Here is a 115,343-nt window from a genome sequence, read left to right as displayed (position 1 = left end):
TACTCTCCCTCCTTAGCTCTATTTCCTTATCTACATCATCTTTTACTACATATTTTATCTCATAAATACCCGCTTTACCCTTTGCGGTAGAATAATCACACGAAGTTACTTTTGCTTGCTTATAATCCACATCATCATAAAATCCAATTTCTGTCCTTATCCTACTTCTTAGATTCTCATCATCGTGTTCCCACTCTCCACAAGTCGTCTCTTTCCAATCAAACGCTTTATCCGTTTTTACACCTTGCGTGATATATACTCTCTCCCCTGTGTAATAATCCGTATAGTATTGATTCACAACTCTTTGAGATTGTTTAGCTTTGTCGTTATGCTCGTATTTGACTAATTCCTCTTTGATATTACCATAAGCCATACAATCCGTAGCTTTATGTATTAGTCCATCGATTCCACGAAATAAAATCTGCGTTACAAAAAAGCTAGCTGTGCCTCCACCATAATTTTTATCCGTAGATTCTAAGCTACATCGTGTATCATCTTTGTAAAGTGTAGATTGATATTCTGCCCCTTGTAAATCCACACAATCCCCAACTACTTGCACTTTGTTTTCATTATCCACATAGTAAAATTGTGTTTGCTTAATCGCTTTAGAATTTGCAAAATCAAATCTATACTCACATTTTGTATCATCACGCACGGCTAGCCTATCTATACAATTTCCGTCCTTATCTACGATTGAGAGTTTTATAGCATTATGCAAATATTCGGGTGCTTTGCAAAATTGTGTCGTGTAAGTCGTTATCTTGCCATCGCCATTGTTGCTAGTTGTCCCTATGGTGCTAGGCATATAATAAGGCAAAGAGCTATTTCCACTGCTTGTGCCTATACTCATACCTGTTGAGCCACCTCCGCTATCTGCGCCCCCGCTAGATAAAGCACTGCTTAGTGTCCTTGCTTTTCGTTTTTGTTTTGCTTTTTCCTCTTGTTTTACATAGGCGGTATCATTTACCCTTGCATAAAACTCATCAAATTCTGCTTGATTTTCATTTTTTAGCACTAAATTGCTACCTTTGCGTAAAATCGCATTTGGGCTTTTTAGCTGGCGGACAATTACGGGTTTTTGCTTTAAGTTATAAAATCTGCCACCTACATTGACTTGGTCGATTTGAAACCTTACTTTGTTTTCTGCATTTACTTGAAAATTTCCTATTGCTTGCCACGCTTGGTCTTTATAACTCATCTTTCCACCAAATGTGCCTTTTTTGCTACCAAAGTTTATATCTTGCTCCATAATTAGATTTACATCTGCTTTTGCAATAATGATAAAAACACACGCTAAGAAACAAAATTGACTTATAAATGCGCTTAAGATTTTGCTTTTGTTTGGGGCAAGTTTGTTTGTGGTAAGATTGCTTGTGAGGTTGGATAAAAAAAGAATGTTTTTCATTGTTTGTCCTTTGTTTTTATGTATTTAGCTATATCTCTAACAATCCACATTTATGCAAAGGACATTTAAAAAAACACAAATGCGGATTATTAGAGATATAGGCTAAATGGCGTTTAAGCACAAAGATTTAGAGTGATTAAAAATCTTGCAAATATAAAAATCTTGCAAAAAGCAAAATTCATATTTGCAAAGAATCAAAAAATACAAAAAATCTTTATGCTAGACTTTATGCTAAAGTATGTGCCTTACTAGGCATTTAAGCCTTGTTAGGCGTTTTTAAGTGTTAGATTTGCTTATGCTACCAAACGCTATTAAAAAATCTCATTTGGCTTATTTTCTTCTTTTTGATTTTCATCGTTTTGAGGGATTGCATTTGTATGCTCTTGGCTCTCTTGCGTGCTATCTAACTCTTTTTGAGAGGGTGTGTAGGTAGTTTCTACTTCTTTAGCCTCGTCATTGGCATTTATCGCATTAGCCTTATCTTTTTCGATAATGTTAATGTTTCTGCCTATGATTTGGATTTTAGAGTAGGTTTTGCCATCTTCTTTGCTTACCCATTTGTTTTGTTGCAAAGTTCCTTCGACAAAGACAAGATTGCCTTTTTTAAGTCTTGGGTGTTTATACTCTGCATACTTACCAAAAAAGGTAATATCAAAAAAGCTCGTTTCAGTCTCGCTATTTCCGCGCTCGTTGGTAAATGTGCGTGAATGTCCTATGCTAAAATTGACACAGGCTGTTTGCTTTTCGCCGATGTATTTTAATTCCGCGTCTTTTGTCAAATATCCACTAACTCCTAAGTAGTTCATTGTTTCTCCTTTTTCTTGGCGTGTTAGGTTCGTGTTTTTGCTTGGATTTTCTTTTTGTGTTTTTACGCATTTTTACTAGCAAAGTTTTCTAGCTAACATAATCTAGCTAGATTATGTTTTTTGCTTTTTGTGCTATTTTACATAATCTAGCGTAGTTATGCTTTTTAGGCTTATCGCCCTCGCCCTTTTGATTTTTGTGGGGCTTGTGCTTTTGTAGCCTCTTGCTTTTGCTCTTGCTTGACTTCTTGTTTCTTTTCTTCTTTGAAATACTTGTCAATGCCATAAGCGTCTTTAGCGTTGCTTGCCTCTTTTTCTTTGCCCTGCATTGCTTTTTGCTCGTTTTGTGATATTACATTGTCAAGCAAATTGCTTTCTTGTTGGGTCAAAGGCTTTCTCTCTGGTGCTTTATACGCTCGCTCAAAGTTTTGTGCGTTGAAATACTCTTTGATATTTTTAGCGGTATTTGGTAGAAGTGTTTTCTCTAAATCGCTAAAAAATACCCTTGTGTGTTCCTCTTTTTGCGTATTGCTTAGGATATGGCGATTGACTTGGTTTTCATTGATTGGTAGAATCTTTGACTTGCCATTTTTGAATGTTAGATTTGCAAAATTGGGGTCAAGCTTCTTAAATTCCTCAATGTTATAAACAAGCTCGGTCTTTAGTCTAGGCGTTTCAAGCGGTTTGCTTTGAGTTTTGAAATAGCCTTTTTCATCTAGCTCATACTCAATAAGCGGTTTGCCGTTTTTGCCTATGCGTTGTTGCCCGTTCTCATCTAGCAAAGGAATAGTGTTGCCTTGCTCATCAAGTTTAGGCACATAGCTTTTTTCGTTGCGTTGGATATAGTGTGTTTGCAATGCTTTGTCCGCAAATTCTTTTTTCCACATTTCTTTATCCGTGATTTTGTCAAGCGCGGCTTGGGATACTCCCATTCTTTGTGCGTCATAGATAGTTAGCCACTGATTTGTAGGGTAGTTAAACTTCTCTTTTTTAATATCCGCTAACAAAGAGTTCATTCCCTCATAAGCTAGCCCATTGCTTGCATTATAGGGGCGATTTGATTTTTGGTTGTCTAGTGCGCTCCTATCTTTTAGGAAAGGCGCGTAGCCGTGTTTGATAGAAGTTGCGATTTCACTCACAATATCCGCCTTAATGTTCGCTCTTTTTTCTTGGAATTGTTCTAAAGTCATTTCGGTTGGCATAGTAGCTCCTTTTTTTTGGTTTTTTGTTTTTAAGCGTTAGAATCTTGCGATTCGCCGTTAGAATTGATTATTCCATCAAATTCTAGTCTTGCTGCTGATTGCATAGCGATTTCCTCGTCTTTATCATCTTGGATTGGAAAACCCATACCGATGATTGACACCATTTCTTCTTTTATAGCTGTAACTTCGTCTTTTGGCATTTTTACTCCTTTTTCTTGGGATTAGATTAAAAGACAAGCAAAATTTTAGTAGATAAAAAAATCATAAGCAAACACATAAAAAGGGGTAGTCCCATTTTTATGTGCATAGACATTGTTAAAATATCGTTGGCAAGGGCATTTATAAGGGATAAAAATTTGCAAAAAAATAGGTCAAAAAATGCACCTATTTTTTTAGAAAAGTAAATGAGATTTTGGGGGGATTTTGGGATTTTTTGATTTTTTTATGGATTTTTGTTGCTTTCAAAAATACCAAAAAAATAAATCAAAATGCTAGCCCAAAGAATTATCATAAAAGAAGTGATAAAAAACATTTGTTAATCCTTTAAGGTTTTATCCATTTACATAGGCATAGAATCTAATTTATAAAGAATTTTACAATGATTTTATCTGCGTCTTTTTGGTGTTTGAGTGTTGGTAGGCTTGTTAATGGGATTTGTGGGGTTTTGGTTGTTGTTTGTAGGATTGTTGGTAGCATTATTTGCAGGATTATTTGTAGTGTTGTTTGTGTTATCTTTGTTTTCATTTGTAAGTTGCGTATTTGAAACATTTGGTGCGTTTGGGTTAGAATCGTTGTCTTTAAGAGAATTTTGGCTTTTTCCTAAGTTAATAGTTTTTCCAAATTTTGCTAGCACTTCATCATTTGCAACCCCTCCTAATTCTAAATATGTCCTTATTGCCCTTGCTTTATTTGATTCATCTTTAAGTTCTTGGTATTTTGTATGTATAGATTTTAGCTCTAGCCTATCATCTATTGGGCTTTGTTGTGTGAGTATTTGTTTTCTAAGTAGGAAACAAATTGCGTTGTTCGTTTGGTTAAGTTCTCTGCTTCGTCTGCTAATTTCTTCTCTAGCTTCGCCCACGCTTCTGCTTCGTCTGCTAATTTCTTTTCTTTCCTCGCCCTCGCCTCTGCTTTGTCTGCTTCTTTCCTCCAATATTCCTCGCACTCGCTCAATGATTTCGCTGGCATAGCTTTCCACTCGGGTTTTATCTCTATGTTGTGCCTGTTTAGCTTTTTCTGCAATTCCTCTCGCGTCATTGTTTGTTTCCTTTGTGTAAGTTTCAATAGCAATTTTATCAAATGGTTCTGCATTATTTGAATCAAACAAATAAATAAAATTGTCTTGCATATTTAAGACAATTTTATACTTGCTTTGTTCCTCTAATTTTTCAAAACCAATACTTAATAATAGTAGCAAACGAAAATCTGCGCCATTGCTATTGTTATTTCTCATTGCATTAAATCCTTTTTAGCTTGCAATATCCTTATTTGTGTGATTATATCACACATTTTTTAGCTTTTTGTTTTTACTTAAAAACTTTTAAGGCAACCTTAAAAACGCACGGAGATAAATCACACTGCCATCGGTTTTACCATAAAAGATTTTATACCCTCTCTCTGCATTTTCAAAGAAAAAATATATATCAATTTGATAGCCTTGCAACGCCTTTTTTATATCTACGCTATCCGCACTTTTTCGCATTTTTATGCTTACAAATTCTTTTTTGCGCTCTATGCCAACTTTGCGGATATTGTTAAAAAATAGAATTGTAGATTCCTTATCCATCTGCTTCACTAAGCTGTCGTATTCTTGCAGTGTCAAATCTACAATCATAACTTTTTGATTTTGCGCATACATTTTACACCTCCGCTTTTTCCCATTCTAAATTTTTAGCCACACACTCGGGGCATACCGATTCTGCATTACCAACATCATCTATAAAGACATTGCCACAAAAATCACAATCAATATATCTCAATTTTTGTGTTAGCTCAAAATCTTTGCCATATCTTAAAAAAGCGTCTAACCTTTTTCGTAGCATTTCCATTTCATAAAGCCTTCCCCTTTGTTCAGTAGCGTTTTTGCCACTATATTCTAGCGTTAGCGCAAAATCCTCCACTTCGTTGTCAAGTTTGCTTTTTATAAAACTTTTTAATCGCATAAGCTCGCTCGTAATTTCTTGTTCTCGGTCTTGCAAGATTTTTGTTAGGATTTTTTCTGCTGTCATTTTATACCTCCGCTTCCCAATCTATGCTTATAAGTCTATCGGCGTTACGCTCCACAATAGATTCCCACGCAAGTCTTGTGTTTTGCTCGCAATGACAGCAACGGAATCTAAAAATACCCACCCCCTAGCCCCCTTTTCCGCAAGGGAGGGGGAAAAATGACAGCATTGCGAAAATTTGCAATGCTGTCATTGCCACGAAAATGTTATTTTTGACAAAGTCGCTTTTGTTGGCAATGACTAGACGCTTCGGGCTAATGCTATCAATATAACGATAAATATGACAAAAAAAGAGATTTTAAAAAGCCTTTTTAAAACCTCAATATGATAAGAAAGATTATTTATTGAGATTACACAAAATAGCGTGATAAATTTATCTTTGCAATGATTGGATTTAGCCTTGCAATGATTTAGTCTTGCGATATTGTCGGCGTGCTTGTGAATATAAAACGCTATGATTTTTATTTATGATTCTTGTGTGGATTTTGGTTTAAGATTTTGTTTTTGTTCTTTTTGCTCTCTTTGGAGTTTTTTTAGTTCTTTTTCAAACTTTTTCCTACGCAAAATGGGCAATTTATCTACAAAAAGGATTCCATTTAGGTGGTCTATCTCGTGTTGGAGGCAAATCGCAAGCGTGCCGTCTGCTTGCAAAATATGCTCCTTGCCAAATCTATCTTGGTATGCCACACTCACACTCTCAAACCTCTCAATATCCTCAAAAAATCCCGGGACTGATAAGCACCCTTCCTTATACAAAGTCTGTCCTTCTTGCTTCAAAAATACAGGATTTATGATTTCTAGCAAATCCTCTTTGCACTGCTCTGTGGGGATAGCATAGCTTCCGTCCTCTTGGATTTGTGGCTGTGCGCCCTCTATCTCGCGGGGGATATTTATCACTAGCGCACGGATAGGCTTGCCTACTTGAATCGCTGCTAACCCTATACCCCCACTATGTATCATCGTCTCATACATATCATCTAAAAACTTATGCAGATTTTCATCAAAATCCTCCACAGGATTTGATTTTTGTTTTAGTTTAGAGTTTGGGTGCTTCAATATCGTCAATAACATCGGCGTTTTCGTCATCTTGCTGGTAGATTTTGCAGTGTTGCTTTTCTTCTAGGGCGACTTTTAGGGTGGAGAGGCAAGCACTTTGCGTTTCTTCGATGGAGCGTTCTGGCATTATTTTTGCGATACTTGTAGAAATGTCTAATTGCAGATTTAAATCCCCCACAAAAACATCGGTGATTTGGGCTGCTTGATACAATGCCACGCAGATTTCTTGTGCTTCTCTAATGTCTGAATATTTTAACAAAATCCCAAAAATCCCCTCGCCAATATAGCCGATAAAATCGCTCGTAGGCACATGTTTTTGCAAAAATTTTGCCAAAGTCTTTAACAATATCATAAACACAGGCGAATCCTGCCCGACATTGCGTGATAGCTCGTTTGACAAAGAAGAATACACAAGGATTGAAGGGTGGTTAAATTCTTGGCAGAGTTGTTGCTCTTTTTGCAAAGCGGCGTTAAAAAAGTTGCGATTATAGACATCAAGATTTAAATCATACACAGAATTTTGGCTAATTTGTTTTAGATTTTTATCAGTTTTGACATACAAATCACGGATTTGGTCTAGCTGCTTTGAAGTAATGGTGGTTACTTTATTCATATCGCGCACGAAAAAATCCATCACATTTCTTAGCGTTAGTTTATTATCTGCTTGCTCCATATCTTGGCTATATTGTCGGACGACATTTTGAGCGATTAAGAAATTTTGATACACCACCGACATACAATTTAGCACTTGTTTTATCACGCGCAAACTCTCCCCGACAGATTTTTCAAAGATTAGCGCGCGATTTTCCAAATCTGATTGCAAGCGCATAATCGTGCGGATTTTTTGCTTTGTCGTGGGGGATTCTTTTTCTAAAAATTTTTCAAAATAAAGTCGGTAGTTTGATGGCAGGCAGGGCAGGGATTCTTGTTGGATAGTTTGCACGGCACTCTCTGATAGTCTAGCCACCACGCTTAAAAAATCCTCCCCATCGCCCGGTGCGACATCGCCATCTTCGCCACCTCTAGGCACGGTAGGATTTACGCCAGATAAAAATGGATTATCTGAAATGCTCGCTTTATCATCTTTTGCCATTTTGTGCCTGCCTTGTTTTGGATTTTGGTTTGGACTTTATGTTAGATTTTATGCTTTTTGATTTTACGCTTTTTTGTAGAATCTATTTTATCGCTAGTTTTTGTCTTTAACTTGCTTTGAAATCGACTTTATGAAGCGATTTTTGAGATAGCAAATTATTTCGCGCTCCGCTCTAAGATTTTGTCAATCAGTCCGTATTCTTTCGCCTCTTTGGCACTCATAAAAAAATCCCTCTCTGTGTCTTGGGTGATTTTTTTTAGATTTTGTCCTGTGGCGGTTGCCATTATCTCATTTAGCTTTGCTTTTAGTCGCAAAATCTCTTTTGCTTGGATTTCGATGTCGCTAGCCTGTCCTTGCGCACCACCCAAAGGCTGATGAATCATAATCCTAGAATTTGGCAGAGAAAATCGCTTGCCCTTTTCGCCACAGCTTAGCAAAAAAGCCCCCGCACTAGCCGCCTGCCCGATACATATCGTGCAAACGCTAGGACGGATATAGTTCATCGTATCATAAATGCTAAACGCGCTTGTGATAACACCACCGGGGGAATTTATATACAAATTTATATCTTTTTCTGGGTCCTCTGCTTCTAGAAAAAGTAGCTGTGCGACAATGGAGCTAGCCACCATATCATTTATCTCGCCACTTAGCAAAATCACTCTGTCTTTTAGTAGCCTTGAGTAGATGTCATAGCTTCGCTCGCCTCGTCCTGTTTTTTCGATGACATAGGGGATATAGTTCATTTGGTTGCCTTTGTATGTTGTTTATGGTTGTTTATGATTTTGTGGATTTTGTTGTGTCATTTTTGCCTGCGTCATTCTTGCTAGAATCGGCTTTAGATTCTTTGGTTTTAGATTGGGCTTGCTCTTTTGTGCTTTTTTCGCCCTTATTAGAATCTTTGTTTTGGCTATTTTTTGGCGTAGTTTTTTTCTCTAGCCCCGCTTTTTTATCAAGCATTTTGTGGAGGACTTTATTTTCTATGAGCGACATTTTTACCGCAGGTAGCAAGTTATTTTTTTGGTAAAAATCTAGCGTATCTTTTGGATTTTGCCCACTCATCAATGCTTCATAATAAATCGCATTCATCACTTCTCTATCATCGATTGTGATATTTTCTGCTTTTGCAATCGCATCGATTATGAAAGTAACCTTGACATTGCTTTGGGCTTCTTTGCGGTATTCTTCGCGTTTGTCCTTTGCTTTTTTGGCATCTTGCTGATAGGTTTTTAGCTCATCTTGTGGGATAGTCGATAGGGCATTGCGAAATAGCATATCCATCTCTTGCTCGACAATCGTTTCTGGCAAATCAAAGCTAAAACTAGAATCTAATGCTTCTAAAAATTTGCTTTTCATCTCTTCATTGTAGTGTTGGATTTTTAGCTCATTTGCTAGCTCATCTTTTATGTTAGATTTTAGCTCTTGTAGTGTCGCGTCCTCTTTGCCCATTAGCTTTTTTGCTAGCGCGTCATTTATATCTTGTTTTGCTTTTTCTTTTAGGGCGTTTATTTTGACTTTGAAAGTGGCTAGTTTGCCCGCTAGATTTGGTGCTTGATAAGTCGCGGGGAATGTTACTTGTATGTCTTTTTGCTCGCCTATTTTTGCGCCGATTAGCCCTTCTTCAAAGCCTGCGATAAATTGCCCAGAACCGATGGCTAAATCAAAACCGCTAGCCTTGCCACCCTCAAATGCCACGCCATCTACAAAGCCCTCAAAATCAATATTTGCCACTAAGCCGTTTTTGACACTTTTGCTTGTGGATTCTACCAAAGGGGCGTTGCTAGAGGCGAAATTTTCTAACCTATCTTGGATTTGTTTGTCGGTGGGGGTTGGGATTTTAGGGGTTGGGATTTTAGCTTCATAATCCCCTAGTGCAAATTCAGGCACGATGGAAATTTTTATCTCGACTTCTATGTCATCTTTACCTTTTTCAAACTTGCTTACTACGGGATTGCCGATTAGATTTTGCTCTTTTAATTCTAGCTTTTCTAAAGCAAGTTTTAGCATTTCTTGGATAGATTCTCTCTCTGCATCTTGTTGCATAGAATCTTTGTAGCGCGCTTTTATGATATGGGTTGGGACTTTGCCTTTTCTAAAACCATCGATTTTGATATTTTTGCTAGCTTTTTGTGCGATAGATTCTAGCTTGGATTCTAGCTCTTTTAGGGCGATTTTGCCTTTTGCTATAGCATTTGCGGCATTTAGCTTTGTGGTTTCTAGGTTCATTTTTTTCCTTTTTCTTATCGTTTTTAGTCGCTTTTGACTTGCTTTTTTGTCATAAAATTTAGCACAAAATAATCCACCATTTTAGCCAAAAATCCCAAAAAACATTATAAAATTGCTGAAAAACTTTGTGCTTTTAGCGCGTTTGCTTTGAAAAATTTAAATAAAATTTAAGGATTGCAATGTCGCTTGATTTGCTAAAAAACAAGCTAGCCACCCGCCCAAATCTCTCCCCTCAATACGGCTCTATCCACAAAATCACGCCTACGATTATCTACGCACGCGGGATTACGCCTAGTGTGGGCGATATAGTGCAGGTTTTGCATAGAGATGGTAGCCAATCGCTAGGCATCGTAACGGTAAGCGAGGGCAATGGCTTTGGGTTTAATCCTTTTGAATTTGTGGAAAATTTTGGCATACACGATAAAGTCATTATCCAAAAAAATGGGCTTACTTTTCCTGTGGCAGATTCTATGCTAGGGCGCGCTTTTGACCCATTAGGCGAGCCTATCGATGATAAACCGCCTTTGGAGAATCCTATTTTTGTCCCTATCATAAATCCACCCATAAAAGCCCTAAAACGCGGAATCATAGATGAGGTTTTTGATGTGGGGGTGCGCTCTATAAACGCGCTTTTGACTTGTGGCAAGGGACAAAAACTAGGGATTTTTGCAGGCTCAGGGGTGGGGAAATCCACGCTAATGGGAATGATAGTGCGAGGGTGTAATGCACCTATAAAAGTCATCGCTTTAATCGGCGAGCGGGGCAGAGAAGTGCCAGAATTTATCCACAAATCTTTGGGGGGGAGTTTAGAAAATACCGTGCTTATAGTCGCTACAAGCGATGATTCCCCGCTTATGCGCAAATATGGGGCGTTTTCGGCTATGGCAGTGGCAGAATATTTTAAATCACAGGGCAGAGATGTGCTTTTTATTATGGATTCTATCACGCGCTTTGCGATGGCACAGCGTGAAATCGGGCTAGCATTAGGCGAGCCTCCCACTAGCAAAGGCTATCCCCCAAGCGTGCTAACGCTTATGCCACAGCTTATGGAGCGAGCGGGCAAAGAAGAGGGCAAAGGCTCAATAAGCGCGTTTTTTACCGTGCTTGTGGAGGGCGATGACTTGGCAGACCCCATAGCCGACCAAGCTAGAAGCATACTAGATGGGCATATCGTGCTAGAGCGCAATCTCACGGATTTGGGAATCTACCCGCCCATAAATGTGCTATCTTCTGCCTCACGCGTGAGTAATGACATAATCGATGATACGCAAAAAGATTTGATTCAAAAGTTTCGCCGTTATTATTCGCTTTTGCGTGAAAATGAAGTGCTTATCCGCATAGGCTCTTATCAGCGCGGTAGCGACCCAGAGCTAGACTACGCCCTAGATAGAAAATCTGCTATGGAAAATTTTCTCAAACAAGCAGAAAAAGAAGTCATAAGTTTTGAAGAATCTTTAGGGCAATTAAAAGCACTTTTTGGATAGAGTTATTTTTGTTTTTTTTGCGTTTGTTGCTTAATTTTTATTGTTGCCATACTTAAGCGTTTGGCAAAATATATCAATCATTACCACGCGCATTTGCTAAAAAATCTTAATCATTGCCACGCGCATTTGCCAAAACCGCGTGGTAATCCAAACACTATCATTTGTCATACTAAGTTTTTCACAAAAACCTAAGTATCTCACAAAGTAACACCCTCTGCCGTCATTGCGCGCAAGGCTTTGCCTTGCGTGGCAATTCACCGCTCACGCTGTCATTGTAAGTGTTTATTCTGCTTTCGTCATTGCGAGCAATTAGATTTTGCGTTTTTACAAAATCTAATTCGTGGCAATCTATTTTGTATTTATTGCATTGTAGATTGCCACGCGTTGCGTTGCAACGCTCGCAATGACGGATTATAAAAGTTGTAAAATCTAGACAATTTATTTTTATGTTTTTGATTTTGGATTTTGCTTTTCGCAACTGCGCCCATTTGCGCTTGCGCGACAAATCGCTACTTCGTAGCTGTGGGCTTGTGCCACGATTTTGTAATTTTTGACAAAAATCGCAGATTCTCACAATAATGTTTTGCTATTGTTTGGACTTAGATTTTTTATTGTTGTCATACTAATCTTTTTGCAAAAAATCTTAAAAAAAGCAATGAAAATCTTACAACAAATACAAAAACTGCAAATAATACAAATTTGCAAGATAATGAGTTTTTTGCACAAAAGTTTGGTGCTTTGGTTTTTTGCAAAAAATTTCAGCAATGAAAAAGCCACTAAATTATAAAAAATCACAAAATCCAAAAGCCCTTATCTTTGTTATCAAGCATTTCAAATTTTTGCAAAATTCTCTCCAAAATTCTCTATTTATATTCTGTTAGTTTTTTGTAGTGTTTGCAAAAGTAGCAAATTTTTTACTTCAATATTATTTTTTCAATGACTTTTTAATGACTCCAAAGTCAAAATCTCTACATATTCTTGCAATGCGTTTATAAGCATTTCTTGTGCTTGCGTATGTTGATTTAGCGATTCTGCGTAGTATTGATTAGCTTCATCTAATTCATTATATTTTGATAGATTATTTCCATCACTGCACGCCTGCTTCGTTGTATTGTTTGTAATTATCACAGCCTGTTTGTTCACCCAAATCACACGCCTTGCCATAGTATTGCTTAGCGATGGAGCGATTTTGCTTCACGCCTTTCCCTCTGGCATATAGCACACCTAGATTATGGCACGCCATAGCATTTTTCATATCACAGGCTTTTTTCCATAGTTCTCGTGCTTTGTGGTAGTCTTGGCGCACACCTTTTCCATCGATATACATTACCCCTAAGTTGTAGCAAGACTCTGATTGCGTATCGCTAACTTTGTTGCACCCGATTTCCAAATATTTCTTTGCGTTAAAATAATCACCTAATTTATCGTAAGATAATCCCAACAAATGATACCCACGATTATCCCCCAAAGCGATGGCTTTTTCATAGTATTGTATCGCCTCTATATAAAGCTCTGCGATGAAACTCAATGAGCCTAAAAACACACAATTATTTGTTTCTTCTTTATCCAGAGTGCATTCCACCTCGCTAGCCAAACCACCATTATCATCTAATTGAGCAGAATTTTCATTAGTCATATTTGTATGCTTGCCCATTACTTTAACACCCCCTTGTGCTTTTTGTTGTGCGCAACTTCCTAGATACCATTCATTTTCACAATAATCCAAATTTGGGTCAAGTATAAATGATGCGTGTAAGAAACTTAAGCTAAATATCGTTGTGCTTGCTAAAATCCAAAATACTAATGTAAATCTACCACTATTTTTCATTTCCTTATTCCTTAAACTTTATTTATCTTTCATATTTCTCAATAAAGGCTAAAAGTTTGCTACGACTACGCTCATACCATTGCGAGCATAGATAGCAACTCCTGCCATTTACGGAGATTTCGTGTTTGTAATAACGCGAGTATCCTTTCTCATCGAATTTGCTACCCTGCGTGAGTAATGCAAAATCTATATCAAACATATCTTTGCAATACTTCTCATCAAAAAAGTTAGCAAATTCTTGCGGACTCCACACTCGTTGTGCGAGGAGTTTTGCTAGCCTATATCTTGCTATTTCGCCTATTTTTGGTTCATTATTTGGCGCAGATTCTTCTAGCATTTGTTCTATTTCATTTATGTATTCTTGCATTAAAGATAGGTGAGATAGTATTTGCTTTTTATCAATCATTGTTGCTCCTTTAACTTGGGATTATGGAATTTTTGCGTGCGGTTTTTTGCAGTGAGAAAATCACTAAAATAAATAATGCTGTATAAATCGCTCTTATCGTGGATATGGAGCTTAAGGTTAGCACTTTTATCAAAAAGCGTTTCTAAAAAAAGCAATCCTACAAAAAAAAAAAAAAACAGAAATTAAATAAGTGGCAACTAGCGTAAAAGTAAAAAAATTCAAACGCAAAACATAACATAATGCAAAGCAAGACAAAGCAAAACAAGACAAAGAAAGACAAAAACAAAAACGAAGCAACAAAGATTAAAAACATTTAAAGTTAATCATTATTTTTGCGTTAAATGTTGCTTTGGTATAATTCGCAAAATCTATATCCAAAGGAGACAAAATGAGATTACTAGATTTGCAAAAGTGCGCAAAAAAAGCTACAAAAACGATGACAAAGACGCTCGCTTGTAGCGTGGTGCTAGCCGGTGTGCTTGGGACAAGTGCAAGTGCGATTGGAATCGGGAGCTTTAAAATAAACCCTGATTTTGGTGTGAGTGCTGGGGTAAATGCCCACAAAGGTAGCGTGCTAAATAACGCATTTTTGCTAGGTGGCTATGCGCGCGTATGGATGGGTGGCAAAGGGCTTACATTTGCGCCAATGGTGAAGTATAACTATGTCTTTGGCAAGGATAATAATAGTGGATTTGGCAATCTGCAAGCAGGTGGCGTGATAGGGTATAATATCTTGCGACTTACGCCATATATCGGTGGGAGCTACTCTCGCTTTGATAAAATCGGCTATGAGGACACCGCAGCGATAAACTATGGAATCAACTTTGATATTCCTATCCTACCTCTTAGCGTAGGGCTAGATGCTTCCTCGCAAAATCCAAAAATCATAGGCTCTGCTCGTGCAGGCTGGCAACACCAAATCGCTGTTACGCTAGGATTTTATTTCTAATAAAATCTTTGGTATTAGTTGAATATAGGGGGTAAATAAGGAGGGGATTTTGGCTTAGATTTTTTAGATTTTGCTTAGTGTTGTGGGGTTTTATCTTTTATTCTTTTTTTGGTATTTTTCCGCTAATTTTTTGCAGGTTTTTTCACGCAAAGTTTTTGGTAAAAATTTTGTTGCGTTAAAATTTGATTTTTTTTGCTTCAATTTTGCAGACAAAATCTAAACAAGAAAAATCTACATTCGTTAAGGGAAAATCCGTTTCATTGCGACAAGTTGCGCACATTTTTTTAATAGATTTTGATTATTTTATGCTTCTCTTGCATTTTAAACCTTCTTTTTATCACTCTTTTTCTTGCCCCCACATTTTTGTTTTTATTCGCTTTTTATTTACCAACACATTTTCCCCCTCCATTTATAAAATATGTCGTTTTTTATGCTGATTGATTTTGTCTATATCACTGCGGTGTTTAGCGATATGCACGCGGGGATTTTAGCGATTTCCTCCATTACGGCTTTTGGGGCTTCCTCATCGATTAGGATTACGGCTAGTGCTTCGCCTTTGGCATTTCTTGCCATACGAAAATCCCCGATATTGATTTTGTGATTGCCAAGTATTTGTCCTACGCTTCCCACTACACCGGGGACATCGGTATTTTTAAAAAACAGCATTCGCCCCTTTGGCTCAAATAAAATCTCAAACCCATCAATCTCACTAAGGCGGACGATTTTATCCTCAAACACCGTCCCGCTCACACTTAGACTACCCTTGCTTGTGCTAGCTGTGAGCGTGATAAGGTTTTTGTAAGAAGTGGAGGCTTCTTTTGTGGATTTTAGGATTTCTATGCCTCGCTCTTTAGCGATAAAGGGGGCATTTACATAGTTGATTTTGTTATCAAGTGAGGGTTTTAGCGCGCCGACTATCGCGTAAGTCTCTAGCGCGTCAATATGGTTGCTAATCTCGCCTTGAGTAGTGATTTTTAGCGAAGTGATTGCGCCTTTGTCGATTTGGGCTATCAAAAATCCCATTTTTTGCATTAGCTCGGCATAGCAGGAAGCAAAATCAGGGACATTTCCACCCTTTGTGGGGAGGTTTAGCGCGTTTGGATATGCTGCGCCTCTTGCTGCTTGCATAGCGGCTTGGGCTGCTTGGATAGCGATTTGCTCTTGGGATTCTAGGGTGTTTGCGCCGATATGTGGCGTTACATACACATTTGGCAAATCAAGCAACTTGCACGAAGTCCCGGGCTCTTTGTCAAACACATCTATGCTAGCCCAGCGGATTTTGCCACTCTCACACCCCGCGTATAAATCATCTTCGTTATATAGCCCGCCTCTAGCGCAGTTTATCAGCACCACGCCATCTTTCATTTTGGCGATTTCTTTGGCGGTTATCATATTTTTGGTCTCGGCGTTTTTGGGCGTGTGGATAGTGATGATGTCGCAAGATAAAATCTCATCAAAATCTTTTGTGTATTTGATTCCCAAATCTGTGGCTTTTGATGGCAAGATATAGGGGTCATAGGCAATCACTTCTGCTTCAAAGGATTTTGTGCGGATACCCACTCTTGAGCCGATATTGCCAAATCCTATGATTCCCACTTTTTTGCCTTTTAGCTCCGTGCCATACCAATCCTCGCGCTTCCATTTGCGCTCTATTTTTAGCTGATGATTTGCGCTTGGGAAATTGCGAATCGCGCTTAGGATATGCGTCATTGTGAGCTCTACGGCTGCGATTGTGTTTGCTGTGGGGACATTCATCACCACTATGCCTTTATATGAGCAGGCTTCTATATCGACATTATCCACGCCCACGCCTGCGCGCACGATGGCTTTGAGGTTTGGCACATTGCTTAAAAACGCTTCGCCAACGCCTGTGGAGCTTCTAGTGATAGCCACTTCCGCTTCGCTAAGATTTTTTAGTAGCTCATCTTTTGGCAAATGCGCTAGATTTAGCATTTCTATGTCGCTTTGGCTTGATAGCAGTTGCAAGCCTTTTTCGTGGATATGGTCGCATACGGCGATTTTGTATTTGTTTGACATTTGGAAAATCTCCTTTTGGATTTTTTGGATTTTGATTTTGCTTTTTTGTGGATTTTGGTTTGGATAGATTTTAGAGTTTATGCGCTATTGATAAGTAAATGGAATCTCATAATAGCGCAATTCTTGCATAAGGCTTGTTGCTTTTTTGTGCTCTTTTGGGAGGTAGATTATGATGTCTGTGGAGTTGTGATTTTTGCTGTATGCAAAGTGAATATTTTGCGCTTTTAGCACTTCATTTAGGCAGGCTAGATAGTATGGATTTATCGCGGTTATGAGTAGTTTTTGAGGCACGGGGGGGATTTCAGGGTTGATAAAATCCACAAACACTTCAAATTCTTGCGCAGGATATGTATAAGATTTTCTAAAATTTTTTGCATTATCAAACCAATGCTCAGAAGTATCTTCAGGGGATTTTGCAATCGGTGCTTCGTTGAAAAATTTTATCACAATGCCATTTTTTGCTAGAGTATCTTTGTAGTTGGATAGCCACGCTAGAGAGCCACCTATGATAGCCCCCACCACAGCAATCCCACCTAAGATATATCTACCTTTCATTGTTCTCCCCTTTAGATTTTTTATGATTGCGCTATTTTAAAAATACAAAAAAACACTAAAAAAATACTAAACGCAAAAAACACGCTTCAAAGATTTTCATAAAATCTAAAATTCAAGCACAAATACGAATCTTACGCTTTAAGATTTTAGATGTTATTCTTGCGTGCCTATTTTGTTTTTTAGTTTGTCCCCTAGCGTCATTTTGTCATCATTTGAGCTACTAGCGTTAAATGCTTTTAGCTCATCTTTTTGTTTTTGTTTATCTAGTCTTTTTACAGAGACGCGGATTCTGCCTGTGTTTTTGTCGATAGATAAAAGCACGCCTTCTATTTCATCGCCTACTTTTAGCTCTTCTTTTTTTAGCGGATATAAGTCCTCATTTTTGATTAGCGCGTCCATATCATCGACTTTGATAAACACTCCAAAATCCTTAATGTCAATGATTTTGCCTTTTAAAATCTCATCGATTTTGTGCGATTTTGCAAAATTTTGCGCGGGGGATTCTTCTAATGCCTTTTTGCTAAGCGTTACGCGCTCGTTTTCAGTGTCGATTTTGACTATGCAGACTTCTATTTCATCGCCTACTTTTAGATGTTCTTTGCATTTTAAGCCTTTTTGCCAAGAAAAATCCTCATTATGCAAAAGCCCATCGATTTCCCCTAGCCTTATAAACGCACCAAAATCCGTAATCGTGGCAACTTTGCCTTTGATAGTGTCATTTATTTTGTGAGTTTTTGCAAAGTTTGCAAATGGTTTTGGTAGTAAGTTTTTGAGAGAGACGCGTAGTCGGCGGGTTTTAGTATCGATTTCGATGATTTCGACATCGATTTCTTGCCCGACTTTTAGGTAGTCTGCGGGGTGTTTTATCTCTTTGTCCCAAGAGACTTCAGAGATATGCAAAAAGCCCTCGACATCATTGCCAATATCCACAAACGCGCCATAAGGCTCGATATTTGTAACAACGACTTTTATCGCATATCCTTTTTGCAATTCTTTTTGCACTTCTTGCCAAGGGTCTTGACTCGTGGCTTTGATAGAAAAAGATAGTCGCTTTTTGTCCTCATCAAGTTGGATTATTTTGACAGAGACTTTATCGCCCTCTTTGTAGATTTTGGCAGGATTTACAGGTCCTCTGTGGCTTATCTCTGTGTAATGCACTAGCCCTTTTACCCCCTCCACTTCTACAAACATACCAAAGCTAGTGATAGAGCGGACAATCCCTTCATAGATTTTGTCTTTGTCTTTTAGCTTGTCTAGCCCCTCTGCTTGTTTTATATCATCGATTTCAAAAAATCTTTTGCGCGAAACAATGATACTATTTTCATTGGGACGGACATCGATTACGCACGCTCGCACCTTTTGCCCCACGACTTTTGAAGCATCTCTAAAAGCGGCTGCGTGTCTTGGCATAAAGTATTCTACGCCATCAGATTCTATGACAAAACCACCTTTATTTTTGCTGATGATTTTGCCTTCCACTACGAAATCTTTGAAGTTGTCTCCCAACTCTTTGATTTTTGCTTGGACTTTGCTAATCTTGCTAGCTTTTTTGTGTGAGATATTTGGTCGCTCTCCCCTGCTAGAAGAGACAAAAACCTCTATATCGTCGCCTACTTTTACGCTAATCTTGCCAGACTTATCAGCGATTTCACTAAGCCCCAAAAATCCCTCCACTTTTTCGCCCACATCGACAAGAACACCATCTTCGCGCACGGCTATGACCTTGCCGATTTTGATTTGTCCTTTTTCCTCGTTTCTTTCACTCTCCTCAAGCAATCTTGCAAACTCTTGATTGTCATCAAATTCCTCTAGTAGCTTTCTGTTTAGCATTGTAACCTCTTATTTTTGAAAATGTTTGGCATTGTAGCTAACTTTGGCTTTACAAAGTCTTAATTTATGCAAAACTTTTGCACTTTTATTGCAAAATTGATTCCAAAATGGGCAAAATGTGTGAAAAATGTGCGAAAAATACGCAAAAAATAAATGACATTTAAATGATTTGCAAATTTTCGCCCAATAAAAATTTTTGCCCAGCCACAAATCCCGCTCAATCAAAACTTTATCCAGCCAAAAATTCCGCGCTAGATTCCGCCCAGCCAAAAACTCTACCAGCCACAAAGTTGCCCAGCCAAAATCCTACCGCGTTGATTTTATGTTGATTTTGTATCGATTCTATCGCTTGACGCCTAGCTTTTTTGTCTGTGCTAGCAGACAGCTCGCGTCATAATACGACAGCGTAGTAGGATAGCTATATAGCTCGCCTCGCGAAATATCCATACGCGAAATCGTCTGATAAATCAAATCTTTGTAAATCCCCTCAAATATGCACGGACTATCCTCAATACTTCCATCTATATAGAAAATCCGCTTTTTTGTCGGCAAATCATACCAATCCATCACAAAATGATACCCCGAGCTAACCTCTAAGCTAGTGGTATAATCCGTGATGATAGGATAAGTCTCTTCTCTACAATAATAGATTCCATCATAATTTATACAAGAGGATTGGTCTATCATTTTTGAGGGCATATAAGACACGCTTGAAGTAGGCGTGGTGGTGGTAAGCTTAGCAAGGCTTATAAATACGATATTTCTAGCTTTTTTGCGCGGGAGTTGTTCTTGCGTATATAGCGCGGTAAATCCCATTTTGGCTAGAGATTCCATCACAAAAGGCACATAAGAAGCCGCTAGCAAATCGCCTTTTTTATACGCGATAATCGTAGGTGCGTTTTGATTAAAAAGATAATTATGCTCTTTGGCTGATGAATACTGCATTTGCACGAAATTGCCCGAACAACCGCTAAACATAAACGCAAACAGCCCAAACAACGCCAAAACCCCTGCAATCCCCATAATTTTTTTCAAACACAACAATATATTTTTTTCCAAACGCGACAATCCGCCAAAAACAAATCGCCATACATAAAAAGCACCGCAAAACACAATGCTATTTATTATAATGTATGTCATAGCGCGTTTTGAAGTGTAGTTTTTGGTTTTTTTAGTATTTGCTGTGTAGAGTCGCACGAGATTCTCCGCTTTTTGATATGCCAAAATCTATGCCAAAATCCTTAACGCTTGCTAGAAATATTTGGCGTAGATTTTGGCAAGATTTTAGATTTTTAGATTTTATAAAATTCTCTAAACAAAGATTTATATAAACAAAAAGCAAAAGACATTCCTAAATGCCAAAAACAACATAAAAACAAAACACAAACAAATAATGCAAAATCATAAAATCATTAAACAATGTAAAAAAATCAACAAAATCTAAAAATCTAAATAAAGTAAAATCAAAAAAAATCTAAAATCTAAAAAATGCAAAATCCAAGAAAACAAAAAAATCTAAAATCTAAAAAAGTAAAAAAAGCAGAATCACAAAAATATAAAAAAGCAAAAATCCAAAAACCCAAAATCCAAAATCCAAAAAAAAAAAAAACAATGTCAATATTTTTTCGCAATTTTTTTCACAATTTTTGACAAAAGATTTTTTGTAAAATTTTTGTCAAATTTTTGTAAATTTTTAGCCATTTTTCACCACGATTTTTCGTTTTTTTTTTTTTTTGGATTGGCAAAATCTAAACTTTTCACATAATGCGCATATTTTTATCTAAATATTACAAAATCCACCTAAAATCCACCCCCTACCCACATTCAAAAAAACGCAAAAAACCACTGATATTTATTAGTTTTTATTCTTATTTATCATTTATTTTTCATTATTTTTTTGCTTACTTTTTGTTTCTTTTTGATTTGCAATTTGTTTTTTTTTTTTTTTGTCTAATGCGACCTGCAAACACAAAATCTTCTCAAAAGTGAGATTTGCCCCAAAGCTAAATAAAAAGGCTAAAAAAGTTAGACAAAAGAGCCAAAAAGCCAAAATAGCCAAAAGCATTTTCACTACGACATAGATTCATCACTGCGCCATTTTCTTTTCTTAGCTTTTTTTAAGCTAGGCTAGCAAATATGGCGTTTGTGTTTTTGCATACCTGCCTTATCAAAATCTAATTCCACAAGGAGACACTATGAGACATTCTCATAATGCGCACGGGGCTAGTTGCGCTACTTCACTGCCCAATACTCTAAAAGTCGGTAGCACGCTACCCAAAATCGCCTGCTCTGTGGTCGTAGCCGCTGCATTGTTGCCAAATATGGCTTTAAGCGTAGATGTGAATCTAAGCGATGATGGCAAAAACCAAAACTACACTGCTCAAGATGCCGATGCGATAAAAAGTGGCGAGGGCGTAAATGTCAAAGTAGATTCTGGCGTAACCGTTAGCGAGATTTCAGGCGCAGACGCTAGCAATGTTACCAAAATCACAGGCACGCTAAGCAATGCTGGCACAATCACTGATATAAAAGCCAACACCGTTATCGGCACAGCTGGCGATACAAGCACAGGGATTGCAAACACTGGCACGATTACCAAAATCAGCGGAGGCACGATAAATGGTAGTATCACCAACAATAATGGTGGTTCTATCGCTGATATAAACGGGACTGCTACCATAAACGCAAATATCGACAACCAAAAAGGTGCTACTCTCAAAATCACTTCTGGCACGCTAAATGGCAATATCCAAAACTCTGGCACGATAGAAGCTATCGCTGGAGGCACGCTAGATGGCAATGTGTCAAATAGCGGGACTATCACTACGATTTCAGGTAGCGGGACATTTAAAAACACGCTACAAAACAACGCAGGTGGCACGATTGCTACCATTAGCGGTGGGACATTTTCAAACGGCGTGTCAAATGCTGGGAGCATTACCACCATTAGCGCAGATACAGGGAATCTTAGCAATTCTGGGAGTATCACCACGATTTCAGCAGATTTGACAAAAGATGTGGCAAATTCTGGCAAAATCACTACGATAAGCGGTGGCGTAGCTGGCGTGCTAAATAATTCTGGCGAGATAAACGCACTAGGCGGAGCAGGCAAAACCTACAAAGATGTGCAAAATCGCGGAACGATTGCTAGCATAGAAGATGGCACATTTACAAATGTAACCAACTCTAACACCATAACCGAAATCAAAAAAGGCACATTTACAAACCTTGATAATAGCGGAAATATCGGCACGATTACCGATGGGACAATATCCAAAGGTAGCAACACAGGCACGATAGGTGAGCTAAAAGGTGGCACACTAACGCTTGATAACAACGGCACAATCTCTAAAATAAGCGGAGGCACATTCACAGGGGCTAATAACCGCAATATCGGGGAAATCAGCACAAACGCAATTATCAAAGGCACAAATGCTGGAAATATCGATACAATAAGCGGTGGGACATTTACGGATAATGCGGCAACAGCTGGTGCGTATATAAATTCTGGTGCGATACAAAATCTAGGCGGTGGGACATTTAGCGAAGGGCTTAGCAACACAGGTAGCATTAGCCAAATCACTGATGGGACATTCACAAAAGCACTTGATAACAAAGGCTCTATCGGCACGATAAATGGTATCGCAGCAAATGGGACTATCAACAACGCAGGGACTATCTCAAATGTCGAGCTAAATGTGGCTAGCAAAGATACAATCGCCGCGCTAAATAACAACGCAGGTGGCAAAATCAGCAACATTAGCGCAGGGACAATCACCACGCTAACAAATGAAGCTAACGCAAGTATCGATAATCTTGGAAAAGCGACCATCACAAATGCGTTTGATAACAAAGGCGTAGTAAGCAATATCAATGGTGCGACTTTTAGCGCGAAGCTAACAAATAGCGGGCAAATCGGCACTATTGCTAGCGGAAGCTTTGCAGCTGAAGGGATAGCAAATAGCGCGGGTGCTAGTATCGCAAATATCACAGGGCTAGGAAATGCCGCACTAGCAAAGCTAGATAATAGCGGAAATATCGGCAATATCTCTGGCGGAGAAATCACCGCGCTAACAAATAATGCCTACGCAAATATCTCAAATATCTCAAATCTAGCAAATGTCGGCACGGTAACAAATAGCAAGGACGCTAGCATAGAATCTATAAGCGGAGGCAAAATCACTACCACGCTAGACAACAAAGGCATAATCGGCACGATACAAGGTGGCGAAATCGCTACGCTAAACAATAAAGGTGATGCTACAAATGCTGCTAGAATCATCTCTATCGCTGGAGGCAAAATCACTACATTTACAAATGGAGAAAACGCACAACAACCACAAGATGTAAAAATCGCTAAGGTTGATTCTATCTCTGGTGGGGAAATCACTACGCTAACAAATACTGCGCTCTCTAGCATTGATAGCATTTCTGGTGGTGTGTTTGGCACGGCTGGAAGCAATCCTAGCAATGCTGCACCTGTGGCTGAAAGCGGTGGGCTTACCAATAACGCTAGCATAGGCAAGATTTCAGGTGGTAGATTTTATAATGAGCTAAAAAATGAGGGTGAGGCAACTAAGCTAGCCAACATCGGCGAGATTTCAGGCGGGACATTTACCAAAATCACAAATGGTGTAGCAAATGATGCTAAATCGCAACATTCTACCATTGGCATAATCAGCGGTGGAAATATCGCAGAACTTATCAATGCTGGTAAAGATGCCAATACTGCCAAAATCAATGAAATCTCTGGCGGAAATATCGCCAAGCTAGACAACAAAGGAAGCATAGGCAAAATCACAGGTGGTAATATCGCTGAAGTGGTAAATGCAAGCAAAAATAGCATAACAGATATAAGCGGTGGGACTATCAATGTGCTAAATAACACAGGTGGGGCAATCACTACCATAGGTGCAAATGCAAAAATCAATGCTTTGGATAACGGCACGACTGGCACGATAACAAACCTAACGCTAAACAACGGCAATATCGGCTACAACGAAGCGACAAAAGCCCACCTAAACGGAACAATCACAAACCTAAATCTACAAGCGTGGAATCTAACTATCGATGGCACTGCGGCACAATGGGACGCTAGCAATGACAAAAATGCGCATATCTATGCTAATAAAGACATAGATGTGCAAACTGCTAGCGTGGCAAATGGAGCTATCACGGTGAATGTAGGCGATAATGTCAAATCAAACGAAGTGTATAGCTTTGGCAAGGTGTTTAAGGGAGTGGATTCTACGGGAGCATCTGCCGCATTTGAAAAACAAACAACCAAAGAAAGCCTACCAATCGCAGTATCAGCAAGCAGTATCAAAACCACGCAAGGGCTAAAGCTAAATGCTACGACAAATGGATTTGGGCTTAGCGGTGATGTGGTAAATAGCTATGGTGCGCAAGTGTTGCAAAATCTAGCCCTAAATTCTGTGCGCAAAACGCTTATCACGCAAGGTTTGCTAGACTCTCTAGTCAATCACAACTACTTCTCTGTCGTAAATGATGAGGAAGCAAAAGATGACAAAGCAAGCAAAAAATGGCGTGGATTTGTGCTACCTTATGCGACTTTGGGCAATGCTAATTTGAGTGCGGCAAATCAAAGCGAAGTCGCAGGCGGTGCTTTGCTAGGATTCCAATACGCCACAGGTGGCTCTCTAGCAAGCCTATATCTAGGCTATGAGTATGCTAAAGCAAACTTAGATTTTAACCAAGCTGGTGTGGCTAGCTCTAGCGCAGCTCTAAACACAAATGCGATAAATATCGGGCTAAATGTGCTTAGCAAATTTGGCAATGGAGAGACTTTCCAACCATTTGTCAAAGCAAATATCCGCGCAAATGTTGAGCTACCTGAGCTAACCATCTCTGCAACTAATGTCAATGCAAAAGCTAAACTACTTAGCTACACTATCGGTGCAGAGGCAAAGATAGGGGCTGCATTGCTATTTAAATCTAAAGAGAGCTATCTAGCACCTGAAGTGGGGCTAAGCTATGATGTCTTGCATTTAGATGGATTTGCGCTAAAAACGGCAAATACTGAAAAATATGTCGAGCATAATTGGCAACTGCCACAAGTGGGAGCTGGCGCGAAATGGTATCATAGCTGGCATAAAATCTTTAAAACTAGCTTAAATGCAGGCGTGAAATACAATATCTTGCATACGCCTTATGCGAGCTTCACACTTGGCGGGCTAGATGAAAATATCGCTAGAATCAACCTCCCCAAAATCTATGGAAATGTCGATGCAAACGCTATCTTTGCTATCAACAAAGACCACGAGCTAACTTTGGGATATAATGGTGTATTTTACAACAGCGGAAAGGCACATTCTGTGGCGTTGAAATACGGATTTAGATTCTAGGATTTGGCTTTTTTTGGGGGGATTTTTGGAGGGGATTGTTTTTTTTATCAAAATTTTGGGGGGATATTTTGTGAGAAATATTTGGGAGGGGGTTTTGGGGGATTTTAGAGGGTTTTTGTGGGGGAAGTGTTTTTCTTTTGTCGAAATTTGGGGGGTTTGTTAGGATTTGAAGTAGGATTTTGGAGGGGGTTTTTTAGATTTTGTAGTGAGAAAAATCTTTGGCAAAATATAGCCTTTTTAACATTTTTAATATTGCAAATGCAAAATCTACATTTTTTATTCTTTTTTTTGATTCTTTTTAATTCTTTGCAAAACAAAATCCACCAAAACCCAAAATCTACTTTTTATAAAAATCTACAAAACAAAATCCACAAAGACACAACTGCAACGAACGCTTAAGGAATGCTTCAAATCAAACGATATTATCATTTATCAAACATTCTTGCGCTAAAATCACAAAATCTAAAATCAATGCAAACAACATTTAAGGACATAAATGATTTCTCAAGCAAGCATACAAAATCTAAAAACCTACATAGATATTGTCGAAATCATTGGTAGCTATATCGAGCTAATGCCCGATGGCAGTGGGTTTAAGGCGTTGTGTCCGTTTCATAGCGAAAAAACCCCTAGCTTTAAAGTCTCGCCACAAAAGGGGCTGTATTTTTGCTATGGGGCGTGTGGCAAAGGTGGCGATGCGATAACTTTCGTAATGGAATATGAGAAGCTAAACTATAAAGAAGCGATAGAAAAAATCGCTGAAATGTGTGGATTTACCCTAGAATACGACAAAAAAAACGAGGTAAAAAAAACCGATGTGCTAGAAAAAATGGCGCAATTTTACTCCCAAAATCTAGCAAAATCAACATTTCACCTAGACTACTTACAAAAGCGCGGAATCAATGAAAATCTAATCAATACTTTTAAGCTAGGCTACTGCCCCACAAGCGCGCAAAATCTAGCCTACATAAACGCAAATGGACTAGATTTTAAAGAGTTGCTAGAATATGGCGTGCTAGGCAAGACGCAAGAATCAAATAGCTACAAAAATGCCCGCACAAATAGCCAAAGCGAGGCAAAAGCGGGATTTTCCACAAATGCTAGATTTGGGGTAAATGAGCGAATGTATGCGCGATTTAGCGAGAGAGTGATATTTCCTATACATTCTCCAAATGGCAAAATCATAGGATTTGGCGGACGCACGCTAAATGATGAAGCCGTAAAAGAGGGCAAAATGGGCAAATATATCAACTCCCCTCAAAGCGTGATTTTCAATAAATCAAAGATTTTATACGGCTATCATTTGGCACGAAGCGCGATATATAAACGCAAACAAGTCATAATCGTAGAGGGGTATTTAGACACGATAATGCTACACAAAGCAGGCTTTATAAACGCGGTAGCCACGCTTGGCACGGCTTTGACAAAAGAGCATATCCCACTGCTAGATAAAGGCGCGCCAGAGATTTTGCTAGGATTTGATGGCGATAGCGCGGGGATAAACGCGGCTTTTAAAGCCTCAAAACTGCTAGCCCCGCTTAGCAAAAAAGGCGGGGTAGTGATTTTCCCAAATGGCGCAGACCCCGCTGATATGGTAGCTCAAGGTAGGGAGGGCGAGCTAGAATCTATTTTTGCAAAATCTACGCCATTTATTGAGTTTTGTTTCTATCACATAGTTGGCAAATACGACATAGGCAAAAATCCTTTGCAAAAAGAGGACGCATTGAAAGAATCTAGCGAGTTTTTGCACTCTCTAAGCCCGCTTATGCAAGAAGAATATGTAGGATTTTTGGCGGATTTGTTGCATATCCCGCAACGACTTATCAATACCAAATACGACAAATCTAGCCTAATCAAACTTCAAGCCGACAAAAACGCGTCAAAAAATAATGCGGATTCTGCACCGCTAGAATCTAGTGGCGATAGGCTAGAGCGACTAATCCTGCGCTATATGCTAGAAAATGAGGCGTTGTTAAATCGGGCGTTAGATTTTATAGATTCTAGGATTTTTATGGATTATCGCGGGGCGTTTGAGGCACTTTGCAAAGAGGACAAAAAACACCCACAGCTTTTGGGAATCGCGCTTGACCCATTGCCTTTGCGAAGTGATGATGATGGCAAGGGGTTTGAAGAAGAGCTAAAATATTTTATCAAACGACATTTGGAGAGGGAGCTAAAACTTGCCACAGATATAGCCCTCATAATGCGTTTGCGAGCCAAGCTAGCAAGACTAAACAAAGGCGAATTGCAAACCATATAAAATCTTTTTTATGTTAGATTTTGCTTTTTTGCGTAAAATGTTTTTGTAAAAATGTTTTTGTAAAATGCTTGCGTGAAATGCGTGAAAAGATTTTGCGCAAAAAAGCGTAGGAAAATGTGGCAGATTTTGGCAAAATTTTGCAAAAAATCTATCTTGCGACATAAAATCTAGCAACGATAAAATCTTAAAATAAAGGACAAAAATGCGAGCATTAGCACTTTTTAGCGGGGGCTGTGATAGCCTAATCTCTATGAAACTTCTCACAATGCAGGGCATAGAAGTCATAGCCCTGCATTTTAACATAGGCTTTGGGAGCAACAAAGACAAAAGAGAATACCTCCGCAACGCAAGCGCGCAAGCAGGGGCTAGGCTAGAAGTGGTGGATATAAGAGAGCAGTTTTTTAATGAAATCCTTTTTGCCCCCAAATACGGCTATGGCAAGTATTTCAACCCCTGCATAGATTGCCACGCAAATATGTTTGCAAATGCGTTTTATTTGCTAGAAAAATTTGGGGCTAGCTTTGTGGTGAGTGGCGAGGTGCTAGGACAGCGTCCCAAATCCCAACGCAAAGAGGCATTAGACCAAGTGCGAAGTCTTGTGAGGGAAGTGGGCAAAAAAGCGATATTTGATAAGATTTTGGATAGAAGTGGGGGTGATAAAAATAAACCACAAAACCTAGATGAGCTACTTTTGCGACCGATGAGCGCAAAGTTACTACCACCTAGCTTCCCCGAAAAAGCAGGCTGGATAGATAGAGAAAAACTGCTAGATATAAGCGGCAGAGGGCGCACACGCCAACTAGAAATGGTGCAAAAATGGGGGTGGAAGTATTATGAAAATCCGGGCGGAGGCTGTCTGCTAACCGATGTAAGTGTCGCAAAAAAGCTAAAAGATTTAAGCAATCATCGAAAAATGGGACTCCAAGATAGCACCATAGTCAAAATCGGGCGATATATGGTGCTACCAAATGGTGCAAGGGCAATCATCGGGCGGAATGAAAGCGAAAACGCTAAGCTAGATATGCCAAATCCCGCTATGGAAAAAATCATCTTGCTAGAATCAATAGGACCGCTAGGGCTAGTCGAAAAAGACGCTAGCAAAGAGGATAAAATTTTGGCTGCACGCATAACGCTAGGCTATGCAAAATGCGCAAAATCCTATGAGAAAAGCATACAACCACAAGAAGTGGATTTAGAGCTAGCGCGAAAATCTCAAAAAAATATAGAATCTAGTTTGGAAAAAAGGGAATCTTATTTGAAGCGAGCAGAATCTTGCTTGGCGCAAACTAAAACTGATTTAGCGCAAGCTCAATTTAATTTAGCACAAACCCAAAATCCACAGCCCCAAAAAGTCCAAGTAGGAAAGCAAATCTATGAAATCCTGCCATACCCAAAAGAAAAAGCACATAAATTTTTGTTATTGCAATAGACATTTTTTAAATCGCGCGTTGTTTAGGTATTGATAGTGTTGCATCGTCATTGATAGCGTTATTTAGTCATTGATAGTGTTGTTTAGTCGTTGAGAGAATTGCATAGTCATTGATAGCATTGCATAGTCGTTGATAGAATAGCATTTTTGCATCAAGCGTGGCACAAAAATGCAACTACAAAGTAGCGATTTTAGCGCACAAACGCGAGTAGTCGCAGTTGCGCAAACAAAATCTATAATCAAAAACATAAAAATAAATTGCCTAGATTTTACAAATTTTTACAACTTTTATAATCCATCATTGCGAGCCGTGCTTGCACGGCGTGGCAATCCGACAAAGAATCCATCGTCATTGCGAGCGAACGCAGTGAGCGTGGCAATCCACACTACAATATAGGCAAAATAGATTGCCACGCGGATTTTGACAAATCCGCTCGCAATGACGGCAATGCAAATTCTCACAATGGCAGGATTTTCCACTCCATTGTGGATTCGTGCTCTTCTTGTCCCCCCTCCCTTGCGGAGGGGGCTAGGAGGTGGGTGTCTTGTCATACAACAAACATTCCGTCATTGCGAGCGAGCGAAACGAGCGTGGCAATCCACGACAAAAACATAGGTGGCAATCTACAATGCAGTAAAAACAAAATAGATTGCCACGCATTAGATTCTGCAAAAATGCAAAAATCTAATCGCTCGCAATGATAGCAATGCAAATTTACCCAATGATAAAAACACAACAGATTTCCATAAAACGCACTTGCAGATTTTCTAACAATACAAAAAATATTCCTACCACATTTTCCACATTCCTTTTCACTTTCCCACCAAAAATCCACCATATTTTCCACATAATGTTTCATCAAAAAACCCCTCATTTTTCGCCCATTTTTGTGCCGTTTTTTTTTTTTTTTTGGCTCAAGACAACTTAAATGCAGATTCAAGCAACCAAAACAATAATTTAGATTCGTTAGATTCAAACAATTCCACCCAAACAAACAACAAAACCAAAATCTATCCTACAAATCAAACCCTCCAAGTATTTCTAAACAATCATAAACTTACAATCTTAAATTACTCAATTTTAGATTCTAGCCTAAATATCAAACTAAAATGCAAAAGCAAAGAATCTAAAGCGATTCAACAAAATGAGCAAAACAATAAAGACAAAGCACAGATACAATCTAGCACGCCTAGCATTAGCACAGCATTTCTTTGTCCTATACTAGAATGTGATGAGCTAAAATGCACTCACGGAGGGCAAGTCAAACTCACTTCAAACATAGGCAAAAAGCCCTTGCTTAATGGATTGTTAAGTAATATTAGGTTAGAATCTAAATCTTTTTATGAAATTTTAAACTAGATTTTAAGGAAAAAAGCGTGAAAATGTGGTATTTATCATTTGGATTTATCGGAGTTTTTATTGCATACATAGCGTGTGGTTATTCAATTTATTATCCTACTTCATATCGTGCGTTTATCCCCAAAAAATACGACAAAGAATACAAAAAATATGAGCGACTTTGTAAAGAAAATCTAGGTAAGGTAGCGTATGCTAGAGCATTGACGCAAAAGGAAAAAATGGGAATAAAGGAGGTAATAAAAAATAATAAGCACAAATATTTAGTTCAAGCTCATTATGCAAAAATTAGTGAAAATATTTATGAAGTTAGGCGAACTGTATATGTTGATTATTTTTTGCGCAATGGCAAGAAAACAGCAAATTTGGACGATGCAATAAATGAAGAGTTGCTACGACTAAAAAACCCTAATTTTGTGGTTTATCAATCCATTGCGGCATATATTTATGATACAAATTGGCGGGAGATTATGCCATTAAGCAAAGGCAGTGAATTTTTGGCTAGATTTGAAAAAACAATGTCAAAAGAAAGCCAAGCGTATAGCCTTAATGATTTTATGGATAAGATTTTAAACCAAAAACACGCCATAGGCGATAAAAAAGATATTTTTATAAGTAATGATGATATTAGTTTGGGGCGTCCCGATTTTATTTATCCGCTCGAATCTTATTAAAAGGATTAGTATGAAACTATACTTAAAATACCATAGCATAGGTGTCTATTTTGAAGGGCAATTAAGCGGAAATGCCAAAATAGAATGCGCATTAGAAACTGACTTGCAAAAACATAGTTTTCCTACACAGATAGAACTTATAGAAAAAATTACACAGCAATATGAAAATAGCGATAAACATAAAAATCAATGGGTGGAAACAAACAATAATGAAATACTCGATAAGGAATTTAAGTTTTTTAGACAAACATATAGAGATTCAAATAGCACAGCATTGCTATGTCCTATACTAGAATGTGATGAGCTAAAATGCGCTCACGGAGGACAAGTCAAACTCACTTCAAACATAGGCAAGAGTTTTGCTTTAATGGTTTGTTAAGTAATATTAGGTTAGAATCTAAATCTTTTTATGAAATTAAAATCTAGTTTAAAGAGGTAGAGTAAATGCAAATCAAAAAATACCTAAAACCTAAAAAGATTATTTTAACCTTGCTTATTGCGTGGATAATCTATCTCATAGGAATCCCACTATATTATACGCCTTATGCGTTACAACCTAGCCATTGGGAGTTTAAGAGATTGTGTAAAATAAATAATTTGCCAAATGGGGAGGAAAAATATAACAAAATATTAAATTTGTATGGCATTGATTTAGATACATTAGATTATGATAAATTTCAAGAAACCACAACATTAAACTGGTATCAGCAAAAGGGAGCAACTAAAAAAATAAAATATGGTGAAAATAGATACATATATCCGTCATTAGCGATTTTGTATGATGATCATATTAGCACTCGAATAGATACGATAACAGAGATAGAATTTAATAGTGATAAGCCACAAGGCAAACAACACATTACTAGAATATCTATGAAACCACAATGGCAGACTTGGAGCGTTAATGACATAGAATTTAATGAGGGAAGTGGAGATTTTAGAATGCCGACAACCAAATTAGATTGTGATTATTTTTTAAAGGATAGGTAATGTCAAATATGCAGATTATAAATAACCTAAAAGATTGCGCAGAACTTGCTTGGGCAAGTTATGGATATTTTCATCTGGTCGGTAATAAGTTGGACGAAAATGTTGCACAAAGTGTTAAAGAGGCAAAAGAGGCAAAGGATAAATTATGTTTAAATTTTTCGTATGTTTTATAGTTGTAATATTGCTAATGGCTGGTTATTTTTCTGGCATAATACCATATTACATACTTTTCCCATTACAGCCTAGCTATTGGGAGATTAAGAAATTATGTAAGCTGAATGAATTACCAAATAATGAGGAAAAATATAATAAAATGTTGGCGTATTATGGGCTGAGTTTAAATACAATTAACTATGATTTATTAAACAAAAATCTGTTTAAATTACAAAAAATAGCTGAATATAGAACAGACCTTGATTGGATTGTTATAAACTATCGCACAAAAGCGTTTGTCATATTTTATACAAAAGATTCAATAATCAATAGAAATAATATCAGCAACGCAGAGATTGTCCCAGACTATAAAACATTTGCCTACTATTTGGATAGAGAAAGTTATGCTTCGTATAACTTGGAATGGCGTGAGCGTTCGTTGTATTGCAAGGAAGTATTGAATAAATGAGTGCAATAATGACAAATAAAGAACGAATTGAAAGATTAAGAGACAATGCAGAACTTGCTTGGGCTAGTTATGGGTATTTTCATTTGAAGGGTAAAAAATTTGAAGAAAAAGCTGTGAAAAAATTTAATAGAAAAGACACTCCAATAATAACTCTAACTGATATATTGAATATGGATTATAATGGATACAAAACAGACGATAGCACTTTCTTTAATACGCACGAACTTGAAGGTGATTTCACCCCTACTCAAGCTAAACGATTTTTTGAACGCTATGATTTACTCAAGCACTGCCCAAATACAGATTCAGGATTCTCTGCTACATTATTTCAAAACAAATCTACCAAAGAGTTTATATTTGCAATAAGAGGGACAGAGGGTTTTTGGAGTAAAGACTTATGGATAAGCGATAGGCAATTATTAGGCAAAAATACACCAAATCAATATAAAGATATGCTTAAATTTTACCAAGATTGCGTTGATTCGTATCCACAAATAAAAGAAAAGCAATCTTTAACCATCACAGGGCACTCACTCGGTGGTGCATTAGCGCAATTATTAGTCTTAAGTCTTTGCAATGCCAATGATAGAGGCAACATAAAAGCTCTTTATACTTACAATGCACCGGGCGCAAGGGATTTAAAGCCACCTTATATGCTCATTGTCAATATTGATAAATATCCTAATGGATTAAAGCGATATTTTTACTTAGAAATGCAAAAATCTTTATTTGACAACATAAAAAATACTCAATATAAACATTTAATCAATTCCAAGCAATTTCAACAAAAATTAGAGAATGCTTTTTATGAATGTTTTAACAATAGAGAAAAATACCTAGATAAATATTATGGCGTTGCTTTGGTTGTGGACATAATGACAAGTAATATTGATGGATTTATTCCATATTTCATTAGAATAAAAGAGTTGTCATATAATAAGTCTGCTTCCCCATATTACCAACAATTATTGGATAATTACATAGGACACAGAAACCATGATTACAAACTATCCATTCAAGATTCTATATATCACTGCGAATCTAGCAATAATCCATATAAAAATGAATGGTATCTAGGCTCTCCTATATCAAAGTTAGGCATTAAGCTAGGATTAAATAAGGACAATCAATACGCCGACAATAAAATATTGCATACTATAATGACAGATAATGGAATGACAGGTGGACATTCCATTATCCCCCTTACCCAAACCCTCTACTTTTATTCTTATCTTTTAGAATCTAATGCAAACGAAATAAAAGATAAAAATTTAACACAAACCATAGAATATTTAAATAAATTTAACCAAGATATTAAAACGCATACAGAAACTTTTATCCTTGATAGAATCAATACAACCAATCAAAAAAAATATCAAAGAACAATCTATCATATAGTAACGCCGATATTTATTCCACATTTTTTAATATCCAATATAGTTAATTTATTTAACAAAAAACAAATAGACTATCTCTCTTTTTTCTTTTCTATTATCAATGCAAAAATACATAAAATCGAAGTATTAAAACAGGGTAAAAGTAACTATATCGAATCTGCTATCACAAAAGATAAGATTGTTGATTTGATTATCTCTTTGTCTAAAGATAAATATTACATAAAGATTCTACCCCAAGCATTTTTTGAAAAAACAAGAAAACAATGTGATTATATCAATGACAAAAATAATATAGCATATAAGATTTGCATAGAGCAGTATCAAAACTTTATCCTTATAGATAAGGATAATAATCCGCTAGAAACACAAGAGAATATAAGTGGTATTTACGGCTACAATTCAAACACATATTTAAGCCTTAATCAAATATGGGAAGAGCAATGCTTAGGTGGCAAATGCAAAATCATACAAGGATTATACTTTGGTGGTAAAAATAAAGTATTTATCGCTTCTTAGGAATTATAGTGGAAAATTTTATCATTTCAATTAGTGTAAGCAAAAATAGTGTTTATCTATTTTGTGATAATAACGCAATCATAGATTGTCATACAATCCGTAGTCAAATCTATGAATCTATCAAAAACAATACAATAAATGATGAATCTAATAATGTTACGAACATTACAAAAGAGGATTTGCAAAACTATAATATTTATGTATTTTTAGATTCTACTTTACTCACAGGTGGCACAGAATCCACTATGTCATATAATGAATGTTTCTTTGGAGATTTAGATTCTAATGAGAATCCAAACTTTAATGATTCAAATGCAAATCACAATGCATTGGTGTGGAATCCCTGTTTTTAAGATAGATATAGATGACATTGAAATTTATCATTATAAAGAATCTGAACTTGGCTATGTTCTTTTTAAACAGGGTAAAATTTATCTATACAAATGACTAAGTTTGAAAGCGCAAAAAGGTATATGTAAACATAAAATAAAATAGCAGATTCTTAAAAAGGTTTATAATGAAAGATTTTAGTAAATGTAGCAAAAATGGCATTGTTTTTATGAGAATTAAAGGATTTAGCAGTGCTGTAGGACATACTACTTTATGGGATGGGCAAAAGTTTGTTGATGTGGTATATGGTGCAGATGATTATTTGGCTAGCAATAACAAAAAAGTTATCGTTAAAGAAATTTGCTTTTGGCAATTATCATAGGAAAATTATAATGAAAAGGCATACCAAGATTTTGCATATCGCAATGGTTGCTTGCATAAGCTATACTATGTGTTTTGCAGAGGCGAGCATTTGCGATAGATTCAAAAAGCAATATTACGATGGGCACTGCAACAAAATATACTGCGCCACACCAGATTTAAAATCTTATGGGCTTGCTTATTGCTTTTCGCCTTCATTGCTCGATAGACTGCAAAATCCTCAATACCACGATTTGTCGCTAAAAAGTGTATGCAGGATTTTGGATTTTAATGACGAAGGTTTTGTGGAATTAAAAAAGTATGTCGATGAGCAAGAAGCGCACATTCCACAATACCCAGAAAAACGGCGAGAATTGGCATTGATAGGAGGCTTCACCAAAAGATGTCTAAAAATGTATGAGTCCCCCGAATATCAAGCCGAAGTGGAGCGAATAATCAAAAAATACTGCAAAGAGTGTGAGTAAGGAATCTACAATGCCACCACTAAATCCCTTGCTAGAATCTGACTCTATAGAATGTGCTCATAAAGGCAAAGTAGTGCTTCAATCAACCACAAAAGACACAATGTGTGTGCAAGATTCTAATGGTAATGACGCAGGAATGATAAGCCTAAGCGATTTAGCAAATGCTACCATTGTGGGCTGCACCAATAATATTGCAGGTGTGCCTAGCCATTGCACGAAATTAGTAAATATCCCAAATTCGATTTGCTCCATATTGCTAGAAATTGACAATCAAAAAATAGTCCTAGCCCAAGCCATCTCTCAAGTCATCACAGACAAAGGCTCACCACTAATCCTGCAAGGCGAACCAAAAGCAAAAGATATATTTGAGCTAGATGAGGATATAGCAGATTTTGATAATGACACACAAAGCAATGATAACAACGCACAACCCATTAGGCTTGCTAGTCTGGCAAGTGATGTGGATATGACGCTATCTTATGTGGTGCAAAATCAAAAAATAATCTTGCCAAACACCCACAAATAACGCTTGCAATGCTAAGAGAAGTGTTTGATAGGGTAAAAGATAGTGAGCAAAACAAAATCCAAATTTTACAAGAGATTGCCGATGAACTTAATAGAATCAAAGATGATAAGCCAATGTATGTGCATTATTATCTGGATTCACGAGCGAGATTGGAGCATGTCTTTGCGCAATGCTGCGTGGAGGTGGGAGGAAGAGGGTTTAGTTTGGAGGAAAAATTTAATTACACAACAGCAAACAGGTTGCGAGAAGTTTTTGACAAATTTAAAAATGATACTGCAAAGGCAGATGAGTTGATAACATTAAAATCTGGTAGGGCAAAAGCTATTGCAAACTATGTGTATAGCGATAAAAATGGCAATAAAGGCGATGATGATGGCTGGGATTTTAGAGGTAGAGGAATCAAACAACTGACGGGCAAGAATAATTATGCGGAGTTTCAGTCTTTCTACAATGCTAATAATCCAAACAATAAAAAAGATTTTTTAAACAACGAAGAACACAGAAAAGAACTAATAACTAATGGTAGAGTAGCTCTACTTAGTGCAGTATGGTTTTGGAACGATAAGAAATATCCAAATAAAGGAAAAATAGTAGCTTGGCGAGAAAAATACCTTTATGAAATAGCAGATGATAAAACAAATGGCAATAAGACAACACAAGCAATAGATAATACAAACAAACAAAGCATAAACTTAACGCAATCTCAACGAGCCATCAGTATTCTCGTTAATGGTGGAACAAATGGATTAACCGATAGGAGAGATGCTTACAATAGGATAAATAATAATGATATTTTCAAAGATTTCAACTAATTGAAAAGGAAGTAAATATGGCAAAAATATTGCTTTTATGCGTGATGATAGGGGCTATATATGGAGAATCTATTTTTCAACGAGTAGCGGAGTTTGATTCATCTGCTGGGCAAAGTTTTGATTGCCAAAAAGCCAAATTTCACACCATAGAAGCGTATTTATGTAACAAACAATATATCACACAAAATGAGCATAATCAATATCAAGATAGCTTTTTTACAAGTTATTATAATCTCATAATGCGCTACATTGCCAAAGACAAAAAGCCAAGTGTAAAAAATATCGCCAAAAAAGCAATGAAAAAGCGCGATGATTTATTGCCACAAATCGCCCAAACTGCCAAAGATGATGCGCAACGCTATGCAAATCGCTTTGACCCTAATAGTGAGCCTTACCCAAGCACACCAGATAACGCACAAAATGCTAATCAAGTGCAAATAGAAATAGCATATTTTGAGGGAGCGCGTAATCTAACAAAATTTTTGTTAGAAAATGACACAGAACTTTTTGCAAAAATCTTTCCAAAAAATACAGGAAAATATAAAGCAATGCTTACCAAAATATTGCCAAATAATGTGAATAGTTATATGGATAGTTATGATGAGATATGGGGCGATTTGTTACAATCGCTTTATGATGATGACTTGATAGACAAAAACGGCGCGATTGTGGGTGATTCGCATAACGATTCACGCGAATCTAGTGAAAATTTAAATAAAGGGAGCAAAAAAAAATGCAAATATTTTTAAAGATTTTAGTTAGTTTATTTGTGATGGCAAGTATCGCGCTCACAAACCTTAATGCCCTCAATTATGATGAGATGATAGCACAAAGATTTATCGCACCTAGCTTTGATTGCGATAAAGCGCAATATGACGATGAGGGCGCAATTTGTGGCGATTTTAGCTACATAGATTCTAATGTTTCTCTTGCCTTGCAAGATAATTTTTACTCAAGCTATTATAGACTTGTGATGAAAAATATCGATTCTAAAGATAAACCCAAAATCAAGCAAGTCTCGCTTGATATGATAAAAAATAGACGAAAATGTATCGATGAGAGTATGGAGCGTATCGCAAAAGCACATACAGAAATGGAGGAAGAGGGAATGAGGGGAAATCCTATCCATTTTGAAATGGCACAAGAAGATTGCATAACAGATGAATATATAAACACCTTTAGGCAAATCACGCAATTTATCTACAATATTCCCGCACATAAGCCTATATTTGAGAAAATCTTTTATCCAAATCCAAAGGAATATTATGAATCTATTATGACAAAAAGAAAAGAAGATGATTACAACGCATTAAGCTATATTATTAAAAAAGCTACAAGTGATAATCTTATTGACAAAAATGGCGCACTTGTGGGCGATTCACGCGAATCTAGTGGCAATTTAAAAAAGGGAGTGAAACAATGAAAAAATTAAGTTTGGTAATTTTGGTAGCGTTTGTGTCGATTGCGTTTGCAGGGAATGCAAAAGATGATTGGCAATGGGATTACGCGGATTGTGAGTTTGAAAAGCTCGATAAGAGCAAGATTGAATTGCGGCGGGTAACTGAAAAATTGAGCAATGGAGAGACTTATAGTTATGAAGTCGTGGTAAATCCTAAATACGATTTAGACGCTTGTGGAGGACCTATATTTACCATAATAAAAGCCAAAAGTATGCAAGAAGCACACGACAAACTAAAAAAGGCAAAAGGGACTTTATATTGGGAGCGATGGGGAAGCGGAGAATCGATGGATTTGGGGCTATATGAATATAAACTTGAATTTTTAGGGACATTGCCAAAGCAAAATTATCGATACAAGGGCAAATGCAGAAGTGAAAAATCTAAATACTATAAGTGCGAGAGCGAGGAATGGTATGCGCAATATGAGTGGAGCAAGGACAAAAAACAGCTCACAATTACATACGCACAAGATTGTGGCTATGATAGCTATATATTGTTTGATTTAGGCAATGGCACATTTAAGATTGTAGAAATAGTAGAGCGGTGCTAGGGGAAATGAGAAAATGAAAAAATTAAGTTTGCTTTTTGTGCTTTATATGCTAACGCTCACAAATGCAAGTGCGCTTGATATAGAAAAACTTAAAAAAGAAACTTTAAAGAAAGCCACAGCCAAAGAATATGTAGAAATTGTAGATTCCCACAATACAAATGTTTATGAAAAAACTTTTCACAATAAACAATATATTTTTATTCGCACAGAGGTTGAAGGGCATAGCGAAGGACACTTACACTACCAAGAAAACCATTGCGTAGCTATCGCAGATACAGATAAGTTGCTAAATATATTTTGTGCGGATGGGACACACTCTATAGAATCACGCATAGATTTTAAGGGCGATTATTTTACCATTGTCTTTGGTATAAATGATTTTAGAAATGAAGCAGTGTGGAAATCCTATTATACATTTAAATTTATCAACGATGGATTTTATCTCTATCAACGCAGTGTAGAAGATTTCAAACTCAATGGTAAAGACGCCCAATCTAGTGAATATGTTTTTGATAAAATGAATATCTACTACCGCCAACCACGCGATGACGCTAAAATGGCGAATCTAATCCCGCTAGAATCTATAACTGATGAGTTAATAATAGAATTGAACGATAAATGCTATAAAAATGGGAAATGTAAATAATATTAAGGCAATTCACAAATGAGCAGTATAGATTTTGCCAAAAGCCGAAGCTGGATTAGTGATAAGAGGAAGTCTTAAAAAAGGATTAGAACAATATAAAGGATAAAAATGAAAAGGTGTATTTTAACTCTATGTATTGCATTTAGCGTGGTGTTATTGAGCGCAGATGAAATTTCGCAAAATATCCAAAGCAGACTTAAAGCGAATTATATGTCTTTCATCGCAGATGCTAAGAATGATAAATGTAGTATTATCATTGATGAGAATACAGTTTATCAAAGGGATTGTGAGTTTGAATATGTCCCAAAACTCGCATTTTATGCAACATTTAATGATGGTTCAATTTAACTTAAGCAGATTTTCTCTTATAATTTTTAACAAAATTTTATACAAATCTTGTCCTTGATTTTTGGTTATGGCTATCTAAATTCTGTCTCTTTTAGATGAAGCATAAAATTCTCTTTTTTGATTTCTTTGAATTTAGTAAGTCTATATTTAACATAACCCCAGAAGTTTTCGATTCCATTGATATGATTCTTGCCTAACGCAAATTCATTTTTGCTATGTTTGACACGATAATGTGCCTTTGCACCGAAATCCACTAATCCATCATACGCACCCCAACAATCGCTATAAATTATAGATTCTGCTAAATCGCTACAATCACGCAATATCGGCAATAATTCACTTGCAGAGCAACCTTTGACTACTTGTGTATAAACGCAACCATTTCGTTTTAACATTCCTTCTGCTTGCAGTTGCAAGTATTAGCGAAGCAAAAATACAGGCGTTTTCTTATCTGCTCCACGCCCTCTTTTTCCTCTCACTCTTTTAGCACCGAAATAGCTCTCATCAATTTCTATTTCACCTTGCATTTTAGATATTGTTTCGCATTCTTTTGCGATTAAAACTCTAATATTTTTGCAAATTTTATTGATACTTTGGCGAGAAATGTTGCTTAATTTTGCGATTTTTACAGCCTCAATATCAAGGCAGAAATATTTAAGAATCTCTCTCTTGTTTTTGCCTCACTAATTCTTGAACTAATAATATACTTTTTTTTCATCGTGCGCATCATAACTTAAAGCTCCTTTGTTTGAGCTTAAGTTGTCTTGAGCCAATCTCATTATGTTGCAAATTTGCGTTATTTGTAGATTTTGTATTTGTTGTAAGATTTTTATTGCTTTTTGTCATACTAATATTTTTTGCAAAAAGAGTTAGTATGGCAATAATGGAAAATCTAAATCCAACAATAGCAAAACATTATTGTGAAAATCTGCGATTTTGTCAAAAAAGGCTAAAATCGTGGCGCAAGCCCACAGCTACGAAGTAGTGATTTAGTGCACAAGCGCAAATGGGGCGCGGTTGCGAAAAGCAAAATCCACATAAACCCCCTACTTTAGCACGAGGTGGATTTTTTTTTCTTTTCTTTTTTCCCCTTGTTGTTCCCCCTCCCTTTGCGGAGGGGGATTAAGGGGGTGGGTATTTTTATTTAGAAAAAGACATTTTGTCATTGTGAGTTTCTGCGCGTAGCGTAGAATCGTGGCAATCTATGGTTTTTTTGAGATACTTCGATTCGCTTAAGTATGACAAAATTCTTTTATAGATTGCCACGAATCTGCTTCACTATGCTTGCAGATTCTCGCAATGACGGTGGTAGTGTAATTATAGATTGCCACGCCTTGCATTTGATAAAATGCAAGGCTTGCAATGACAAAAAAACCCACCCCCTAGCCCCTCCGCAAGGGAGGGGGCTTATTTTAGATTGCCACGCGGATTTTTGCAAAATCCGCTCGCAGTAGCTGCAATTTTTGGATATTTGGTTTTTTCTCGCAAATTCTAATCTCGCAAAACCAAATCTTGCAAAACCCAAAATTACAAAAACTAAGTATGACAAGTCGTTGAAATTAAAAATTCTTGCTAGATTCTCATTATTTGTGCCTTTTTGATAAAAGTTGATAATTAAACTCAAAATAATGATTTTTATATTACAATAATGGCGTAAAAAATCCACAAAAGTGTTTTTACAAAGTAGTGTTTTTGAAAGTTTTCTAAAGTTTTCAAACACAAAAAAACGATTTTGCACTAAAACGATTTTGCGTGTTTTTGAGAGCTTTGTAAGTGGATTTCATAAAAAAACAAAACGGCAAAAATCACAAAATCTGCGCAAAAACTACAAAACCAAAATTTAGCAAAATCTAAGGAAGTAGCCTATGACAAAAAAAACTAGCCACAGCACAAAATCCCCCAAAAACAAACCACAACTTACCATAGCCCTCGTAGGACAGCCAAATGTCGGCAAAAGCTCGCTTATCAATGCTATAAGTGGCGCAAATCTAAAAGTCGGCAATTTTAGTGGCGTAACGGTAGAAAAAAATGAAGTGCGATTTGGCTACAAAGGCGTGGATATAAATATCATAGATTTGCCCGGGACTTATAGTCTAAATGACTATTCGCCAGAGGAAAAAATCACCAAAGATTTTTTAGAATCTAGAAATTATGACATCGTGCTAAATGTGCTAGATTCTACCAACTTAGCGCGAAATCTAGCCCTAAGTGCGCAAATAATGGGGCTAGGGGTAAAATGCGTGCTAGGGCTAAATATGATAGATGAGGCAAAAAGTGATGGCATAGATATAAATACCGCGCTTTTAAGCGAAATCTTAGGCGTCCCATCTATCGCCATATCCGCGCAAAAAAAGCAAAATCTAGACACGCTTTTTGACACCATAATCGATACGCACAATAAGCCATTTTGCGAGTCTAAGCGCATTTATGGGGATTTGCTAGAATCTAGCATTGGCGAGATTGATGAGTTTTTGTTGCAAAAAAGTTTTTATGAGCTAAATTCTTATCCAAGCCAAAAAGAAGCCCTCTCAAGCAGAATCATTGCGATTTTATTGCTTCGGCTTGACAAAAGGCTATATGCGTATTTGCACGATAAGCCTTGCTACACGCAGGTTATGGATTTTGTAAATGAAATCAGTGCTAGGCTAGTAAAGCAAAGTGGGGAGGAAAATATCCAAAGTATTTTTAATCAAGATTGCATTAGCTTCGCACAAGGCGCAGCCCAAGAAGTCATACGCTACCACGAAGTAGAAAATCAAATAGAAGTAGAAAATCAAATAAATGATGAAGTAGCAAACCCAAACAATGCCAATCCAAAATCTAGCAACGATTTTTCTGCGAATGTTGCAAACTCAATGCCGCAAAATCCACAGCCTAAAAATCCGCAATCTAAAAATACGCAACTCCAAAATCTAAAACCCCCAAAATCCCCCAAAAAACTAAAAAATTTTAATCAAAATTTTAGCTTGCAAAATTCCCTAGAGCGCACCAAACGCATAGATTCTATCTTGCTTCATCGAGTTTTTGGATTGCCTATTTTCTTTTTGCTTATGTTTTTGCTTTTTGAGATGACTTTTTATGTGGGGGGATTTGCCAAAGACTACATAGAAGATGGGTTTGCTAGTTTTGGGGATTTTTTGCGACAAACGCTTAGCGAGTATCCGCAGATGACCTCACTCATTTGCGATGGTATCATCGGCGGGGTTGGCACGGTGCTAGCGTTTTTGCCTCTTATTGCGGTGCTTTATTTTGGGATTGCATTGCTTGAGGGGAGCGGATATATGGCAAGGGTTGCGTTTTTGTTTGATGGATTTTTGCACAAATTTGGCTTGCACGGCAAAAGTTTTATCCCTATGATTGCGGGGTTTGGCTGCTCTGTGCCTGCGTATATGGCGACTCGCACACTAAAAAACCAAAACGAGCGACTTATCACGCTTTTTGTGATTGGCTTTATGAGCTGTTCGGCTAGGCTTCCTATTTATGTGCTTTTTGTGGGGGCTTTTTTCCCTGACAAATACGCTGGATTCGTGCTTTTTGGGATTTATGTGCTTGGTGGCGTGGTGGCGTTGTGTATGGCAAAAGTGCTAAAATTATCGCTGTTTCGTGGCATAGATGAGCCATTTGTGATGGAAATGCCAAAGTATAGAATCCCAAATCTTCGCACCGTGTGGTTTAGCATCTGGGGAAAGGTTGTTATGTTTCTAAAAAAAGCGGGCGGATTTATACTTATTGCCTCTGTGGCGATTTGGTTTGCTTCGCAATACCCCAAAAACCCACAAATAGAAGAAATCTATGAAACCAAAAAACAAGAAGTGCTAGAATCTAAATCTTTGAATGATGAGCAAAAAGATGAGGAAATCGCGCATTTAGAAAATGAGAAAAAAGAAAAATTGCTTAGGGCTACTTATTCGGGCAGGGCAGGAGAGATAATCGAGCCTATTTTTGCGCCTATGGGGTTTGATTGGAGGCTTTCGATTTCGATTGTTACGGGGTTTGCAGCAAAGGAAGTGGTGGTTTCTACGCTTGGCGTGCTTTATGCGCTTGGCGATGAGGTGGAGGAGGATTCTAGCTCATTGCAAGAAATGCTAAAAGATAGCATTTCGTTTCCTAGTGCGGTTGCTTTTGTGGTGTTTGTGATGTTTTATATTCCGTGTTTTGCGGCGACTATTAGCTTTGGTAGGGAGGCTGGAGGGATAAAGTTTGTAGGGTATTTGTTTGTTTTTACCACGATTGTGGCGTATATTTTTTCGCTTGTGGCGTATTGGGTGGCGTATCTTGGATATAGCTTTTTTATGGGGTAAATTTTAAGAGAATTTTTGTAAAATTTGTAGATTTTACATTTTAGATTTTGGGACAGGGCTTTGCTAGAAATCTACAACCACACAAAAACCACACTACCAACCACACTAGAATCTAGGCTAGATTTTGCGCTTCAAGTCGCGCTAGATTGCGTATTTGAAGGTGTATTAGATGATTTGGATAGCCAAAACAATGAGATAGAATCTATGCGCAGAATCAGTCGCGGGGAAAGTAGTGGAGAGAGTCGCCGAATCAGTCGCAGAATTAGTCGGGTAAAAAGTCGCGGAGTAAGTCTTGGGGAGAGTCGCAGGACAAATCGGGGGGGAAGTCATAACAAATTTTTTCATATTGAGCTAATGTTTGTTGGTAGCGTAAAAATGCGAGAATTTAATAGGGGATTTTTAGGCAAGGATTATGCTACCGATGTGCTTAGCTTCCCGCTTGAAAATATGCAAATGCCTAAAATTAGTGCAAAATCTAGCAAAAAAGCAAAATCTAGCAAAATAGATTTCATAGATTTTCTTGGCGCGATAGTGATAAACCTCCCCTTAGCAAAGCAAAATAGCAAAAAATTTAAGCATAGTTTGGAGATAGAAATCACGATTTTATTTATCCACGCGGCGTTGCATCTGCTAGGATTTGACCACGAGCGCGATAGCGGGGAGCATAGGGACAAAGAGCGCGAGATAATGGCAAGATTAGGATTTGAGCTAGAATTATCACAAAATCTACAAAGCCTAATTTTGCGCGCAAATTGGCCTTGCAAATAATGTATTTGCGCATAGTGCAAAATCGTGGCAATTCGTGGCAATCCACAATGCAAAAATAAGCAAAATAGATTGCCACGCAGTTTCGATTCTAAAGAATCCAAACTGCTTGCAATGACAGAATTTTCTTTGTCATACTTATGGCTTTTAAGCCCGAAATATCTCAAAATCTAAAAACGCAAATAGAGATATTTCGCGCTTACGCGCTCAATATGACAAAAACTCCGTCATTGCAGACAATGATTCTGCTTCCTTCATTGTGAGCGAACGCTAGTTAAGCGTGGCGATATACAAAAACAGAACAACACAAAAAGATTCCTACGCGGTTTTGTATAAATCCGCGTAGGAATGACAAAAGCGAAATCCTAGCTACCAATGACATAGATTTTCGCGCGAAGTTGCTCTCTCATTCGCGGAGTTGCTATCTAAAATTCACGGAGCTACTCTCTCATTTGGCGGAGTTACTCTTAAATTTGCATATTTTTAGACGCCTTAATAGCCTTAATGTATGTTTAACTACAATAAAAAATTTTCCTTAAAAATTTTGGCTTACATTTGTCAAAAAGTTAATTTTTTCGCCCTGTATCAAAATCGCTGAAACACAATAAGGCAGGGCGTTTATGGCATTTACAGATTCTGTGTTATTTGGTAATTTTTGATTATCTTGCGTATTTTGCTTCAAAAAATATATATCAATACTTTTGTAGATTTTGTCAAGTTTTTTGGGACTGATAGCGTAGGCTGGGCAGGCGCGTGCGTAGTTTTTGACTTCGATAAAGTGCAAAACTATATCTTTTTTGCAACCATTCTTAAAATCCAAAACTTCAAGCGCGATAATATCTATCTCGCCAAATCGTGTGAAAAAATTGCGCTCTAAAATCTTAAATCCATTAGATTCTAGCCACGCACAAGCCCTGTCCTCGCCGATTTTGCCTTTTTGCTTTGTTGTATTTTTGGGGGTGTTTTTGGTGGTTTTTGATTTTGCAGATTTTGCAAATTTTGTGTTTTTTATGAGATTTTTATCCATAGATTTCCTTAGATTTTCCTAAAAATATTTTGCAAAAATAATTATGCCTAAAAATGATATAATTCGCTTTTATTTTCACGCATAAGGACAAACAATGGGACGAGCGTTTGAGTATCGCAGGGCGGCAAAAGAAAAGCGGTGGGATAAGATGAGCAAGGTATTCCCCAAACTTGCCAAAGTCATCACAATGGCGGCAAAAGAGGGCGGTGGCGACCCCGCGATGAATGCCAAACTCCGCACCGCCATAGCCAATGCCAAAGCCCAAAATATGCCAAAGGATAATATTGACGCGGCGATAAAGCGCGCAAGTGGCAAGGACGGGCAGTTTAGCGAGGTAACTTATGAGGGCAAAGCAAGTGGAGGCGTGCTGATTTTTATCGAATGCACGACTGATAATCCCACGCGCACGATTGCCAACATAAAGAGCTATTTTAACAAAACGCAAGGTGCGCAAATCGTCCCAAACGGCTCGCTAGAATTTATGTTTGCACGCAAAAGTGTGTTTGAGTTTGCCTTGCCAGAGGGGAGTAGCGCGGAGGAAGTGGAGCTAGCGTTGATTGATTATGGATTGGAGGAGTTGGAGCGGGCGGATTCTAGCGCAGATTCTCAATCTGGGGCGGATTCTAGCGGTGGAGAGAAATACGCTGCGATTGGGGATTATAGCGATTTTGGGACATTAAATGAGGGGTTTGAAAAGCTAGGGATTGCCGTGCAAAAGGCGAGCTTGCAGAGAATCCCAACAAGCCCAATCACGCTAAATGAGGAGCAAATAGCCGAGCTAGAAAAGCTCCTTGATAGAATCGAAGAAGATGACGATGTGCAGGCGGTTTGGACAAATTTGGCGTAAGATTTTGGTAAATTTTTAGAATGTGATTTTGCGCGTTTTTGCGACCGCTTTTTTATCCCTGCATTTTTGTTTGCAATTTTTATACTTGCGATTTTATAAATGTTAAGTAAAAAGTATAAAATATGTAGATTTTGTGTATTTTTTGCATAGTTTTTGCATTTTGTTAAAAAGATTTTGAAATAAAGTCGTTAAAATGCGCGTTTGGTTTTATAAACCAAAATCAACAGCGGAGCTACTTTATGAAACACGCACAAAGACTTACCACAAAAACTTGTGAGGATTTTTCCAAAAAGCGACATTTAAGAGCTATTTTTAGCGCGTTTGCGTTTGTGGCATTTTGCGCTTCTAGCGGGCTAGCAAACCAAGTCCATTGGGGCTATGGCAAGGAAAATGGACCAGCACAATGGGGCAAACTACATAGCGACTACAAATCCTGCGACACAGAGAGATTTAAATCCCCCATAGATATTTTGGATTCTAACGCCCAAAATTCCACTTCAACGCTAGTATTTAATGACAAATACGCACGCTCTGCGCGCGATATTATCAACAACGGGCATACTTTGCAGGTAAATTTTGATAAAGGTAGTGATATTGTGCTTGAAAATGAGCATTATGTGTTGGCACAGCTGCATTTTCACACGCCATCTGAAAATCATCTAAATAGCAAAGAGTTTCCTGCCGAAGTGCATTTGGTGCATAAAGATGAGCAGGGTAATCTACTTGTCATCGGCGTTTTCATAGAAGCGGGCAAAGAAAATCTAGCGTTAAAGTCTATCTTGCAATCTGTGCCTAAAAATCTAAATGAAACCAAAAGTTTTTCTAGCGATTTGCTAGATTTGCTATTGCCCCAAAATCGCGCATATTATGAGTTTGTAGGCTCTCTTACCACGCCTCCTTGTAGCGGGCAAGTCAAATGGATAGTGATGCAAAATCCTATCCAAGCTAGCACGACTCAAATCAAACTTTTGCACAAAATCTTTGGCAACAACACGCGTGGAATCCAACCGCTTAATGAGAGAAAAATCAACCTAGCCAAGTAATTTTAGGCAATCTAGCAGATTTTAACAAAACTAAAATCTTGCTAGATAAAATCTGCCACAAATAGATTTTAGAAAATAGGGGGTTTAGGATTTTCAAAATTAAGATTCTCTAAAGAAGTATAAGATTTTGTGCTACAATTTTGCAAAAAGCGTGAAGCACAAAAAGTGCAAAAAATCGCAAACACACAATGCTTAAAAAAACGCTTAAAAAACTTAAAAAAAGCACGACACAAATCGTGGCAAAACCCCATAAACAAAATCTAAAACAAGGCTTTGTAAATGTCTAAAACCACATCTTGCAAATCTTTTGACACTTCTAAAACTTCGCTAGATTTCCCACATATTTTTCCTTCTTTTAACCAAATCTCAAAAATCCTACCAAAACTCTCAAAAAAGCATAAAAAATTCCCCATTTATAAAGAACTCTACGCAGATTTTATCACGCCTATAATGGCGATTTCAACGCTAAAAAACCATTCCAAAAACGCATTTTTACTAGAATCTATGCAGGATAGAAAGCAGTGGGGGCGGTATAGTTTTTTGGGATTTGAGCCAAGTGCTAGGATTGCGTGTGTGAGGGATAGTATCTGCATAGAATCTAGCGAAAAAAAACTGCTAGATTTAGCAAGGTTTGGCAAAGAGATTTTAGAAAAAACGCCCAAAAAAATCGTATTTCGCGCCAATCCAAAAGAAATCTTGCGCGAAGTGCTAAAAATGTATAAAAGCCCAAATCTTTCACAATTTGGCATAGAAAATATCCCGTCTTTTAGCGGTGGATTGGTGGGGTATTTTGCTTATGATTATATCGGGCTTATCGAAAAAAGGCTAGATTTTAGGGCGGATTTTGCCAAAGAAAAAGCCGCAAAAAAAGTGAGTCAAAAAGCAGGGACAAAAGACATTGAAGTTTTTTTGTTTGATAGTCTTATCATCTTTGATAATCTCGCCCAAAAGCTACTTTTGCTAACAAATATTGACATAGGCACAAAAAAACAATATCTAGCCTACCAAAAAGGCATAAAAAAACTAGAATCCATACAACAAATCCTAACTAGCCACACGGATAAAAAGCCACATAAAAAATTCCAAAAACAAGGATTTCAGCTAGATTGCGCTATCAAAAGTTATTATGACAAAAAAGGATTTTGCTCCATCGTAGATAAAGCAAGACACTACATAAAAGAGGGCGATATTTTCCAAGTGGTGCTATCAAACCCGCTATATGCCAAAGCGCGTGGCTCGCTTTTTGATGTGTATCGCGTGCTTCGCACTAGCAATCCATCGCCATATATGTTTTATCTCACAAGCAAAGATTTAGAAATCGCGGGTGCTTCCCCCGAAACCTTGCTAAAACTCCAAAATGGCACAATCTATACCTATCCTCTTGCTGGCTCACGCCCGCGCGGCAATAATCTAGCCCAAGATGAAAAGCTAGCCGATGAATTATTGCGCGATGAAAAAGAGCTAAGCGAACATAATATGCTAGTGGATTTGGGGCGAAATGACATAGGCAAAGTCGCAAAAATCGGTAGCGTGCAAGTGGAGCAGTATCAAAATATCGTGCGTTATTCGCATATTATGCACATTTCTTCAAGGGTTAGCGGAATTTTAAAAAAAGACAAAGACGCTTTTAGCGCGCTAGATAGTATTTTCCCCGCTGGCACGCTATCTGGTGCGCCCAAAATCCGCGCTTGTGAAATCATACACGAGCTAGAAAATCATTCTCAAAAAGAGCAAAAAAGCGCGATAAAAAATCGCGAAATCCAAAAATTAGGAATCCAAAATCGTGGAATCTATGGCGGTGCGATAGGCTACCTAGATTTTAGTGGAAATATGGATATGTGCATCGCGATTCGTTTGGTGGTAAAAAATAAAAATCATATTTTTGTGCGCTCTGGAGCTGGAATCGTCTATGATAGCGATGGCAAAAAAGAATATATCGAAACCAAAAACAAAGCAAAAGCCGTGATAAACGCGTTACAAACCGCTTCGCAAAATACGCAAAATCTGCACGCTAAAAAGTTGCATTCAAATTTTGGATTTTATCGCGCAAAAAGTGTAAAAAATGCAAAAAGCAAAAAAAGCACAAAATCCCCCCAAAAAAAGTATCCCAAAAATAAAATCTTAAAATCCAAAAACCACTAAAAGGAGCAACGATGAGGTTTTTTGTCCGTGTTTTAATGTTGGCTAGCTTGCTAAATATCGCAATGAGCGCGAATAATGGCAAAGTAATCGAGGTGTTTGAAAGCCCTACTTGTGGGTGCTGTGATAAATGGGTAGAATATATGCGAGGCAAAGGCTACACGCTAAAAGTGCAAAAAAGCACAGAATTTTACAAAATCAAAGAAAAATACAACATAAAAAGCGAGTATCAAAGCTGTCATACAGGCGTGATAAATGGCTATGTCTTAGAGGGGCATATCCCGCTTGGTGCGCTAGAGTGGCTACTCAAAAACAAGCCCAAAAACGCCATCGGCATAACTGCGCCGGGTATGCCTCAAGGAAGCCCGGGTATGGAGCAGGGGGTGTATGAGGATTATCCTGTGATATTGTTGCTAAAAAATGGCGATTATGAAATGCTAGGAATCTATAATGGCGATAAACTTGTCCAAGAGGGTAAAATAGAAAAAGGGAAAAAATGAAAAGGGTAGAATCAAAAAAAGAAAAATTGAAAATGGTAGAATTAAAAAAGGCAAAAATTAAAAGCAAACAAAATCAAAAAGCAAGTAGAATCAAAAAAATAACAAAATCAAAAAAAGATTCTAACTAACGCTAGAATCCATAAAAATAACGCAAAATAAAAAAGATTTTTGCGTTTTTTTTTTTTTTGTTTTTGGGCTTGTCAAATTTATCAGCTTTTTAGCCTGCCAAATTTATCAGCCTGCCAAAACCCACAATCAAAATCTAAAAAATGCAAAAAAGGACATAAATGCTAGTCTTAATCGATAATTACGATAGCTTCTCATACAACCTATATCAGCAAATCGCACAAATCTACTCACAAATCAAAGTCATACGAAATGACGAACTAAGCATAGCCCAAATCGCAAAACTAAAACCAAAAGGGCTTATCATATCCCCCGGTCCCAAAGCCCCAAAAGACGCAGGAATCTGCATAGAAGCGATTCGCTACTTTGCCCCGCGTATCCCTATACTTGGGGTATGTTTGGGGCATCAAGCGATTTGCGAAGCGTTTGGAGGTAGGGTAGGGTATGCACCAAAGATAATGCACGGCAAAAGCTCGATGATAGAGGTTTGCAAGGATTCGCCACTTTTTGATTCTATGCCTAAATCTTTTGAGGTGGCTCGCTATCATTCATTAGCGATTATAGAGGATAGCTTGCCCCCCTGCCTTGAAGTCATCGCCCGCGTAAGCTATTTGCCAAAATCAGCAAACAAACCTGCCACAAAATCTACCCTAAAATCTACCCCAAAAAATGCAGATAACATTGCAAACGCGGAACGACATTTGCAAAATCAACATAGTGAGCGCACCATAATGGCAATCGCACATAAGCAATACAGAACCTTTGGCGTGCAATTTCACCCAGAATCTATCCTCACGCCACTAGGCAACCAAGTAGCGAAAAATTTTTTAGCACACATCGCTTAGTGCTAAAATCTAGCCAAAAGCCACACAAAGCGCAAAATCTACAAAATCCAAAACAACAAACCCACAACAAAGGAAGTAAATGATAACCGATACTATCCATTCGCTAATACGCAAAGAAAATCTAAGCTCCAAGCAAGCAAAATCCGCAATGGACGCCATAATGGATGGCAAAGTAAGCGAAGTTCAAATCGCAGCTTTTTTAACCGCCCTTGCTTGCAAAGGGGAAAGTATCGATGAGATCACTGCTAGCGTGCGCTCGCTAAAAGAGCATTGCGAATGCCTAGAATGCGGGGAAGTGCTAGAAATCGTAGGCACAGGTGGCGATGGCTCTCATTCGTTTAATATTTCTTCTACCGCCTCACTTATCATCGCTTCAGGTGGCGTCAAAGTCGCAAAGCACGGCAACAGAGCGTTTTCATCAAAATGCGGTGCGGCAGATGTTTTTGAGGCATTGGGCGTAAATATTTCATTGCCAAAAGACAAAGCAAAAGCCCTCATAGAAAAAACAGGATTTTGCTTTTTGTTTGCCCAAAACTACCATAGCGCGATGAAAAATGTCGCACCCGTGAGAAAAGAGCTAGCAATCCGCACGATTTTTAATATCATAGGACCGCTGTGCAACCCCGCAAATCCGCAAATGCAAATAATGGGCGTATATGAGCAAAGACTGCTAGCCCCTATGGCAAAGGTGCTACAAAATCTAGGCGTAAGACGCGCACTTGTCGTATATGGACTAGACAAACTCGATGAAATCTCACTAAGCGCACCAACCCAAATCTATGAAGTAAATGGCGAAAAAATCAGCACTTACACGATTAGCCCGCAGGATTTTGGCTATGAGGCGTGCGATAAAAACGCGCTAAGAGGTGGGGACGCTAGCCAAAACGCTACGATTTTAAAAGAGATTTTGAGTGGGAAAGAAAGGGGCGCAAAACTTCAAGTGGCGTGCCTAAACGCAGGCGCAGGGCTATATCTAGCAAATAAAGCGGATTCTATAAAAGATGGCGTAGCACTAGCACAAAATCTAATCGATAGCGGCAAAGCAGCCCAAAAGCTAGAAGAGATTATCACTAAAAGCAATGAATGATTTTTGTATGCTAAGTATATGGTTTGTATAAAATCTTGACACAAAAATGATGAAAAATAATTTGTCGAAGGTGGATTTAAGTTTATAGATTTTGGCAAAGGTTGTTTTGGCAAAATCTATAAACAAGGCTATTATTGCAATATTGCTATTGCACGCCTGCTTCGTTGTAGTTTTTGTAATTATCACAGCCTGTTTGGTCGCCTAAATCACACGCCTTGCCGTAGTATTGCTTGGCGATAGTTAAATTTTGCTTCACGCCTAGTCCTTCGCCATAGAGAGCACCTAGATTATTGCACGCCATAGCATTTTTCATATCGCAGGCTTTTTTCCATAGCTCGCGTGCTTTGTGGTAGTCTTGGCGCACACCTTTTCCAGTATGATACATATACCCTAATCCAAAGCAAGAATCTTTTTGTCCTAGTGTTGCATTGCCTGTATTGCACGAGATTTCATAATATTTCTTTGCATTAAAATAATCATTTAATCGATCGTAAGCGAATCCCAACAAATGATACGCATCATTATCTCCCAAAGCGATGAGTTTTTCAAAGTATGGTATTGACCCTTTATGAAGTCCTGCTTGCATATAAACCATACCTGCAAAGCCACAAGTATATTCATCACATTGCTCCACGCTATATAAATCATTATCAATCAATGCTTGACACGCACTTTTATCATCATTATCAAAGCAATTATGTTTAGCCCTTGTCCGCTCATCATCACTCATCGCAGAATATCCTACGCTCACCAAACCTGCCAATATTCCGCATACAAAAATAGCTTTTTTCATTTGCTTGTCTCCTTTTTTTGTAGATTTATCACATAGATTTTATGATAAAAACCTAAAATCTATTGCACGCCTGCGCTATCTAATTTTTTATAATTATCACACCCCACTTGGTCGCCTAAATCACACGCCTTGTCATAATATTGCTTAGCAATGGATAGATTTTGCTTCACGCCTTTCCCATTGTCATAGAGAACACCCAGATCATTGCACGCCATAGCATTTTTCATATCACAAGCTTTTTTGTAGAGTTCGTGTGCTTTGTGGTAGTCTTGGCGCACACCTTGTCTTTCATAATACATTACCCCTAAGTCGTAGCAAGAATCTGATTGCAAATCGCCAACTTTATTGCACGCAATTTCAAAATATTTCTTTGCATTAAAATAATCATTTAGTAGCGATTCGTAAATAACTCCCAACATACCATATCCTCTATTATCCCCGAAAGCGATAGCTTTTTCATAGCAAGAAATCGCTTCTTTATAATGCCCCGCTCTGTGATAAACCAAACCTACACCATAGCAATCATCTTTAGTGCATTCCTCCATAATACTTGGCAAACCATTATCAATCAATGCCTGACACACACTTTTATTGCTTTTATCAAGGCATTCATATATAGCCCATTCCCACTCTTGTTCGTTTAGCGCACTTAATCCTGTATTTACTAGACTTGCTAAGATTCCACATATTAGGATTGCTCTTTTTAGCGTTGGTTTTTTGCTTGTTGGATTTTGCATTTTTCGCATTTTTTGCTCCTTTTAGTTTGGGATTATGGAATTTTTGCGCGCGGTTTTTTGCAAAGAAAAAATCATTAAAATAAATAGTGCTGTATAAATCGCACTTATAGTGGCTTCGTGGCTAAGGTTAGCACTTTTGTCAAAAAGCGTTACAGCGGGGAATAAATACTTAGGATTTGTAGTAAGAATGATAAACGAAGCTATGTAACCAACCACAATAAATATAAACCTTGAGATTTTGCCCTTAACCACACTAAAAAACAGCACAATAAACATAAACGCTAGCAAAGTATTTATGCAAATCTTTCCCACATTGCAAAATACATAATCACAAGGCAAGCAACGATTTACACATTTAAGCAAATCAATTTGACAATAACCAAATAGCAAAATAAGCCCAAAAAGTAGTCCAAACACACCATTTAGCACCATAAGCGTATGCCAAATCTTTAGCAAATCTGTGTGGTGCTCTGAAGTCTTGCGATAGAGTTTGAGTTGCCATAAATCACACCATTTTTTAGGACTTGTTAGCAAACAGGGTTTTTGCAGTTTAAGTTCTTGCTCTTTTGCATAGAGTTCTAATTTATGCCAATTTGATGCGTCTAGCAAGTTATTATTTGCAATCAATACATTTTTTATCGTGCGAAATGAATCGCGTGCATTGCTTGCATAGCGGATTTTGTGCTTTTTTGTGATTTTGTCTTTAGAATCTGTTGTGTTTGCTATTTCGTCCTTATGTGTTTTGTCATTTTCGTATTCGTTGATAAAGTCTTTGATTGTTGCAAATTTTAGTTTATCTATTTTGGCATTGATAAAATCTGTGCCTTGAAGTTTGCTAAACACACAAGTAGAAAAATTTGGCGCGGAATTAAAAGTAGCGTTATAAAACGATACGATACCATTAAAAATACTTTCGTGGAAGTCCGCGTATTTGTAAAAAACTGCGTGGTTAAAAAACACATTTGCATTAAATGTGCAGTTGGTGAAATACACTCGCTCCTTAAAAACGCAATGCTGAAAATCTATGCGCAAAGATTGTGGATTTTGTGTAATTTTATTAGATTCCGCGTTGCATTTATTTTGCGATAGAGAATCTAACGGAGCAAATGTTATGTATTTAAAATGCACTTCATTGCAAAACACACAATTTTTAAAAGATAGCTCATCTTTTATGTAAAAATTTTTGCGTTTTGATTCCGTGTCGCATTCACTAGATTTTGTGTTAGATTCTGCATTGTCGCTTGAGTTTTTCTCGTCATTATACTCGCACACGCTCAAAGGCTTGTAGATATAGTATTTGTTGCCTTGCTTTTTGATAAGCGTATCTAGCTTTTCTTGTGTTTTATTTTTTAAACACTTGTCCAAAATATTTTCAAAGATAAAAGATTCTTTGTCATTTTGTTTAATATGCAAAATCATAGAATCGCATTTAGATTCTATACGACAGCTTGGGCTATCATAGATTGTGGTATCTGTGTTTTTCATCATTTTACTCCTGCCTCATTTAAGTCTTTGTAGTTATCACAGCCCAAAAAGCTTATAAAGCCAAAATCACACGCCAAATCACACGCCTTACCAAAAAATTGCTTAGCGATAGATAGATTTTGTGCTACGCCTTTTCCATCGCGATATAGCACGCCTAACCTATTGCAAGCATACATAGTTTCAAAGCTTTTTTCTTTCATATTGCAGACTTTTTTGTATAGTTCTGCTGCTTTGTGGTAGTCTCGGCGCACCACACCGTTATAGATATTGAGCTCATCTGCATACATCGCCGCTAGCTGGAAGCAAGAATTTGATTGACTATCACTAACTTTGTCGCACACAATTTCATAATATTTTTTTGCGTTAACATAATCGCCTAGTCCAAGATGATAAACCCTTGCCAACGAATCATATCCACGATTATCCCCTGAAGCGATAAGTTTTTCATAATAGCTAATTGCTTTTTTATAATCCTTTAAACTCATATAAGATTGTTCTAGCAGATGATAAGCACTACTATCCCCCAAAGCGACAGCCCTCTCAAAGTAGCAAATCGCTTTTTTTAAATCCCTTTTTTCGATAAGAAAATTCCCCATATTTATGTTATTTGTAGTTTTTATATTAATTGCTAAATCCCCTGCATAAAATTGACCAATAGATTTGCATTCATCTTTATTGCAAGGATTACCAAAAGACTCTTTATTACAAGAAATGTTATCAAAATACCATCTAATTAATAATGTGCCATCTCTATCCTCCCCACAATTTCCGATAAAACTCCTAATCTCATCAATATATATCGCTGCCATACCCGCGCTTAGCACAGCTAGCACTACACAGGCGATGATTTTCTTTTTCATTTTTGCTCCTTTGTAGATTTTGCGCTTTATCAAAAAGCATTTTTAAAAGAAAAAGCGATACTACAAAAAAAAAAACAAAGTGTTAATATGCGGATTTTGCGGGATAGTGATTTTGTGAGGGGGTGGATTTGCAAAATGTGATTTTGCGAGATAGATTTTGTGGGATAGATTTTGCAATTTAGATTTGTGAAGTGGATTTATGAAATGGATTTGCAAAATGGATTTTATATGTGAGGCGGATTTGCGTGGATTTTGCACATTTGTGTGGGATTTTAGCAAGTATATGTTTGGCATAAGCATTTCTGCTTGCACTTGCGAATAAAATTTGCAAATAAAACCTGCAAACAAAATTTGCACACAAAATGAAGTAAAAAAACATTTTTATTTTGAGTTTAAGTTGTCTTTAGATTTTTCAAAAAAAAAATCAAACACACTCCAAAAGTTTCAAAAAAAAAAAAAAAAACCAAATTAAAAAAGCTAAATTAAAAAAAGCCAAATTAAAAAAAAATTAAAAAAAGAAAAAACTAGCCCTACCAAAATCCACTAAAATCCATAAAAACTTATCAAAACCTTAAAAGCCCATCAAAATCTTAAAAACCCCCTAGCTTTTGATAAGTTGTAAAAATTCAGCCCTTGTGCGCGAATCGCTTTTAAAGATTCCGCGCAGGGCACTTGTGGTGATTTTTGCTTCGCTTTTTTGCGCTCCACGCATACTCATACACAGATGGCGCGCCTCGCACACTACCATTACGCCTTTTGGTTTTAGTAGTTTTGTGATACTTTGGGCGATTTGGTTGGTTAGGTTTTCTTGGATTTGTAGTCGTTTGGCATAGACTTCGACAAGGCGGACAAAGCCACTTATCCCAGCGATAGAATCTTTTGGCACATAGCCGATATGCACGCTACCAAAAAATGGCAACAAATGATGCTCGCACATCGAATAAAAGCTAATGTCTTTTATGGTTATCATCTCATCGATTCCGTTGTTTGCAAATGTAGAGCCAAGCGCGTCTTTTGGACTAAGGCTATAACCTGCATAAAGGATAGATTCTAGCTCTTTTAGTCGCTTTGGCGTGGCTTGTAGTCCTGCGCGGGTGGCGTCTTCGCCGATTCGTTTGCAAAATTCTCTAAACATTTTTTCGTGCATTTTTGTCCTTTGGATTTTATGCGTGCGGGTTTTTATGCTTGTGGATTTTTGGAGTTTATGATTTTTTGTTCTTGTTTTGTTATGTCATATAGTTCAAACACTAGCTCATCGATTTTGGATTCTAGTTTGGCGGTGTTTGCGGTGAAATCTTTGGCTTTGGATTCTAAAATTTCATTTACAAGATTGATAATATTATCAGCGGTTTTTTTATTTTTGGCATTTAGTTTTGGGATTGGCAACTGCTTCAAATATGGAATATCATATCGTATATATCCACCACCCAAATGTGTCGCACCAAAATAATATTTATACCAAAAATCCGCTAGTTTAGAATTTAGGATTCCCAAAATATAGTAAGGGTTTTCTTTACAATCCACAATCAAAGTTGCCTTACCCATATAAAATCCGCTATTATCGAAACTTGCTTGAATATGTTTTGTCATTCTTGCAATAACGATTTTAGGTTTTTTAAAATCCTCTTGTATATTTTGCGAATAAATTTCGCTTGGGATATATTCCTCTTGCCAAAGAATCGCATATTTTTTTATATCTGCCGTTTGTATGATTGGCTTATATTTGTCTTGGTTTGATTGCTTTAATCTTTTAAAGTTTTTTAAATGGATTTTCTTTTTGCCATATCCACTTTGCGAAGTTCCCCATTTTAGAGTGCCTAATTCACCTAACGAGTTGCAATTAACCCGCTGAAAATTGATATTATATTGCGATAAATTTATTGAAAAGTGCTTATTGTTTGCATAGGATTCTATATTGTGGCTATATTTAAAGCTATCATCTTGCCACAAAATTACTCTTATTGAATCTTGTTTTTTATTTTTTAAAAATAACCATAATGACGCATAAGTCGAAGCACTATCAAATGCTTTGATATGAGAGCAATCAGCAATATAATCAATACAACCTTTTTCTAATAGCAACTTTCTTGTCCCGTAAGCAAAATCAGCCTGTAACATTGCGATAGGATTTACAAAACTTAAAAAGCCGTTGTCAGTTATTATATCGATGCCCATTTCTGCAAAATAACAATAAATATTCGGGCGATTAGAATCTTGATTTACAGCATAATGCTTTGTTTTTTCAATGGTTTGCGCATTTATCTCTCTATAATCAATATATGGTGGATTTCCTATCACCAAATCAAACCCCATAAAATCCCCATTGCTATCATTGAGCACTTCGGGGAATTCAAAACGCCATTCAAATGCGTTTTTATACTCCGCACCACTTAGCACAGAATCTAGCTTGTGGCGCAAAAATTTGATATGCCCAAAACTTGCAAACGCTTCTTGTTGCTTTGCTTCATCTAGCTTTTCATCGCCAAAAAGATTGAGCGAATATTGCAAACCATCTAGCAAACTTGTATCATCAAGCAAAAACGAACCATAATTGTTAATATGGTTTTTTATCGCTTTTTCTAGCTCTTTTTTGGTTTTGGGGTCTTTGAGTGTGAGGCGAAATGTCGCTTTTAGATTTTGGATTTTAGATTCTATGTCTTTTTTGCGTGGCTTTAGCTCGCTTTTATCAGAATTTTTATAGTTAAAAACTAGCTGTTGGTAGTCTTTGATTTGTTTGTCAATATTTGGGATATGTCGCAGGCTATCTTTTAAATCAAATCGGCTTATTAAGCTATTGCCGCATTTTATGTTTATATCGATATTTGGGAGGGTTTGCATTTGGTGGATTGTAGAATGCAGATTCTCTATATAGCCCTCATCGCCTTGCGTGAGATAATAGCTATTTTTTAGTAATTCTATCCATAATCGTAGTTTGCAGATTTCCACAGAGTTTGGGTTAATATCCACGCCAAAGAGATTATTTTCTATGATTGATTTTTTTAGCTCAAAAAGCGCGACTTGAATCCTGTGATTTTGGTTGTTTGCATTTGGCTTTTGATATGTGAAATTTTTACCATTTTGGCTGATATGCACTTCATCATTATTTACAGCAATTTCACAGGCATTGAGCATATCATCTGCAAGCCCTAGTTTGCGATAGATTCCTATCATTTCGCATAATGCAGAGACTAAAAAATGCCCACTTCCCACTGCTGGGTCGCAGATTTTAATGCTTTGCAAAACCCCCAAAGCCTTTTGCCTAAAGTTAAAATCCGCATTGACATTCATTAAAATCTGTGATTTTAGCGTTTCCAAATTTGGCGCATTTAGCCCGATTTCGCTAAATTTTTGCAACACGACTTTTTCCAAACTCACACGGCACATATAGCTAGTGATAAAGCTCGGTGTGAAAAAAGAGCCCTCTTTATAGCCATTTAGCTTCTCAAACACAAGCCCCAAAACGCTAGAGCTAATAAGCTCTTTTTGATGTGCTAGCTCACCCTCCTCCTCATCAGAGCCAAAATCAAAGCTATCCAAAAACTCAAATATATATTCTAGCAGTCGGATTTCGCCACGCTTTTGCTTGCTATGTGCGTCTTTTATCTGCGTTTGTGGGAAATAGGCTAGCTTTACTTCATCATTAAGCATTGCAATATCTAGCATAGCTTCGCAGGGCTGTTTATCAAAAAGGTTAGAATTTAGATACGGCAAAAAGCACAAATTGCTATCTTTGCCCCTTTGCGCGTCATTGGGCTTTTTGGAGAGAATCTCAAAAAACAAATATGATAGCGTCTTAAAATTTGGGATTTTGGTGAGGTTTAGAAATTTTAGATTTTTATCATTATTAAATCGCACAAGATTTGCCTCGATAAGTTTCAAAAACAAAATGCGATTTAGCCACAAAATCACAAAGCCCATCGCAAAGTCAAAATCTTTATTTTGGAGATTGTTTATTATTATGTTATAAAGCGTATTTGCGCCATTTTGGCTTTCTTTGCTAGGTTTGATTAGGATTTTGGTTTGTTTTTCTTTTGTGTCGTTTGTGATTTCTTTGCCTTTTGTATCGACTTCGCAAAGCCCCAAAATATAAAGCAACTCTCTGTAAAATCGCTCATTTAGCACATTTGCGTCATTTGGGTTAAACTCATCAAATAAAAAATCTTTGTGCAAGATTTTAAAAAGCATTCTTAAATGCTGTGGATTTTGGCTAATAGAATCTAAATCAATGTAAAAACAGCTCAAAATCGCTTCGCTAGAATCTAAAATTTTTTCTAGCGCAGTATAAAAATCTGCCGTTGTTGTGAGGTTTTGATTTGTGCTATGCTTGGCTTGGTATTGCTTTTTTATGGCGTTATTGTCATAAAAAAGTTGCTTAAACGAACTAGCTTTAAAAACATAAAATTTCTTAAAATCTGTGATGATTATGTGTTTGATATTTGGATTATGCTTTGCTTCTCGCTGATAAAAATAATATAAAATTGCCTCGTGCAAGGCTTTTGTGTTTGGATTTTGAGTGCTTATCATTTCTTTGGAATCTGGCTTTTTTGCTTCGATTATGACTTGGATTTCGTTATTTTCATTATGTGTGTTTTTGGTTGATTTATCGCTTGTTTTATCACGCGTATCATCATTTTTTATTAGCACCAAATCAATTTCGCTCTTGCCCTGTTGCTTGTATTTTGCCTGCGCTTTTAAGCCCATTTTTTCAAATAATGTTTTTAGTGCGTTTGCTACGATAAAGTCCTCATTTTGCTCCGCGCTAGATTCTAGGCTAGATTTATAGGATTCTAGCAGTTTAGTAAAATCTCTAAATTCTTTTTCATCAATCGGTGCTCGTAGATAAAATGGATTAAAAAAAAATTGCGGATTTTTGGGGGTGATTGTATCTAGCGTAAGCATTTAGCGGGCTACCTTATTACAAAATTAGGATTAAAATTAGCAAAAATAGCGACATAAACCATTAACATACTTGGGCAACATTCTTGGCAACATTTAAGATTTTTAGATTTTGTAAATAAAATCTTGCAAAAAAACCTTTGCCTTTTATATTCGCCTTTATCTTTGTCATTATAGCTAAGATTGATAAAATCCTTGTAATCTAAAAAACTAGCTTATAAAATTTTAAAGTTTCCAAAAGTCAAAAAAACGCCTCTTAATAATCGCAATCATTAAGATAAAAATCCTAAAATCTACTCCCCACGCAGTGAGCGGATACGATTTGCTAGACTTGGGTGCGTGCTAAAAGAGTCGCTAAAAATATACGCTGCTTTTCGCGTGGGGTTTGTATCTGCTTGGCTAAAATCATTTTGGGCGTAATTGTTGTGGATTTTTTCTAGCGCGGAGATGAGTGGGTCTGGCGTGTGCATAAGGTATGCGCTCCCCGCATCAGCCATATATTCACGCGAGCGACTAAGAAACATTTGTAGCCATAGCGTGAGTAGCGGTAGGATAAATTGCAAAATCAGCAAAATGCTTCTTGCTTTGTTTGCGCCGTCATTTTGACGATTGCCCATAAAAAGCCAAATAGCGTTGTTGCAAACCAAAAGCAAAATATTGCTTAAAATCCCCACGCACATCGTTAGCCGAATATCGCCGTGTCGTATGTGGCTTAGCTCGTGGGCTAGCACGGCGCGCAGCTCTTGGTCGTTTAGATTTTGAGCTAGCGTAGAGGTGATAGCCACAAGCGAATTTTCCTCCCTCCACCCACTTGCAAAGGCATTCATATACGGCGCGTGGATAAGGTATAATCTAGGGGCGTCTTTTGTGGTGCTAGCACCTGCACGGCGCAATACATCATCAAACGCCATTTTCACGCGCGCTTGCAGAGGCGGCAAAGCACGAGAATCTAGCAATTCATACTCATCGCCTTTTAGCATTATCGCATCAAATCGCTTCAAACTATACACGATGATAGCGCACGCAATAAGCGCAGAAATGATAGTAACAAGCGGGGTTTCCCTCCCACTTAGTAGCTCTACAAATCCCCACTCTAAGCTAGGCGCATCAATGCGCACAATATCCACTAGCAACCCCACAAGCACAAAAATCGCCACATAGCAAATAAGAACGCAATTTGTTTTGAAATGGTTTTTTTGCAAGATTGCTTGAAAATTTGGATTTATATCCATAATGCCTCCTTAAAAATGACATTCAAAAAATCAAATGCGATATTTTAGCAACTTTGCAAGGTTTATGCAAAAGCAGTGCCATAAATGCTTTTTGTGTTATAAATGTTTTTGTGGTGGATTTTGGTTTTGTGGTGGATTTTGTCATTTTATCGTTTTGTATTGGCGGATTTTGGTTTTTACGCGTTTTTTGGATTTTAGATTTTGCTAAAATGCTTAACCTTTTTTGGCTATAATGCGCGTTTATGTTTTTTTGGATTTTGGTTGATAACTACGATAACTACGCGCTATAAGCGCAAAAAGGCTTGCGATGACAAACTTTATGAAAAAACCTTCTTTTTTCAATGATTTTTTCAGCAATTATTTACTAGCGTTTTTCAAAATCTTATCTGTTGTGGCGTTTGCATTTTTGCTTGCTTGCACGCTTAGCTCTTGCAAAAAGAAAAAAGAAAATGAGCTAAATAAGCCCGCAATGTATTGGTATCAAAATATATTAAAAGAAATTCGCGCAGGAAACCTAGAAAATGCGGATAATTTCTACGCTTCATTGCAAAGCGAGCATATAAACTCGCCACTTTTGCCCGAAGCGATGATGATACTAGGGCAGGCACATATCCAAAAAGAGCAGTATTTGCTAGCAGAATTTTATTTTGATGAGTATTTGAAGCGATTTGCAAATGCAAAAAATGCGGATTATTTGCATTTTTTGAAGCTACAAAGTCGCTATTATGGGCTAAAAAGCTCTAGCAAAGACCAAGAGTTTTTTTCGGATAGTTTGAGTGATTTTGATGAGTTTTTAGATACTTTTCCTGATAGCAAATATGTGCCCTTTGTCAAAACAATGCAGGTGCGGTTTGTGCTAGGGCAAAATGAGCTAAACAAAGGAATCGTGCGCGTGTATAAAAAAGCAAAAAAACAAGCCGCCAAAGAAAAATATGATGAACGCATAGATGATGAGCTAGAGGAGGCTACCAAGCCCAAACCATCGCATATCCCGTGGTATGTGCGAATGTTTAATTGGTAGAATCTATGTTGCTTATTTGTGGCATACATTTTTTGCATACATTTGAAAAAAGCGTGCGATTTTATGAAATCCAAAAATCTATCAAAATCTAAGATTTTGTAAAATCTAATGCTAGAAAATCTAAGTTAGGATTACCCCAAATTGTCATAAATTTAAGGAGAGAAAATGCAACCAAATAATATTGATTTTCCTATGAGATTGCCCGTGATTGTGGAGGAGGATAATTTCTCATATCCTTTTAGTATCGTGCCGATTTTTACCCACGATGAAAAAAACATAAAAGCCGCAAATAAGGCGTTGGATAAAAATGATTTGGTGTTTGTCTGCTGCGGAAGAGATGCAAGCGAAATCACGCAAATCCCAAACGAAATCATCACGCAAAATCAACCGCAAACAAAAAATACTTCAAATGATATGCCTAGCGGTGCAAAATCTAATATCGATTCTATAAAAAACGATTCTGCAAAATCTAGTGCCACTAGCATAGAGATGCTAGATATTTCGCCACTTAAAATGCCTTTTTTTGATGTGGGGGTGATTGGCACGATTATGCGCAAGGTGCATTTGCCAGATGGGCGCGTAAAGCTACTTTTTCAAGGGCTTACAAAGGGGAGGATTTTATCCGTCCAAAAAGGCGAATGCTACGAGGCATTGGTAGATATTATCAGCTATAAAGAATGCTCTTTTGCGCAAGTGGAGGCTATGAGCAAGGTGCTACGCGAAAAAGTGCAAAATCTAGCAAATATTAGCCAAGTGCTATTGCCACCTGATTTGCTAAAATCTATCGAGGAGACAGGAGAGCCAAACCGAATGATAGATTTAGTCGCTTCAAGCATAAGGCTAAAAAAAGAGCAGGCATACAAGCTGTTTAGAAGCGATGATATTGAGGAGCGATTGCTTTTGCTGATAGATTTTGTATCCCAAGAAATCCAAATCCAAAAACTCCAAAAAGAAATCAAAACCCGCGTGCATAACAAAATGGAGCAAACAAATAGGGAATATTTCCTAAAAGAGCAACTCCGACAAATCCAAAAAGAGCTAGGAATCGACAAGCAACGCGATGAGGAAATACAGCAATACGAAAAAAAGCTAGAATCCATAAAGCCACACCTAAACAAAGAAGCCTATAAAGAAATCAAAAAGCAAATCTCTCGCCTAAGCAAAATGCACCAAGAAAGTGGCGATGCAAATATCCTCCAAAACTATGTAGAATGGGTGCTAGAAATCCCATTTGGCAAATATGCCAAAGAATCATTATCTATCAAAAATGTCCAAAAACAGCTTGATTTAGACCATTTTTCGCTTTTGAAGCCAAAAGAGCGCATCGTGGAGTATTTTGCCGTCAAAGAATTGATAGCCAAAAAAGAAAAAGAAGCGCAAAAAGAGTCAGCAAAAAAAACAAAAAATGCAAAATCTAATGGGGATTTTAGCCTAGATTCTGTTAAAAATCAGCAAGACAAAAATGCCCAAGAATCTAATGATTCTAATGATTCTAAAAATTCTGTTTTGGAATCTATAAAAGATAGGATTTATAACCCATCAAATGATTCTAATTTGGGTTCTAGTGATGTTGGCGATGAGGGCGATGGGGATTATGAGGACAAAGAGCAGGATATTTCTAGCAAGTTGCCAAAAAGCGACACAAAAGAAAAAGGGACGATTTTGTGTTTTTATGGACCGCCGGGAGTGGGGAAAACTAGCCTTGCAAACTCCATAGCCACCGCCATAGGACGCGAGCTAGTGAGAATCGCGCTAGGCGGGCTAGAAGATGTAAATGAGCTACGAGGGCATCGCAGGACTTATATCGGGGCTATGCCGGGCAGAATCACTCAAGGGCTAATCGAAGCCAAACAGATGAACCCTGTAATCGTCCTAGATGAAATCGACAAAGTCGCACGAGGGGTTAGAGGCGACCCTACAAGCGTGCTTTTAGAGATTTTAGACCCTGAGCAAAATGTCGCTTTTAGGGATTATTACAACAATTTTAGCATTGATTTATCGCAAGTGATTTTTATCGCTACGGCAAATGACATAGGTAATATCCCTCCGCCTTTACGCGATAGAATGGAGTTTATCGCCATTTCAAGCTACACGCCACAGGAAAAAGAACAAATCGCGCTAAAATATCTTATCCCCCAAGAGCTAAAAAAGCACGCTCTAAGCCAAAAAGAGATTGAATTTACCAAAGAAGCGATAAAGACACTTATCGAGCGATACACACGCGAAGCAGGCGTGCGAAATCTACGCCGTGTCATTGCCTCGATAATGCGAAAAGTCGCTACCAAAATCCTAACGCAAAGCAACTATCAAAAAATCAAACTAACGCCACGACTTATCCCAGATTTTATCGATAAAATCGTGTATGAAATCGACCCTGCAAGCAAAGTCGCACGGGTAGGAATCATAAATGGACTTGCTTGGACAAGCGTGGGTGGCGATGTGCTAAAAATCGAAGCAATCAAGCTAAAAGGCAAAGGGGGGCTATCCCTCACAGGCTCTCTAGGCGATGTGATGAAAGAATCCGCCAAAATCGCGCATTCTGTCGTAAAAGTCCTGTTTGATGAAAAAAAGATAGAATCCCTAGAATCAAAAGATGGCAAAAAAACCAAAAAATCTAGCAAGGTGCAAAAAGATTCTAAAGATTCTAGCGAGGATTTGCCATTTTATTCGCGTTATGATATTCATCTGCATTTGCCAGAAGGCGCAGTGCCAAAGGACGGACCAAGTGCGGGAATCGCTATGGCGTGCGTGATAGCTTCTATACTTTGTGATAAACCTATAAGTGGGGAAATAGCAATGACGGGCGAGCTAACGCTTAGCGGAGATGTGCTAGCCATAGGCGGACTAAAAGAAAAGCTAATCGCAGCGCACAAAGCGGGGATAAAAAAGGCGTTGATTCCCACAAAAAACTATGAGAGGGATTTGGGCGATATACCAAAAGAAGTGCTAAATAGCCTGCAAATAATCCCTGTGAAAAATATCGATGAAGTATTTAAGCAGGTGTTTGGTTGATTTGTGAAGTGTGGCGTTTTTAAGCATTTTTAAGCGTTGATTTAGGCAAAATCCAAAATCAAGCACAAAAAATACAGGGCTAGAATCTATGAAACCAAACACATTGACAAAAATCCGCCTAAAACGGCGGGCGTTTATTAGAAAAATGCAACAAAGCAATGTGAATGTTGTCAATATCGCGTGGGGGCTGGTTATCTTAGGCGGGATTGTGGAGTGCTTTTGGGTAAGTGGGCTAAAATACGCCAATACGCCTTTGCTTTATACGCTTACCGCGTTTGGCATTGCGTTTTCGTTTAGCGCGATGATTTTGGCGTGCAAGGTGCTAGAAGTGAGCGTGGCTTATAGTGTGTTTGTCGGTATTGGCACGGCAGGCGTGGTAGCAAGCGAGATTCTCATTTTTGGCGAGCCATTTTCTCTCATAAAGGTTAGCCTTATCGCATTGCTACTTTTTGCCGTAATCGCGCTAAAATTTGTCTCTCAAAAAGAAGATGGCGTAGCGCAAGATGAAGCCCTAATTGAGAATCTCGCAAGTGATTTGAAAATCAATAGCGCGTTAGATTCCTTGCTAGATTCTAAAGATTCTAAAAAACTTTGATTTTGGGGGCGTAATGGGCTGGGGATTTTTACTGCTTGCTGGACTTATGGAAGTCTTTGGCGTCATTGCTATGAAACGCTACGCTATGAGTGGCAAAAATATCTATATTTTGTGTATCGCTCTGCTTTTTGTGCTAAGCCTATCTTTTCTCTCTCTTGCTATGCGCGAGATTGCGATGGGCGTGGCGTATGCGATATGGACAGGAATCGGGGCGTGCGGAGGCGTGATGGTTGGAATCGTATTTTTCAAAGAAAGCAAAAATTTTGATAAACTTTTGCTTATTGGCGTTATCATCGCGTGTAGCGTGGGGCTAAAATATTTATAAATAGAAAGTATTTATAAATAGATTTTGCTTATGGCAAGTGAGGGGCAAAAATAGAGACAAAAAATCGCATTTGAGAGCGCAAAATCTAAGATTTAATACAAAAAAGCACCATTTGAAGCACAAAATCTAAGCAAAAATAATTGCTTAGATTTTATTTTGGGTAGTGTAAATTTTTGGATTTTCTAGCGTTGGTTTTATTTAGCGTTCGTTTGGCGCGGATTTAGCGCGTGCATTTACGCTCGCACGGCTAGTTTGCCGATGGCTTCAGGTGCGAAGTCATCGATATATGCCCTCATCGCACGCGAATACATCTCTACCAATCGATTTGTCTCTATAAGTGCTGTCATTTCTTTGACCGCATTTACATTGCTTTTTTCGATATAGCCTTGAGCTAGCCCGATATTGTTTGTGTTTGTGATTCTATCTTGGATTCTCTCTTTTGGGTATTTGTAGAGATTGTAGCCGACTTTTTTTAGGTATTTGGGATTATCAAAGCTAACGATTGCTAACGCCCCGCCATCTGCTGCTATGCCTATTTCTTCGGTGGCTAAGTTGCGAAATGTTAGATTCCCATTTTTGTCTGCTTGGATTTGCATTCCTGCATTCATCATTATGCCACCTTCTACTTGGGACTCTTCATCATCTGCCTCGCTTAAAGAAGCCCGAGATAGCACGCGAAAGCCCTCTTTTGTGCTCAAAAATCCCTCACTATCTATCACGAAACTCCCATCACGCGTGTAGCGGATACCATCAGGCGTGCTTACCACAAAATACGCATTTGGATTTTGCAGGGCAAAATCTAGCGGATTTTGCGTTTCAGCAAACGCACCGATTTGAAATTCTGTGTATTCCTCACTGATATTTGGCACGCGGTTTAGATTTCGGTTTTGGTATTGGGCTGCGGCTCTTGTGTGGTCTTTTATGGGGAGCGTGTCTTGGGTTTCTTTGTATAGTCGCAGATAATCCCCGATTACGACATCATCGCGCTTAAAGCCATTTGTGTTGAGGTTTGCAAGGTTGTTTGAAATCACATCTAGGCGGTTTATTTGCGTTACCATACCGCCTGTGTTTGCGTAGTATCCATTTATCATTTTGCTAGTCCTTAGCTTTTTTTGAGCTTTTTTGGTGGCTAGATTTGGCTGGATTTTTTGCTTGCCAAATGCTAATAATCTAATGCAAGCAATGTGCGTTCCTAAATGGATTTTGGTTTAATGTGAAGCGATTTATGAGAGTGGCGTTTTGAAAAAACTTAGCGTAAGTAAAACTTGGCGCAAGTAAAATTTAGCGCAAGTCGCGTGAATATTGCTCTAAGCGATTAAAAATCCGCTCATAGCCGTTGTTTGATTGTGCAGTGCCGTTATTTGTTTTCGCAGTTTGGGGGGCGTTTTTTTTGTAGATTTTGGGGGCGTAGTCATTATGCGTGGTGCTTGAGCTGATACTTGCAGGCACGATATTATGTAGCAAGACAAAATGCCTAGATTTCCCTATTCGTGGCTGGGATTTGATAAATTCGCCTTGAGAAAATCTAGCTAGCCATTGTTTTTGCAAGCATTCATGATATTCAAAACTTGTCGCAAACTCGCTTGCCTCTTCCTCGCTAGAAAAAGCCAAAATCAAACTTTGAAAAATCATCGTATCTTTATCGTTTGGATTTTTTGCCCCGCCATAGATAAAATTCCCTAGACTATACACGATTTTTTTATCTTTGTAATGCTCTATGCCTTGCAATACATGGGGGTGGTGGGCTACTACCATATCTGCGCCATTATCGATACTAAATCGCCCTAGTTGCTTTTGCGTGGCGTTTGGATAATGCTCCCGCTCCTCCCCCCAATGAAATGTAAAAATCACAAAATCAGCCCCCATAGATTTTAGCTCTGCGATTTCTTTTGCCACTTGGGATTTTATGCCTAGATTCCAGCCTCGATGCCCAGCTAGCCCAAATTTTATGCCATTTACTTCTGCTATGCTTAAAATCCCCTCGCCAAAGGTGTAAAATCCAGCATTTAGCAAATGCTCCTTTGTATCTGCAAATCCTTGCGCGCCATAATCGCGTGAATGATTGTTTGCTAGATTTAGTGCTTCTATGCTAGCTTCGCGCAAAACCTGCGTATAGCTAGATTGCCCTTTGAAAGAAAAAGGCTTTTCAAATGCGTTTTTTAGCTCCCTATCGCTTAGCACGCCCTCCATATTGCCGATGGTTAAATCATCGCTCCCTAGCACTTCGCGCACGCCATTGCTAAAGTAAGCAAAATCCCCATTTATTTCTCTAAATTTTGCATTAAAAGTATCGCCACTAGCACCTTTATAATCCCCTAGCACATTATCCCCCACAAAGCTAAGTAGCGCGGAGGTTTTGGGGCTTGGGGCGTTGCATTTTTTTGATTCTTGTTTTGTTTTAGAATCTATTTTTGAAGGGCTAGAATCTTTTCGCCTAGAATCTTTTTTGGTAGAATCTTTTTGTGTGGCAGATTCTGCAGATTTTGCAGAATCTACTATGTCTGATTGTGTCAAATCTATTTGTGCTTTGGTTGGGGTTTTATGACAGCCTGCAAATGTGAATAATATAAATACGCATAAAAGAGAATAAATTACAGAAAAAATGAGCGCATTGATTATGTTTTTGAATCCTTGATTTTGCATTTTAGATTCTATCCTATGACTTTGATAACAAAAATAGTCGAAAAAGCCAGCGCAATTGCGATTAACACCGTTGCTATAAGTCCCATCATTTCATTTTCTCCAATTTATCAAGTTCTTTTTTGAAGCTAAAACCACACCAACATATTAAACCTACCAAGATTATTGCCACAATACCTATAACGGCATAATCTATATAGCTTAGTTCGTTTCTATTGGCAAATGTATAGCCACCTACGCCAAATAGGGCAGTCATAAAGCCTAATATCAAACTTTTTAACAAATCAAGTTTTGTTTTTACTCTGTCTTTTTTACTCATACGCAAAATTTTAGCACAAAAACATATCCAAATTTTCCAAAATCATTTTAGTATCTCTATCACGCGCAAAAGACTGATAGAGTCAAACTGCACGCCCGTTGTCATATTTTTTATGGTAAGCGTTTGGGTGTTAAACTCATTTTCGCCTATGATTACGCAGTGTTCGTGTCCTTTGTTGTTTGCGTAGCTAAGCGATTTTTGCAGTTTGGTGGCTTGCGGATAGACTTCGGTGTAGATTTTGCTTCTGCGGAGACTTTGGGCGATTTGGTGGGCGTAGGGCAAAAACTCTTCTTTCATAGAGATGATTAGCACTTCTGCGCTTGTGCCTTTGCCTTTTAGCACGCCTAGTTCTTCTAGCCCCACTAGCAGTCTATCTAGCCCGATACTAGCACCCACGCCGCTTATACGCTCGCGAGAAAAACTACGCGTGAGATTGTCATATCGCCCGCCTGAGCACACACTGCCAAGTGATTTTAGGCGATTTAGCGTGGTTTCATAGACGATTCCTGTGTAGTATCCTAGCCCGCGCGCGATAGCAAAGCTAACCCTACACGCAGAAGTATCCATTTGCACCGAAGTTAGGATTTTAAAGCAAGATTCTAGCTCTTCTATGCCTTTTTTTAGCTCATCGTTGTATTTTTTTAGGTGGGCTATGGAGTCAAAAAACTCATCTCTTTGCGTGATTTGCTTGATAGAGATTAGTGAGATGATTTCATCGATTTGCTTAGAATCTAGTTTTAGATTTGCGCTTAGCTCTTTTGCTAGATTTTCCTCCCCGATTTTATCTAGCTTGTCGATTAGTCGCAAAAAGCTATCTATATCGCGAAAATCCACTATCCCAAAATGCTTTGCGATTCCATTTAGCACGCTTCTGTGATTTACCCAAATGGTAAATTCATCTAGCCCAAGCGCACCAAGTGAGGCATAAATCACTTCGATGATCTCCGCATCACAGCCGATACTATCGCTCCCTATGAAGTCAAAATCACATTGCGTAAATTCCCTATATCGCCCTTTTTGCGCCCTCTCTCCGCGAAATACATTGCCAATGGCAAATCGCTTAAATGGCAAATCTAGCTCATTTTTATACTGCGTGATAAATCGCGCCAAAGGCACAGTCTGATCAAATCTCAACACCACATCACGCCCACCATTATCCACAAATCTATACAACTCTTTTTGGATTTCCTCTCCACCTTGTCGTAGCAAAATCTCGGCGTATTCTAAATGTGGCGTCTCAATAGGCACAAATCCAAAACTCTCAAACACCCCTGTAAGCGAAGAAATCAGCTTTTCTTTTGCCATCGCTTCTTTTGGCAGATAGTCGCGAAATCCACTTAGCGTGCGTGGCGTGATAAGCGCGTTTTTGTTAGCATTTTTGTCGTTAGCAGAATCTAATGCGTTTTTTGTGGTTTTTGTGGGGTTTGGCATAAAGCACTCCAAGATAAAAATTTGGGGTATTATAACAAAGTTGCTAAAATGCGACTAACAAAACACGCAATAAACTTTGAATGGCATACAACGCCACATAAAAACCAAAATCTAAAAATCCAAAATCCACAAAAAACCGCAGGAAGCAATAATGCAAAATCCACAAACTTCACAAAAACCACAAGCCCCACAACAAGATTTTAATAAACCACAAAATCAACCATTAAAAATCCTTATTCGCCTGCCAAATTGGCTAGGGGACGCGGTTATGAGCACGCCTAGCCTTGAACTACTAAAAGAGCATTTTAGTAAAGCTAGATTTTGCCTAGTCGCGCCAAAAGCCGTGCTAGAGGTCTTTATGGGGGATAAAGACATAGAATCTTTTATCATAGATGATAGCAAAAAAGCAAAAAATAGATTTTACGCCACTTACGCGCTAGCAAGGCAGATAAAAGCAGATTTTGGCGTGCCAGATATTGCCATCACGCTTACAAATCACTTTTTTAGCGCGTTGTTGCTATGGCTTACAAATGCGCGTCTTAGGGTAGGGTATGCGCGCTTTTTGGGTGGGATTTTGCTAAATCAAAATGTGCCAAAATTTCGCAATGTCCATCAAGTCCTAAGCTATGTAAATCTAGCCATTTACGCGCTAGATTCTGTGGATTTGGGAAATGCGAATGATTTGGCAAAAAAAGCGGGTGTTTTGCGTCTAAAAGATTTGGTAAATAACGCTAGGTTGCTAGAATCTATCACGCCAAATCTTGCGCTTTTTTTGGCACAAGATGCGATTATCCCAAGCGAGTTTTTGGAGATTTTTAGCCAAAATCAAAATGCAAACCCCCCCAAAATCATCGGGCTAAATCCAGCCGCAGCCTATGGCAATGCCAAGCGGTGGCTAAAAGAGTATTTTGCGCAAGTGGCGGGATATTTTGCAAGCAGGGGCGAAGTGGTGGTAATTTTTGGGACAAAAAGTGATTATGAGCTAGGGGAATTTATCAAAAATAATGCCTTAGATTTTGAGAAAAATACTACACAAAATTTTGCCCAAAATTCTGCCCAAGATTTTGGGCAGAATCTAAAATCTAGCCCGCAAAAACTATCCCAAAATCTTGCCCAAAATCCCACAAAAAATATCCATCAAAATATTCTAAATCTTTGCGGGAAAACCGACATTGCAGGGCTTATGAAAAGCATTAGCAAAGTTAGCATAATGATTACCAATGATAGCGGTCCTATGCACCTATCTTGCGCGCTAGGCGTGCCTGTCATCGCGCTTTTTGGTCCCACAAATAGCAAAGAAACAAATGGTTTTCGTGCCAAAGATTTTGTGATATTAAGCAAAAATATGCCCTGCGCTCCGTGCAAAAAGCGCGAATGCCCCCTGCCAAAAGGGGAGGGGTATCATAAATGTATGGTGGATTTATCCCCCACGCTTGTCATAGATTGGGCAAATAAGATTTTAAGTGAAATAAGATTTAAGTGAAATAAGCTAAGATTTTAAGCCACCAAAATCAAAGCTAATCTATAAAAATAACGCAAAAAAGGACATATCAATGATAATAGATTTTGAGTTTTCAAGCACGGTTGCAAACTATCGACTGCTAAGCAATACGATTACGCCTCGCCCTATCGCGTGGGTTTCTAGCATAAATGCAAATGGCGTGGTAAATCTAGCACCTTTTAGCTTTTTTGGCGTGGTAAGCTCTGTGCCACCGATATTTTCGCTATGTTTTTCGCCAAAAAGCGATGGCACTCCAAAAGACACTTTGCAAAATCTAAAATCCACCAAATGCGCGACTATATCGCTTGTGATGGTGGATTTTTTGGAGCGATTGGAGCAGAGTGCTAGCGAGGTAGAATCACACAAAAGCGAAGCTAGCGTCTTTGGCATAGAATTAAACAGCGTAGAACCAAGCTATCCTCCCGTGCCAAAAGGCGTGAGGGTGGCGTATTTTTGTGAGCTTAGGGAGATTTTGGATTTAAGCGCGTATAATGTTACGGCGTTATTGCAGGCAAAAAAATGCTTTGTAGATGATGAGATTTATAAAGAGGATTTGCGCTTTTTGCCACCGCATTTGGGGAGGGTGGGCAAATATTATTTGCAAGCAAAAGAAGTCATCGACCCAAACATAAAAGACTAAAAAGCACAAAATCTAGCCCACGCAAATAGCAAAATCTATGCGCCAAGTGCGTAATCCTAACTCACTAAATATTTAAAAAACTGCTATAACATATATGTTGATTTGCACGATGATTTGCGCAAAAACTTGCAAGAGACAAAAATAAAAACGCCACAACTTGCCACAAAAATCATATCTCTAAAATAAAGGACAAAAATGAGCGAAACCATATCTACAAATAAAAACAACCAAAGCAACCCAAAAAAACTCGGTATCCCAAAAGAAAACAAAGTAGGCGAAGCAAGGGTAAGTGCCACCCCTGCGCATATAAAAGCATATCAAAATCTAGGATTTGAAGTCATAGTCGCAAAAGGTGCTGGGGAGGATTCTAGTTTTGGCGATGATGAGTATGAAAAAAATGGCGCAAAAATCGCCACACAAAAGCAGGCATTAAACTGCGACATAGTCCTAAAAGTAAATGCCCCAAATGATGATGAAATAACGGAGATAAAAAAGGGAGCGATTCTTATCGGGCTACTTGGAATCGCGCAAAATAAACCACTTTTAGAAAATCTAAACGCACAGGGCATAAACGCGCTTAGTATGGATTGTATCCCTAGAATCTCGCGAGCACAAAGTATGGACGCGCTTAGCTCTATGGCAAATATCGCAGGCTATCGCGCTGTGATAGAAGCGGGGTTTGAGTTTGGGAGATTTTTTGGCGGACAAATCACAGCCGCTGGCAAAATCCCCCCTGCAAAAGTCCTAGTCATCGGCGCAGGTGTAGCAGGGCTAGCCGCCATTGGAGCGGCAAATAGTTTGGGAGCGATTGTGAGGGCGTTTGATACGCGCCCTGAAGTCAAAGAGCAAGTGCAATCAATGGGCGCGGAATTTTTGGAAATCAATGTAAAAGAAGAGGCTGGAAGTGGCGATGGCTACGCAAAAGTGATGAGTGAAGCCTATATCAAAGCTGAAATGGAGCTTTTTGCCACGCAGGCAAAAGAAGTAGATATTATCATCACAACCGCGCTAATCCCGGGTAAAAGCGCACCAACACTCATAACCAAACAAATGGTAGAATCTATGAAACAAGGAAGCGTGGTGGTGGATTTAGCCGCGCAAAATGGCGGAAACTGCGAACTAACGAAGGCTAATGAGATTTTCACTAGCAAAAATGGAGTCAAAATCATAGGCTATACAAATCTGCCATCGCGTCTAAGCGCGCAAAGCTCACAAGCCTATGGGACAAATCTGCTAAATTTTATAAAGCTACTTTGTGAAAAAAGTATTGGCAAAAAAAGCATTGGCAAACAAAATGCTGGCAAAAAAAGTGGCAAAGACAATGACGAAAAAAGCGCGGATTTTGCTACAAAATCTAATGATTTAGAAATCAATTTTGATGATGAGATTTTGCGAAGTGCGTGCGTGTGTAAAGACGGGACAATCACTTTCCCCCCGCCACCTATCAAAGTCTCCGCCTCCACAAATGCTACAAAATCTACAAATGCCACAAAATCTAATGAAAATGCGCAAGATTTTGCCAAACAAGATTTTGCCCAAAAAGCAAAATCTAGCGACACTAGCCCGCTAAAATCGTTTATCAAAAAATACGCTAATTTCATAAAATCCGCCATTGCGCTCTTGGCTATTTTGGCATTTTTTGGGATTTGCAAAAATGCGCCGAGTGAGTTTTTGACGCATTTTATGGTATTTGCTCTTGCGTGCGTTGTGGGGTATTATGTCGTGTGGAATGTAAATCACGCCCTGCATACCCCGCTTATGAGCGTTACAAACGCGATTTCTGGGATTATTGTCGTGGGTGCGTTATTGCAAATGGGAAATGGTAGCCTAATCACTGCGCTAGCCTTTGTGGGCGTGCTTATCGCAAGTATCAATATTTTTGGTGGCTTTGTCGTTACGCAACGAATGCTAAAAATGTTTCGCACAGAAAATGTGAAAAATACGCGTGATGATGCCACAAATAGCGACAAAAAGCACAAACAATAAGGGGGTGAAAAATGGTTGATATATTAGAATTTTCTAACCTAACAAAAGCGGCGTATATACTCGCTTCGATTTTGTTTATCCTATCTCTTGCAGGGCTATCTAAGCACAAAAGTGCCAAAAGAGGGAATCTCTTTGGCATAGCGGGTATGGCATTGGCATTATGTGCGACAATTTTAAGTGGAGATATTGGCAATATCGCGCTTATTATTGCTGCGATGTTGCTTGGCGGTGGGATTGGCATTGTGCTAGCCCAAAAGGTAGAAATGACGCAAATGCCCGAACTTGTGGCGATTTTGCATAGCTTTGTGGGGCTTTGTGCGGTGCTAGTGGGGCTAAATAGTTTTATTGAGATTTTGCAAACGACAGGCATATTCGCAAAAGAGCTAGAATCTATTGGGGTTGATTTTGGTGGGACTGATTTTGGGGAGGATTTTAGTCTTGGCTTTGGGATATTGCCATTTTTGGATTCTAGTGGGGATTTTGGCAGTGGCACAAACGCTATTCATCTAGTCGAAATCTTTTTGGGTGTGTTTATTGGGGCGGTTACATTCACAGGCTCGATTGTGGCGTTTGGCAAGTTGCGCGGGATTTTCTCTGGTGCGCCGCTAAACTTGCCTTTTAAGCATTATTGGAATCTAGGTGCGATTTGTCTATCTTTGGTTGCGCTAGTGATTTTTGTAGTGAGTGAGGATAGCCTGCCTCAAATCATTGCCATTGCTACGATGCTTTTTATCGCGCTTGTTTTTGGCTGGCATTTAGTCGCTTCTATCGGCGGGGCTGATATGCCTGTGGCAGTTTCTATGCTAAATTCGTATTCAGGCTGGGCGGCAGCTGCGGCTGGGTTTATGCTAGGAAATGATTTGCTTATCGTTACAGGTGCGCTTGTGGGTAGCTCTGGGGCGATTTTGTCATACATTATGTGCAAAGCGATGAATCGCTCATTTATTAGCGTGATAGCGGGGGGATTTGGCACGGATAGTGGAAATGCTAGCGTGGAGGGTGAAATGGGCGAATACACAGAGATACAAGCAGGCGAAGTAGCCTCCCTGCTACAAAACGCAAAATCTGTAATCATAACCCCGGGCTATGGAATGGCAGTGGCACAAGCCCAATACCCCATCTATGATTTAACCAAAAAACTTCAATCACAGGGGATAAAAGTGAGATTTGGCATACACCCTGTGGCTGGGCGATTGCCCGGGCATATGAATGTGCTACTAGCAGAAGCAAAAGTGCCTTATGACATCGTGCTAGAGATGGACGAAATCAATGCGGATTTTGCAAACACTGATGTGGTGCTAGTCATCGGGGCAAATGACACGGTAAATCCAAGCGCGCTAGAAGACCCAAATAGCCCCATAGCAGGTATGCCTGTGCTAGAAGTGTGGAGGGCAAAATCGGTGGTGATGTTTAAACGCTCGATGAATACAGGCTATGCAGGGGTGCAAAATCCGCTGATTTTCAAAGAAAATACCAAAATGCTTTTTGGCGATGCCAAAAAAAGCGTGGAATCGATTTTGGCGTCTTTATAGCTAAATCACATTAAGTCGCATTAAGCCACGCTAAAAATATGCTATATTGGCTTAAAAAAATGACTTTTTTGCTAAACTAAACGCACAAAACCAAACTTTAACACAAAACCAAAAGGAGCAACAATGAAATCTTTGCAACATAACGGAGACAAAATCTACAAACGCCTTAAAAGCCTTAAAAAATTCACAACAACAGAGGCAATGAAACGATTTATGATAGGTTTTGGGATATGTGGGCTTATGTCATTTGCGCAGGCTAGCCCGCTAAAATGTCAGCTAAAAAATATCACTAATGATACAAGCGCATTCAAAAATGAAGCTAAAGCCCTGCCCCTAATCGTGCAATCTATACAATCAAATAACGCCGATAATAGCCTAATCCAAAACATTTCCACGCTAGATTCTGCGCTTGGCAAGCTGTATATTTTGCAACTAGATTTTGTGCTAAATCAATATCAAATACGCGAAAATATAATGCGTGGAAATATCAGCATAAAATGTCAGTCTTGCAGTGATTTTGCCAAAAGTAAAATCCCATTTTTGTTTGATGAAAATCAAGCAAAAGAGCCAACAGATAATGGCATAAAAGAATTTTTGGCATTAGATTTGAGCGCAAAAATCGGCGAAGAAAAACTCTGCGATGGGCTAGCAAAAAAAGACACAAAAATACTGCTAGAATCTTACGCGCATTTTGCCCTAGCGGGGGTCAATACGCGTGCGGTAAATGTGCTACTTAGCGCGGTAAAAATGGGCGATAGAGATGCGGGTATGATTTTGGGATTTTTGCTTGAAAATGGCATATACTTAAAGCAAAATAAAGTCGCTAGCCAAATGGTAAAAAATGCGACAAAAAGTGGAAAAATGGAAAGTATTTTTGCAAATAATATGGTTAGCAAAAATTTTGTGGTGCGCGATTTTGACGCTCATAGCAATGTGCTAGAAAATATGCGTTATCAAAATCTAATCGCCATAGGCGTGATTTTAAGCGAGCAAGATAATCGCTATGAGGGACTAAGCAATGAGGCAAAAGCAGACATAGCCAAACAAATCAACACCGAGCTAGACAAACTAAAATCTATCAAACAATCACTCATAGCAAAAATGTCAGCTAGCCAAAAAGCGCAATTTAACGAGGCGTTAAAATTTAAGCAACATTTGCATAATATCGATGAAAAGCCCTATGCTAGCACTTTGGTAGTCAAGTAAATCGCTTGCAAAAATTAGATTTTGTTAGATTTTGCGCCTTAGATTTTGTTAGATTTTGCGTCATTGTTTGGGGGTTGTGTTTTGGGGTTTGTTTGTGTTGTTTTTTGATGATTTTGCCTTCCATAGATTCCATAGAAATTTTATCACTATGCTAAAAACTATGCCCTCAATCATCGCTGCTAGCAAAAACGCATAATACATATCTTTGCTTATCGCGTCCCAATCATCTGCGATTTTGGCAGTAACGACAAGAAAAGTCAATGGCATAGAATGGCTTAGGGCAAAAAGCGTGGTGTTTTTGACACTTTTAAAAAACCTTAAAAACGCCATATTTGCCGCGATTAGCCGTAGGGCAAGCATAGCGATGGCGATATATACGCCATTTAGCACATAGCTAGGATTTGCCAAAATCAGCCCAAAATCTAGCGTGCTTCCCACATAGACAAAAAACAACGGCACAAAAAATCCAAAACCGACTTCATTTAGTTTGCCGACTAAATCGTGCTTGTATGAAAAAAATATCGCCACAATCGTGCCAGCCAAAAACGCCCCTAGCACCGCTTCTAAATCCAAAAACAATACCAACGCCACAAACACCACAAATAGCATAACTACAAAGCGAATATCCCTGTTGCTTAAATCATTATATGGCATAAGAAATAGCTTAAAATTTGGAAACCACCAAAAAAGGATTTTAAACGCCCAAAAAATCCCAACGATTGCTAGCATAAACGCCACAAGCACGGCTAGATTTTCATACAATCGCAATGAATTGCCATAATGATAAAATCCGCTAATAAGCGTTAATGCTACAATGCTTATGACTTCGCCTATGATGCCGACAGTTAGAGCCATTTCTAGCCATAGTTTATCTTTGCCATAGTCTTTTAGTAGCGTCATTATCATACCAAGACTCATCACAGGGAGCGCGGCAATAAAAATATTTGGTAGCTTAAAAACAAGCACGATAAACGCGCTCAAAACATAAAGGATAACAAAATACACCGCCACAGCTTTTAAAAACCGCTTGCCAAGCCTGCTAAACCCGCGCAAATCCACCTCCATTCCACATAAAAACATCAAAAACAAAAATCCAACTTTTGCCATAAATTCAAATGCTTCACTATGGCTAAACACTCCAAAATAAATTCCAAAGCACCCCAAAAGCATTTCTACCACCACTACGGGCATTTTCGTTAGATTTGCAAGTATGGGGGCTATGACTATGCAAATCGATAAAATCGAAAACGCGATAAAAATATCCAAAAGCATATTTTCCATTTTGATTTGTGATTCCTTTGTTGTGATTTTATTGTGATTTTGCGTGTTTTGGCGTGGCGTTGTTTATGGATTTTGTCGCAAAATATCCTAAATCGGTAGTTTTTGATTTTGCGCTGGTTTATGTCGAAGTAAGCAAAAAGTGTAGCAAGTAGATTTTGCAAAACATTTATGGCAAAAATCTATGGCAAAAATCAAAGTGTTTTTGCCATAAAATAAAAAGCTAGCTTTTTAGCCAAATAGCCAAAATGCACGGCGTTTTCAAAATCGTTTTTGCAAAATCGTTTTTTTCAAAATCATTTTTTGCAAAATCTTAGAATTGATAAGTGTATCCAAGAGTTAGCAATAGATTTCGCGCAGAATAAGTGGTGCTAGAATCTGCATTTGCCCCTAGTCTCTCGCTTGCAGCGATACTTGGCGCACGCACATTTAGATTTACAAAATGATGAGTGTTTAACGCCACTTCAAGCCCGACATTTACAGGCAATATAAACCCGCTTCCCTTAGGGTCGTTTATAAGCGTGGTTTGGTTTGTGGGCGTGGTTGTGCCATTTGCAAAATTATTTGATGAAATGGCGACATTGCTTACATAGCCTGCGCCAAGCCCTGCATAGATTCCAACCCTTTTGCCGATGTTAAAAATCGCTTCTGTGTTAAACGCTGTTTGATGTGAGGAGTATTCGCCATCATTTGAATAATGATAGCTCACATATCCTCTTAGCCCGACTACTTGCTTTTCGCCAAAGAGTTTTTTTATGCCGATTTTGCCACCTACTACGCCATAAGGTGCGCGCAATTCCGTTGTTTTGCCACCACCTGTTTTATTTTCAGTCGCGCTCAAAAAAGCCACTCCATACCCCACTTCGCCACCGACAAAAACCAATACTTTTGAATCTGCTTCTTTTGCTAAGCTAGATTCTAATTCATCAGCATAAATGCTAGTGCCCCCCCCCCCCTAATAAAAAAGCCAATAAACAACATTTGCCAAACTTGCCAACAGACTTCATTTTGTATCCTTTAGAAAATATTTGCGTTTTAATCGCGCTAGAAAATGTTTTTGCCCGACTAAAATCCGCGTTTTATCCAAGCAACTTAGATTCCGTATTTGGTTTAATTTTTGTTAGCTTTTTAGGCAAAATGCGATATGTTGTTGTGCTATTTTGCGAAGTGGATTTTCGTAATATTTTGTGAAGCGGATTATACGCGTTGTAAGCCTTTTTGGCAAATCGCATAAGTATAGGTGCAAGATTTTGCGATATTTTCATCGTGGGTGGCGATGATAAGCCCTGCGTGATTTTGGGCTATGTAGTTTTGCAGGGCATTCATCACCGCTTTTGCAGTTGATTTATCAAGATTTCCCGTTGGCTCATCAGCATAGATTATACGCGGTTTTTTTAGTAGCACGCGTGCGATGGATAGTCGCTGCTGCTGCCCGCCTGATAAATCCGCGGAGTTTTGATGGAGCGTGTGTGCGATGCCTAGATTTTCTAGCAAATCCATATCAATGGGTTTTTTGGTAAGTGCCTCGCTTACTTGTAGATTTTCTAGCGCGCTAAATCCGCGAAAAAGATAATGCGCTTGAAAGATGATTCCTAGATGTTCGCGCAAAAGTTTTAGTCGCTCATTTGGCTTTAGCGCGTAAATGTTTGGAGAATCTAAAAGTGAGATAACGCCAGAATTTGGTTTTAGCATTGTGGAGAGATTTGCTAGCAGGGTAGATTTTCCGCTACCAGAAACGCCCAAAATAGCGATACTCTCCCCCTCTTGCAATCCCAAATCCACGCCCTCATATAAAAGTGTCTCAAAACTATGGCTTACACCCTTTGCTTGAAGTAGCATTTTTATCCTTTCGCTTAAAATCAAGTTCTAAAATCTAAAATCTAAAATCCCATACTAAATGCCTAAAATCGTCTAAAATCGCTTAAAATCCAATGTGGATTATCTCTCCATAGCTATCCCCTAACACTTGTGGCGTCATCACAAAAGATTGCGATAGATTCGCAGAATGCAAAATCATAGCCCCCACTTTGCGTGCATAATATTTAAGCAAGACGCGCTGTAAATATGGCTCGATACTCACATAAAACCAGCCATTATTGCTTATCATTACGACAAATTTGGGATTATCCTCATATAGCGCATTGCTTGTGCCCTCATAGCAAATAGCATTGCGAAATCTAAGCCCAAAAAGATTAAAATCTTGAGGCTTACTCGCAGAATCTAACCCCTCATCAATCCCAAAAAACGCCCTAAGAAGTGGCTTTGCTAAAAAATCTGGGAGTGGCATTTTCTCCCCAAAAGGAGCTAAAATGACTTTGTTTAAAATCCTCACTTCGCCTTTGTGGATTACATAAGTGGAGTTAAAATTTGGCTTGCTAAACGCACCCAAAATGATAGCAATCTCATTTGAAGCGTTTTTTAGGGATTCTAAGGTAGCGATTTCGTAGGGATTTTCACTATTTAGCACGATTGGCAAAATCGTCTCAGGCAAGATTATGGCTTTTTTGCCATCAATCTTTGCTTGCTCTATCGCTTTGAAAGTAGAATTTTTTATAGAATCTAGCGCGTGTTTGCTCCATTTTACATCTTGTGGGAAATGCGTTTGGGCTAGGGCGATTTGGTTTTTTGTGATTTGCGTAGTTGATTCTAAATCGTTAGAATCATTTTGCAAAAATGGCGTAGATATGGTATTTGCAGGGCTTACATTCTCAAATGCCAAAATCAAACTAAGCACGCCAAAAAACCCAGCCCCGATGCGAAATTTGACAAAACTTTTTTTTGATTTTTTAGCAATGTATAAAAATCCTTTTATGTCATTTTTGCCTAACGCCATCACAACTAATGCCACGCCCACAACAATTAGCAAAAAATCCCAATGTGAAATGCCAAAAAAACTATACGCAAAAAAACTCTGCGGGACTAGCCAATCAAACCCAAAAGGGTGGATATATCCCAAAATCATAATGCTAAAAATCCTAAAAATAATATGCCCAAAATATAGCAAAGCCCAAAAAATCGCACCGATAATGCACCCAATCCCAAGCCACACAAATGGTATCAAAAACGGAAATGGCGAGTATCGAAACGACAAAGCTATCCAATACAAAAGCAAAAGTCCCGCAAAAAATCCAAAATAAAATCTAATCCTTGCAGGGCAAAACAAATAACTAGCCACGCTTATAAGCCCAAAAACGCTAAGCAAGGCACAATAAAACATATCAGCCCCCACGCTAGAATGCTCGCTAAATCCCCCCAAGCCCTCTATGACAAACACAAACACATATAGCCACGCACTAAAACATAGCCCAAACACAAACCCATAGCCATTTAGTCTAGCGAAATGTTGCCATTGTTTTTTGTCAAATCGCCCTAAAGAGCGCAAATGTAGCGATGGAATATGGGAAATAAAATCTTGTTTTTTGGATAGAAAATCTGTGATTGCGTTTTTATAACCACGCAGGATTTTGATGAAAGGGGGTTTTTTGTTGTGAGTTTTTTTCAAAGATTTGCCTTTTTTGCCTTTTGTTGCTTTTTTTGTTTTGCTTTGTTTTTATCTTTTTTGGCTTTTTTGTGTATTTTTGGGTTTTTTAAGTGAAATTAGGCTAGAATAATAGCCTTTTTTCGCAAAATTTCAACACAAAATCTTATCAAATCCAAAAATGAGTGTGAGAGATGAATTATATTGATGCAGTCTTGCTTGTCGTTATTGTCATATTTGGTTTTCGTGGCTTTGCAAATGGCTTTATCGCTGAAGTGTGTAGCTTGGTTGGGATTCTCATAGGCGTGTATCTAGGCTCTATGTTTGCCGTGCCTGTGGGCGAAGTGCTAACCCAAATCCACGATTTTCATAGCAAATCTTTGCATACTATGCTTGGATTTTTGTGCGTGCTTGGGATTAGCTGGATATTTTTTATGCTGATTTCTTATGTGCTATCAAAGCAATTTACTTTTTTGGGGTTAGGATTTGTCAATAAATCTTTGGGATTTGTGTTTGCCTGTGTGAAAATCTTTTTTGTATTTAGCATTTGTGCTTACGCGCTATCAAAAGTCCATTTTATCGAAGAAAATGTCGGCAAAATCGCAAGGGAGCAAAGCCAAATATATGTAAATATGCTAAAAGTTGCGCAATTTATTATCCATTTCCCCGAAAAATACGACATACCCCAAATGCCCGAAATCCCACAAGACATAAAAAATATGCAAAAAAACATAAAGAGCCAAAAGTAGATTTTGCAAGAGTAAATTTTGTAAAATTTAGATTTTGTAAGATTTAGATTTTGTAAATGGATTGCATAAAATGTATATTGTTAGGAATTTTGCTTCAAAATGGCGAATTTTAGGATTTTGCAAAAAGTTGCATTTGCATAAAATCTAAAATCTAAAAAATTAAAAGAGAGAAAAAAATGTTTGAAAACACTTATATAAAACAGCGAATCACAAAAGCGCAGGCGTTAAGAGAAAAAAATCTAAATCCTTATGCAAATGGCATAAAGCGCACGATAAAAAACGCGGACTTTTTGCAAAAATATGAATATCTACAAACACAAAGCACAGATTCTAGCGAAGGCACAAAGCCTGCGGACACTACAAACGCCACACAACAAAATACGCAAAATGAAATGCAGACTGAAACGCAAAATGAAACAATAGTCGGGCGCGTGCGATTTATAAGGCTTATGGGCAAAGCCTGCTTTATCAAAATCCAAGATGAAAGCGCGATTTTGCAAGGCTATCTATCGCTAAATGATTTGGGGGAGGATTTGTGGGAGGTGGTAAAAAAACTACTTGAAGTGGGTGATATAGTCGCTGTTAGCGGATTTGGCTTTGTAACAAAAAGTGGCGAGCTAAGTATCCACGCAAAGGATTTTAAGATTTTGACAAAAGCGATTGTGCCTTTACCAGAGAAATTTCACGGGCTAACAGATGTCGAGCTTCGCTATCGTCAAAGATATGTGGATTTAATCGTAAATAGCGAGGTTAGAGAGATTTTTAGGCTTCGTAGCAAAATCGTTAGTCTTGTGCGAAAATTTTTTGAGGAAAAAGGATTTTTGGAAGTGGAAACGCCGATGCTCCACCCAATCCCCGGAGGTGCAAATGCAAAGCCTTTTATCACAAAGCACAACGCATTAGGCGTAGATAGGTATCTAAGAATCGCGCCAGAGCTTTATCTAAAGCGACTCATTGTGGGTGGATTTGAAGCGGTTTTTGAGCTAAATCGCAACTTTCGCAATGAGGGAATGGACCATAGCCACAACCCAGAATTTAGTATGATTGAGTTTTATTGGGCATATCATACTTATGAGGATTTGATTGCGCTGACAAAGGAATTTTTTGATTATTTGTTGCAAAATCTAGGAATGGATAGAAAATTGCCTTTTTTGGATTCTAGCGAGAATGCGATAGATTTTGGTAAGTGGCAGATTTTGACTTATGAGGAAAGCTTAGAGCAAATCGGCAAGATTTCGCGTGAAATTTTTACCAATGAAGCAAAATTAAAAGCATATCTTACAGATAAAGGCGTAAAACTAGAATCAAATATGAGCTATGGCAAGTTGCTTGAAAGCGCGTTTGGCGAATTTGTAGAATCAAGGCTTATAAATCCTACTTTTATCACGCAATATCCTATCGATATTAGCCCGCTTGCTAGGCGAAATGATGCGGATTCTAGCAGGGCAGATAGATTTGAGCTTTTTATCGGTGGTAAAGAGATTGCAAATGGGTTTAGCGAGCTAAATGACCCGCTAGACCAGCTGGAGCGATTTAGAGCGCAAGTGTCGCAAAAAGAAAAAGGCGATGAGGAAGCGCAATATATGGACGAAGATTTTGTGTGGGCTCTTGCGTATGGTATGCCACCTACGGCGGGGCAGGGCATAGGGATTGATAGGCTTGTGATGCTTCTTACCAATTCAAAAACTATCAAAGATGTATTGTTATTCCCCGCGATGAAGCCCATAAAAGAGGATTTTACAATGCTACCTAATGACGAAAAATGACACAAAATAAAACTAGCCAAAAAATAGCAAAAAGGAGCAAAAGTCAAATAAACATTAACCAAAAATCTAACAAAAAATGGGAAAATGTCGATTTGTAACGCGTGATTTTATCAACAAAAAAAGCCAAAAAAACTAAAACAAATCTTAAGCAAAATCTAAACACAATCTAAGGAGAGAAAATGCCTTACTACCTAGAATCTGCCGACAAAGAAATCTACGAACTTTTGCAAAAAGAACTTGCCCGACAAAATCAACACTTAGAAATGATAGCAAGCGAGAATTATACTTTTCCAGCTGTTATGGAGGCACTAGGTAGCGTGCTTACCAACAAATACGCGGAGGGATACCCAAGCAAGCGATATTATGGTGGTTGTGAGTTTGTCGATGATATAGAATCTATCGCCATAGAGCGAGCAAAAAAACTTTTTGGCTGTGAGTATGCAAATGTCCAGCCACACTCAGGCTCACAAGCAAATGGCGCGGTTTATAACGCGCTTCTAAAGCCTTATGATAAGATTTTGGGAATGGATTTAAGCCACGGCGGACACCTAACACACGGCGCAAAGGTGAGCTCTTCTGGGCAGACTTATCATAGCTTTTCTTATGGCGTGGAGCTAGATGGCAAAATCAACTATGATAAATTAGAAAATATCGCAAAATCTGTCAAGCCAAATATCATTGTGGCTGGATTTTCGGCATATACGCGCGAGCTAGATTTCGCTAGATTTCGGCAAATCGCAGATGAGGTAGGCGCAATCCTTATGGCAGATATTGCCCACATAGCAGGGCTTGTAGTCGCAGGGGAAAATGCCAATCCTTTTCCACATTGCGATGTTGTTACTTCCACTACACACAAGACTTTGAGGGGACCGCGCGGAGGGCTTATTCTCACAAATAGCGAAGAAATCGCAACCAAAATCAACAAAAGCATTTTCCCCGGGATTCAAGGCGGACCGCTTATGAATGTCATCGCTGCTAAAGCCATCGGTTTTAGCGAAAATCTAAAGCCACAATGGAAGGCGTATGCTAAGCAAGTTAAAGCAAATATTTCCAAAATGGCAGAAGTGTTAATAAATAGGGGGTATGATTTGGTTAGCCAAGGAAGCGATAATCATCTTATTTTGATGAGCTTTTTGACAAAGGATTTTAGCGGCAAAGATGCGGATTTGGCACTAGGCAGGGCTGGAGTCACGGTAAATAAAAACACCGTTCCGGGAGAGAAGCGAAGCCCATTTGTAACAAGTGGTATCCGCATAGGCTCTCCCGCACTCACAGCGCGAGGTATGAAAGAAGCGGAGTTTGAATGGATAGCGGGCAAAATCGCAGATATTTTAGACAATATCACAGATGAAAATCTCCAAAAAGCAATTTTAGCAGAGGTAAAAGAGCTTAGTTCGCGTTTTGTGGTGTATGATAGGGCGATATTTTAGATTTGAGATTTTAGGTTTGACAAGGATAGGCAATGGCAATGACAGAAATGGATTTAAAACTGATTAAAGTTCATACAGCGTGTTATTATAAAAAAATCGCTGGGCTGGGGCAAAAGATTCATTATAGTGGCAGACTTTTGTTTGATAAATTTGAAAAAGTGGATTCTACGCTTACAAGTCAGCTTATCAAAGACCATTTTTCTCATAAGTTAATCGTTGCCCATAGTCTTATTTTGCCCGGCGATAAGGTAGAAAATATCGTATTTGATTACAACGGACGCGACCCTGAGCGGTTTTATCACAAAGCACAGCTTCTTTTCCGCGAAGAAGGATTTATCAATTTCACTGCTTATAGCACCAAAACCCCCGGACATTTGCATCTCTATATCCACAAAGGGCATACTTCGCTTGCAGAGGGGCAGACGCTTGCTAAAATGCTATCTATGAAGCTAGGGCAAAAAACTCCATTAGAGTGGCGCGTGTTTCCAAACAATGATTTACCAAAAGATTTTAATATTCTATCGTTGCCTTATGAAGTGTATGCAAAAGAGCGCGGGGCTTCTTGGGCGAAACATTTATAAATCCATAAACGCTAGCAGAGAATGCAAAAAGAGTGAAAATGCAAAGCAATGAAAATGCAAAGGAGTGAAAGATGATGGACGATAGAAACGAGCTAAGTGAAATACTGCTTGGCAATACAAGGCAGAAGTCCTCAAGCGGTAAAAAAAGCATAATCATCGTTCTTATGGCAGTCGCTATCATCGTGGTGGTGGCGTTTGCGATGTGGAAATTTTTGGGGGCAAATGAGGAAAAAATCTCAAAATCAAACGACGGCACAATCGATAAAAGTATCGCTACGCCATTTGAAGATGATTTTGGCAACTTAGGCGGGATAGATTTTGATACAAATGCGATTGATGATTCTTTGCTAAAAGGCTTAGAGGGCATACAAAATCCACAAGATACGCCAAAACCAGAGGAGGCAGAGACTTCTAGCCTTGATATGATAATAAACCGACTAACAGGTGGCGGGCAACCACAACAGCCCACACCACAATCTGCGCAACCATCAGCACAGCATAGCGCACCACAGCAAACCCCACAAGCACAAAGGCAAGCACTAGCCCAGCAATCTAGCCCCAAACCACAGCCCACCGCCCAGCAACCAACGCAAACCTCACAACCCACACAAAATCTACGCCCGCAAGGTAGCACGCTAAGCGCAAATGGTAGCGCGCCTACGACAGGATTTTATTGGCAGTTGGGTTCTTTTAGCAAAGAGCCAAAAGCAGAATTTATCGCACTTGTCAAAAAATATTCCTATCGTGTCCAAAAAATCACTAACAAAAATGGATTAACCACGACTCGTTATTTGCTAGGTCCATATCCTAGCGAAGCGCAAGCCCCATCTAGAGAGGATGTCCAAAAAATTTTTAGCGAGAGTCCTATACGCGTTTTTATCCCCTAATCCCTTATATGACCCTTTCATCTAGCGGTCAAGGATACTACCCTTTCTAGGTAGTTACGAAAGTTCGAATCTTTCAAGGGTCGCCATTTTTTGCTTGCAAAATCTTACCTAAAATACCTTATCTCAAAATCTAATTTTTAACAAAATCTAAGATTCTATCAAATGTCATAACCCACAATCAGCATTGTTAAAAACCTAAAATCTATAAACATACCCAAGCATTATAGAGTAGCGTAAAATGTTTGATAAATATATTGCTAGATTTTGGCATTTGTCAATCCTAGCTCAATCCCTATAAAACCACGGCTTTTTGGTGTCTTGCTTATGTTGATTTTGTGCTAGATTTTTGTATAGCATTTTTAGATTTTAGGCTTTAAAAAATTAAATTTGTAAAAAACGGGAGCATTTGAAACGCAAGTAAAATCAACAAGAAAAAAAAGATAAAAGAAGTATGGTGCGGAAGAGAGGACTTGAACCTCCATGCCTTGCGGCGCTAGATCCTAAGTCTAGTGCGTCTGCCAATTTCGCCACTTCCGCATTGAAATAAAACTACCATTCTATCGAAAGAATGTTTAAAAAATCCTAAATCCTAACCACAAATCAACATAAAAAGCAAAAATTCCAAAATTTCACATTTTTTTGCGCAAACGAGATTCTAGCGCACCAAAAGCAAGCGATAGTGGCAAAAGCACCACCAAATACGCACAGATTAGCATACATAACGCCTCATAAGTCTTGCCATAAATATCAATTATGTCCTTTGCATTATACAGCACATCAGCTAGGGCTAAAATCCCAACGACTGAAGTTTCTTTGATTAGGAAAATCACATTTGCGCTTAGTGCGGGCATAGCCACGGCTAACCCTTGAGGCAGGACAATAAAGCGGATAATTTGTGCTTTGCTTAGCCCTAGTGAGCGTGCGGAGTAAATCTGTGAAATGCTAATACTTAAAAATCCCGCCCGAAATGCCTCGCACATATATCCGCCTCCCAAAAACGCTAGCCCGATAACCGCACAGCTAAAAGCCTCTAGTTTTATACCAATTTTTGGCAGGGCAAAGTAGAGGAAAAATAGTTGAATGAGTAATGGCGTGTTTCGCGCTATTTCGACATAGATTTTGACTAGCATTTCTAGGATTTTTATGGGAGCAGATTTTTTTGGTTTTGTGCTAGATTTTGTAGGATTTTCTAGCTTTGTCCGCTCACTCTCGCTTAGGATTATCGCGCAAAAAAACCCGATAAAAATCGATAGCAAAATCCCAAAAATAGAAATTTGCAATGTCAAACTAAGCCCCTTTTGGAGCAAGTCTAAATGACGAAACATAAATTCAAAATCTAGCATTTTTTGCCTTTATTTTTATGTGTCTTGCATTTTTTTTGCGTGCTTTATTTATAGCTTTGTTTTGTGCCTAAAATCCCCTAAAATATGCCAAAAACTACCAAAATCTAATTTTTTTGGCTCTAATCTTTTTTCGCAATGATTGTCCCAAAATTTACCCACTTAAATAGCACTTCAATATTTTCTAGCCTAAACCCAGCCTCGCACAAAAGCGCGATATTTTCTTGCAAACTATAAGGCACAAGCACATTTTCTAACGCTTCTCTTTTGGCATTTATCTCATTTTTGGTGTAGCCATTTTTTGCCTTGTAGCTGTGATAATACTCTATCATTTGCGCTTCAAGCGTGGCATTTGGGCTTGTCATTTTTTCGCTCAAAATCAAAATCCCGCCAGATTCTAGCGCGTCATAGATTTTGGATAAAAAATCCACCCTCTTTGGTGGGCGGATAAATTGCAAAGTATAATTTGTGATAAAGCATTGCGCTTTTTGATATTCTAGCTTCGTGCAATCCGCGCAGATAAAGCAGATTTTCGCACCATAAGCCTTTGCTTTTAGCGTGGCATTTTCTATCATCGCGCTAGAGCTATCTATGCCGATAAACTCGGCATCTGTGCGGGCAAAAAGCCCCAAAAGCATATTGCCCGTTGAGCAGCCAATATCATAGATTCTAGGCAGATTTTTGCTAGATTTTGTGGTTTTAAGCGTCTTGCTAGATTTTGGTAGATTTTGGATTATAAAATCTATGCAAAGTTTAAGATTATCTTTGTAATAAGGGATAGAGCGTTCCAACATATCATCAAACACGCTAGCCACGCGCTTATCAAAGCAAAATTTCTCTTTTGTTTGCTTAGTTTTATGCTGTTTGGAGGTTTTATTTTTTGTGCGAAAGATTTTATCTTTTTTGTTTGTGATTTTATTTTTTGTTTTGTTAGCGTTTTTGCTTGACATTTAGATTCTCTTTTTGTGGATTTTTGCGCGCTTTATAAGCATTTGATGGGCTAGCACATCATAAGTTTTGCGTGCATTATAGCGAGATTTGACAATATAAAAAAGTATTTGGGTATAATCGCTTTTTTGCATATTTTAGGCATAAGGAGTTTTACAAATGAAATTTATGGCAAATTTTAAATGCAATCATACGCCAAGCTCTGCACATCACTATGTGAGGGAATTTGAAGCATACAATCTTTTTAAAAATGTAGATTCTAAATCGTTTTGGGAGCAAAATGAAGTGGTGGTTTTCCCGCCATTTGTCGCATTGCAAAGTGCTAGTGATAATGCCAAACGCATAAAAATCGGTGCGCAAAATGCCTACCCTGCAAAAAATGGCGCATATAGTGGCGAGATAGGAGCGCAAATGCTAGAATCTATGGGCATAAAAACCCTGCTTATAGGGCATAGTGAGCGTAGAAATATTTTGGGAGAATCACAAGATTTTTGTGCCAAAAAAGTGCGATATTTTTTGGAAAATGGCTATGAAGTGGTGTATTGCGTGGGGGAAAATCTAGCGACAAGAAAAAAGGGCAAGCAGGCGTTAGAAGCGTTTTTGTATTCGCAATTTAGCGGGCTAGAATCTGTGCTAGATTCTAGTTTAGAATCTAAATTTTGCGTGGCGTATGAGCCTATTTGGGCGATTGGCACGGGGGTTAGCGCAGATGAAAAAGACATAGAAGGCGTGCATAGTTTTTTGCGCTCTATCACAAAAACCCCATTGCTTTATGGCGGAAGTGTAAATGCCAAAAACGCTAATGTAATTAGCAAAATCCCAAATGTAGATGGCGTGCTTGTGGGTAGCGCAGCACTTAGCCCAAATGGGCTAAAAGATATTATTGAAGCGTGCATTAGCTAGCATTATTTGCAAAATCTTGTGCTAAAAACGCAAAAGCGACTTCAAAAACGCCTTAAAAACAAACACTATGCAAATAAACAAAAGGAGCAAAAATGGTAGATTCTAGCCCAAAAGCAGTCAAACTAAGCCAAATCAAAGACAAAATAGGCATAACAAATGAGATAAAAAAGGATTTTGTTATCCACGCGCTAACCCCGCTTGAGTTTGGCGGGCAGGGCGATATAAGCTACATTGACCAGCCAAAATATTTGCCATCTCTTGCCACTTCAAAAGTAAGCGCGGTGCTTTTGCGCGAAGAGTTTGCCTCCCAAGTGCCTAGCCACATAGAGCCACTAATCGTGCCAAATCCTCATCTAGCATTCGCGCTTTTATCACATTTTTTCACGCAAAGCGAGTTTTGCGAGGATTCACTAAAATCTAGCCAAGAGCCACATTTGCGAAAAACAAACAAAATCCATTCAAGCGTGAAAATAATGCAAGGCGCATATATAGGGCAAAATGTAGAAATAGGGCAGGGCAGTATCATAATGAGCGGGGCGGTGCTAAGCGATGATGTCTGCATCGGACAAAACTGCAAAATCTACCCAAATGTCGTAATCTATCGACAAAGCAAAATCGCTGATAATGTCAATATCCACGCAAATGCCGTAATCGGTAGCGATGGGTTTGGCTATGCGCATACTGCGCAAGGCGAGCATATCAAAATCGAGCATAACGGAATCGTAGAGATAGAATCAAATGTCGAAATCGGGGCTGGAAGCACGATAGATAGGGCGGTTTTTGGCAAGACGCTAATCAAAAAAGGCACAAAGATTGACAACCTTGTGCAAATCGGGCATAACTGCGTAATCGGCGAGCATAGCCTGCTAGTATCCCAAGTAGGGCTAGCAGGTAGCACCACTACGGGGCGAAATGTCGTAATGGGCGGGCAAGCTGGCACAGGCGGACATATCCATATCGGGGATTTTGTCCAAATTGCAGGGAGGGGCGCAGTAGGCAAAAATCTACCGCCAAACACCAAATGGGGCGGACATCCGCTGATGGAGATTGATGCGTGGATGAAGTTTTTTGTAACGCTTCGCAAGATGGTCAAAAAAAGCGAAAAAGCCTAAATTTTGCAAATGTGATAAACTTAAATCAAGCAAAAATCCCAACAAAATAAAATCAAAATAAAATAAAAACGAGCAATATTGTGAACAAGATTTTAGCAAAAAAGATTTTGTATGCTTTTGTCGCATTTTGTTTGCTACTTAGCAACATAGAAGCGAAATCTAATTCGCTGACATTATTTATAATCGGCGATACGCTACTGCATAAGTCCGTGTATGAGGACGCAAAAACGCAATATGGTGGCTATGATTTTATGCCAATGTTTAGCCTAATCGCACCTATAAGCAAAAAATATGACTTAGCGTTTTATAATCAAGAGAGTATTTTAGGCGGTGTCGAGCTAGGGCTTAGCAGCTATCCTAGGTTTAATTCCCCCAAAGATTTTGGCGAAACGATGCTAAAACTAGGGTTTAACCTCATAAGCCTAGCCAATAATCACACGCTAGATAAAGGCGAAGAAGGCGTGCATTCGATGCTTAGATTTTGGCGTGAAAAAGAATCTAAAAATAGCGAAATCTACTCCACAGGGAGCTTTGAGAGCGCAGATGCAAAAGATAAAATCCAGCAAAAAATCTTGCAAAAAAATGGCATAAGCTACGCGATGCTTGCCTACACTTATGGCACAAATGGAATCCCACTCCCACAGGGCAAAGAATACCTTGTAAATGTCTATACCAAAGAAATGCTAAAAAATGACATTAAATCCATTAGGCATAAAGTTGATTTGCTGATAGTTTCGATTCATTGGGGTGTAGAATACACTCATAAACCAACCAAAGAGCAAAGAGAAATCGCGCAGTTTTTGGCGAATCTAGGCGTAGATATTGTCATAGGCAACCACCCTCACGCCATACAGCCTATCGAGCGCGTAGGAAATACGCTTATTTTTTATGCGCTTGGCAATTTTTTGTCAGGGCAAGTAGGGCTACAAAAGCGCGTAGGGCTTATGGCGTCCGTGCAAATCGATAAAATCCAAAACGCAAGAGAAAATATGCAAGAATCTACAAATGATTTTTCTCTTAGCCAAAAACCTAGAATAATGCAAAAACATATACGAGAATCTAGCCAACATTCCATACGAGAATCGCGCTTTTATAAACGATTCCCAAAAAAAGTGAAAATAAAAAATGTGCGAGCGGATTTGGTATATACTTTTTATGAGCAAAATCCTAATAATTCGCCTGATTTGCCTAAAATGAGCGGTTTTAAAATCTATCCTTTTTTGTTATTAAATGATGAAATATTGCCAAATTATCAACAGATTTATGAGCAATATTTGCAAATCATAAAGCAAGATTGGATAGCTATTGGGCTATAAACGCAGGACATAAACGCGGGTTATAAACAAGGTTTTGGCAACAATACAAAATCTAAACAAAAGCTAAAAATGGAAAATCTAAGTCAAAAACTACTATCCCTGCCAAATGCAGCAGGCGTGTATCAATACATAGATTCTAGTGGCAGAGTGCTATATATCGGCAAGGCAAAAAGCCTAAAAAAGCGCGTAAAAAGCTATTTTTCGCTCTCCCAAACCCTGCAAAGCAACACCCCAATCCCAAATCCAAAAGTATCCCTCCGCATAGCCTCTATGGTGCGACAGGTGGCAAATATCGAAATCTTGCTTGTAAATAGCGAGCAAGACGCGCTGATTTTGGAAAATTCGCTCATAAAACAGCTAAAACCAAAATATAATGTTTTGTTGCGCGATGATAAGACTTATCCTTATATTGCGTTTGATTTTGGGCTAGATTTCCCCACACCTACGATAACGCGCAACATAACCCAAACAAAATCTACTACCAAAAATACAAGCTATTTTGGACCTTTCACAAGCGGGGCAAAAGAAATCATAAACTCACTTTTAGAAATATATCCGCTTGTGCAAAAGACTTCGTGTGTGAGAGAAAAAAAGGCTTGTTTGTTTTATCAAATAGGGCGGTGCAGTGCGCCCTGCGAAGCCAAAATCTCAAAAGAGGCTTACGCAAACATACTAGATGAAGCTATATCACTGCTAAAATCCCCGCATAAATTGCTAGCAAAACTAAAAGAAAAAATGCTTAGCCTAGCGGAATCTAGGCGATATGAGGAAGCGGGGGTTTATAGGGATAGAATCAAAAAGTTGCAAAATTTGCAGAGTTTTTCGGCGCTTGATTTGGCAAAAGATGTGAATGTTGATGTGTTGTATTTTTATATAGATTCTTTTAGTGAAAGCAATTTTTGTGAGGGCAATTTTAGTGAAAGCAATTCGTCTTTGGATAGTCATTGCATAGATTTTGCAGATTTTGAGGGTTCGCAGGCGAGAGAGCCTAGCTCACCCCCAAAATCTACAAAAAACTCCACAAGCACCACCGCAAATACTAGAATTGTGGCGGAAAGTGGCGTAGATTTTAGTGAAAATAATAATCCCCCCTCCCTTGCGGAGGGGGCTAGGGGGAGGGTAAAATCCACATTAGAATCTACCCCAAAATCTAGCCTAGATTCTAACACAGAATCATCATTGCGAGCGAGCGATAGCGACCGTGGCACAAGCCCACAGCTACAAAGTAGCGATTTAGCGCGTAAGCGCGAGTGGGCGCAGTTGCGCAAGCAAAATCCATTTTTTAACAATAACAAAATAGATTGCCACGCAAATGCGGACGCATTTGCTCGCAATGACAAAATAGATTCCCCCTCACAAAACTATCAAAATTTGGCGGAGGGGGCTACAAAAGATAAAAATAATCCCCCCTCCCTTGCGGAGGGGGCTAGGGGGTGGGTAGAATCCACACTAGAATCTAGCCAAGAAATCAACACAGAATCATCATTGCGAGCGGATTTGAAAAATCCGCGTGGCAATCCAAATTTCCCCCTCCCTTGCGGAGGGGGGCTAGGGGGGTGGGTAAAATCTAGCGATATTCCGTCATTGCAAGCAGATTTGCAAAATCCACAAACAACAATTTGTCATACTGAGGGAGTGCAAGCGACCGAAGTATCTCAATCGCAACTTAAAAATAGAGATATTTCGGGCTTAAGCCCTCAATATGACAAAAAAATCATTGACAAAACAATAGATTGCCACGAATTTGCAACTTTTGACAAAGTCGCAAATTCTCGCAATGACGAAATAGATTCCCCCTCCCCAAACTATCAAAATGTGGCGGAGGGGGCTACAAATGATAAAAATAATCCCCCCTCCCTTGCGGAGGGGGTTAGGGGGAGGGTAGATTTTAGCGTGGAATCGTCATTGCGAGCGAGCGATAGCGAGCGTGGCAATCCACTTTTTAACAATAGCAAAATAGATTGCCACGCAAAATCTAGCGATTTTGCTCGCAATGACGGTGATACTTATCATACTGAGGGCGAAGCCCGAAATATCCCAAAAACAAAATGCCTACATAATGATATTTTGCAATCTAACAAAATAGATTGCCAAGAATTTGCAACCTTTGACAAAACCCCAAATTCTAGCAATGAGGGCATAAAACATATCACAGAACCTTGCCAAAGCACCAACCAAAATCCATCAAAAAATCCCAAATCCCAAAAAGCAATCTTACTATCGCTTTTTGTCCGTGGGGGCAAAATCATATCCATTCAGCACGAGATTATTTCACTAAACCAATCCCAAATGTCCCAAAATCAACCAAAACAAGCCCAAAGCGAAATCTACGCCCAAATCTATACGCAAGCGATTCTAAACCAATATTCAAGCAAATTGCCAATCATTCCTAGTGAGATTTTACTACCTAGTGTTGATGGGTTGCCCTGCGCCCTGCTAAGCGATTTTCTCTACTCCACGCAAGGACGCAAAATCGCGCTAAATGCACCGCAAATAGGCACAAAGGCAAAAATCCTATCGCTTGCCAAGCAAAATGCAAAAGAGATTTTGGGATTGCATTGTGCCAAGCTAGATAAAGAAAATGAGATTTTAGAGCGGCTAGCTTTAAGCCTAGAGCTAGAATCTAGCCCAAGCAGAATCGAAGTCTTTGACACAAGCCATCATAGTGGCAGAGACTGCGTGGGCGCGATGATAGTGTATGAAAATGGCGAATTTGTCAAATCCGCATATCGCCGATACAAACTAAGCGGAAGCGATGAATACAGCCAAATGCGCGAAATGCTTGTCCGCAGGGCAAAAGATTTTGCTAGCACACCGCCACCAAATCTATGGCTAATCGATGGAGGCAAACCCCAAATCACCCTTGCAAAAGAAATCCTAGAATCTTGCGGGCTAAATGGCGCAATCGACATTGTAGGCATCGCCAAGCAAAAGCGTCTTAGTAGCCTAAAAAGTGTGGATTTTGCGACAAATAGCCAAACAAATAGCCAAGCAGATTTTATAGATTTTGCAAACAAAGATTTTGCAAAATCTATAAACAAAACAAGCAAAACAAGCATAGAAAGCCTAACCCTAAAATCCAAATCTAGCAAGTATGCCAATCGTGCCAAAGGGGCTGCAAGCGACATACTTTATACGCTATCAAACACTTTTGCATTTAGCCCAAGCGATGAAAAATTACAATTTTTGCAAAAGCTACGCGATGAGGCACACCGCTTTGCCATAGCTTTTCATAGAGAAAAAAAGAAATCTAGCGCACTAGAAGCTAGCGTGCTAAAGAAGCGAAATCTAAGCCAAGCCCAAATCAAGCGATTATTATCGCTCATAGGGAGTTTTAAGGACATACAAAATCTAAGCGATGATGAGATAAAAAACCTACTAAAATCCAAGCACACCGCCAAAAAAAGCAACTAAAATCGCATAAAAATTTATCAAATGCAAATATCTTAAATAGGCATTTTTTTATCATTTAGATTTTCATTTTACAATGTTGCGTTTGTTGTGTTTTTTTGGTCGTGTTTTTTGTGATTTTGGTATTTTGTTTGCTAGCAAAAAGATTTACAATTCTGCGTAATGCAAAATCAAAAAGCAAAATCCAACAAAAAAGCAGAAAATCCAAAGAATCCAAAGAAAGTAAAAAATTGAGGGCAAAAATTTAAAAAAACAAAATCCCAAAAAATCAAAATAGGAGAATCAAATGCAAATCAAATCCCACGCTTTACCCCCCCACAAATCACGCATTTTAGGTATGCTACATATCTCAAGCAATGCAAAAACTACAAACAAGACAACAAACAAAACTACAAGCAAGACAAAATCTATAAAAATCGCTAGCATTATGCTAGCTTCTAGCATAGCCTGTTTTAGCGCACTTTTTGGCACACTCCAAGCCTACGCTATCCAAAACGCCCCCAAAGCCACCAAACGCGCAAATCCTATGAATGAGCGCAACACCGTGTATTCTTATCACGATGCCATTGTCAAAGCCACCAAAGCAGTCGTAAATATTTCCACGCAAAAAAAAGTTTCAAACAATCTTATGAATCCTATGTTTAATGACCCATTTTTTCAGCAGTTTTTTGGCGATATGTATAGCCAAATCCCAAAAGACAGGGTGGAGCGCTCACTTGGCAGTGGCGTCATCATCTCTCACGATGGCTATATCATCACCAATAACCATGTAATCGATGGCGCAGATAAAATCATCGTAACGATTCCAAATGACACGCGAGAATACACCGCTAGCGTGGTGGGTATCGACAAAGACGGCGATATTGCCGTGATTCGCATTAGCAAAAATAACTTGCCTTTTGTCCCATTTGCTGATAGCAATGATGTCGCGGTGGGCGATGTGGTTTTTGCCATTGGCAATCCATTTGGCGTGGGCGAAACCGTAACGCAAGGAATCGTATCTGCGACTAATAAAAATATCCAAATCAATGCGTATGAAAACTTTATCCAAACGGACGCTTCGATAAATCCGGGAAATTCAGGCGGGGCGTTGATTGATTCTCGTGGGGCGTTGATAGGAATGAATACAGCGATATTATCACGCACAGGGGGCAATCACGGCGTAGGATTTGCAATCCCTGCAAATATGGTAAAAGAAGTGGCAAATTCACTTGTCAAAGAGGGCAGAATCCAGCGTGGCTACATAGGCGTAGGCACGCAAGACATAGGCGAAAATCTACGCTCAAACTATGGCAATGCACAAGGCGCGGTAGTCATATCTATCGACCCAAAATCCCCAGCAAGAAAAGCAGGCCTACTTGTGTGGGATTTGATAACGGCGGTAAATGGCAAGCCTGTGAAAGATTCTGCAAGCCTGCGAAATCTAATCGGTGCGCTTAAACCAAACGAAAAAGCCACGCTAAGCATTATCCGCGATGGCAAACCTCAAACTATCACGCTAACCCTAGCCCTGCGCAAAGACGGGAGCGTGAGCGAAAACGCACCTGTAAATATCCCAGAAACTAGCGATGAAAAAAGCGCGCTAAAAGGTATGCGCGTAGAGCCTCTAACCACGCAAATCCGCCAACGATACAGAATCCCAGAGGATATAAAAGGCGTGATTGTTACAAATATCACGCCAAATTCTCCAGCCCAAGATGCAGGATTTTCTCAAGGGGATATTATCGCTCAAGTAGAGGATATTGCCATAAAAGATACGGCGGATTTTGCCCGCGCGCTAAATAAATACAGAGGCAAAAATAAGCGATTTTTGGTGTATTCAAATGATGGCGCACGCACGATAGTGGCGAAATAAAGCGATTGTTGAAAATGCTAGATTTTGGCATTGATGATAATATTTGTAAATTTTAAGGACAAAAATGCCTAGCCAAAATCACAAAAACGAACCCACTTCGCAAATCATTAGCATTGAAAGCACGGTCATTGCAAGCATTTTGTTTGACAATGACGCATTTATCGAAATTGCAGATGTGTTAAGTAGCAATGATTTTTTGCACCCATCTCATCGCAAAATCTTTGATATTTGCAAGGTTTTGCATTCTCAAGGCATTCCTATCACGCCAGATTTTGTCCTCACAAGGTTGCAAGGGGAGCATTTTGTCTCTCAAGCGGAATTTAGCGAGATTATCGCTACTTCGCCGATTGCAAATATTCAAGGCTATATAAACGAAATCAAAGACGCCTCTATCAAACGACAGCTAAATAAATTTGCTATGTTTATCGCGGGCAAGACAAGCCAGAGCGCGATAAAGGGGATTGATATTTTAGATGAGATAGAGAGGGGAATCTATGAGATTTCAGTGCAGGGCACAGACACGGCGTTTAGGCATAGCAAAGAGATAGTCGCTAGCACGCTAGATATGATAAAAGAGCGCAAAGAGAGAGGGAACTCCGTGCTTGTGGGGCTAAACACGGGATTTTCAAAGCTAAATCACTTCACTGCGGGATTTAAAAAAGGCGAACTAATCGTGCTAGGTGCTAGACCATCGATGGGGAAAACCGCGCTTTGTTTATCGTTTGTCCTAAGCGTGCTACATAGTGGCAAAGGTGCTGCAATATTTAGCCTAGAAATGCCAGCAGAACAGCTAATGTTTAGGATATTTGCATCTCAAGCAAGCATTGCTTTGCAAGATTTGATTGTTTGCAAGATGAATGATAATGAGATGAGTGAATTTACCCGCGTAGCCCAAGACATAGCCCAAAAACCGCTATATATCGATGATAGTAGCGATTTAAGCATAGCCCAGCTTCGCTCAAAATTGCGCAAACTAAAAAGCCAAGATAATAGCGTAGAATTTGCCGTGATAGACTACCTACAGCTAATGCGCGGAAGTAGCACAAGAAAGGGTGAGGGCGCAAGACAGGAAGAGATAAGCGAAATCTCACGCGGACTAAAAACGCTTGCACGCGATTTGGAAATCCCTATTTTGGCTTTATCCCAGCTAAACCGCTCACTAGAATCGCGTGATGATAAACGACCTATGCTATCAGACTTGCGTGAGAGCGGGGCGATAGAGCAAGATGCGGATATTATTTTGTTTTTGTATAGGGATTTTGTCTATGCTGATAGGGCTATGCGCGCCAAAATCGCCAAAGCAAAGCAAGATGGCAAAAACGAAGATGAAATCCGCAAGCTAGAGCAAGAGCGCAACGAAAAGAAAAAAGAAAATATCATAGAAACCGCTGAAATCATCATCGCCAAAAATCGCAATGGCGAAATCGATGAAGTCAAAGTGCAGTTTAACGCGCCGTTTGTGCGGTTTGAAGATGTATTGCGCGAGAGGGAAATATCCTATCAACCCACCAATACAAAAATGGATTTGCCAGATAATCCTAATGACATTGATGTCGTGCCGATTTAGGATTTTTGTTTTTAGGATTTTTGCTTTTAAGTTTTTATTGTTTTTGTTTGTTTTTTGTTATTTTTGTTGTTTTGCGTTGTTGTTTATTGTTTTTGTGTTTTTTTTGCGTTTTTTGCGTTGTTTGTGTTTTTTTTGTGTTGTTTTATTGTTTTGTGTTTTCTTGCGTTGTTTTGTTATTTTTTGTTATTTTTGTGCGTTGGCTTTTGGCAAAATCTAGGGACAGCATCTGTTTTGTGATATTTGAAGCGCATTGCAAGCAAAATCTACCCAAAATTCACAAAAATCTACAATGTTTAGGATAAAAATCGCTAGATTCCCACGCAAAATCTAACGATTTTCTAAAGAAACTACGCTTTGCTTGTTTTTTTCGCAATGACGGAGTGCGACTATTGGACTTAGTTTTTCCATTTTAGATTTTTCATTTTGGTTTAGATTTTTTATTGTTGCCATATTTAAACATTAGCGGAATCATCTATTCATTGCAAGCGTTGCAGGGGTAACGCGTGGCAATCTATTGTTAGTTTTTACAAAATGTGTGTTTTTGGTTTTTGACGATAGATTGCCACGATTCTAGGCTTTTTTACAAAGCCTAGAATCTCGCAATGACGAAAATGCAAACTCTTTCAATGACTGCAACTTTTCTTACGCTAAAAATCCTTGTCATACTGAGGGCGTAGCCCGAAGTATCTCAAAATCTAAAAATGTAAGTAGAGATATTTTGCGCTCAATATGACAATAAGAGAGAATCTTCGAGTTTTGCAAAATAGCAGTATGACAGCAAAACATTCCGTCATTGCGAGCGAACGCAGTGAGCGCGGCACAAGCCCACAGCTACGAAGTAGCGATTCAGCGCACAAGCGCGAATGGGCGCAGTTGCGCAAGCAAAATCTATATTCACAAAGCGCAAAACACGCTTTTTACAAACCTAATAAAATAGATTGCCACGATTTTGCTACGCAAAAACTCGCAATGACAAAAAGCGATGATTTGGATTGCCACGAATCTGCAATTTTTGTTCAGGTCGTAGAATCTCGCAATGACATTAAAAATTCTCGCAATGTCGGCAATGCAAAATCTTGCAATGACAAACGCCAACTCTACGCAATGGGTTGCGAGGCATTAGCCGAAGTAAAAACCCCCTACACAAAAAACACCCCGCAATGCAACAGGGCTTAATAAGCGTTAGCCAAAACAAAAACCACCTCACTTCACAAAAAATCTCGCCCACTCCACAAAAATAAAATCCCACACTTTGCGAAACAAAAATCCCACTTCACAAAATAAAACCACCTACACAAAACCAATCCACCCTCCAAAACACCTCCACAAAAGCAAATCCATTCAGAAAAACAAAACCCCTACAAAAGCAAGACACCTACGCAATGTAGTAGGGCTTAAAAAAAAGGCGTTGCCCCAAACAAATATGACAAAATAAAATCATTTATGACAAACCAAAATCATTTATAACAAATCAAAGTTCTTTATGGAAAGTCAAAGTCTTTTATGACAAAAAAATCATTTATTACAAAAAAAAGTCCTTTATGACAAGTCAAAATCTTTTATGGCAAACCAAAATCATTTATGATAAACCAAAAATCCCTATTTTTCTAAGCAGATTTTATAGACTTTGTTTCTTATTTTGACCAACAATCCCACTTCCATTAGCTGATGAAATGTCTTTACAATCGTAGGTTTGCTAACGCCCAACTCCTCGATAATGTATTCATAACTCCCATAAAAAATCCCCTCTTCATCACAATGCTCAAGCAAAAATCTAATAATTTCGATTTTTTTGCCCCCTACAAAAGTATTTATCGCGCTTAAAAGCATATTTTTGGATTCGATTTCTTTGGCTTGGATTTTTGGGAGGATAGCTTTATGCATCGTGGCTAATAATTCGGCTACATTGATAGGTTTTAGCACATATCCATCGACACTTAGCGAAATCGCATCAAGCAAGTAATTTACCTCCGTGTGTGCGGTGGTAAAAATGATTGGGCATTGAGTGTTGTGCTTGCCCTCGCGCACTTTGCGTGCAAACTCAATCCCATTCATTTTTGGCATCAAAATATCGCTTAGGATTAAATCGATTTGGTGGGTATCAAAAATCTCTAAGGCTTCTACGCCATTTTTTGCTACAAAGATTCGCTCTATGTAGTCTTCTAGCACCATCGTGCTTACTCGTGCGACTTCTTCGTTATCCTCGACATAAAGCAATGTGAGTTGTTTTAGCTCCGCTAGATTTTGCATTTTATCCCCTTGAAATGATGATTTATGGCTAATGTGCTACATTTGATAAAGGAAATCTTATCATAAATTTTGCACCATAACATTCTTTATTGATGGCTTTAGCCACCCACGCATCATTTACCACTTCGATACACCCACCCATTTGCTTTTCGATGATTTGTTTTGCCATATATAGCCCTATGCCTGTGCCTATGGATTTGTGCTTGGTGGTGAAATATGGCTCAAAGATTTTATCCATTTGGGCTACTTTGATTCCACCGCCATTATCCATTATGCAGATTTCAGCACAGCCTTTTGTGCTAGGATTTATAGGATTATTTTGTGGCAGGGCGCATTTTGCGTTGCACGATAGAGTGATTTGGATAATGCCACTTTGGGCTTGCAAATCGATAGAATCTCTTAATATTTGCGCGCTAGAATCTAGGCTAGATTTTGTGCCAAAATCATTAAAATCATTGTGATTAGATTCTGTGCTATTAGATTCTACGCTATTAGATTGCGCTTCAAACCCTAGTGCGCATTGCGTGAGGGCGTCTTGGGCGTTTTTTATGATGTTTAGGATTATTTGGCTAAAAGCATTTTCATACCCAAAAATCTCTATATCCTCATCATATTCAAAAAATACTTGGATATTATTTTGCTCCAAAGTCGGCTTTATAAGCGCGATAGAATCCTTAATACTCGCACAAATAAAAAAATTCTTTTTTTTATGATGTGGCTGAAAAAAATTGCGAAAATTCTCAATCGTATCAGACATATTATTTGCGATTTTTAGCGCGTCTTTTGTCTGCGTTTCGACAATGTGTTGGCTCAAAGTGCCATTATCAAATTTTAGCTTAAAATTTTGGATAAGGATAATGAGTGAATTTAGCGGTTGTCGCCATTGGTGCGCGATATTTTGTATCATTTCCCCCATCGCTGCAAAGCGGGCTTGCTGATACATTATTTGGTCTTTTTTGCGCGATTGCTCGATTTGCTCGCTAATGGTTTGTTGTAGATTTTGGTTATGTTTTTTTAGCTCATTTGTTTTTTGCAAAATGATTTTTTCTAGTCGCTTATTTTTCCCCCGCATAAACCCCATAAACACGCTTGAAAAATACACCGTGATAATGCTAACAAATAGCATAAAGATTAGCAAAAATATCATCGTGCTATCATACATCGTATCTGTGATACTATCTTGCAAACTAAAAATCTCAATATTTTTTTCAAAAATCTCATTGATTTTGTTGCTGACTTCTATGCTGTGAGTTAGCAGGGTTTGCGAAAAGATTTGTGGATTTTTGGCATTTGTTTTAGATTTTGCTTTGGCATTTGGCTGTGAATGCTCTTGCATTTTTTCTTGCAAATTTTCTTGTAGATTTTCTTGCATAATGATATGTTTTGTGTGATTTATAAGGATAGAGAGTTCGTTTTTTAGCTCATTTTTTTGGGCGATTTTTTCTTTCATTTGAGATAGGGATTTGGCAAAAAATAGATTTTGGTATAGCGTTTTTAATGAGTGCAAAATCCCATTTTGCTCCCCCTCTTGCTCATAAGTCTGCCATTCTTTGAGGTTGTTTTCATATTGGGATTGTAGATTTTCATAAGAATCGATTTTTGCTTGAAAATGCGCGTCCAAATACGCGCTAGAATACGCAGGTAGGGAAATATAAAATTTTTGTATATTTTGAAGAGATTTTGATTTATGCACCCTCGTGCTGATATTTGCGTCATACTCGTTTTTTAGCCCGCTTAATGCTAGCAAACTTATAATCGAAATAAGCCCAAAACCAAACGCAATAAGCAATAACAAAATCTTTGTTTGTCGTTTTAATGGTATGAGAGTGAAATTGATAAACGCCATTTTTGTCCTTTTTTAGATTTTGTAAAATGTAGATTTTGCTATGGTTTTGCGATATATTTTTTGCGTAAAATATGGCTTAAACTAGCATTTTTCCCATACCATATTATCGCGGATATAGGCTACATAGCCATTGATTTCATAGTCTTTATAAAGCGTTTTTAGCGCGTCTATGTAGCCATTTACCTGCTTTTTATGCTCTTCTTTAGAATTTATCCCACTTTTGTAATCAAGTATAAATATTTTATTTTTATGCTGCGCTAGCAAGTCGATTCGCTTTAGCTCTCCCTCAAAAAACAACGGCATCTCTACAAAAATTTGTTGATGAAAAATTTGTTGCTGAAAAATTTGTGTTTGCAAAATCTGTGTTTGTGAATCTTGCTCTTGCAAAATCTGTTTTTGCAAAAAGTCATCTAGCTGCTCTTTTGTCTTTTCTACAAGCCTCAAAATATGCGCAATGTCAATATGCGCTCCAAAATGATTTTGCAAAAGTGAGGCTAAAATCTCTTTTTTTGTCCCAAAACCTAGCGCGTATTCTAGCGCCAAGTGCAAAGCCTCGCCAAAGCGCATATTTGCTGCGTTTGGAGAGATATTTTTGGGGGGCGTATTTTTTAGCGTTTGGATTTGTGTGCCAAATGGTTTTTGGGATAGGATTTTTGGCTGTGTGGATTGTGGATTTTGCGTGCTTTGTGGGAGGGGGTTTGGATTTTGCATAGCGATTTGTTGTAGTTGTTGTAGCGTGCTTAGATTGCTAAAATGCTCTGCAAAAAATGCCGTTTCTATCGCTTCTAAAATCGGGCTAAACGCGCTTTTTGATTGCCCCTCTTTGTCGCCTGTTTTATATCGCTCGCTTTTAGGGGCTATGATAAGCCCATTTTTTGCCCTCGTGCAAGCCACATAAAGCACATTTTGCTTTTCGATTTCTTCTAGCTTTTGGCTAGATTCTAGCGCAGAGGCAAACTCGCTATCCACAATCTTTCTTTGCTTTTGATTTGTCGCAAAATAAATGGCTTTATCAAAAATAAATTGCTTGTTATTTGTTGATTCTCCACCAAGTCTATCAGCCAAGATTATGTATGGAAATTCTAGCCCTTTAGCCCCGTGAATGGTTAAAATCCTAAGCCCTACTTGATTTTCTTTGGGCGAAGTGATGCTTTGGGATTCTGCCCTAGCGATAAACTCACTAAGATTTTCGCCCTTTTTTTCTAGGCTTACTTCAAGTAGTTTTTGGGCATTTTTATCATAGATTTTAAAGGATTTTATGATTTCTAAGATACATTTGCTAGGCTTATAAATTGCCTCTTTTGGTGGCGTCTCGCTCCCAATTTTCGCTATTTTTTCATTTTTAAAATCTTTTGTTGATTTGTTTAGGCATTCTTTTAGACTTTCTTTAAAAGATTCTACTATCTGTTCTCTTTTTTGCGTATCAAATGCCTTTTTGCCCGCGATTTTTAGACATTCATAAATATAAAAATCGCTTGTTTTTTGAAACGATTTATCGCGCGGTGTTTGCTCACTATTTGTCGCATTGTGATTTTGCATATCAAGAAATTTTAACGCGCTTAGGATAAATCTAACGCTTGGTTTTTGGATAAACGCAGATTTGATTTCAGGGGTGGTTTTTATGCCATCAAATCGCTGTTTTATCGCCTCGTTAATGCTAAAAATATCATCATTTTTAAAGCACAAAATCGCAATATCATTTGGATTTATACCAAGCATTAAAAGCGTTTGAATGCTATCTAAAACTTTTTTTATTACTTCATTTTGCGCTTCATTTTGTGTTTCATCTTGCGTTTTATTTTGGGGATTTTGAGTCTTGCTATCGTGGCTAAAATCTTTTTTAGATTCTATGGATTTTGGGCTAGATTCTATGTTAGCTGTTTTTGTGAGCGGAGTTTCTTGCACCACGCATACAAAAGATTTTGGGTTAGTATGTTTATTTTGTGCGTTTTGCGTGGGGTTTGGCAAGGATTGATTTTGGTATTTTTCATCGCCAAATATTTGCGCAAAACACGCATTTACAAAATCAATGATAGTTTTTTGGCTACGATAGTTATGCGGGAGATTGTGCGTATGCAGTGGCGAATGAGCGATAATCTCATCAAAAAATCTAGCCTCACTCCCCCGAAACCCATAAATGCACTGCTTAGAATCCCCCACAAAAAACACACTTCTATTGCCCTCGCTACTATCTGCTAGATTTTTTATATCCCTGCCCCTCCCTGCGTAAATCTCATCAATGAGTGGCTCTAAAATCGCATATTGCATAGGGCTTGTATCTTGAAACTCATCAATCAAAATATGGCTAATAGCATTATCCATACGAAAATAAAAAAACTGCGGGTCGATTCCGCCTGTGTCTTTGTGTAAGTTTTCCCCCAAAATCAACAACTCATACACTTTTAGCGCGCAAGATTCAAAACTTAGCTTTTTGCTTGCTTGCAAAGTCGCATTTTGCGCCTTGCCAAACGCTTCTAAAATCATCGCAAATTCTGCGAAAATCACTTGTTCTTTTAGCAAAAAATACTGCTTTAGATTCTCTTTTAGCTCAAAAAAAAGCGGGCGAAATTCTGCGTTTAGATTCTCATTTTTTAATGTTTTGCTAAAAAAAGAATATTGATTTGGCTCATCTTTAGCTAAAAAAGTCCATTCTTTTTTCATAAATTCTGCCATATTTGAGGCTTTTAGCGCGCTTGCACCGCTAGTGGATACTCCGCCTTTTTGCAAAATCTCTTGCATTAGTTTAAGCGTGGATAAAATGCTAGATTCACATTTGCCAATTTGGGTTTTTGTATCATCTATGGGGCAAGATTTTAATCTCTCTAAAAATGCCTTATTAAAGTGGATTTTGTCATTGTGCCACGCTTGCAAATGCCTCATAACCGAAGTAAAATCTATATCAAAATCAAAGCAAAATCGCACAAGCTGATAAAACGCGCTTGATAGATTTTGGGTACTTGCAAGATTTTTAGCGTTTGTGCGTGGCAAATTTGTAAAATCCGCATTAGCATTTAAGATTTGCGTAGATTTTGTGTAGTTTTTTTCTAGCGTGGCTAAAAATTCCTCAAAAAGTTCGTTTTCATCGATATTTTCACCGATTTGATAATCTTGGCTAAGCCCCACATACCAGCAAAATTTATGCAAGATTAAATTAAAAAACGAATCAATGGTGCAGATTTTGGGCGTGGAATCTAAAAATTCTTTATAGATTTTAGGAGATTTTGCGCGGATTTCTTGCTTGCTAAGTCCTAGATTTTCAAGCGCGCTCATAAATGGCGAAGCCTCGTTTGCAATGGGATTTGCAAGCTCTTTTAGGGCGTTTTTCACGCGTTCTTGCATTTCTTTTGTGGCTTTGTTGGTAAAAGTTAGGGCTAAAATCTCGCTAGGTTTTGCCCCGCCAAAAAGTAGCCATATATAGCGCAAAGCAAGGCTAAAAGTCTTGCCACTGCCTGCGGAGGCTTTGAGTGCCAAAAAACAATGCGCAAGGGGATTTTGCAAAGCTTGTGGATTTTGCAAATCTTGCGGGATTTGCGAGGAATTTTTAGGGGAATATCTAGGGGAATGTCTAGGGTTGTTAGCGTCTAAATCGTGCGAAATCATAGAATCCAAACTGCCTTTTTGTGATTTTGTAGCTTGTTGCGATATTGCAACTTTTTAGCGACATTTTGCAATGCAAAAAGAATGCAAAATAAAAGCAAAAATAATACAAAATCAATGAAAAAATACTTGATTATTTATTGATTTTGCATTATTGCCGATGTGGTATCATAGCAAAAATTCCTTAAAAGGAGATGGAAAATGAAGTATGAAATGACTTTCCAAATGGTAAAAAAGATGAGTGGCATTCGCAGGGTTAATTCTTTGTTGCTAGTTTTGGCGTTTGTTGTGGGATTTTGTGGATTTGCAGGGGTTTTTAGCACCGCGCAAGCTGCGACCAACAAGCAAAAAGCAAGCAATAACTATAAAAATCTGCAAAGCAATCAAAGCAAATTTACAAGCCGATTTGCAAGCGGCTCAATCGTCTCTGGCTCAAAAGCAAATTCTAGGAATTCAGAACGGCGTTGGTATATATTTAACGAAGGTGCTGTGGGTGGCTCTTATAGTATGCTTGGCAGTGCGACTTATTGGGCTGTGGATTTGGGATATAATGTATATTTGCGCACGATTGATAGCACAAAAGGTGGAGTTAGCTTCATCGCTGGTGCGGGGGTAAATTTCCCTATCTACCTAAAAGCTAATGGCAAGTCTAATATTTTAAGCGACCATAGAGGATTTCAGCAAAAAGATTATGATGGAATCTTGGGCTGGGGGAGCGAAATACCTGTGATGATAGGAATAGAAAAAAGCGGATTTTATCTAACGGGGCTTGTGGGCTATGGCTGGCTATTTATGAATGATATTTACCCTGTGGCAAACGCGCAAGGAAGCGGGGCATTTCCTAGAGTGGAGACAAGCTATGATGGGATTATCTATGGGGCGGGGCTTGGATATAAGCTAAGCAATGTGATAAATATCGGTTTTCGCTACTTTCACGGCGATATGACAAACCGCAAAAACGACACAAAACCCGATGTAGCCGCTGAAGCAAATGGTATCACTTCTACACAAATCATAACCCACGCAAGAGGGCGAGATGCCTATGATATTGCGTATGATAAATTCCAACTTTTTGTGGCGTTTATTTTTTAGGCTAGATTTTGGGGTTTGTTTTAAAAAGCGATTTTGGGGGGTTTGGTTGAGAATCTAACTTGTGGCTTGCAAATGCCTGCTTGCCACATATTTTTGGCAAGCGCATTTGTCATACATAATGTTTTACAAATGGCGTTTTTGCAAATGGTGTTTTTACAAAATTTTTACAAGGATAAAAAATGAAAAAATTCGCGCTAAAATCTTATAGATTTCGTAGTGGTTTTGTCGGTAGTTTGTTTGTGGCTATTTTGTTTGTAGCGATATGTTGTCTAGGGATTCCAAATATTGGCAATGCCGAAACTAGCAAGGGTGAAAATAGCAGATTTGACGCTTTAGAATCCAAATATGTCAGCGTGCAAAATGACTACAAAACAAACCTAAACAACATAGAAGCGATTTTAGAAAAAACAAAGACTATCAAAACTAGGGCTGATAACGCTAAAAACAAAGCCATAGCAGCGGCAAAAAAAGCCATAGCCACAAAAGCAAGTAAGCAAACCTCCGCAAACGCACAGGCAAAAGAGGGCGAATATATGAGCGCGACTTTTAAAGTGATGGAAATAAGCGATGATGCTAGGACGATAGCAAGCAAGGCTAGCGCGGAGCTAAATAGGGCAAAAGCTATCAAAGACAAGATAGAGGGCAATTATGCAAAAGCAAAAGAGGGTAATAGTGTCGCACTAAGCAAATTTGAAGCAATCATAAACGAATATGAAAACACAGTAAAAAAAAAGCTACGACTTTGATAAGCGAGTTTGAAACATTGACAAATGAGTATGAAAAAGCGGTGGGTGAGTTTGAAAAAACGGCTAAAGAATATGAGGAAGCCACACTAAAATAGCTCAAAATAGCTAAAAATAGTCTAAAATCGCTAGAATTAGCAAAAAAATCCGTGAAAAGATTTTGCAAAATCTAACAATAAAACAAGGCTCATAAAATGATTGCCAAATCTTGCAAATACGAAATCTGCAAAATCTAAAATCTATAAAATCTAATTATGGTTAGAATCTTTGTGAAAAATCTTGCCAAACATTTATTAAAATCTTTAACTAGCATTTTTGCCATTGCCCTAGCAAAGTTTTTCACAAAATCCATTCTAAAAACTTTATAGATTTTGATTAGGTTTTAAGATTCCCCCCCCCCCCTCCAAGACAAAAACCACTGCTACCTTACGCAAAATCCTTGCCCCCCATTTATGCCCCCTCTTTTTGCAAATATAAAATCCAACCTCACAAAGCATCAAACCAGCGTATTAAGCCAAAGTATTAAACAAATCCGTGCTTAAATATCGCTCGGCGGTGTCATTTAGCACGGTTAAAATCGTTTTATCGCTGTGCTCTCGTGCGATTTTGAGAGCTGCGCTCACATTCGCACCGCTTGAGATTCCCACCATTATGCCGATTTTGCCAAGCCTTTGCGCCATAGCGATAGCGTCATCGTTCTCCACGCACGCGATTTCATCTATCACACTGCGATTTAAAATCTCAGGGATAAAGTTCGCGCCAATGCCTTGAATCTTATGCCCGCCTGCTTGTCCCTTGCTAAGCAGTGGCGAAGCAGCGGGCTCTACGCCGATGATTTTGATATTTGGGTTTTTTTCTTTGAGCACTTCGCCCACACCGCTTATCGTCCCGCCTGTGCCAAATCCCGCGACAAAATAATCTAAATTCGCCCCAAAGCTCTCCCAAATCTCAACCGCAGTGGTTCTTTTGTGCATTTCTTTGTTGGCGAGATTGCTAAATTGGCTTGGCATAAAGGCATTTGGCGTATTGGCTAAAATCTCATTTGCCTTATTAAGTGCGCCTTTCATTCCCTCGCTAGCAGGCGTTAGCTCGAGTTTCGCGCCAAAGAGTTGCACCATTTTCCTCCGCTCGATACTCATAGATTCTGGCATTGTGAGGATTATCTTTAGCCCCAAGCTCGCGCAAATCATCGCTAGGCTAATCCCCATATTGCCACTTGTGCATTCTACGATGGTGGTGTCTTGGTTTATCTTGCCACTTTTTAGTGCCTCATCTATCATCGCATACGCCGCCCTGTCTTTGACCGAATGGCTAGGGTTTAGAAACTCGCACTTGCCATAGAGGTTTGGCGCGATTTGCTTTAGGCTTATGATTGGTGTTTTGCCGATAATGTCGGTGATATTTTCATAGACTTTGCTTGACATTGTGTCTCCTTTTTGTCGTTTTTATACTTTGACTTTTGTAGATTTGTCAAAGCCTTTTCAAGTGTAGCATATAAATTTTAATAGATTTTGCTAGATTTTGTCATAGATTTTTGCTGTGGTAGTTTTTGTTTGTTTTGTTTTGAAGTCGTGCGTTTTTTTTGTTATAATCGCAGTTTTTTTACAATCCAAAACAACCCAAAAACAACCCAAAAAAGCAAGGCAACAAAATGGATACAAAAACACAAAACACAAATAATGTAGATTCTGCTTTACTCTCTCTCGTAGCGCGGACTTTCTAGCGAGGCACAAACGCCACATTATCCTATCTTTAAGCATTTTGGTATTTTTAGTCGCACTATTTTTGCGCATCGGTTTTGCTTATCAAAAAAGTGGATTTCATATCGATGAGAGTTTGTCTATCGCTATTAGCACGGGGCATTGGATACCGCAATTTGATAGTGGCACATACTTTGGCAAAGAGCTAAAAGAGCGAATCTATTTTGATGATAATTCTATAAGCGATTTGTGGCACGACTTAAAAGAGCTATGGAAAAATAATTATGGCGACAATCCGCACTCAAATTTGTATTATTCTTTACTTCGTGCGTGGAATTTCGATGTCAAAAGTGGCAATTTTGCGTGGCTAAAAGCGCGTGGAATCGGGCTAAATATCGTATTTTTTGTGCTTGGATTTTATGTTAGTTTTATTTTGATGACAAAGATTTTTTCACGGACAAATCTTTTTGTCTCGCTATTTTTGGCATTTGCATTTATAAATTCTGCAAGCGTTACAAATACAATTTTTATGCGCCCCTATGCCCTGCAAGAAATGCTTTTGATGGTGTTTGTGCTAAATTGTTTTGTGTTTTATAAGCTAGATTTTAGAAGCGCAAAAGAGGCTTTTTCAAAGCATAAACTTTTCTTTATTTGGTTTATTTTTGCCACCGCGCTTTTGTGTTTGTCGCATTATTTTTCGCTATTTTTTATCGCATTTGTGTTTATATTTTTGGCGTTTATTTCGCGCAAAAATATCCTTCCTTTAAGCCTTGTGGTGCTTGGCTCTTTTGTCATTACGCAGATTTTATACTTGGGCTATTTTAGCTCACTTTTTGGTGGCTACCGTGCAAAAGAGAGCACCCAAAAGCTACTACTTGATAATTTTTGGCAAAATCTAGCTAGTAGTTTTAAGGTGGGAGTGGAGATTTTGCAAACGCATTTTTGCAATGCGTATGGATTTGTGATTGTTTGTGTGGCGTGTGGAGTCGCGCTATTTTTAGCACGAAAACATATTAGATTTAAAATGCAAAAAAAGATTTTTATCGCTTTAAGCGCGCTTATGATTTTTGCCTATATCGTGGCATTTATGCTAATTGATATTGCCAAAGATAGCACGCAAAATGCGCAAATAAAACTAGAATCGCTAACTCCCATTATGACAGATTCTGGGGCTTTTGCCTACACGGGCAAGATTTTTTATACAAACAAAATCTTACACGCTCGCTCAAAAACGGCAAGCAATCTCATACTAGAATCTATCGCGTGGGATAATGCGCTAGATTCTAGCAAAATCACAATCACGCAAATCAAAAATCGCTACATAGATTTTACCACCACGCAAAATTTAAGGGCGATTTTGGGCGATGAAGCAAACAAAACGCTTGGCGTTTTAAGCTACCGCGTGGATTTTACGCCGTTACTAAATGCGCTTTGGCGATATTATGTGGCATTGCTTGGATTTTGTTTTTTAATAATTCTTTTTTGGCAATACGCAAAAATCGCGTGGAGCAAAGATTTTAGTAGCGATTTGGTGTGCGAATCTAACTTTGAGCGCGAATCTAGCGAATTTAGAGAATCTAACATAAAATCCAAAAACACTACATTTTTGTTTGGGATTTTTGTAGTGGCTTTTTTTTGGTTTTGTTTGGTGTTTTTTGTCGCGCCGTATAAGGATTTGCGCTATGTGATGAGCGTTTTTGCTTTTTTGTATTTTGGCGTGATTTTGGTGCTAAATGCCCTTAAAAAGCCTATTTTGCAAGGGGTTTTTGGCGTGTGCTTTGTGGCAAGTTTGTTTATAAATTATAATGTGAAATATTTGTATAAAGAGCCATTTATTTTTGCGCAAAATCCGCACATTCCTGTAATCGTGCATTTACCGACATTCTCGTGGCAACAAGGTGCGTTTGTATTTGCATTTGATGATACGCAACGCTACATTGTCGAGCCAGATTTTGTGCGAGTGAAAGAAAAAATGCGTGGTTTGGAAGCGTTTTATTTTATCGGTGAGAAGCCATTTTACACGCCTTTGGGATACACACAAAGTGCGATGCAAAACGATTGGTATGGGTATTTTTATTTGTTTGAAAAAAATGAAAAATAAACAAAATATTGCAAAAATTAGCGTGTTATTTGTCGCGCTAGCAGGGATTTTATAAACGATAAAACAAAACCACATTTTGCCTAAACGCGTAAAAGCGCAACAAAAATAGCTCAAGACAACTTAAGCGGATTATTTCTTATCATTTTTAGCAAGATTTTATACAAATCTTGTCCTTGATTTTTGGTTATGGCTACATCAATTCTGTCTCTTTTAGATGAAGCATAAAATTCTCTTTTTTGATTCCTTTGAATTTAGCAAGTCTATGTTTGGCATATCCCC

At 38.4% G+C, this 115,343-nt stretch carries 107 protein-coding genes, 2 tRNA genes and 4 pseudogenes (1 of these 113 running past the window's edge); 61 read left to right on the top strand and 52 right to left on the bottom strand.

Features of this window, described 5'->3' with window-relative positions:
• From ACWIUO_RS05975 to tig, 11 genes are all read right to left on the bottom strand, one after another.
• Positions 1–1,405, bottom strand: the 5' portion of a protein-coding gene (locus ACWIUO_RS05975) for a hypothetical protein (RefSeq protein ID WP_454177000.1). The gene continues 512 nt to the left of window position 1, outside the view; 1,405 of the gene's 1,917 nt are visible here — the first part of the coding sequence; it begins with the start codon at positions 1,403–1,405; the stop codon falls past the left edge of the window.
• 311 nt (positions 1,406–1,716) lie between these two features.
• Complete coding sequence (locus ACWIUO_RS05970) at positions 1,717–2,211, bottom strand: single-stranded DNA-binding protein (protein ID WP_454176999.1); 495 nt, start codon at positions 2,209–2,211, stop codon at positions 1,717–1,719.
• 170 nt (positions 2,212–2,381) lie between these two features.
• On the bottom strand, positions 2,382–3,410 hold the full coding sequence (locus ACWIUO_RS05965) for an ArdC-like ssDNA-binding domain-containing protein (RefSeq protein ID WP_454176998.1): 1,029 nt from the start codon (positions 3,408–3,410) through the stop codon (positions 2,382–2,384).
• A gap of 29 nt (positions 3,411–3,439) precedes the next feature.
• Positions 3,440–3,610: a hypothetical protein gene (locus tag ACWIUO_RS05960; protein WP_454176997.1), complete on the bottom strand. Its 171-nt coding sequence runs from the start codon at positions 3,608–3,610 to the stop codon at positions 3,440–3,442.
• A 404-nt stretch (positions 3,611–4,014) separates the two neighbouring features.
• Positions 4,015–4,863, bottom strand: coding sequence for a hypothetical protein (locus ACWIUO_RS05955; protein ID WP_454176996.1), 849 nt, complete (start codon positions 4,861–4,863; stop codon positions 4,015–4,017).
• Positions 4,864–4,950: 87 nt separating this feature from the next.
• Positions 4,951–5,268 carry a hypothetical protein gene (locus ACWIUO_RS05950; RefSeq protein ID WP_454176995.1) on the bottom strand — a complete coding sequence of 106 codons (318 nt, stop codon included), beginning with the start codon at positions 5,266–5,268 and terminating at the stop codon, positions 4,951–4,953.
• Position 5,269: 1 nt separating this feature from the next.
• Positions 5,270–5,638, bottom strand: coding sequence for a hypothetical protein (locus tag ACWIUO_RS05945; protein ID WP_454176994.1), 369 nt, complete (start codon positions 5,636–5,638; stop codon positions 5,270–5,272).
• Positions 5,639–6,100: 462 nt separating this feature from the next.
• Positions 6,101–6,706, bottom strand: coding sequence for a peptide deformylase (gene def, locus ACWIUO_RS05940; RefSeq protein WP_454176993.1), 606 nt, complete (start codon positions 6,704–6,706; stop codon positions 6,101–6,103).
• The gene (locus tag ACWIUO_RS05935; RefSeq protein WP_454176992.1) at positions 6,672–7,784 is read right to left on the bottom strand and encodes a GGDEF domain-containing protein; all 1,113 of its coding nucleotides are present in this window, start codon (positions 7,782–7,784) and stop codon (positions 6,672–6,674) included. The genes def and ACWIUO_RS05935 overlap by 35 nt, the downstream gene beginning before the upstream one ends.
• A 155-nt stretch (positions 7,785–7,939) precedes the next feature.
• A complete protein-coding gene (clpP, locus tag ACWIUO_RS05930) occupies positions 7,940–8,527 on the bottom strand; it encodes an ATP-dependent Clp endopeptidase proteolytic subunit ClpP (RefSeq protein WP_454176991.1) in 588 nt (195 codons plus the stop codon).
• Positions 8,528–8,558: 31 nt separating this feature from the next.
• The gene (tig, locus tag ACWIUO_RS05925; protein ID WP_454176990.1) at positions 8,559–10,007 is read right to left on the bottom strand and encodes a trigger factor; all 1,449 of its coding nucleotides are present in this window, start codon (positions 10,005–10,007) and stop codon (positions 8,559–8,561) included.
• A 179-nt stretch (positions 10,008–10,186) separates the two neighbouring features.
• On the opposite strand from tig, the gene fliI reads away from it, so the two are divergent.
• Positions 10,187–11,491, top strand: coding sequence for a flagellar protein export ATPase FliI (gene fliI, locus ACWIUO_RS05920; RefSeq protein ID WP_454176989.1), 1,305 nt, complete (start codon positions 10,187–10,189; stop codon positions 11,489–11,491).
• 60 nt (positions 11,492–11,551) lie between these two features.
• The gene (locus ACWIUO_RS05915; RefSeq protein WP_454176988.1) at positions 11,552–11,683 is read left to right on the top strand and encodes a hypothetical protein; all 132 of its coding nucleotides are present in this window, start codon (positions 11,552–11,554) and stop codon (positions 11,681–11,683) included.
• 28 nt (positions 11,684–11,711) lie between these two features.
• Here the strand turns inward: ACWIUO_RS05915 and ACWIUO_RS05910 are convergent, their stop codons facing one another.
• The 4 genes from ACWIUO_RS05910 to ACWIUO_RS05895 form a co-directional block, all read right to left on the bottom strand.
• Positions 11,712–12,065: a hypothetical protein gene (locus tag ACWIUO_RS05910; RefSeq protein ID WP_454176987.1), complete on the bottom strand. Its 354-nt coding sequence runs from the start codon at positions 12,063–12,065 to the stop codon at positions 11,712–11,714.
• 359 nt (positions 12,066–12,424) lie between these two features.
• Positions 12,425–12,634 carry a hypothetical protein gene (locus ACWIUO_RS05905; protein WP_454176986.1) on the bottom strand — a complete coding sequence of 70 codons (210 nt, stop codon included), beginning with the start codon at positions 12,632–12,634 and terminating at the stop codon, positions 12,425–12,427.
• Positions 12,579–13,319, bottom strand: a complete 741-nt coding sequence (locus ACWIUO_RS05900) for a tetratricopeptide repeat protein (RefSeq protein WP_454176985.1) — start codon at positions 13,317–13,319, stop codon at positions 12,579–12,581. Before ACWIUO_RS05900 ends, ACWIUO_RS05905 begins: the two co-directional genes overlap by 56 nt.
• A 22-nt stretch (positions 13,320–13,341) precedes the next feature.
• Positions 13,342–13,725 (bottom strand): hypothetical protein, encoded by a 384-nt coding sequence (locus tag ACWIUO_RS05895; RefSeq protein ID WP_454176984.1) that lies wholly within the window; start codon positions 13,723–13,725, stop codon positions 13,342–13,344.
• A 388-nt stretch (positions 13,726–14,113) separates the two neighbouring features.
• On the opposite strand from ACWIUO_RS05895, the gene ACWIUO_RS05890 reads away from it, so the two are divergent.
• Complete coding sequence (locus ACWIUO_RS05890) at positions 14,114–14,674, top strand: hypothetical protein (RefSeq protein WP_454176983.1); 561 nt, start codon at positions 14,114–14,116, stop codon at positions 14,672–14,674.
• Between the two features lie 447 nt (positions 14,675–15,121).
• Here ACWIUO_RS05890 and serA read toward each other — a convergent pair whose 3' ends face one another.
• From serA to ACWIUO_RS05875, 3 genes are all read right to left on the bottom strand, one after another.
• Complete coding sequence (gene serA, locus ACWIUO_RS05885) at positions 15,122–16,711, bottom strand: phosphoglycerate dehydrogenase (RefSeq protein WP_454176982.1); 1,590 nt, start codon at positions 16,709–16,711, stop codon at positions 15,122–15,124.
• 84 nt (positions 16,712–16,795) lie between these two features.
• Positions 16,796–17,266, bottom strand: a complete 471-nt coding sequence (locus ACWIUO_RS05880) for a hypothetical protein (protein WP_454176981.1) — start codon at positions 17,264–17,266, stop codon at positions 16,796–16,798.
• A gap of 153 nt (positions 17,267–17,419) precedes the next feature.
• A complete protein-coding gene (locus ACWIUO_RS05875; RefSeq protein WP_454176980.1) occupies positions 17,420–19,096 on the bottom strand; it encodes a 30S ribosomal protein S1 in 1,677 nt (558 codons plus the stop codon).
• A 164-nt stretch (positions 19,097–19,260) separates the two neighbouring features.
• Between ACWIUO_RS05875 and ACWIUO_RS05870 the strand changes: the two genes are divergently transcribed.
• Complete coding sequence (locus ACWIUO_RS05870) at positions 19,261–19,425, top strand: hypothetical protein (RefSeq protein ID WP_454176979.1); 165 nt, start codon at positions 19,261–19,263, stop codon at positions 19,423–19,425.
• 13 nt (positions 19,426–19,438) lie between these two features.
• On the opposite strand, the gene ACWIUO_RS05865 is transcribed toward ACWIUO_RS05870, so the two are convergent.
• Both ACWIUO_RS05865 and ACWIUO_RS05860 read right to left on the bottom strand, forming a co-directional pair.
• Entirely contained in the window at positions 19,439–20,320 is an 882-nt protein-coding gene (locus ACWIUO_RS05865) for a hypothetical protein (RefSeq protein ID WP_454176978.1), read from the bottom strand.
• Positions 20,268–20,438 carry a hypothetical protein gene (locus ACWIUO_RS05860; protein WP_454176977.1) on the bottom strand — a complete coding sequence of 57 codons (171 nt, stop codon included), beginning with the start codon at positions 20,436–20,438 and terminating at the stop codon, positions 20,268–20,270. Before ACWIUO_RS05860 ends, ACWIUO_RS05865 begins: the two co-directional genes overlap by 53 nt.
• 853 nt (positions 20,439–21,291) lie before the next feature.
• Here ACWIUO_RS05860 and ACWIUO_RS05855 point away from each other — a divergent pair.
• The 3 genes and pseudogenes from ACWIUO_RS05855 to ACWIUO_RS05845 all read left to right on the top strand — a co-directional run.
• Complete coding sequence (locus ACWIUO_RS05855) at positions 21,292–25,461, top strand: beta strand repeat-containing protein (protein WP_454176976.1); 4,170 nt, start codon at positions 21,292–21,294, stop codon at positions 25,459–25,461.
• A 496-nt stretch (positions 25,462–25,957) separates the two neighbouring features.
• A complete protein-coding gene (gene dnaG, locus ACWIUO_RS05850) occupies positions 25,958–27,721 on the top strand; it encodes a DNA primase (RefSeq protein WP_454176975.1) in 1,764 nt (587 codons plus the stop codon).
• 202 nt (positions 27,722–27,923) lie between these two features.
• Positions 27,924–28,922: pseudogene (locus ACWIUO_RS05845) on the top strand (argininosuccinate synthase domain-containing protein); the annotation flags it as partial.
• 291 nt (positions 28,923–29,213) lie between these two features.
• On the opposite strand, the gene ACWIUO_RS05840 reads toward ACWIUO_RS05845, so the two are convergent.
• Together ACWIUO_RS05840 and ACWIUO_RS05835 are read right to left on the bottom strand one after the other, a co-directional pair.
• Positions 29,214–29,399 (bottom strand): hypothetical protein, encoded by a 186-nt coding sequence (locus ACWIUO_RS05840; protein ID WP_454176974.1) that lies wholly within the window; start codon positions 29,397–29,399, stop codon positions 29,214–29,216.
• Between the two features lie 39 nt (positions 29,400–29,438).
• Positions 29,439–29,702, bottom strand: coding sequence for a hypothetical protein (locus ACWIUO_RS05835; protein ID WP_454176973.1), 264 nt, complete (start codon positions 29,700–29,702; stop codon positions 29,439–29,441).
• On the opposite strand from ACWIUO_RS05835, the gene ACWIUO_RS05830 reads away from it, so the two are divergent.
• From ACWIUO_RS05830 to ACWIUO_RS05745, 18 genes are all read left to right on the top strand, one after another.
• Positions 29,691–29,852 (top strand): hypothetical protein, encoded by a 162-nt coding sequence (locus tag ACWIUO_RS05830; RefSeq protein WP_454176972.1) that lies wholly within the window; start codon positions 29,691–29,693, stop codon positions 29,850–29,852. The genes ACWIUO_RS05835 and ACWIUO_RS05830 overlap by 12 nt on opposite strands.
• Positions 29,853–30,060: 208 nt before the next feature.
• Positions 30,061–30,510, top strand: coding sequence for a hypothetical protein (locus ACWIUO_RS05825; RefSeq protein WP_454176971.1), 450 nt, complete (start codon positions 30,061–30,063; stop codon positions 30,508–30,510).
• Between the two features lie 23 nt (positions 30,511–30,533).
• A complete protein-coding gene (locus tag ACWIUO_RS05820) occupies positions 30,534–31,181 on the top strand; it encodes a hypothetical protein (protein ID WP_454176970.1) in 648 nt (215 codons plus the stop codon).
• Positions 31,182–31,191: 10 nt separating this feature from the next.
• The gene (locus tag ACWIUO_RS05815) at positions 31,192–31,560 is read left to right on the top strand and encodes a hypothetical protein (RefSeq protein ID WP_454176969.1); all 369 of its coding nucleotides are present in this window, start codon (positions 31,192–31,194) and stop codon (positions 31,558–31,560) included.
• A gap of 65 nt (positions 31,561–31,625) precedes the next feature.
• Positions 31,626–32,171, top strand: a complete 546-nt coding sequence (locus tag ACWIUO_RS05810) for a hypothetical protein (RefSeq protein WP_454176968.1) — start codon at positions 31,626–31,628, stop codon at positions 32,169–32,171.
• Positions 32,171–32,344, top strand: a complete 174-nt coding sequence (locus ACWIUO_RS05805; protein ID WP_454176967.1) for a hypothetical protein — start codon at positions 32,171–32,173, stop codon at positions 32,342–32,344. Before ACWIUO_RS05810 ends, ACWIUO_RS05805 begins: the two co-directional genes overlap by 1 nt.
• Entirely contained in the window at positions 32,317–32,793 is a 477-nt protein-coding gene (locus ACWIUO_RS05800; RefSeq protein ID WP_454176966.1) for a hypothetical protein, read from the top strand. Before ACWIUO_RS05805 ends, ACWIUO_RS05800 begins: the two co-directional genes overlap by 28 nt.
• Entirely contained in the window at positions 32,790–34,706 is a 1,917-nt protein-coding gene (locus ACWIUO_RS05795; protein WP_454176965.1) for a lipase family protein, read from the top strand. The genes ACWIUO_RS05800 and ACWIUO_RS05795 overlap by 4 nt, the downstream gene beginning before the upstream one ends.
• 8 nt (positions 34,707–34,714) lie before the next feature.
• Positions 34,715–35,059: a hypothetical protein gene (locus tag ACWIUO_RS05790; protein WP_454176964.1), complete on the top strand. Its 345-nt coding sequence runs from the start codon at positions 34,715–34,717 to the stop codon at positions 35,057–35,059.
• A gap of 164 nt (positions 35,060–35,223) precedes the next feature.
• The gene (locus ACWIUO_RS05785; protein ID WP_454176963.1) at positions 35,224–35,418 is read left to right on the top strand and encodes a T6SS effector amidase Tae4 family protein; all 195 of its coding nucleotides are present in this window, start codon (positions 35,224–35,226) and stop codon (positions 35,416–35,418) included.
• Between the two features lie 10 nt (positions 35,419–35,428).
• The gene (locus tag ACWIUO_RS05780; RefSeq protein ID WP_454176962.1) at positions 35,429–35,881 is read left to right on the top strand and encodes a hypothetical protein; all 453 of its coding nucleotides are present in this window, start codon (positions 35,429–35,431) and stop codon (positions 35,879–35,881) included.
• A gap of 10 nt (positions 35,882–35,891) precedes the next feature.
• Positions 35,892–36,407 (top strand): hypothetical protein, encoded by a 516-nt coding sequence (locus ACWIUO_RS05775; RefSeq protein WP_454176961.1) that lies wholly within the window; start codon positions 35,892–35,894, stop codon positions 36,405–36,407.
• Between the two features lie 8 nt (positions 36,408–36,415).
• Positions 36,416–37,219, top strand: a complete 804-nt coding sequence (locus tag ACWIUO_RS05770) for a hypothetical protein (protein ID WP_454176960.1) — start codon at positions 36,416–36,418, stop codon at positions 37,217–37,219.
• Between the two features lie 17 nt (positions 37,220–37,236).
• Complete coding sequence (locus tag ACWIUO_RS05765; RefSeq protein WP_454176959.1) at positions 37,237–37,968, top strand: hypothetical protein; 732 nt, start codon at positions 37,237–37,239, stop codon at positions 37,966–37,968.
• Positions 37,953–38,642, top strand: coding sequence for a hypothetical protein (locus tag ACWIUO_RS05760; RefSeq protein WP_454176958.1), 690 nt, complete (start codon positions 37,953–37,955; stop codon positions 38,640–38,642). The genes ACWIUO_RS05765 and ACWIUO_RS05760 overlap by 16 nt, the downstream gene beginning before the upstream one ends.
• Positions 38,639–39,229, top strand: a complete 591-nt coding sequence (locus tag ACWIUO_RS05755; RefSeq protein ID WP_454176957.1) for a hypothetical protein — start codon at positions 38,639–38,641, stop codon at positions 39,227–39,229. The genes ACWIUO_RS05760 and ACWIUO_RS05755 overlap by 4 nt, the downstream gene beginning before the upstream one ends.
• 13 nt (positions 39,230–39,242) lie before the next feature.
• Entirely contained in the window at positions 39,243–39,875 is a 633-nt protein-coding gene (locus ACWIUO_RS05750) for a hypothetical protein (protein WP_454176956.1), read from the top strand.
• Between the two features lie 108 nt (positions 39,876–39,983).
• Positions 39,984–40,223 (top strand): hypothetical protein, encoded by a 240-nt coding sequence (locus tag ACWIUO_RS05745; RefSeq protein ID WP_454176955.1) that lies wholly within the window; start codon positions 39,984–39,986, stop codon positions 40,221–40,223.
• Here the strand turns inward: ACWIUO_RS05745 and ACWIUO_RS05740 are convergent.
• From ACWIUO_RS05740 to ACWIUO_RS05730, 3 genes and pseudogenes are all read right to left on the bottom strand, one after another.
• Positions 40,215–40,953: pseudogene (locus ACWIUO_RS05740) on the bottom strand (IS1595 family transposase). The gene ACWIUO_RS05745 and the pseudogene ACWIUO_RS05740 overlap by 9 nt on opposite strands.
• Before the next feature lie 410 nt (positions 40,954–41,363).
• Positions 41,364–41,489 carry a hypothetical protein gene (locus tag ACWIUO_RS05735; protein WP_454176954.1) on the bottom strand — a complete coding sequence of 42 codons (126 nt, stop codon included), beginning with the start codon at positions 41,487–41,489 and terminating at the stop codon, positions 41,364–41,366.
• Positions 41,476–41,889, bottom strand: coding sequence for a hypothetical protein (locus tag ACWIUO_RS05730; RefSeq protein ID WP_454176953.1), 414 nt, complete (start codon positions 41,887–41,889; stop codon positions 41,476–41,478). Before ACWIUO_RS05730 ends, ACWIUO_RS05735 begins: the two co-directional genes overlap by 14 nt.
• A 199-nt stretch (positions 41,890–42,088) precedes the next feature.
• On the opposite strand from ACWIUO_RS05730, the gene feoB reads away from it, so the two are divergent.
• From feoB to ACWIUO_RS05715, 3 genes are all read left to right on the top strand, one after another.
• Positions 42,089–44,524, top strand: a complete 2,436-nt coding sequence (gene feoB, locus ACWIUO_RS05725) for a ferrous iron transport protein B (RefSeq protein ID WP_454176952.1) — start codon at positions 42,089–42,091, stop codon at positions 44,522–44,524.
• Between the two features lie 60 nt (positions 44,525–44,584).
• Positions 44,585–45,292, top strand: a complete 708-nt coding sequence (gene ybeY, locus ACWIUO_RS05720; RefSeq protein WP_454176951.1) for an rRNA maturation RNase YbeY — start codon at positions 44,585–44,587, stop codon at positions 45,290–45,292.
• Between the two features lie 137 nt (positions 45,293–45,429).
• Positions 45,430–45,552 carry a hypothetical protein gene (locus tag ACWIUO_RS05715; protein WP_454176950.1) on the top strand — a complete coding sequence of 41 codons (123 nt, stop codon included), beginning with the start codon at positions 45,430–45,432 and terminating at the stop codon, positions 45,550–45,552.
• Between the two features lie 272 nt (positions 45,553–45,824).
• Here ACWIUO_RS05715 and ACWIUO_RS05710 read toward each other — a convergent pair whose 3' ends face one another.
• Positions 45,825–46,316, bottom strand: coding sequence for a YraN family protein (locus ACWIUO_RS05710; RefSeq protein ID WP_454176949.1), 492 nt, complete (start codon positions 46,314–46,316; stop codon positions 45,825–45,827).
• A gap of 94 nt (positions 46,317–46,410) precedes the next feature.
• On the opposite strand from ACWIUO_RS05710, the gene ACWIUO_RS05705 reads away from it, so the two are divergent.
• The 6 genes from ACWIUO_RS05705 to trpD all read left to right on the top strand — a co-directional run bounded on the left by ACWIUO_RS05705 (position 46,411) and on the right by trpD (position 52,903).
• Entirely contained in the window at positions 46,411–47,163 is a 753-nt protein-coding gene (locus ACWIUO_RS05705) for a YebC/PmpR family DNA-binding transcriptional regulator (RefSeq protein WP_454176948.1), read from the top strand.
• 239 nt (positions 47,164–47,402) lie between these two features.
• Entirely contained in the window at positions 47,403–48,206 is an 804-nt protein-coding gene (locus ACWIUO_RS05700; protein WP_454176947.1) for a carbonic anhydrase, read from the top strand.
• A 279-nt stretch (positions 48,207–48,485) separates the two neighbouring features.
• Positions 48,486–50,348, top strand: coding sequence for an anthranilate synthase component I family protein (locus ACWIUO_RS05695; protein WP_454176946.1), 1,863 nt, complete (start codon positions 48,486–48,488; stop codon positions 50,346–50,348).
• Positions 50,349–50,359: 11 nt separating this feature from the next.
• The gene (locus ACWIUO_RS05690) at positions 50,360–50,845 is read left to right on the top strand and encodes a DUF411 domain-containing protein (protein ID WP_454176945.1); all 486 of its coding nucleotides are present in this window, start codon (positions 50,360–50,362) and stop codon (positions 50,843–50,845) included.
• Positions 50,846–51,132: 287 nt separating this feature from the next.
• Positions 51,133–51,816: an anthranilate synthase component II gene (locus ACWIUO_RS05685; protein ID WP_454176944.1), complete on the top strand. Its 684-nt coding sequence runs from the start codon at positions 51,133–51,135 to the stop codon at positions 51,814–51,816.
• Between the two features lie 79 nt (positions 51,817–51,895).
• On the top strand, positions 51,896–52,903 hold the full coding sequence (gene trpD / locus ACWIUO_RS05680) for an anthranilate phosphoribosyltransferase (protein WP_454176943.1): 1,008 nt from the start codon (positions 51,896–51,898) through the stop codon (positions 52,901–52,903).
• Positions 52,904–53,048: 145 nt separating this feature from the next.
• On the opposite strand, the gene ACWIUO_RS05675 is transcribed toward trpD, so the two are convergent.
• The 8 genes from ACWIUO_RS05675 to htpX form a co-directional block, all read right to left on the bottom strand.
• Entirely contained in the window at positions 53,049–53,696 is a 648-nt protein-coding gene (locus ACWIUO_RS05675) for a tetratricopeptide repeat protein (protein ID WP_454176942.1), read from the bottom strand.
• 59 nt (positions 53,697–53,755) lie between these two features.
• Positions 53,756–54,442: a tetratricopeptide repeat protein gene (locus tag ACWIUO_RS05670; protein WP_454176941.1), complete on the bottom strand. Its 687-nt coding sequence runs from the start codon at positions 54,440–54,442 to the stop codon at positions 53,756–53,758.
• Between the two features lie 12 nt (positions 54,443–54,454).
• The gene (locus ACWIUO_RS05665) at positions 54,455–55,918 is read right to left on the bottom strand and encodes a pentapeptide repeat-containing protein (protein ID WP_454176940.1); all 1,464 of its coding nucleotides are present in this window, start codon (positions 55,916–55,918) and stop codon (positions 54,455–54,457) included.
• Positions 55,918–56,778 carry a tetratricopeptide repeat protein gene (locus ACWIUO_RS05660; protein ID WP_454176939.1) on the bottom strand — a complete coding sequence of 287 codons (861 nt, stop codon included), beginning with the start codon at positions 56,776–56,778 and terminating at the stop codon, positions 55,918–55,920. The genes ACWIUO_RS05665 and ACWIUO_RS05660 overlap by 1 nt, the downstream gene beginning before the upstream one ends.
• A 60-nt stretch (positions 56,779–56,838) precedes the next feature.
• The gene (locus ACWIUO_RS05655) at positions 56,839–57,072 is read right to left on the bottom strand and encodes a hypothetical protein (RefSeq protein WP_454176938.1); all 234 of its coding nucleotides are present in this window, start codon (positions 57,070–57,072) and stop codon (positions 56,839–56,841) included.
• Between the two features lie 307 nt (positions 57,073–57,379).
• On the bottom strand, positions 57,380–57,925 hold the full coding sequence (gene folE / locus ACWIUO_RS05650; RefSeq protein ID WP_454176937.1) for a GTP cyclohydrolase I FolE: 546 nt from the start codon (positions 57,923–57,925) through the stop codon (positions 57,380–57,382).
• A 32-nt stretch (positions 57,926–57,957) separates the two neighbouring features.
• Complete coding sequence (locus ACWIUO_RS05645; RefSeq protein ID WP_454176936.1) at positions 57,958–61,677, bottom strand: type IIG restriction enzyme/methyltransferase; 3,720 nt, start codon at positions 61,675–61,677, stop codon at positions 57,958–57,960.
• A 290-nt stretch (positions 61,678–61,967) separates the two neighbouring features.
• Positions 61,968–62,906 (bottom strand): zinc metalloprotease HtpX, encoded by a 939-nt coding sequence (htpX, locus tag ACWIUO_RS05640; protein WP_454176935.1) that lies wholly within the window; start codon positions 62,904–62,906, stop codon positions 61,968–61,970.
• Positions 62,907–63,213: 307 nt separating this feature from the next.
• On the opposite strand from htpX, the gene ACWIUO_RS05635 reads away from it, so the two are divergent.
• From ACWIUO_RS05635 to ACWIUO_RS05620, 4 genes and pseudogenes are all read left to right on the top strand, one after another.
• The gene (locus tag ACWIUO_RS05635) at positions 63,214–63,927 is read left to right on the top strand and encodes an outer membrane protein assembly factor BamD (RefSeq protein ID WP_454176934.1); all 714 of its coding nucleotides are present in this window, start codon (positions 63,214–63,216) and stop codon (positions 63,925–63,927) included.
• 165 nt (positions 63,928–64,092) lie between these two features.
• Complete coding sequence (gene lon, locus ACWIUO_RS05630; RefSeq protein WP_454176933.1) at positions 64,093–66,939, top strand: endopeptidase La; 2,847 nt, start codon at positions 64,093–64,095, stop codon at positions 66,937–66,939.
• A 145-nt stretch (positions 66,940–67,084) separates the two neighbouring features.
• Positions 67,085–67,423, top strand: a pseudogene (locus ACWIUO_RS05625) (DMT family transporter); the annotation flags it as partial.
• A gap of 124 nt (positions 67,424–67,547) precedes the next feature.
• On the top strand, positions 67,548–67,859 hold the full coding sequence (locus ACWIUO_RS05620; RefSeq protein ID WP_454176932.1) for a DMT family transporter: 312 nt from the start codon (positions 67,548–67,550) through the stop codon (positions 67,857–67,859).
• A gap of 233 nt (positions 67,860–68,092) precedes the next feature.
• On the opposite strand, the gene ACWIUO_RS05615 is transcribed toward ACWIUO_RS05620, so the two are convergent.
• From ACWIUO_RS05615 to hisS, 4 genes are all read right to left on the bottom strand, one after another.
• Entirely contained in the window at positions 68,093–68,950 is an 858-nt protein-coding gene (locus ACWIUO_RS05615; protein WP_454176931.1) for a flagellar hook-basal body protein, read from the bottom strand.
• Positions 68,951–69,140: 190 nt separating this feature from the next.
• Positions 69,141–70,502 carry a CapA family protein gene (locus tag ACWIUO_RS05610; protein ID WP_454176930.1) on the bottom strand — a complete coding sequence of 454 codons (1,362 nt, stop codon included), beginning with the start codon at positions 70,500–70,502 and terminating at the stop codon, positions 69,141–69,143.
• 85 nt (positions 70,503–70,587) lie between these two features.
• A complete protein-coding gene (locus ACWIUO_RS05605; RefSeq protein ID WP_454176929.1) occupies positions 70,588–70,818 on the bottom strand; it encodes a hypothetical protein in 231 nt (76 codons plus the stop codon).
• 42 nt (positions 70,819–70,860) lie between these two features.
• Positions 70,861–72,249, bottom strand: a complete 1,389-nt coding sequence (gene hisS / locus ACWIUO_RS05600) for a histidine--tRNA ligase (RefSeq protein WP_454176928.1) — start codon at positions 72,247–72,249, stop codon at positions 70,861–70,863.
• Between the two features lie 48 nt (positions 72,250–72,297).
• Here hisS and ACWIUO_RS05595 point away from each other — a divergent pair, with 48 nt between their 5' ends.
• The 6 genes from ACWIUO_RS05595 to ACWIUO_RS05570 all read left to right on the top strand — a co-directional run bounded on the left by ACWIUO_RS05595 (position 72,298) and on the right by ACWIUO_RS05570 (position 79,114).
• Positions 72,298–72,453, top strand: a complete 156-nt coding sequence (locus tag ACWIUO_RS05595; protein WP_454176927.1) for a hypothetical protein — start codon at positions 72,298–72,300, stop codon at positions 72,451–72,453.
• Positions 72,401–73,732 (top strand): glycosyltransferase family 9 protein, encoded by a 1,332-nt coding sequence (locus ACWIUO_RS05590; RefSeq protein WP_454176926.1) that lies wholly within the window; start codon positions 72,401–72,403, stop codon positions 73,730–73,732. The genes ACWIUO_RS05595 and ACWIUO_RS05590 overlap by 53 nt, the downstream gene beginning before the upstream one ends.
• A 70-nt stretch (positions 73,733–73,802) precedes the next feature.
• Entirely contained in the window at positions 73,803–74,390 is a 588-nt protein-coding gene (locus ACWIUO_RS05585; protein ID WP_454176925.1) for a flavin reductase family protein, read from the top strand.
• Positions 74,391–74,585: 195 nt separating this feature from the next.
• Entirely contained in the window at positions 74,586–76,376 is a 1,791-nt protein-coding gene (locus ACWIUO_RS05580) for a Re/Si-specific NAD(P)(+) transhydrogenase subunit alpha (protein ID WP_454176924.1), read from the top strand.
• Positions 76,377–76,387: 11 nt separating this feature from the next.
• Entirely contained in the window at positions 76,388–77,908 is a 1,521-nt protein-coding gene (gene pntB / locus ACWIUO_RS05575; protein WP_454176923.1) for a Re/Si-specific NAD(P)(+) transhydrogenase subunit beta, read from the top strand.
• A gap of 123 nt (positions 77,909–78,031) precedes the next feature.
• Positions 78,032–79,114, top strand: coding sequence for a hypothetical protein (locus ACWIUO_RS05570; protein ID WP_454176922.1), 1,083 nt, complete (start codon positions 78,032–78,034; stop codon positions 79,112–79,114).
• Between the two features lie 60 nt (positions 79,115–79,174).
• On the opposite strand, the gene ACWIUO_RS05565 is transcribed toward ACWIUO_RS05570, so the two are convergent.
• Positions 79,175–80,395, bottom strand: a complete 1,221-nt coding sequence (locus ACWIUO_RS05565) for a cation:proton antiporter (protein ID WP_454176921.1) — start codon at positions 80,393–80,395, stop codon at positions 79,175–79,177.
• 310 nt (positions 80,396–80,705) lie between these two features.
• A complete protein-coding gene (locus ACWIUO_RS05560; protein WP_454176920.1) occupies positions 80,706–81,275 on the bottom strand; it encodes an outer membrane beta-barrel protein in 570 nt (189 codons plus the stop codon).
• A gap of 98 nt (positions 81,276–81,373) precedes the next feature.
• On the opposite strand from ACWIUO_RS05560, the gene ACWIUO_RS05555 reads away from it, so the two are divergent.
• Positions 81,374–81,583, top strand: a complete 210-nt coding sequence (locus ACWIUO_RS05555) for a hypothetical protein (protein WP_454176919.1) — start codon at positions 81,374–81,376, stop codon at positions 81,581–81,583.
• 6 nt (positions 81,584–81,589) lie between these two features.
• On the opposite strand, the gene ACWIUO_RS05550 is transcribed toward ACWIUO_RS05555, so the two are convergent.
• Complete coding sequence (locus tag ACWIUO_RS05550; protein WP_454176918.1) at positions 81,590–82,231, bottom strand: ABC transporter ATP-binding protein; 642 nt, start codon at positions 82,229–82,231, stop codon at positions 81,590–81,592.
• A gap of 82 nt (positions 82,232–82,313) precedes the next feature.
• Entirely contained in the window at positions 82,314–83,894 is a 1,581-nt protein-coding gene (lnt, locus tag ACWIUO_RS05545) for an apolipoprotein N-acyltransferase (RefSeq protein WP_454176917.1), read from the bottom strand.
• 170 nt (positions 83,895–84,064) lie between these two features.
• On the opposite strand from lnt, the gene ACWIUO_RS05540 reads away from it, so the two are divergent.
• The 6 genes from ACWIUO_RS05540 (at position 84,065) to ACWIUO_RS05515 (ending at position 89,369) form a co-directional block, all read left to right on the top strand.
• Positions 84,065–84,619: a CvpA family protein gene (locus ACWIUO_RS05540; protein ID WP_454176916.1), complete on the top strand. Its 555-nt coding sequence runs from the start codon at positions 84,065–84,067 to the stop codon at positions 84,617–84,619.
• 176 nt (positions 84,620–84,795) lie between these two features.
• Positions 84,796–86,385, top strand: a complete 1,590-nt coding sequence (gene lysS / locus ACWIUO_RS05535) for a lysine--tRNA ligase (RefSeq protein WP_454176915.1) — start codon at positions 84,796–84,798, stop codon at positions 86,383–86,385.
• Positions 86,386–86,564: 179 nt separating this feature from the next.
• Positions 86,565–87,815 (top strand): serine hydroxymethyltransferase, encoded by a 1,251-nt coding sequence (locus tag ACWIUO_RS05530; protein ID WP_454176914.1) that lies wholly within the window; start codon positions 86,565–86,567, stop codon positions 87,813–87,815.
• Between the two features lie 38 nt (positions 87,816–87,853).
• On the top strand, positions 87,854–88,396 hold the full coding sequence (locus ACWIUO_RS05525; RefSeq protein ID WP_454177007.1) for a DUF1882 domain-containing protein: 543 nt from the start codon (positions 87,854–87,856) through the stop codon (positions 88,394–88,396).
• A gap of 74 nt (positions 88,397–88,470) precedes the next feature.
• Positions 88,471–89,283, top strand: a complete 813-nt coding sequence (locus tag ACWIUO_RS05520; RefSeq protein WP_454176913.1) for an SPOR domain-containing protein — start codon at positions 88,471–88,473, stop codon at positions 89,281–89,283.
• A gap of 10 nt (positions 89,284–89,293) precedes the next feature.
• Positions 89,294–89,369, top strand: a tRNA-Glu gene (locus ACWIUO_RS05515).
• A gap of 366 nt (positions 89,370–89,735) precedes the next feature.
• Here ACWIUO_RS05515 and ACWIUO_RS05510 read toward each other — a convergent pair.
• From ACWIUO_RS05510 to cmoA, 3 genes are all read right to left on the bottom strand, one after another.
• Positions 89,736–89,820: transfer RNA gene (locus ACWIUO_RS05510), tRNA-Leu, on the bottom strand.
• Positions 89,821–89,912: 92 nt separating this feature from the next.
• Positions 89,913–90,626 (bottom strand): amino acid ABC transporter permease, encoded by a 714-nt coding sequence (locus ACWIUO_RS05505; protein ID WP_454176912.1) that lies wholly within the window; start codon positions 90,624–90,626, stop codon positions 89,913–89,915.
• A gap of 119 nt (positions 90,627–90,745) precedes the next feature.
• Entirely contained in the window at positions 90,746–91,573 is an 828-nt protein-coding gene (gene cmoA, locus ACWIUO_RS05500) for a carboxy-S-adenosyl-L-methionine synthase CmoA (protein WP_454176911.1), read from the bottom strand.
• Positions 91,574–91,730: 157 nt separating this feature from the next.
• Between cmoA and ACWIUO_RS05495 the strand changes: the two genes are divergently transcribed.
• The 6 genes from ACWIUO_RS05495 to dnaB all read left to right on the top strand — a co-directional run bounded on the left by ACWIUO_RS05495 (position 91,731) and on the right by dnaB (position 101,735).
• Positions 91,731–92,474: a triose-phosphate isomerase gene (locus ACWIUO_RS05495; RefSeq protein ID WP_454176910.1), complete on the top strand. Its 744-nt coding sequence runs from the start codon at positions 91,731–91,733 to the stop codon at positions 92,472–92,474.
• Between the two features lie 92 nt (positions 92,475–92,566).
• Positions 92,567–93,586, top strand: coding sequence for a UDP-3-O-(3-hydroxymyristoyl)glucosamine N-acyltransferase (gene lpxD / locus ACWIUO_RS05490; protein WP_454176909.1), 1,020 nt, complete (start codon positions 92,567–92,569; stop codon positions 93,584–93,586).
• An 80-nt stretch (positions 93,587–93,666) separates the two neighbouring features.
• Positions 93,667–94,902 (top strand): CapA family protein, encoded by a 1,236-nt coding sequence (locus ACWIUO_RS05485; protein ID WP_454176908.1) that lies wholly within the window; start codon positions 93,667–93,669, stop codon positions 94,900–94,902.
• A gap of 69 nt (positions 94,903–94,971) precedes the next feature.
• Positions 94,972–98,316 (top strand): GIY-YIG nuclease family protein, encoded by a 3,345-nt coding sequence (locus ACWIUO_RS05480; protein ID WP_454176907.1) that lies wholly within the window; start codon positions 94,972–94,974, stop codon positions 98,314–98,316.
• Positions 98,317–98,740: 424 nt separating this feature from the next.
• A complete protein-coding gene (locus ACWIUO_RS05475; protein WP_454177006.1) occupies positions 98,741–100,168 on the top strand; it encodes a Do family serine endopeptidase in 1,428 nt (475 codons plus the stop codon).
• A gap of 64 nt (positions 100,169–100,232) precedes the next feature.
• Positions 100,233–101,735: a replicative DNA helicase gene (gene dnaB, locus ACWIUO_RS05470; protein ID WP_454176906.1), complete on the top strand. Its 1,503-nt coding sequence runs from the start codon at positions 100,233–100,235 to the stop codon at positions 101,733–101,735.
• A gap of 327 nt (positions 101,736–102,062) precedes the next feature.
• Here dnaB and ACWIUO_RS05465 read toward each other — a convergent pair whose 3' ends face one another.
• Positions 102,063–102,185 (bottom strand): hypothetical protein, encoded by a 123-nt coding sequence (locus ACWIUO_RS05465; RefSeq protein WP_454176905.1) that lies wholly within the window; start codon positions 102,183–102,185, stop codon positions 102,063–102,065.
• 321 nt (positions 102,186–102,506) lie between these two features.
• Between ACWIUO_RS05465 and ACWIUO_RS05460 the strand changes: the two genes are divergently transcribed.
• A complete protein-coding gene (locus ACWIUO_RS05460) occupies positions 102,507–102,911 on the top strand; it encodes a hypothetical protein (protein ID WP_454176904.1) in 405 nt (134 codons plus the stop codon).
• Between the two features lie 423 nt (positions 102,912–103,334).
• On the opposite strand, the gene ACWIUO_RS05455 is transcribed toward ACWIUO_RS05460, so the two are convergent.
• The 3 genes from ACWIUO_RS05455 to ACWIUO_RS05445 all read right to left on the bottom strand — a co-directional run bounded on the left by ACWIUO_RS05455 (position 103,335) and on the right by ACWIUO_RS05445 (position 109,431).
• Complete coding sequence (locus ACWIUO_RS05455) at positions 103,335–103,985, bottom strand: response regulator (RefSeq protein WP_454176903.1); 651 nt, start codon at positions 103,983–103,985, stop codon at positions 103,335–103,337.
• 28 nt (positions 103,986–104,013) lie between these two features.
• Positions 104,014–105,831, bottom strand: coding sequence for a sensor histidine kinase (locus ACWIUO_RS05450; RefSeq protein ID WP_454176902.1), 1,818 nt, complete (start codon positions 105,829–105,831; stop codon positions 104,014–104,016).
• 81 nt (positions 105,832–105,912) lie between these two features.
• Entirely contained in the window at positions 105,913–109,431 is a 3,519-nt protein-coding gene (locus ACWIUO_RS05445) for a UvrD-helicase domain-containing protein (RefSeq protein ID WP_454176901.1), read from the bottom strand.
• Positions 109,432–109,629: 198 nt separating this feature from the next.
• Here ACWIUO_RS05445 and ACWIUO_RS05440 point away from each other — a divergent pair, with 198 nt between their 5' ends.
• Both ACWIUO_RS05440 and ACWIUO_RS05435 read left to right on the top strand, forming a co-directional pair.
• Complete coding sequence (locus ACWIUO_RS05440) at positions 109,630–110,520, top strand: hypothetical protein (protein WP_454176900.1); 891 nt, start codon at positions 109,630–109,632, stop codon at positions 110,518–110,520.
• Positions 110,521–110,699: 179 nt separating this feature from the next.
• Positions 110,700–111,266, top strand: coding sequence for a hypothetical protein (locus ACWIUO_RS05435; protein WP_454176899.1), 567 nt, complete (start codon positions 110,700–110,702; stop codon positions 111,264–111,266).
• A gap of 506 nt (positions 111,267–111,772) precedes the next feature.
• On the opposite strand, the gene cysK is transcribed toward ACWIUO_RS05435, so the two are convergent.
• Together cysK and ACWIUO_RS05425 are read right to left on the bottom strand one after the other, a co-directional pair.
• Positions 111,773–112,687, bottom strand: a complete 915-nt coding sequence (gene cysK, locus ACWIUO_RS05430) for a cysteine synthase A (RefSeq protein WP_454176898.1) — start codon at positions 112,685–112,687, stop codon at positions 111,773–111,775.
• 90 nt (positions 112,688–112,777) lie between these two features.
• Positions 112,778–113,056 carry a hypothetical protein gene (locus ACWIUO_RS05425; protein ID WP_454176897.1) on the bottom strand — a complete coding sequence of 93 codons (279 nt, stop codon included), beginning with the start codon at positions 113,054–113,056 and terminating at the stop codon, positions 112,778–112,780.
• Between ACWIUO_RS05425 and ACWIUO_RS05420 the strand changes: the two genes are divergently transcribed.
• Entirely contained in the window at positions 113,049–115,064 is a 2,016-nt protein-coding gene (locus ACWIUO_RS05420) for a hypothetical protein (protein ID WP_454176896.1), read from the top strand. The genes ACWIUO_RS05425 and ACWIUO_RS05420 overlap by 8 nt on opposite strands.
• Before the next feature lie 110 nt (positions 115,065–115,174).
• Here ACWIUO_RS05420 and ACWIUO_RS05415 read toward each other — a convergent pair.
• Positions 115,175–115,343: pseudogene (locus ACWIUO_RS05415) on the bottom strand (IS1595 family transposase); the annotation flags it as partial.

The organism is Helicobacter sp. T3_23-1056 (assembly GCF_053654535.1).
This window is presented reverse-complemented; position numbering and strand designations above follow the sequence as displayed.

Coding starts and splice junctions, on each gene's coding strand:
- ACWIUO_RS05970 (WP_454176999.1), bottom strand. CDS start 2,211: ATGAACTACTTAGGAGTTAGTGGATATTTGACAAAAGACGCGGAATTA.
- ACWIUO_RS05965 (WP_454176998.1), bottom strand. CDS start 3,410: ATGCCAACCGAAATGACTTTAGAACAATTCCAAGAAAAAAGAGCGAAC.
- ACWIUO_RS05960 (WP_454176997.1), bottom strand. CDS start 3,610: ATGCCAAAAGACGAAGTTACAGCTATAAAAGAAGAAATGGTGTCAATC.
- ACWIUO_RS05955 (WP_454176996.1), bottom strand. CDS start 4,863: ATGAGAAATAACAATAGCAATGGCGCAGATTTTCGTTTGCTACTATTA.
- ACWIUO_RS05950 (WP_454176995.1), bottom strand. CDS start 5,268: ATGTATGCGCAAAATCAAAAAGTTATGATTGTAGATTTGACACTGCAA.
- ACWIUO_RS05945 (WP_454176994.1), bottom strand. CDS start 5,638: ATGACAGCAGAAAAAATCCTAACAAAAATCTTGCAAGACCGAGAACAA.
- def (WP_454176993.1), bottom strand. CDS start 6,706: ATGTTATTGACGATATTGAAGCACCCAAACTCTAAACTAAAACAAAAA.
- ACWIUO_RS05935 (WP_454176992.1), bottom strand. CDS start 7,784: ATGGCAAAAGATGATAAAGCGAGCATTTCAGATAATCCATTTTTATCT.
- clpP (WP_454176991.1), bottom strand. CDS start 8,527: ATGAACTATATCCCCTATGTCATCGAAAAAACAGGACGAGGCGAGCGA.
- tig (WP_454176990.1), bottom strand. CDS start 10,007: ATGAACCTAGAAACCACAAAGCTAAATGCCGCAAATGCTATAGCAAAA.
- fliI (WP_454176989.1), top strand. CDS start 10,187: ATGTCGCTTGATTTGCTAAAAAACAAGCTAGCCACCCGCCCAAATCTC.
- ACWIUO_RS05900 (WP_454176985.1), bottom strand. CDS start 13,319: ATGAAAAATAGTGGTAGATTTACATTAGTATTTTGGATTTTAGCAAGC.
- ACWIUO_RS05895 (WP_454176984.1), bottom strand. CDS start 13,725: ATGATTGATAAAAAGCAAATACTATCTCACCTATCTTTAATGCAAGAA.
- ACWIUO_RS05890 (WP_454176983.1), top strand. CDS start 14,114: ATGAGATTACTAGATTTGCAAAAGTGCGCAAAAAAAGCTACAAAAACG.
- serA (WP_454176982.1), bottom strand. CDS start 16,711: ATGTCAAACAAATACAAAATCGCCGTATGCGACCATATCCACGAAAAA.
- ACWIUO_RS05880 (WP_454176981.1), bottom strand. CDS start 17,266: ATGAAAGGTAGATATATCTTAGGTGGGATTGCTGTGGTGGGGGCTATC.
- ACWIUO_RS05875 (WP_454176980.1), bottom strand. CDS start 19,096: ATGCTAAACAGAAAGCTACTAGAGGAATTTGATGACAATCAAGAGTTT.
- ACWIUO_RS05870 (WP_454176979.1), top strand. CDS start 19,261: ATGATTTGCAAATTTTCGCCCAATAAAAATTTTTGCCCAGCCACAAAT.
- ACWIUO_RS05855 (WP_454176976.1), top strand. CDS start 21,292: ATGAGACATTCTCATAATGCGCACGGGGCTAGTTGCGCTACTTCACTG.
- dnaG (WP_454176975.1), top strand. CDS start 25,958: ATGATTTCTCAAGCAAGCATACAAAATCTAAAAACCTACATAGATATT.
- ACWIUO_RS05840 (WP_454176974.1), bottom strand. CDS start 29,399: ATGTTTTTGATTATAGATTTTGTTTGCGCAACTGCGACTACTCGCGTT.
- ACWIUO_RS05835 (WP_454176973.1), bottom strand. CDS start 29,702: ATGACAAGACACCCACCTCCTAGCCCCCTCCGCAAGGGAGGGGGGACA.
- ACWIUO_RS05820 (WP_454176970.1), top strand. CDS start 30,534: ATGTGGTATTTATCATTTGGATTTATCGGAGTTTTTATTGCATACATA.
- ACWIUO_RS05815 (WP_454176969.1), top strand. CDS start 31,192: ATGAAACTATACTTAAAATACCATAGCATAGGTGTCTATTTTGAAGGG.
- ACWIUO_RS05810 (WP_454176968.1), top strand. CDS start 31,626: ATGCAAATCAAAAAATACCTAAAACCTAAAAAGATTATTTTAACCTTG.
- ACWIUO_RS05805 (WP_454176967.1), top strand. CDS start 32,171: ATGTCAAATATGCAGATTATAAATAACCTAAAAGATTGCGCAGAACTT.
- ACWIUO_RS05800 (WP_454176966.1), top strand. CDS start 32,317: ATGTTTAAATTTTTCGTATGTTTTATAGTTGTAATATTGCTAATGGCT.
- ACWIUO_RS05795 (WP_454176965.1), top strand. CDS start 32,790: ATGAGTGCAATAATGACAAATAAAGAACGAATTGAAAGATTAAGAGAC.
- ACWIUO_RS05785 (WP_454176963.1), top strand. CDS start 35,224: ATGAAAGATTTTAGTAAATGTAGCAAAAATGGCATTGTTTTTATGAGA.
- ACWIUO_RS05780 (WP_454176962.1), top strand. CDS start 35,429: ATGAAAAGGCATACCAAGATTTTGCATATCGCAATGGTTGCTTGCATA.
- ACWIUO_RS05775 (WP_454176961.1), top strand. CDS start 35,892: ATGCCACCACTAAATCCCTTGCTAGAATCTGACTCTATAGAATGTGCT.
- ACWIUO_RS05770 (WP_454176960.1), top strand. CDS start 36,416: ATGCTAAGAGAAGTGTTTGATAGGGTAAAAGATAGTGAGCAAAACAAA.
- ACWIUO_RS05765 (WP_454176959.1), top strand. CDS start 37,237: ATGGCAAAAATATTGCTTTTATGCGTGATGATAGGGGCTATATATGGA.
- ACWIUO_RS05760 (WP_454176958.1), top strand. CDS start 37,953: ATGCAAATATTTTTAAAGATTTTAGTTAGTTTATTTGTGATGGCAAGT.
- ACWIUO_RS05755 (WP_454176957.1), top strand. CDS start 38,639: ATGAAAAAATTAAGTTTGGTAATTTTGGTAGCGTTTGTGTCGATTGCG.
- ACWIUO_RS05750 (WP_454176956.1), top strand. CDS start 39,243: ATGAAAAAATTAAGTTTGCTTTTTGTGCTTTATATGCTAACGCTCACA.
- ACWIUO_RS05745 (WP_454176955.1), top strand. CDS start 39,984: ATGAAAAGGTGTATTTTAACTCTATGTATTGCATTTAGCGTGGTGTTA.
- feoB (WP_454176952.1), top strand. CDS start 42,089: ATGACAAAAAAAACTAGCCACAGCACAAAATCCCCCAAAAACAAACCA.
- ACWIUO_RS05715 (WP_454176950.1), top strand. CDS start 45,430: ATGGCTTTTAAGCCCGAAATATCTCAAAATCTAAAAACGCAAATAGAG.
- ACWIUO_RS05710 (WP_454176949.1), bottom strand. CDS start 46,316: ATGGATAAAAATCTCATAAAAAACACAAAATTTGCAAAATCTGCAAAA.
- ACWIUO_RS05705 (WP_454176948.1), top strand. CDS start 46,411: ATGGGACGAGCGTTTGAGTATCGCAGGGCGGCAAAAGAAAAGCGGTGG.
- ACWIUO_RS05700 (WP_454176947.1), top strand. CDS start 47,403: ATGAAACACGCACAAAGACTTACCACAAAAACTTGTGAGGATTTTTCC.
- ACWIUO_RS05695 (WP_454176946.1), top strand. CDS start 48,486: ATGTCTAAAACCACATCTTGCAAATCTTTTGACACTTCTAAAACTTCG.
- ACWIUO_RS05690 (WP_454176945.1), top strand. CDS start 50,360: ATGAGGTTTTTTGTCCGTGTTTTAATGTTGGCTAGCTTGCTAAATATC.
- ACWIUO_RS05685 (WP_454176944.1), top strand. CDS start 51,133: ATGCTAGTCTTAATCGATAATTACGATAGCTTCTCATACAACCTATAT.
- trpD (WP_454176943.1), top strand. CDS start 51,896: ATGATAACCGATACTATCCATTCGCTAATACGCAAAGAAAATCTAAGC.
- ACWIUO_RS05675 (WP_454176942.1), bottom strand. CDS start 53,696: ATGAAAAAAGCTATTTTTGTATGCGGAATATTGGCAGGTTTGGTGAGC.
- ACWIUO_RS05670 (WP_454176941.1), bottom strand. CDS start 54,442: ATGCGAAAAATGCAAAATCCAACAAGCAAAAAACCAACGCTAAAAAGA.
- ACWIUO_RS05665 (WP_454176940.1), bottom strand. CDS start 55,918: ATGAAAAACACAGATACCACAATCTATGATAGCCCAAGCTGTCGTATA.
- ACWIUO_RS05660 (WP_454176939.1), bottom strand. CDS start 56,778: ATGAAAAAGAAAATCATCGCCTGTGTAGTGCTAGCTGTGCTAAGCGCG.
- ACWIUO_RS05655 (WP_454176938.1), bottom strand. CDS start 57,072: ATGCCAAACATATACTTGCTAAAATCCCACACAAATGTGCAAAATCCA.
- folE (WP_454176937.1), bottom strand. CDS start 57,925: ATGCACGAAAAAATGTTTAGAGAATTTTGCAAACGAATCGGCGAAGAC.
- ACWIUO_RS05645 (WP_454176936.1), bottom strand. CDS start 61,677: ATGCTTACGCTAGATACAATCACCCCCAAAAATCCGCAATTTTTTTTT.
- htpX (WP_454176935.1), bottom strand. CDS start 62,906: ATGGATATAAATCCAAATTTTCAAGCAATCTTGCAAAAAAACCATTTC.
- ACWIUO_RS05635 (WP_454176934.1), top strand. CDS start 63,214: ATGACAAACTTTATGAAAAAACCTTCTTTTTTCAATGATTTTTTCAGC.
- lon (WP_454176933.1), top strand. CDS start 64,093: ATGCAACCAAATAATATTGATTTTCCTATGAGATTGCCCGTGATTGTG.
- ACWIUO_RS05620 (WP_454176932.1), top strand. CDS start 67,548: ATGGGCTGGGGATTTTTACTGCTTGCTGGACTTATGGAAGTCTTTGGC.
- ACWIUO_RS05615 (WP_454176931.1), bottom strand. CDS start 68,950: ATGATAAATGGATACTACGCAAACACAGGCGGTATGGTAACGCAAATA.
- ACWIUO_RS05610 (WP_454176930.1), bottom strand. CDS start 70,502: ATGCAAAATCAAGGATTCAAAAACATAATCAATGCGCTCATTTTTTCT.
- ACWIUO_RS05605 (WP_454176929.1), bottom strand. CDS start 70,818: ATGAGTAAAAAAGACAGAGTAAAAACAAAACTTGATTTGTTAAAAAGT.
- hisS (WP_454176928.1), bottom strand. CDS start 72,249: ATGCCAAACCCCACAAAAACCACAAAAAACGCATTAGATTCTGCTAAC.
- ACWIUO_RS05595 (WP_454176927.1), top strand. CDS start 72,298: ATGCGACTAACAAAACACGCAATAAACTTTGAATGGCATACAACGCCA.
- ACWIUO_RS05590 (WP_454176926.1), top strand. CDS start 72,401: ATGCAAAATCCACAAACTTCACAAAAACCACAAGCCCCACAACAAGAT.
- ACWIUO_RS05585 (WP_454176925.1), top strand. CDS start 73,803: ATGATAATAGATTTTGAGTTTTCAAGCACGGTTGCAAACTATCGACTG.
- ACWIUO_RS05580 (WP_454176924.1), top strand. CDS start 74,586: ATGAGCGAAACCATATCTACAAATAAAAACAACCAAAGCAACCCAAAA.
- pntB (WP_454176923.1), top strand. CDS start 76,388: ATGGTTGATATATTAGAATTTTCTAACCTAACAAAAGCGGCGTATATA.
- ACWIUO_RS05570 (WP_454176922.1), top strand. CDS start 78,032: ATGAAATCTTTGCAACATAACGGAGACAAAATCTACAAACGCCTTAAA.
- ACWIUO_RS05565 (WP_454176921.1), bottom strand. CDS start 80,395: ATGGAAAATATGCTTTTGGATATTTTTATCGCGTTTTCGATTTTATCG.
- ACWIUO_RS05550 (WP_454176918.1), bottom strand. CDS start 82,231: ATGCTACTTCAAGCAAAGGGTGTAAGCCATAGTTTTGAGACACTTTTA.
- ACWIUO_RS05540 (WP_454176916.1), top strand. CDS start 84,065: ATGAATTATATTGATGCAGTCTTGCTTGTCGTTATTGTCATATTTGGT.
- lysS (WP_454176915.1), top strand. CDS start 84,796: ATGTTTGAAAACACTTATATAAAACAGCGAATCACAAAAGCGCAGGCG.
- ACWIUO_RS05530 (WP_454176914.1), top strand. CDS start 86,565: ATGCCTTACTACCTAGAATCTGCCGACAAAGAAATCTACGAACTTTTG.
- ACWIUO_RS05525 (WP_454177007.1), top strand. CDS start 87,854: ATGACAGAAATGGATTTAAAACTGATTAAAGTTCATACAGCGTGTTAT.
- ACWIUO_RS05520 (WP_454176913.1), top strand. CDS start 88,471: ATGGACGATAGAAACGAGCTAAGTGAAATACTGCTTGGCAATACAAGG.
- ACWIUO_RS05505 (WP_454176912.1), bottom strand. CDS start 90,626: ATGCTAGATTTTGAATTTATGTTTCGTCATTTAGACTTGCTCCAAAAG.
- cmoA (WP_454176911.1), bottom strand. CDS start 91,573: ATGTCAAGCAAAAACGCTAACAAAACAAAAAATAAAATCACAAACAAA.
- ACWIUO_RS05495 (WP_454176910.1), top strand. CDS start 91,731: ATGAAATTTATGGCAAATTTTAAATGCAATCATACGCCAAGCTCTGCA.
- lpxD (WP_454176909.1), top strand. CDS start 92,567: ATGGTAGATTCTAGCCCAAAAGCAGTCAAACTAAGCCAAATCAAAGAC.
- ACWIUO_RS05480 (WP_454176907.1), top strand. CDS start 94,972: ATGGAAAATCTAAGTCAAAAACTACTATCCCTGCCAAATGCAGCAGGC.
- ACWIUO_RS05475 (WP_454177006.1), top strand. CDS start 98,741: ATGCTAGCTTCTAGCATAGCCTGTTTTAGCGCACTTTTTGGCACACTC.
- dnaB (WP_454176906.1), top strand. CDS start 100,233: ATGCCTAGCCAAAATCACAAAAACGAACCCACTTCGCAAATCATTAGC.
- ACWIUO_RS05465 (WP_454176905.1), bottom strand. CDS start 102,185: ATGGCAACAATAAAAAATCTAAACCAAAATGAAAAATCTAAAATGGAA.
- ACWIUO_RS05460 (WP_454176904.1), top strand. CDS start 102,507: ATGACAGCAAAACATTCCGTCATTGCGAGCGAACGCAGTGAGCGCGGC.
- ACWIUO_RS05455 (WP_454176903.1), bottom strand. CDS start 103,985: ATGCAAAATCTAGCGGAGCTAAAACAACTCACATTGCTTTATGTCGAG.
- ACWIUO_RS05450 (WP_454176902.1), bottom strand. CDS start 105,831: ATGGCGTTTATCAATTTCACTCTCATACCATTAAAACGACAAACAAAG.
- ACWIUO_RS05445 (WP_454176901.1), bottom strand. CDS start 109,431: ATGATTTCGCACGATTTAGACGCTAACAACCCTAGACATTCCCCTAGA.
- ACWIUO_RS05440 (WP_454176900.1), top strand. CDS start 109,630: ATGAAGTATGAAATGACTTTCCAAATGGTAAAAAAGATGAGTGGCATT.
- ACWIUO_RS05435 (WP_454176899.1), top strand. CDS start 110,700: ATGAAAAAATTCGCGCTAAAATCTTATAGATTTCGTAGTGGTTTTGTC.
- cysK (WP_454176898.1), bottom strand. CDS start 112,687: ATGTCAAGCAAAGTCTATGAAAATATCACCGACATTATCGGCAAAACA.
- ACWIUO_RS05425 (WP_454176897.1), bottom strand. CDS start 113,056: ATGCGCAAAAATAGTGCGACTAAAAATACCAAAATGCTTAAAGATAGG.